Consider the following 111,435-nt stretch of genomic DNA (forward strand, 5'->3'; position numbering starts at 1 on the left):
TCTCATTTACCGTTATTTCGAGATGATTGATCTTATCTTCTGTTATTTCAAAGTGATAATCCAATAAAACAGGACTACCCTCAAATGTTCCGGAAATCTTAGCTATAAGGATACCCGTTGTTTGAGTACTTTTGTATGCTATCGGTTCCATGACTATTCTGTATTTTTTATTCGCTTCATTAATCCAGTTCCTGATTTCATCCTTTCCACTATAAGTTTGTTCTTCATCAACAACAACTGCTGCTTCTGCAAAACAATCTGCGTATTTGTTACTATCAAACAGATTTTGAGCTTCTATTAATTTTGCGATTACACTTGGATAATTCATAGTTGTAAATATTAAAATATTGTTTTGTACTCTATACTTCACATCAAAAGTAGAATAAGCTGTTTGTTCTGGCAAGTACGGAAAAACGATTCATATAGGGATAAATTCTTCCCTATTGCTTAACTTCGTAAATTAATTTATATTTACGTTATGTATAAGAGAAAGATACCTTTAAGCTTAAATTGTGGTCTGGATTTGATCGGGGAAGTCTTGTATGGCAAATGGAAAATCCGCCTGTTATGGTTTATCAATGAAGGATACCAGCGTCCGAGTGAACTGCAACGTAAAATACCCGATGCTTCCCGCAGGGTATTGGATATGCAATTAAAAGAGCTGGAAGAACATGAATTAATAACTAAAAAGATTTATCCGGTGGTTCCTCCAAAAGTGGAATATAGCTTAACTGAATTCGGAAAAACCCTGATTCCTATTATTTCAGCTTTGGGTCAATGGGGAGATGAACATCAGGAACGATTAAGAACGCTTATTCTAAAAAAGAAAAATCAATGAACCCCCATTTTTGAAAATACATTTACGATAACGACATGGGCTACAATAAGACCAATGCCTATTATTACAGGTACATCCGGTGTCTGCTTAAAGAGAACAGCTCCAATTACAGTTATCAATACAATCCCCAAACCTCCCCATATTCCATAGGCAATACCTACAGCATAGCCTTTAATGACAGGCTCAGAAAATAAAAGGGAATGAGGTAAGAAATTATAAATACGACCGAAGGTGTCAGTCTGGTGAACTGTTCTGATTTAAGAGTATTCAATCTGATTGTAGATAATTATCGGGACGTATGGTATGAGTAATATTTAGGCCTGATATTTTTTCTAAGCAAGGACGAAAAAAGGCGTAAAAAAATCAGTTTTTTCAATCTCTATACATTTTTGTCCCTTTTAAGTTTGGGGATTCAATCAATATTGCTTATAATCAACGAAGTATGTACTTGGCGCAATATTTGTAGTTACTAAGATAAAAGAACAAATGGCTCTTAGCAATGTTTTTACTTTTATAAAGTATATCCAATCAAATAATGATTTTAGAAAATCCTGCTATAGCTGCAAATCAAAGGCTGAATTGAGGGCTATACTAGCATGTTATGAGATTGTATTTACAGATGAAGAGTTTAGAGAAGCAATTAGTGCATCATTATTCAAATGCCAAATGGAGAGTGAGCCTCTAGAAATCAAGCAAATAGAACGGTTATTTAATTTATACCCCGAAAAATGACTTATTATGGATACAATAGAAAACAAAACTATTATCGTTCCAAATATAGAAAAGATTCGTTTTATAATTAAAGATGCAATAGGCTTGGATGTTATGTATGCCTATGAAGATTTGTTTTTTGCAGAACATGGTGTTTTTCTAATCAAAAGTAGTTTTGGCGATACCACATTGTAATGCAGTTTTAGTAACAGAACCTGTCTGCTCATAGATTCTAAGCCAGTTCTGACGTGCTCTTATTTTTCGTTCTATATTTTTATAGTCGAAAAATATAGACTTTATTCCAATATTTAATGTCAAAAATGTAGCGTTTCTATTGGTATGTTCTATCTATAGTAAGTTTTGAACTCTATTGTGGGATTTTCTGCTAGGATCTGAAAACAAAAAAGTCCTGAATCCTGCTGAATTTCAGGACTTTTCGTCGATTTATAAATCTTATTGGCGGTATGGACAGGACTCTGATTATATTATAATAGTTCCCAATATTTTATAATAATTATTGAATATCAATCATTTAACTTTTTATGTTTTCGAATATTATTTGCATTTTCGGATAGTTTTTGTATGTGTGCAACACAAATGCAACATAATTTTTATATGGCTAAATACTTTGTTTACATTAAGAAAGACTACGATTCCAAATCAGGATATACGCCACTTTATGTCCGTTACAACTATGACCGAACAAAACGTACTTTAATATCGACCAGATATTCTATCAAATTCCAGCATTGGGACGATAAAAAGAAGTGCGTTAAACGTGCTTGTCCCGAATATGACGAAATAGAAGTAACTGTCAATAAAATATATCTGCGTCTGTCGAATATATTGGATTACGCTAACGAAAATGATATAGAACCGACAGTTGACTTTGTGCTGAAAGAATTAGCCGTTGAAAGAGAATATGAACAGAAACAGGCTCGGACAGACTTGTTTGCCCTCTTAGATAAGTATGTCGAAGAGAAAACTCCTTTCGTATCTAAAGACCAAGTAAAGGACTACAGGACATTAAAGAAGCATTTGACGACATTTAAGAAGTATTCTTCTCAACCAATATCTTTTCGCAATCTTAACATGAAATTCTACAAAGAATTTATGAACTATCTGTTTTATGAAGCCGTAAAAACCCGATGGTACGATTGGGCTGGTAATAAATTCTGCCGGAAAAGTAGTGCGATTGTTAAAAGGTTTTGTAAACTATCAAATTGCAAAAGGAACTATCCCGACTGTCGATTTGAAATTTTTCAAGGTTGTAGAAGAGGAAACCGACGCTATCTATTTAACAGAAAATGAATTGGCTAAAATATATCAGCTTAATCTCTCCGATGATAAAGAATTAGAGGAAGTCAGGGATATATTCATTGTTGGCTGCTATACCGGATTACGGTACAGCGATCTATCAACTCTTAATAATGAACATATCGACTTGGTAAACGGGAACATCAATATTAAACAACGGAAAGTACATAAAGCCGTTGTTATCCCTATAATTGACTATGTGCCGAATATTCTCAAGAAATATAACTATGATCTACCGAAAGTTTCTTCTTACAAATTCAACGAACGTGTCAAAGAATTGGGCGAGAAAATCAAGCTGAATCAGAAAATAGAAATAGTCCGAAAGAAAGGGAACGCCAGAGTAACAGATATACGCAAGAAATATGAACTAATGCCCTCGCATACATGTCAGCGTTCGTTCTGTACCAATATGTATCTGTCCGGTTTCCCCGCAGAGGAACTTATGAAAATATCGGGGCACAAAAGCCCTGCTGCATTTATGCGCTACATCAAAGTCGATAATCAACAGGCCGAAAGCCCTGAGAAATAGTTTGAGTAGATGAGACTGATACGCCGGTTATTCATTACTTTTGTAAAATACATTATATAGATTTCGATGTGCAATATCCAGATAGTCTGACAAAGTATAATTGGCCTACAGGGGACAGTATAGGAGCATTTAAACATCAATTTGCAACAAAGGCTCCTGAATGGAAGCACGAAAATGAGGTGCAGCTATTAGATATGCCCAAGATAGGCTATTCTGAGATGGGCTTTCATCCCGAAATATTATTAGACGATGACTCTCATCACCGATACAAAATAGGCGGAGAATGTTTTTCTGCCATTTATTTAGGAGTAAATATCATCGAAAAGGATAAAGAGGAAATCATTAAGACGGGTCAGAAATTGAATCCCAATATCCGTATTTATCAAATGAATGTCAATCCAAATGCGTTTAAATTAGATTTTTGTGAAATAATTTAGATAATCTGTTAATTTCTCAGGTAGTCTTTTCTCATCATAGTACCAATACATTCCATTATCAGATAAAATAATATATCCACCCTACTAAAGTTCGTAAACCATGCCAATCAGAAACTTTAAAATTGAAATTCCAAATGAATCTCTTGAAGATTTATCCCTTAGGCTAAGGAAAACAAAATGGGCAAATCAGATACCGGAAACAGGGTGGAGCAGAGGAACTGACAAAGATTATTTACAGGCTCTGGTCGATTATTGGATAAGCGGTTATGATTGGCGGACTCAAGAAAAAGTATTTAACCAGTACCCCCAATACAAGTGTAATATCGATGGTGTGGATATTCATTTCTTCCATATAAAAGGAAAAGGAGAAAATCCATTACCTCTCATTCTTACCCATGGGTGGCCTGATAGCTTTGTCCGCTATCAAAAAATTATTTCCCGTCTTACCGACCCTGTCAGCTTCGGAGAAGATTTGTCTGACTCTTTTGATGTTATTATCCCATCACTACCCGGAATTGGTTTTTCCTCTATCCTTGAGCCCAAAGGATTTAACAATTCTAAGGTTGCTGATTTATGGGTCAAATTGATGACTGAAAAACTAGGGTATACTAAATTTGGTGCAGCAGGTGGAGATGTGGGTTCGGGTGTTACCCGATATTTGGCAATGCACTATCCGGAACATCTTATTGGAATTCACCTGACCGATGTGGGTATTATCCGGCAAATTATGATGTCGGATGATAACAAACTTTCGAGTGAAGAGAAAGAGTATAAGCGTAAAGCTCAACAATGGATTGTACAAGAGGGAGGTTATATGTCTATTCAATCTACTAAACCTCAAACGCTCGCATACGCCTTGTCTGATTCGCCTGTAGGCTTAGCAGCCTGGCTCGTTGAAAAATTTTATTCATGGAGTGATATTAGTAAAGGTTTTGAGAATAAGTATAGTATGGATGAGCTGCTTAATAATGTTATGATCTATTGGTTGAATAATTCAATAGGAGCTTCCGCCATGATGTATTATGAAAATATGCATACCTTGCCTCCAATTGGCAAAATAACTATTCCTACAGGTATTGCCCTTTTTGCTAAAGATGTTCTACTTCCGCCAAAAGTATGGGTTGAGGAGAACCTAAATTTGGACCAATGGTCAGAAATACCCCGAGGCGGACATTTTACAGCAATGGAAGAACCTGAATTGTTTTCAAATGATATATGTAAGTTTTATCGTAGTTTGAGGTAAAAAAGCTAGTTTTTTGTCTTCTATAAATAATCTGTGATATTTTGACTACGTGACGGCTCCGGGTACTTTTAAAGCAAAAGTCTAATTGACAATCAATTGATTAGACTTTTTTATTTTAGCAAATTGTTCCCGAATTGTTCCCAAGTATATAACACATATCTTGATTTTCTACTAATCTAGGGACAACCTCTTTTTAATGATTTTAATTGAGATACATTTCTGGTGTAATTATATATTCATAAAAGACTATCCCATCTATATCATTAAAGATATAGTGGAAAATCCAGTGAGCGTTGCCCCCTCGTGCCAGTCTAAATTGACCCCATGTACCAAAATATGTTTGACCCTTTTCGCCAAAATAAAAATGTCCCCTGTCGGAATATAAACCAACAGGGGATTTTTATGTAATTTAGATTTACCCTCCTGGTCGATGGGTTAAAACTAAAATTACTATGACAACAAAATTAGCAAACATTCTTCATTGCTATGCAATGGGGATGGGTATAAAAGGTATCAGCGCGACCTTTGAGCTATCCCGTAACACAGTGCGCAAGTATGTGCGTTTGTTTCAAGAGAGTGGTATGCCAATGGAGCAGCTTCAGTCCATGCCGGCGAAGCGCCTTGAGGAGATGTTTGGAAGCAGCGGTGAGAGGGAACGTACCCCTTCAGTGCGTCAGTTGGAACTGGAGGCGCTCTTACCTGAGTATGCCGCAAGACTTACACGCAAAGGAGTGACAGTAAAATCTTTGTATGAAGAGTACCGGCGAGAGCATCCGGGTGGATTCCGTCATGCAAGTTTCGGCGCGTACATACAACGTTATCGGCTTGTATCACGTCCGGTGGGTCACGTTGAGCATTACGCCGCAGACCAGCTGTATATTGATTTTGCGGGCGACCGTCTAGAGGTTGTTGATGAGCAAACAGGCGAAGTCAGATCCGTTGAAGTTTTTGTAGCCATCCTTCCTTGTAGCCACTATACCTACTGTGAGGCAGTCTGGTCGCAGAAGAAAGAAGACCTTATAAAAGCATGTGAGAATGCACTACACTTCTATGAGGGTGTGCCCTTTGCAATCGTCCCTGACAATTTGAAGTCGGCGGTAACTCGGAGCAATCGCAATGAGCCGGTTATTAACGAAGACTTTGCCGCTTTTGCCGAGCATTATGGTTGTAGTGTATATCCGGCACGTGTCAGGCACCCAAAAGACAAAGCCCTTGTAGAGAACGCTGTAAAACTGATGTACAAGTCTGTTTATACCGATCTCGAAGGTCTGATGTTCCATGATTTGGAATCACTCAATGCCTGCATTATCCAATCTCTAAGTCGTTTCAACGAGAGAAAACTTACCGGACGCAATCAGTCTCGCAGGCAGTTGTTTGAAGAGGTAGAAAAAGACTATCTACGAACTTTACCCTCTGTGCGGTATCAGATGAAGGAACGCAAATCTGTGACCGTGATGCGTAATAGCTATGTAACTCTCAAGAAGCATCATTACAGCGTGCCAAAGGAATATGTAGGCAAGCGTGTCGATATTGTTTACGATGCTGATACTCTCGATATCTTCTATGGCCTGCGGCTGGTAACAACCCACCAGCGTGATGACACTCCCTATGGCTACACTCGGAAGGAGGCACACAATCTTCCCGGTAGGCATGGTAGCTACGAAAAGGATCTGGACGAGGTTTTTGAACGAGCTACTCAGATAGATAATATCGTCTTGCTTTATCTCAAGGATGTAGCATCGCAGAAGAAATATATGCCTCAGGCCTTCCGCTCATGCAGAGGTATCCTAGCCTTGGAAAAGACCTTCGGACAGGACAGGCTTGTGGCGGCATGCGCCTGTGCTTCATTGATGCGCGTTTACGGATATCAAGATGTTATCGGTATCCTGAACCGGGGCGATGATGCAGACTTTCTGCCACAGGCTGATCAGGACTCGGACACCAACTTATCACTTCCGCACCACAAGAACATCCGTGGACGTGAATACTTCTCAAAATCAACAACAAAAACTAACAACAACAATGGAAACAAATAATAAAACCGCACCCGTTACTCAGGAGAAAGACCAAAATATCATTTCTCTGGATCTGATGAACCGTATGAAGCTGCATGGTATGGCTGCCGCCTTTAAGGAAAGCCTGCAGTCCACCGTTGCCGAGTCTATGACTGCTGACGGCTTCCTCTCATTACTATTGGCTCGTGAATGGGACTATCGTTCGGATGCCTCCATACAACGCCTGATTCGAGGGGCCGGCTTTCGATACAAGGCTTATCTTGAGAATATAGACTATACCATCAATCGAAGTCTCGACCGCAACCATATAGAACGGCTCTCGTCGCTTGACTTTATCCGTCAAGGAAAGAATCTGTTCATTACCGGTTCATCCGGAACCGGCAAAAGTTATATTGCAACAGCCATTGGGTATCAGGCGTGTAAGAACGGAATACGAACTAACTATGCCAATGCATCCAAACTTATGGGAGCGCTAAAAGTTGCAAAGACAAAGGGGATCTTCGAGGCCGAACTCAAGAAAATAGAACGATGTCAGTTACTTATACTTGATGATCTCTTTCTTGTTCCTCTTGACGCTAAAGAACGTTCAATATTGCTTGACATCATCGAAGATCGTCATGAGCGCAAATCTATCATTGTGACCTCACAATTACCGGTTGCCAACTGGTATGATGCAATAGGAGAACCAACAGTCGCTGATGCCATTCTTGACCGCATCGTCCACTCGGCGCATCAGATAGAACTTACCGGTGAGAGTGTGAGAAAAATGAAGGTAGACAAAAACAAGTAAATCTAAAATAAAAATGACCCCGTCGACCAGGATAATTTAGGGGTAATCATAAAGTTTTTTCAGGGGTCAATTTAGATTTGGCACGAGGGGGCAACGCTCACTGGATTTTCCATCGCCATTTACTGTAATACGTAAATAAATAGAGGCTTCTCCGTTTTTAAGAAGCCGATGCTTTCTGATAACATAAAGCAAACTGAACGTTGTTTGAATTGCATTCATGGGCTTGAAATTTTACTGTTACAAAATTACTTGTTACAGTTCATTTGAAAGCTATGCAAAATTCTGAAAATCAACGAATAGAAACCCTAATCGTGGGCAAAAACAGGATATTAAAAAAGCCCACGAATTGTACCGTGAATAGTGCGTTAATTTGCTATTTTTCGTGGGCAATGGCTAAAAAGAAAAAGGTCTGAAAGTATTGACTTTCAGACCTTTGCTTCGATTTGCTTTCGCTTTTTGCGGTATGGACGGGACTCGAACCCGCGACCCCCTGCGTGACAGGCAGGTATTCTAACCAGCTGAACTACCACACCGTTTTTTGAGGTTGCATTTTCTCTCAAATGCGATGCAAAGATAGGATAAGGATTTGAATCCTGCAATAGGTTTGAGAAGATTTTTTTAATAAAATTTCAATACACTGCCTTTCAGATGATTAAAATTGGGCATATGAGTACAAATTATTTCCCGCGAATAATAATGAATACATATTAAGGATAAAATCAGCAATACTTTTTTCGTTTCAGGCTAAAAAAACACAAAATATAATATCCAGGATAAAATATTTTAGCATTAGAAAAGACTACCGTGAAGAATTCAGGCTGACCTGATCCACTAATAGGGTCACCAAATCCATGATAAATACGATAAAACACAGAACAATCGTTACAATATATTTCTAATGGCAAAAGTTAGTAAAACCTTGTTTCTTTTTGTTAAAAAGATATGAATTCATTAGTCATATTCACAATTGTTTTTAGTAAATTTGTTAGAAAGGAATCAGTGATCAGTATTAGATTTCTCAACACTCAATCCGGATCACCTTTATAATAGATTGTAAAACTAAAAAACAAACAGATATGAACGATAAACTGATTACATTAGCCATTCATACGCCCGAAAAGGCACGTATCCTGAAATACACACTCGAAGATATGGGCGTGGATTCTATACTTGTAGATCTAAGTGATAAGGAAGAAAATGGCTCCAATGCCATAGCTGTGCGAATAAGTGAAGCCGACCTCACCAAAGCCCTTACGATCATAGAAAATACGCAGCTTTTTCGCTACGATGACAAAAAAATATTTAAAATTGATGATGGACGAAAGCGCATACTCGTGCCTATCGACTTTTCTATCTATTCGCTAAAGGCCTGCCGGGCTGCTTTTGCTGTTGCCCACAAAATAAACGCTAAAGTAAAAATATTGCATGTATACAAAATACGTTATCCAATAACATTTCCATTCGCTGACAACACAAATGCAGACGACGCAGACGATATGCTCGGCAATGCACGAAAGCAAATGCTGGACTTCTGCTACGATATAGACAAAAAAATTTCAGAAAAGGAATTTCCATCGGTAAACTATTCTTATTCGTTGCGTGAAGGCATGGTAGAAGAAGAAATAGATAATTTCATTGATGAATACAAACCGACACTTCTCGTTTTGGGGACAAAAGGAAAAAGCAATAACCGACAGAATATATTAGGGAATGTCACTGCCGATATTATAGAAATGACAAATGTACCTGTAATGGTAGTCCCCGAAAATTCTCAATTTAAAACCATAGAAGATGTAAAACATATCGCATTTCTTACATCCTTGCAAAAAAGGGATCTGGATACTTTTGACCATTTTGTTAATATGCTGAGACCATATCCGACTGTACGGATTACATTAACCCATGTAAATGTAAAAAATAAAACAGGGGATAAATGGACAGAAAACGAATTGGCCGGAATGAAAGATTATTTTGTTCGGAAATATCCGGAACTGAATGTGGGCTATAAATTGATAGACGGCCCCGATATGACAGAAGCTATGGATCAATTTGTGAGAGGAGAAAAAGTAAACTTAGTGATACTGAATACCAAACGAAGGAATCTCTTCGGACGTATTTTCCTGCCAAGCGTATCCCGTAAAGTTCTTACTAATTTTGAAGTTACCCTACTTATATTCAGGGGATAACGGCCTTTTATACCAATAATTAATTGACAAGGGTTCCGATATTTGTATAAAATATGCCGGAACTTTTTTATCCGTACACTCTAAAATAAAGTATTATCCATAAAAATAAAAAGAGGTCAACGCTTGAATCTAAATAATATTGGAATCTTAAATATTACGGGTATATTTTCTCCTTTATATTCAGCTGGTATCCAGTCTGGCATTAACGAAACCACCCTAACCGCCTCAGCATCGCAGGAAGGCGATAAACTATTCAGCACCTTTACATTTGTAACTTTACCCGTTTTTGATATCATAAACTCTATAAGCACTGTTCCTTGTATACTGTCTTTAACAGCATCCTCCGGATATCTTAAGAATGTCATAATGAAAGTCTGAAGACGTGCCTCGCCCCCTATAAATTGGGGCATTTTGACCTTAAACCCGGCATTAACAGAATCTTGGTAAGTCATCTTACCGGATTTATTTTCTTGTGCCACAATAGACAGACAACCAACGAAGAAAAATAACAAAACTATTATAATAGATTTCATAGTATATAATTAAGACCTTTCCGATACACTATTGCCCCTAACACACTAATAAACAATAAATAAGCAATAAGCAGCAATAAATTGATCAATAACAATCCAATAAATATACTTAATTTTTCTAAACTTATAACCAGATGTAAAAACAAAAAACACTTACAGTTGTTCTATACCCAGATTAAGGAAATCAGATAGGACATCAGAAGGTAAATATTCCGGAAATAGGAAAGGGAGTGTCCTACCAGGAGTGGTCGGAAGAAATATCTTCCGACTATTTTTTTATATAATCATTTGATATTAAGCTGATTATGTTTGTTTTTATCACATAGTTTTATTATCTTTAAGTATTGATAATCATATATTTATGGCAATATTTAAAGATCATAGGATTGGAATAAATCAACTATTGGGAGTTATTCCAGAGGCACTTTTAAGTCATTTATCCGAAAATACAAAAGTTGACTATTATTCAAAAGTTCTGCATGGCAAGAAATTGTTTTACCTTTTGATGTATGGCATTTTAGAGAATGACAGATTAAGTCAGCGAACCTTAGAGGATACCTTTAATGATCCAGTCTTCAAGATGCTTTTTAACTTAGACAAATCAGAGAGTGTTCGCCGAAGTTCCATATCAGAACGGCTTTCTAAGATTGATGCGGACTTCTTCAAACAAATATATGAATGTATTTATGAACAATTCTCAGCAGCCTATTCATCGACAGAAAAAGAGGAATATAATCTGATACGAGTTGATTCTTCAATGGTAAGTGAAGCTTGTAGCAAACTCTTAGAAGAAGGTATTGACCATAAAAACGGAAAGAAGTCAGTTAAGTATAGCATTGCTTTTGATGGCATTTTACCTTGTGATGTTAAGATATTTACAGACTCCAAATACTCTGGCGAAGAAACAGCTTTACCTGAGGTTATAAGAAGTCATGTGAAACAAGAAACCGGACATCACAATATTTACATTTTGGACAGAGGATTGCAGTCAGCTAGAACCATGAAAGATTTTTCCGGAGAATCTATCCCTTTTATAATAAGAGCAAAAGAGAATCGAAAACATGTTGAACTAAAATCCTTGAAAAGCGATGATATTGATCTAGACTTGGGTAGTTTGATGCTTTTGAAAGATAGTGAAGTTTATTTATATACCGGTAAGCCTATTAATAATAAACGAGGTAATATCCATTACAAAGAAGAGCTGGTAGAAGTACCTTTTCGCTTAATTGTAGCACAAAGCAAAGATGATCCTGATAAAGAATTTTGGTTTATCACCAATGTGCTTAACTTATCAGCCAAAGATATTACGGACGCTTACAGGCGAAGGTGGGATATCGAAGTATTCTTCCGATTTATAAAGCAGGAACTAAATGTGAGTACTCTTGTGTCACTCAATAAAAATGGAATAAAAGTTATCCTATATATGACTTTGATTGTGGCTATACTTATCTTGATATATAAACAGGCTAATAAACTTGGATATAAAACTGCTAAAAGAAGATTTTCCATGGAATTGAGAAACCTGATTATATCTATGATTGTTGTGCAGTGTGGTGGTGATCCTTCTATTTTCTTCAAAACGTAGAAAACAAAAAGTGATCGGAATTTCTTCCGACCACTCCTGGTGTCCTACTCCCTTTTTATTTTGCATTGATTTTTATTATCCATTTTTCATCAGAAACTATCACCCCGTCGTATACGTATCTGAATAGCGTTCTCTATCGGAACCTCGCTAATAAATATCAGATAGCCGCCGCCACCTGCTCCGCTGAGTTTCCATCCCAACGCCTTATCTTTATATCTGTCCAACACCTCGAATATTTCACTGTTCACCATATGCGGATACATAGTTATCTGGGCATCGAAACTATCTTTCACTGCCATTCCGAATTTTGCTATATCCATTGTCTTTATCGCATCCCATGCCTGGATGGCCGCATCACTCAACTTTTTCGCATTTTCGGCTGTTATATTGGTCTCAGACAACACATCATAATCGCCATGGCGCGGATATAACGGTACAAGCCACAAATATTTTTCCAGCCAGTCGAGTATTTCGTTATCCAATACGCTTTCTATCTCCGATGGCCAGAACCCTCCGGCATAATGCAACCTGTTGAGCCCCGGCATGACAATACCCAGCGAATCCTGAGAACCACTTACATACTTTGTACCGGGAGGATTCTCAAAGCAAAAAAGGGTTAATGCCAGCTTTTCTTTCTTCCCTGCCGGAATATCCACTTGCCAAAGCTCAATTGCTTTATTCCGTGAACTGGTAGACATCCCGCTGCGGTCATTAAACTCATAATCGGGTTCTATGGATATAGTAAGCACCGGTCCCGGGGCAAGACTACTAACATTGGGTTGGTCCAACCATCCGCCTGCCAGGTCGATACGATACGGAATACGGCATTCTTCCCGCAAAGCCGTAGTGGAACGGGCCGGTAAATTTTCATGTGGAATACGTTTGCTCACAACATATTCTATGCCCAGTTCTTTACATAACTGCTCTTTCAGTGAACTGTGCCCGTCGCTGTTGACGAAGAATATATCCGGTTTTAACCGTTTAATTTCTTCCAGAAAATCAATAAGTCCGCTACCACTATTTACCCATGCTTCTTTTACCGATTTGAGAGAACTCACCATATACAGCCGTTCCTGTTCATTATTGATGGTTTTTCGCGCTTTAAGCCCATTTACAGTTTTATCCGAACCTAAACCTACATATAGTTCCCCATATGTAGCCGCTTCTTCGAAAAACGCGACATGTCCGCTATGTAACATATCATAACACCCGCTTACAAAAACTTTCTTCATAAAATCAATTCGATGGTAAAGTATGTATTTTTATTATGTAAATATAAGTCTTTTTTTTCATTCTTTACAAATTTAAGGATTGCTTCCGCTGCTATCAGAGCTTAGGCTGCGACCAACATGATAAACGAATGCCATAATACACCATTAACCTTCACCGGTTACTAACATCCGCAAAAAAGGGTTATTATTAAGAGATAAATTGTTTTATAAAAAAATATTGTAAAAGAAAATGTGTATATATAATTAAAATAATTATTAAACAATCGGGATGATATCATAATTTATTTCTATCTTTGTACTTCAGATATTCATATGAGAATTTGCCGGATATTTGAAAAAATGAAAAAGAAAAAGATACAACATTATTATACAAGCTAAAGGAACAGATATACCAAATATCACGTTCCTTTTTTTTTATCATATAAATCAGTTATTAGTCACAATTATATTCTAAACAAAAAGATGCATTCAGACAAACCAGTTCAACTAATTCTTGACGACGGAACAGTTTTTGAAGGACGGTCTTTCGGCTCGGAAAAAGCCAGTGCCGGGGAAGTTGTATTTAATACAGCTATGGTAGGTTATCCGGAGAGTCTTACAGACCCCTCTTACCTGGGACAGATACTTGTTGTCACCTTCCCGCTTGTAGGAAACTACGGTGTTCCTGACAACACTTTCACAAATGGGATTTCCGACTTTTACGAATCGGAAAAAATACAAGTGAACGGACTCATCATTTCAGACTATTCGCATGAATACTCCCACTGGAATGCAAAGAAAAGCCTTGGTGAATGGCTCAAGGAGAATGATGTGCCGGGTATTTACGGCATAGACACACGCGAACTGACGAAGATATTACGCGAAAAAGGTTCGATGAAAGGCAAGATTGTTTTCAGCGGAGCAGACGAAACAGACTTCTACGACCCCAATATCGAGAATCAGGTGGCAATTGCCAGTTGCAAAGAAGTGATAACATATGGCAGCGGGCAGAAAAAAGTGGTTCTGGTAGATTGCGGTGTAAAACACAATATAATCCGCTGTCTCGTAAAACGCGGTGTAACACTTATACGCGTACCCTGGGACTACGACTTCAACCAGCTGGAATGGGACGGGCTCTTCATCTCTAACGGCCCTGGTAACCCTGATTTCTGTGAAGAGACAGTAAAGAATATCCGCAAAGCAATGGAAGGAAATAAACCTATCTGCGGTATATGTATGGGTAACCAACTACTATCAAAAGCCGGAGGCGCAACCATTTACAAGCTGAAATACGGGCACCGAAGCCACAATCAGCCTGTAAAGATGGTAGACTCTACCAAATGCTTCATCACATCGCAAAATCACGGTTTTGCAGTAGCGAACGCCTCTCTCGGGTCTGATTGGGAACCATTGTTCATCAATCTGAATGACGGAACAAACGAAGGTATCAAACACAAGACCAAACCGTTCTTCTCTGCCCAGTTTCACCCCGAAGCAGCCAGCGGACCGACAGATACGTCATTCTTGTTCGATATGTTTGTAGAGAAATTATAACAATTAGCAAATTCGAATATTAGCAAATGAACTGTTTTTTTATTTTCAAATATGCTAATATGCTAATTTCCGAATTATTTAACTTGTAACCAATTAAACAAATGGATATAGACGTAAAAAAAGTATTAGTCCTTGGTTCGGGAGCCCTCAAAATCGGTGAAGCGGGAGAGTTTGACTACTCAGGTTCGCAAGCCCTGAAAGCCCTGAAAGAGGAAGGCATCGAAACTGTACTTATCAACCCCAATATTGCAACGGTACAAACCTCGGAAGGCAGTGCCGATAAGATATACTTCTTACCTATTACCCCATACTTCGTAGAAAAGGTAATTCAAAAAGAAAAGCCGGAAGGCATACTTCTGGCTTTCGGTGGACAAACCGCCCTCAACTGCGGTGTGCAGCTCTACGAAGGCGGCATTCTGGAAAAATATAATGTACGCGTACTGGGAACACCCGTACAAGCCATTATGGATACCGAAGACCGTGACCTCTTTGTGAAGAAACTCGACCAGATAGATGTAAAAACCATCAAAAGCCATGCGGTAGGCTCGATAGAAGATGCCGTAAAAGCAGCGGCGGAACTGGGTTATCCTATTATCATACGCGCGGCATACGCGCTTGGCGGACTAGGCTCGGGATTTTGCGACAATGAGCAGGAATTGCGGGTACTGGCCGAAAAAGCGCTTGCATATTCATCCCAGCTTCTGGTAGAAAAATCGCTGAAAGGATGGAAAGAAGTGGAGTACGAAGTTGTCCGCGACAAGTATGACAACTGTATGACCGTGTGTAACATGGAAAACTTCGACCCGCTGGGAATCCATACCGGTGAAAGTATCGTAGTTGCACCATCTCAAACACTTACCAATTCCGAATATCATAAGCTGCGTGAACTATCTATACGTATTGTGAAACATATAGGTATTGTCGGTGAATGTAACGTACAATACGCCTTCGACCCCGAATCGGAAGACTACCGTGTGATCGAGGTCAACGCCCGCCTGAGCCGGTCATCGGCGCTGGCATCTAAGGCGACAGGTTATCCACTGGCCTTTGTAGCGGCTAAACTGGGGCTGGGTTATGGACTGTTCGAACTGAAAAACTCGGTAACCAAATCTACCTGCGCGTTCTTCGAACCTGCTCTCGACTATGTAGTGGTAAAAATCCCTCGCTGGGACTTGGGTAAATTCCACGGCGTATCGAAAGAGATAGGATCAAGTATGAAATCTGTCGGTGAAATTATGGCTATCGGCCGTACATTCGAAGAAGCCATACAGAAAGGCCTTCGTATGATTAACATCGGCATGCACGGATTCGCTGCCAACAAGCCTCTGGAAATCGACAATCTGGACGACGCACTGAAAAATCCTACCGACAAGCGCATATTCTGTATCGAAGAAGCCCTGAAAAGAGGATACACCATAGAACAAATACACGATCTCACTAAAATAGACCTTTGGTTCTTACAGAAACTGCAATATATTTTTAAATGTTCTAAAGAACTGGAAAAATTCGACGATATACAGTCTCTCCCACTCGACCTGCTCCGCTCTGCCAAGCAAATGGGATTTTCCGACTTCCAGATAGCGAAGATAGTATGCAAAGAGCCAAGCCTGGTAGAGACAATAGCGCACGATGTACGCCGTATCCGCAAGGAAAACGGAATCATACCGTGTGTGAAACAGATAGATACGCTTGCCGCCGAATATCCGGCTCAGACCAACTACCTCTACATCACATACAACGGTAAAGCCAACGATGTGAAATACCTGGGCGACCACAGATCAGTGATCGTTCTCGGATCGGGAGCATACCGCATCGGCTCGTCCGTAGAGTTCGACTGGTGTTCGGTCAATGCCCTGCAAACCATCCGCAAGGAGGGTTACCGCTCGGTAATGATAAATTACAACCCCGAAACAGTATCTACCGACTACGATATGTGTGACCGTCTTTACTTCGATGAACTCACTTACGAGCGCGTGATGGATATCATAGAACTGGAAAACCCGCACGGAGTAATCCTTTCGGTGGGCGGACAAATACCAAACAATCTGGCTATGCGACTAGATGCGGCTAAGGTTAACATACTCGGCACAACTGCCAAGAGCATTGACAATGCCGAAGACCGTCACAAGTTTTCCAGCATGCTCGACCGCATCGGAGTAGATCAGCCGCGATGGAAAGAATTGAGTTCGCTCGATGATATCAAAGGCTTTGTAGCCGAGGTAGGCTATCCGGTACTCATCCGCCCTTCTTATGTACTCTCGGGTGCTGCGATGAATGTATGCTCCAACGATCAGGAACTTGAAAACTTCCTCGGGCTGGCTGCCGAAGTCTCCAAAAAGCATCCTGTTGTAGTCAGCGAGTTTATCGAAAATGCCAAAGAGATAGAAATAGATGCTGTGGCCAACAAAGGTGAAATAGTCATGTACGCTATCTCTGAACACGTTGAATTTGCCGGAGTTCACTCAGGAGATGCGACAATACAGTTCCCTGCTCAACGCCTGTATATCGAAACTGTAAGAAGAATAAAGAAAGTAGCCCGTAAGATAGCGCAGGAATTGCAGATATCAGGACCTTTCAATATACAATTTCTGGCTAAGGACAATGATATCAAAGTAATCGAATGTAACCTGAGGGCATCCCGCTCTTTCCCGTTTGTATCTAAAGTGCTGAAGATAAACTTTATCGACCTTGCCACTCAGGTTATGCTGGGTAAAAATGTAGAGAAGCCGAACAAGAACGACTTCGACCTCGACTATGTAGGTATCAAGGCGTCTCAATTCTCATTTTCACGCTTGCAGAAAGCAGACCCTGTACTGGGTGTGGATATGGCTTCTACCGGAGAGGTAGGATGTATCGGGGATAACTTCTACGATGCCATGCTCAAATCGATGCTGTCGGTCGGCTACCGTGTACCCAAGAAAACGGTTCTGTTTTCTACCGGGCCTGCCAAATCGAAAGTGGAACTGTTGCAGGCCGCACGCCTGCTGCATCAGAAAGGATATGAGTTATATGCAACGGGTGGTTCCCAAAAGTTCCTCATAGACAACGGGGTCCCTGCCACTCAGGTATTCTGGCCTAATGAAGACCAGAAACCAAGTGCACTGGAAATGATCCAGAACAAGAAAATAGACCTCGTGGTAAATATCCCTAAAAACTTCACTACCAACGAGCTGGACAACGGATATAAAATCCGCCGGGCATCTATCGACTACAATGTACCTCTGCTTACAAACTCCCGTCTGGCTTCGGCTTTCATACAGGCATTCTGCAAAATGAATGTGGATGAAATAGAGATTAAGGCATGGAACGAGTATGATTAATCCGGCATCATTATAATGAATAGCCTCGGGATAAATCCTGAGGCTATTTTTTTTGAAACAGTAAGAAAGTCATCAGTTAACCGGAGGAGACATGCAGGTCAAGTTACGTTTTCATAAACCTATGCCGGACAAGTTAATTAAAATACGCTGACAGTATCTCCTTATATTTTTTATCCCGGCGGATATTATTGAAGTCCTGATCGTCTTCGATGCGCTTCTTGTCCAGCTTGTCCATTTTTATAGTGTATTGCTTTACAATGGTCTTTTCGAGCCATTTGTGAGCTTCCTCCTTTTCCTTAACAAGGGAATAATAGCAGGCCAGATTATAGGCGGCCGACTGGCTGCCCTGTTGCTCCGCCTTCAGATACGACGCCACCAGTTCCTCTTCGTATTTGATATGGTCCTTCTCTATTTTCCCAAGGCTCAGGCAGGCATATCCCTTTCCCGTATTAGCATCGAGCGAATTGGCATCCAGTTCCAGCACTTTGTTATATTTTTCTATGGATTGCCTGTAAAGCCCGGCGTCGTTCCTGTCCATCGCCAGCTTCAGCAAAGTCTGTCCCCACACCAGATAAGCCTGTATAAACCGGGGATTCACATCTATTGCTTTCTGCAACTTGTCGAAGCATTCTTCATACACACTTTCGTCTTTTTTCAGGTTGGCATAAAAGATGAGCGCGCCCGCCCACAATCCGTACACTTCAGGCGATTGTTTCAGTTCTACGGACTTATTGAATTTCTCGAAACTGATTTCATACAGTTCCGCATCCGAACCTTTCTCGGCACGTTTCATAGCCAGAAAGCCCCATATGGCATACAGGTCGGCATGCGACGGGGCGGCTTTCACTGCTTGTTCCAATATGGCCGATACTTCTTCCATACTGCCGCCTTCGGCTTCCTTGCCCACAGCCATTGCCGCCAGCGATTCAGCACGCACTTTATTCTCTTTGTCCTGAGCTTGTGACGATAAGCAGGAGGTGATCAGAAGTATAAAAAACAGATGTTTCATAATGAGTAATATACATGTTAGAAGAAGCAAATATAAGTATTATTTCGTATATTTGTTAAAATGTCGGAGGACAATAAAATCTGTTGCTTTACATGACAGAAGAACGTTTAGTATGCGGATATATTGCATATACACTTATGGATTTTGCAATGAATGGATTTATTTCCTCCCATCAGAGAAGGATAAACGAAAAATCATTTGTATGAAAGTAATTAAAACAGAAAAAATGGGATTCCAACTGCAAGTAAAGAACCCGTTTATCGTATGCTTCCACCACAAAGACCTTTTTCCGAAAGGAAACGGAAAGATGGAACCTGTCTATTATCCCGATGGCAGAAGAATCGGGGAAGACTTCGACCACAAAGCCCCGTGGCGCATGTATTATGGCGATACTATCCCGGGATTTCCCGTTCATCCGCACCGCGGATTTGAGACGATAACTGTGGTAACCGAAGGATTTGTAGACCATTTCGATTCCAAAGGTTCGAAAGGCCGTTACGGACAGGGTGATGTACAGTGGATGACAGCAGGGGCGGGCATTCAGCATTCCGAAATGTTTCCCATACTGTCCGAAACCGAAGACAATCCGATGGAGTTGTTCCAAATATGGCTCAATTTGCCCCGGAAAAATAAATTTGCGACTCCCGCATACAAAATGCTTTGGAATGAGCAAATCCCCGTTGCGAAGGAGAAAGATGCAAACGGACATACGAGCAGCATAAAGATAATAGCGGGAAGCTACAAGAATATACAATCACCTGACCCTTTACCTGCTTCGTGGGCTTATAATCGCGGAAATCATGTAAACATCTGGCTGATAACTATGCAGCCGGAGGCAGAGTTAAGTATCCCGAAAGTATCGCCGACCCTCAACCGTATGCTTTACCTATACGAAGGTGACGAAGTGGATATAGAAGGACAACGGCTCGCCGTAAACCATTGTGCCGAACTCAACGGCAATGAAGACATCATATTAAAAAACGGCGGGACGGAAAGCCGTTTACTATTGCTCGAAGGCGAGCCTATCCGTGAGTCGGTGGCTACATACGGGCCTTTTGTAATGAATACCCGGGACGAGATAGAACAGGCCATTGCAGACTATGAGCATACGCGCTTCGGCGGTTGGCAATGGTATAGTCCCGGGCCTGTGAACGAAAGCGGAGACGGGCGCTTTGCCAATTATGAAAACGGTAGTCAGATAGAGAAACCGTAAAACTTAAAAAGACTCTGTACAACGACAAAGAATATGAAACAACAACTATTAGTAGACATGGACGGTGTATTGGCCGATGTATATTCCCAGTTTCTCAAACTCGAGTTTGAGGAGCTGGGAATAAAACGATCATTGAAAGATATGGAAGGAGTATTGGAAATGAAAGCATTTGCCAATGCCGGGAAATATGTGCGTACAAAAGGATTTTTCCGCAACGCACCCACCATAGAAGGTAGCGTGGAGGGATTGAAATACCTGAACGGTAAATACAAGGTACTTATAGTATCGTCAGCAACGGAATTTCCCGACAGCCTGAGTGAGAAACTGTACTGGCTGAATGAATATTACCCGTTCATAACGTGGGAACAGATGATTTTTTGCGGTAAAAAGGATTCGGTAAAAGGAGATATTATGCTCGACGACCACTTCAAAAACCTTGACTATTTTGAAGGGAAGACGGTCTTGTTTACTCAGCCGCACAATGCCGGAATGGAGAATGGCAGGCATATAAGAGCTTATAACTGGAAGGACGTAGTGAGTATTCTTTAGATAAAAGAATTTAGCTGCCATCTCATAAATATCTTAAACATTATAACAAAGGAAATATAGGACGGGGCTGTATCCGTCGCGAAACAGCCCCATTTGTTTAAATCCAAACCTTTTTTAACCTGAAATACCTATGCGATTGTATGACGAAAGAATTATTGCATGATGTAAAATAAGGCATTTGAATCCGGACTTTAAATGTAAAATCGTACAATAGCATAGAAACATTGGCTTATACCGCTATTATTCCGTACCTTTATAGTACAGATGCTCTTAATATATTCTTACCCGTAAAAAACTGTATATCATGTTTGCAATTTTCGAGACCGATCCATGGCTGTTGCCCCTGATGATTTTCTTCGGACGTATTTGTGATGTCACACTTGGCACGTTGCGCATTATTTTCGTATCCAAAGGCGAAAGATACAAAGCTCCCATTGTCGGCTTCTTCGAAGTATTCATCTGGGTGGTGATCATATCGCAGATATTCGCTCATGCCAACAGTATTATTGCATATGTGGCATATGCCGGGGGATACGCCGCGGGAAACTATGTGGGCATACTGGTCGAAAACCGCATTGCATTCGGCTATCAACTACTGAGGGTATATACGAAAAAGGATGTCCCCGAATTGATAAAAGACCTCAATAAACATAATATAGGGGCTACTTTCGTAAAAGGTGAAGGTGCTGTATCGCAGGTACATATCATAGAGATAGTCATCGGCCGCAAGTCACTCGATGAAGTGGTGTCTATGATCACCGGCTTCGATCCCGATGCATTCTATCTGGTAGAGGATATCCGCTACAAAAAGAAAGGTATATTTGCAATGAATAAGTGGAGCAACAGGACTATTGCCGCCAGTAAGAGAAAATAGAACTATACCAGCTTATATTTATCCTTATCCGAATCGGTTATCGGCCTTATCACCCTGCACGGATTGCCTGCAGCCAGCACATTGGAAGGAATGTCTTTCGACACCACGCTGCCCGCGCCTATCACCGTATTATCACCGATAGTAACTCCGGGTAGAATGTGTACCCCCGCGCCTATCCATACATTATTGCCTATAGTAACAGGGAAAGCGTATTCGAGGCCGCTAATGCGCTGCTTCACATCGAATGGATGTCCGGCGGTATAGATACCTACACCAGGTGCTATGAATACATTGCTGCCTATGGTGACCTTTGCTCCGTCGAGGACTACGAAATTCATATTGGCGAAAAAGTTTTCGCCTATCTCGATATTGTAGCCATAGTCGCAAAAGAACGGAGGCTCAAATATAAAGTTGTTACCGGCTTTACCCAGCAGGCTTTTCAACAGCTGCTTTTTCTCTGTCTGCATACCAGGGCGCAAAAGGTTGTAGTCGTAAAGTATCTCTTTAGCCCTTTCTCTTGCCCGTAAAATATCCTGGTCGTTGTTAGCATCGTAGAGAAGCCCTGCTGCCGCTTTTTCTTTTTCTGTCATGAGTCCTGTTTTATAGTTACAAATTCAAATATACGGCATATTTAATAAAATAATCCTTTATCAAATCCATTTTTCACCTTATTTGCCAGTCTTACAATTCCCTAATATCGGAAAACAAAAGAGCAGGCAACAACTGTTACCTGCCCTTTATCTCTGTAAAGAGCTATATTCAATCAGGCATTTATCAGCTTCTCTATATCGAATTTTCTCATTTGCATAAATGCATCCGTCACCCGTCCGGATCTCTCCGGATCTTTCATCAGATCGGTAAGGATAGCGGGGACTATCTGCCACGAAAGGCCGTATTTATCTTTCAGCCAGCCACAATAGCTTTCCTCGCCGCCATCGGCTATGAGCGTATCCCAGTAATAATTTATCTCTTCCTGAGTATCGCAATATACCTGAAACGAGACCGATTCGTTGAAGCGGAATTCGGGTCCGCCATTGAGTGCGGTAAATGCCTGTCCGTTGATTTCGAATTCTACGGTAAGTACGGTTCCTTCGGGCTGATTGTGTATTTCAAAGCCTTCTTTACCGTAATATGTGATGTCGTGTATCTTCGAATTTTTGAAAACAGACACATAGAAACGTACGGCTTCTTCGGCCTTGCCATCGAACCACAGGCAGGGTATTATCTGATATTTCATGATTATCTTTTTAGTTATAGTGAAACAAACAGGCGATTATCAGTACAATTTATTTCTCGTTCAACTCCACATAATATTTAAACCTGTCCAGTATAGCCTGCCATCCGGCACGCTGCATTTCAACGGGATTCAGGTTTTCGGCATCGAATGTTTCGGTGATCCGGGTATTATTGTCTACATTCGTGAATAAGATTTGTACTCTGCGTCCGTCGGCCATTGTATATACGATCTTTTCGTTCGGTACAATCTCATCGTAACGTCCCTCGAAATCGAAACCTGCGCTGCGGTCTTTGGCTTCCATACGCCACCTGAACCATCCACCCTGTTGCAGGTCATTTACGGCGCTAGGAGTATGCCAGTCGTCGGAGGCGCAGTTCCAGTGGACTATATGCTCTGGATCGGTCCAGTACTCCCACACAATATGAGGTGAGAAATTGACCTGTACCTGTACGGTGATTCCTTCCTTTTTTTGTTCCATCCTTATGTTTTTTTCACTTCATTGAATGTAGTCCGAAGATATTACCCTCAGTATCTACTGCAAGCACGATAAAACCATATTCTCCAATCGAGAATTTAGGTTGGTGTATCTGCCCGCCTGCAGTTATTACCCTGCCTCCTTCCACGGCACAATCCTCGCAGCCGAAATACACAACCGTGCTGTTGCCCCCGGCTTTTACATCTTTCATCCACACCAGCGCTCCGGATGCATTGGGCGCATCCATATCGTCGACCATTGGAAACATTACCATATTGTAGTCCGTCGCACCTTCCATCGGCATATCGGTCAGTTCTTTGTCCAACACTTCTTCGTAAAACTTACGGGCACGTGCCATGTCGTCTACATAAATCTCAAACCATACTACGGGATTCGTTTTTGTTGCCATACTGTTATTGTTTTTTATTGGTAATTAAATCACTTTGACAGGAAATTCCTAAGGGATGTTCCTAATATTTCTTCCCAACCCGCCACATAGTTTTCGCGGGAAAAGTCAGCTCCTGCATCGGCAAAGTTTTCTACACCTGTATGGGTAAGCGTTACTTTAGTACCGCCGTCCTGCGGTTGCAAATCCCAGGTAACTACCGACTCGCCTCTGCTCTGGGTGGGATGTGTCCATGTGTGTATTAATCTTTTCAGGGGAACTATTTCTTTTATTACGCAACGGTGATGATAAATAATATCTTCGAAAGGCACAGAAAAATTAAATTCTGCCCCTTCCCTGAGCTCAAAGTCCTCGATGGTGAAATACCATTCCTCCATCTGTTCTTTATCGGTTATAGCCTTCCATATCTTGGACACGGGTGCGGAATAAATTTTTTCTACTATAATGGGGGTGCTGCTCATGATGTGGTATATTAAATTGATAATAATGTATTTTATTTAAACAGAAAAGAGAATGCGCATGTTCAGTAGAAAAAGTTAATATGTAGTTAGTTATTGTTGGTAAAATATAAAATCCCTGATAATGAATAATTTTTCATTCGTCACCTTAATATAAACCTTAATTAGTTATGCGGATCAGGGGGTTGGGTTTGATTCCATATAACAATCATAATAAACCAACACCTGATTCGCATTTATTAAATTCTCTGTATCTTTGATCTCTAAAATATTAAAATACACTGTTACTGATGAGTAATAAGAAAAAAATAATTAACGATCCCGTATTCGGTTTTATCACCATCCCGAATAATTTTCTTTACAGACTTATACAGCACCCTTTCCTGCAACGGCTGCACCGTATCAAGCAACTGGGACTGGCCTCTTTTGTGTATCCGGGAGCGCAACACACCCGCTTGCACCATTCCATAGGCGCTATGTACCTGATGGACGAGGCTATAAACAACCTGAGAATAAAAGGCCACGAAATAACCGCTGACGAAGCTAACGGGGCATTAGCCTGTATCCTGCTGCATGATGTAGGGCACGGGCCTTTTTCGCATGTACTGGAATATACGCTGACAAACGGCATTCACCACGAGGAATTTTCCCTTGCACTGATGGAGAACCTGAACGAAGAACTGAACGGCGAACTTGATATCTGTATTTCAATATTTAAGAACGAATATCCGAAGAAATTCCTTCATCAGCTGGTGAGCGGTCAACTGGATGTAGACCGTCTCGATTACCTGCGCCGCGACAGCTTCTTTACGGGTGTAACCGAAGGAAATATAGGTTCGGCCCGTATTATCAAGATGCTTGACCTACGCAACGACCGCCTTGTTGTAGAGGCCAAAGGTATTTATTCGATAGAAAATTTCCTGATGTCGCGCCGGCTGATGTACTGGCAGGTATATCTGCATAAAACGGCCGTCGCTGCCGAGAAAATGCTGATAAAAACACTGACAAGGGCAAAAGAACTAAGCGATAAGGGTGTAAAGCTGTTTGCATCTCCGGCCTTCCTGTATTTTCTGGAGAATGATGTAAGCAGGGAATTCTTTGACGGGCAACGGGAAGAAGTATTGAAGCATTTCGCGGGTCTGGACGATAATGACATCTGGTGTGCGCTGAAGGTATGGGCAGTCAACGAAGACAAAGTATTGTCCACGCTTAGCACGGCTTTAATAAACAGGAACCTGTTTAAAATAGAAATAACCAACGAACCGCTGTCTGAACATCAGATACAGAAACATATCACGGCTTATACCGAGCAGCTCGGAGTGAATGAATATGAAGCATCTTTCTTTTATTCGTCCGATGTTATTTATACAAATATGTATAATGAAGCTGATGACAGTATAGATATCCTGTACAATGACGGGACTATCAGGGATATATCCGAAGCATCGGACATGCTGAATATACAACTGCTGTCTAAAAAAGTACAGAAATATTACTTTTCGTACCTGAAAATTTAAATTATGGATATTTCAAGAGTAGAACAGTATATCGTTGCCAACGGATTACTTGCCGGAGGAGAGAAAATTATCGTAGGCGTCAGCGGAGGAGCAGATTCTGTAGCTTTGCTGGATATCCTGCATAGCTTCGGCCTCGAATGTGTCGTTGCACACTGTAATTTTCACCTACGGGGCGAGGAGTCCAACAGGGATGCGTTTTTTGTAGAAGAACTTTGCAAAAAATATAATCTGAAATACGAGCGTGTCGATTTCGACACGGAAGCCTATGCCGCCGTAAATTCCGTTTCGATAGAAATGGCTGCCCGTGAACTGCGTTACAACTGGTTCGAACAACTCAGGGTTATACATATGGCCGACAAAATAGCCGTAGCCCACCACCGCGACGATTCGGTGGAGACCATTCTTCTCAATCTTATCAGGGGAACAGGTATCCGCGGACTTACCGGCATTGCGCCTGTAAACGGATATGTTATCCGGCCATTATTATGTGTGAGCCGCGACGAAATAATAGAGTATCTGAAAGAAAGGCGAATGTCGTTCGTAGATGACAGCACCAACAATGAAGATATGTATGCCCGGAATAAGATAAGACTGAATGTAATCCCGATGCTGGAAGCTATAAACCCCTCGGTAAAAGAATCTGTAAACAAAACAGCCGAACATCTGACGCAGGTGGCAAACATATATTACATGTATATGGCTCAGGTGAAAGCCAGTATATTCGCAGATAATAAAATAAATATATCCATGCTGGTTCAGTATCTGGAGCCGGAAGCTATCCTCTTCGAGCTTCTTTCTCCGTATGGGTTCAATTCGGCTACGGTGCGGCAGGTATTCGAATCAGTTATAAGCCAGTCGGGTAAAATATTTTATTCGGAAACGCATGAATTACTCAAGGATAGAGGATACCTCATCTTAAAGAAAAAGGACAATCTCAAAATAGAACGGTATAATATCCATGAAGATGAAAGTATCTTATCGCGCCCCATACATCTGAAAATAGAACGTATTCCGGTAAACGGGGGCTTCTCCATAGAAAAGAATCCCGATATAACATACGCCGACGCTGACAAACTGACTTATCCGTTAACCCTCCGCAAATGGAGGCAGGGCGATTGGTTTATGCCTTTCGGAATGAAGGGAAAAAAGAAAGTAAGCGATTATTTTTCCGACAATAAGTTCAGCCTGTTCGACAAGGAAGCCGCCTGGTTGCTCTGTTCGGGAGATGATATAGTATGGATAGTCGGGCATCGCTCCGACGAGCGGTTCAAAATAACGGATAAGACAACGGAAGTGGTGAAAATAATATATAGTAAATGAAAATGAAGAAAATGTTTATAGCAGCGATAGCCTCCCTTATGCTATTCTCCTGCAACAATCCAACAAAAGAAAAGACGAGTGATATGGAACAAAAAAATGCTGTAGTAGAAGCTATTATGAGCCGTAGAAGCATACGCTCATACAAACCGGAACAGATAACACCGGAGCAACTGGATACAATAGTAAAATGTGCCATAAATGCACCGAGTGCACTGAACAGGCAATCGTGGGAAGTAAGGGTTATACAGAATGCCTATTTATTGAGCAGGATCAACAACAGTTTTGTAGAAAAGGCCAGGGGTAAAAACCTGCAAGGAAGCGCAGCCCGTGCGCAAGAGCCGGGATTCAGCGTATTTCACGGAGCGCCGACCCTCATCATCGTAGGCAAGGATAAGAGTAATCCTTATAGCGCGGTCGATTGCGGACTACTGGCACAGAATATTCTCCTCAGTGCCGAATCTATGAATATCGGGACATGTACCATCGGCAATATGGCCGGTATATTGAACGACCCCGATTCGAAAGGTTTCCTGAAAGAAATAAATATGCCTGATACACACGAAGTTGTTTTTGGTATTGCCGCCGGTTATAAGAACGAATCGCCGGATGCCAAGCCAAGGGATGAGAGTAAGGTGCAGTATATAAGATAATCCTCCACAGATACCCAAACGGGGCTATTTCGAAGACCAGATTATCAAGGCTATCAAAGCCTCCAGAATCGAAAAAGAGAACATAAATCCGCCTATATAGACCATCCTCCGGGATAAGGCCGGTTTATGTTCTTTTATATACCTGCCCGAAATGTACCACAACACAATGCTGGCGGCAAACATGGCTATACTAACATACAAAAGAATCGAATATACTTCCATCCCGAAACTACTTTAATTCATCCATTATATTATAACAGAAGGTAAAACGATTAGTTCAACCGGGGCTAATCCCCAGGTGATAAAGCCCACAAAAAAAGCCTGTCTCATCTGACAGGCTTTCTTTATCAATATCGGGGAACTTTATTTCAGCATATTCTCTATTTTCTCTGCCAGTACGGCTTTCTGAGCTGCGCCTACTTGTTTGTCCACTACTTCACCGTTTTTTATGAACAGGATTGTAGGAATGTTGCGGATACCATATTTGGACGTAATATCGTCATTATTATCCACATCTACTTTACCAATAGTTACTTTACCGGCGTATTCGGCAGCCAATTCTTCCACGATAGGACCTACCATGCGGCAAGGGCCACACCACTCCGCCCAAAAATCTATTACCAGAGGTTTGTCTGATTTCAGTACATCTTCAAACCCTGCGTCTGTAATCTCTAAAGCCATAGTTTTTATTTATCAGTTTATTTATAATATTTATGTTATCTATCCTCAAGTTTTGTTTTGCAAAGGTAATTAATCTATTTAAAATATAAAAATTTCAATTTACTTTAAATACAAGATTTTCGTTTTCTATCAGATAATCAATAAGTTCCTGCTTAACATTTATTTTAAAGCTTCTTGAAAACAAATCTACTTTCATATTTCGTTCCCCATCAACTACCTGAAAATATAACAATGAATTACCGGGATTGTTTTTTGTTAAAGTAGACAATTCTTCCACCATCTGCGTATTCATATCATGCAGCGGTAAAGTAATCGTTATTTTCTCTATCAGGCGGTCTTTTACATCCGGCAGCAGTTGTATCGAAAATATTTTAAACTCAAACTGGGTCTGGTCAAATTTGCGCGGCTGTACACGTCCTTTTATATATACATATAATCCCGGACGCCCGTATTTTCCAAAGTTGATATAATCGTCACCAAATAATGGAAGTTCGCCGCTTCCCGTGAAATCCTCGATACGAATAATCATAAACGGTTTCCCGTTCTTGGTAATACCTTCCCTCACAGCCGATACCAGCCCGCCCAGAGTCACTTCCTTATTTTTCAGGGCGTCCTTATCTTCTATTTCCGACATACCCACATTACACACATAGCTAAGCACTATCTTATATTCATCGAGCGGATGCGCCGAAAGGTAAATGCCTATCAGTTCGCGTTCTTTATTCAGGCGTTCAAGATCCGACCATTTTTCCACCTTTGGTATTTCGGGATGCGCTATATCGAATGACGTATCTCCTCCGAACAGCGAATTGGCTGCTGTGTTTTTATCCAATTGGTACTTATTACCATAACGGATAAGCATATCTATAAACTGTTCACCTTTGCCATTGACTCCGAAAAACTGTTCGCGGCTTACTTCCGGAAAATTATCGAAAGCGCCGGCCAAAGCCAGGGATTCTATATTCTTACGGTTACACGAACTCAGGTTGACACGTTCTACGAAGTTGAATATATCTTTGAACGGACCATTATTTTGGCGTTCCTCTATTATATTCATCACGGCGCCCTCTCCCACTCCCTTCACAGCGGCCAGTCCAAAACGTATATCTCCTTCCTGATTTACCGAAAACTTGAGGAACGACTCGTTTACATCCGGCCCGAGCACGTTCATATTCATAGCCTTGCATTCGTCCATGAACTTTGTGATTTCAGTGATGTTGGACAAGTTTCGCGAAAGCACGGCAGCCATATATTCCGACGGATAATTGGCTTTCAGCCATGCTGTCTGGTAAGCAACCCATGAGTAACAGGTAGCATGGGATTTATTGAACGCGTATGACGCGAATTTTTCCCAGTCGGCCCATATTTTATCCAGCGTTTTCTTATCATGCCCGTTTTTAGTACCGCCGGCAATGAATTTCTCTTTCAGGGCGTTCATCTTATCGATAAGCTTCTTACCCATTGCCTTACGCAACTCGTCGGACTGGCCACGGGTAAAGTCGGCAAGCAAACGCGACAAGAGCATGACCTGTTCCTGATATACGGTAATACCATAAGTATCGTTCAAATAACGTTCCATAACCGGGATATCGTAGGATATCTCTTCCCGCCCGTGTTTACGGGCAATAAACGAAGGGATATAGTCCATCGGGCCGGGGCGATAGAGTGCATTCATCGCTATCAGGTCTTCAAACTTACTCGGCTGCAGCTCTTTGAGGTATTTCTGCATACCGGCAGACTCGAACTGGAATGTACCCGTTGTTTTTCCCTGGCTGTACAGCTCATATGTTTTAGGGTCTTCGAGCGATATGGTATCTATATTGATAGTCTCACCTGTCGTATGTTTTATGTTTTCAATGGCCTCTTTGATGATAGAGAGTGTTTTCAGTCCCAGAAAGTCCATTTTGATAAGTCCCGTCTCCTCGATCACCGTACCTTCGTACTGGGTAACGAGTATATTTTCGCCCGTTTCCTTATCCTCAGCCGTACTCACAGGCACAATATCGGATATATCCTGCTGTCCGATGATGATACCGCAGGCATGCACTCCGGTATTACGCACATTACCTTCAAGCATCTGCGCGTATTTGAGCGTATCGCGCATCACAGGATCGTGGCTGTTCGCCGCCTCTTTCAGTTCTGGAACATATTCTATGGCATCGCGCAGCGTCACTTTTTTCTTATCGGGGATACGGTCGGGAACAAACTTTGCCAGCCTGTTAGACTCCGACAAGGGTAATTTCTGTACACGGGCAACGTCTTTTATCGCCGACTTAGTGGCCATAGTACCATAGGTAATAATATGTGCAACACGCTCCTGTCCGTATTTTTCCGTTACCCATTTCAAGACCTTTCCACGTCCGTCATCATCGAAGTCGATATCAATATCGGGCATGGATATACGGTCGGGATTAAGAAAACGCTCAAACAGCAAGTCGTACTTTATAGGGTCTATATCTGTAATTCCCAAACAATAAGCCACGGCAGAACCGGCAGCGGAACCTCGTCCGGGGCCTACGGCCACACCCATTTCACGAGCGGCGGCGATAAAGTCCTGTACAATAAGGAAGTAACCGGGAAATCCCATCGTTTTCATTACATCCAGTTCAAAATCGAGCCGTTCCACGGTTTCGGCATTCCTGTCCCTCCCATAGCGCTTGTCGGCTCCTATCATTGTAAGATGTTTCAGATAGTCCGATTCCAGTTTGATACGGATTACTTTATCGTATCCGCCGAGGCGCTTATATGCCTTCTCCCCAAATTCGAGCAAGAGGTCTTCCTCGCTGTACATTATCTTATATCCCTCTTCCGTACCAAAAGACGCATCGATGGTAAAAAACGGCATCAGAGCATCTGAATCGATGGAATAGAATTGTACCTTATCGGCTATCTCCAATGTATTTCCCAATACTTCGGGATGGTCGGAGAATATCTGGTTCATTTCCGCCGTCGTTTTCAGCCATTCCTGCTTGGTATAACGCATCCGCTTGGGGTCGTCGAAATCCTTGCCTGTACTCAGGCAGATAAGGCGGTCGTGGGCATCGGCGTCCTCTTCTTCTACAAAGTGGACATCGTTGGTGGCGATCACTTTTACGCCGAATTTCTCCCCTAGTTTCAGCAGTTCTGTATTAACCTTTTGCTGCAAAGGATAGGCTTCGATATTGGCGTCAGGACGATTGGTCTTATGACGCTGCAGTTCGAGGTAGAAATCTTCCCCGAAAAGGTTTTTAAACCATTGCAGGGCTTTTTCTGTTTCCTCCACGTCTCCCGCCTGTATTTTCTTAGGTATTTCACCACCCAGGCAAGCCGTGGAAACGATAAGCCCCTCATGGTATTTTTCGAGCAGTTCCTTATCTATACGCGGACGCATGTAATAGCCTTCTGTCCAGCTATGCGACACCATCTTGATAAGATTTTTATATCCTTTCAGGTTTTTAGCCAGTACCACAAGGTGCCAGCCGCTCATATCGGGTTTCCCTTCTTTCAGTGTCCTGTGGCGACGGGCGACATAGCACTCGCAGCCGATAATGGGCTTGAATTTTTTGGCTTCCTCCTGTTGTATCTTTATTTTCAGCTCGCCTATCTGTTCACCGTTACCCCCTTCCGGGTCTTTTTCCAGATCTTTTATCTGGGTTTTCAGTTCCTTGATGGCGCTGTCGTATTTGCCGTTCTTCTTTTTTACATAATTGAAAAATTCCTTTACCCCGAACATGGCTCCGTGGTCGGTAAGGGCTATCGCCTTCATTCCGTCGGCGATGGCTTTATCTACAAGATTGGGTATGCTGGCCTGCCCATCCAACATGGAATATTGGGAATGGACATGTAAGTGTACAAAATTATTCATATATCTTCTGCTTTTTCACAATTTGTAAAGTTACAATAAATAGGAACTCTTCTCAAGGAAAACGGTTGGCAGTTTTCAACAAGTAAGGATTTTTAAAGATTCAAAACAACTATATTCTGAATAAAATTAATCCTGATAAAAAACAATTTCATTTTCCTCTAGGGTTTTTATCGTTTCACCAATCATATAAGTAGAAACCGGTTAATATTCATTATTTAATCAATACTGTTATGAAAGCAATATACTCAAAAACCGCACAGCTGATCCTTGCCGTTCTCATATCCGTCGCGTGCATTCCGTTACAGGCACAGAATATGTCGGCAAACTACATTACCATAAGTGGTGTAGTGAAGGACAAGAACTCGAACAAGAAACTTGAATACGTCAGTATTTCCGTTCCGGGAACCAATATCGGTACCATAACCAATACCGACGGGGTGTTCTCTATCAAACTCAACAATGCGCTGGAAGCTAAAACGCTGGAGATATCACACATCGGCTACCGTAACATGAAGTACACTATCAATCAGGAAGATATAGGACACGAAGTAACCATATACCTCATCCCTAACGTAAACCTGCTGAAAGACGTTATAGTACAGCCTGTGGACGCCCAAAAGCTGGTAGAAGAAGCCATACGTAAAATCGGGGATAACAATAGTTCCGAAGTGAATATGCTTACTGGATTCTATCGTGAAACAATAAAAAAGAGGCGCAATTACATAAATATATCAGAAGCCATACTGGACATATACAAGACACCTTACACTCAAGACATCGCAGGTGACAGGGTACAGGTCTACAAAGGGCGTAAACTGATAAGCCCCAAGCCAAACGACACGCTGATTGTAAAGTTTCAGGGAGGGCCGAATCTTTCTACATTCATGGACGTTGTAAAGAATCCCGAATTGTTCCTGGACATAAATACACTGGGTATGTACAGATACAATATGGAAGAATCGGTTATGATAGACGAACGTCCTCATTACGTGGTCAGTTTCAGGCCGCAGGTCGTACTTCCATATGCGCTGCACTTCGGTAAGCTGTATATAGACAAGCAAAGCCTGACTTTTTCCCGTGCCGAATTCAGCCTCAGCATGGACGACAGGAATAAGGCCACACAGGCAATATTGAGAAAAAAACCGTTCAAGATGCATTTCAAGCCTGAAGAAGTATCGTTTCTGGTGACTTACAAGCAACAAGACGGCAAAAGTTACCTGAACTATGTATGGAGCGAAGTGAAGTTTAAATGCGACCTGAAACGCCGCCTGTTCTCTACCGGCTATACTATTGTATCCGAAATGGTGGTGACCGACCGCAAAAGCGGGAAGATAAACAAAATCCCGTTTAAACAATCATTCGGACAAAATCAGGTGTTATCGGATAAGGTTCAGAATTTCTACGACCCTAATTTCTGGGAAGATTATAATATCATAGAGCCTACCGAATCATTGGAAAACGCAGTATCGAAGTTGAGAAAACAACAGAATTAATGAAGTGAAAAATGAAAAGTGAAGAATTTGCATTTCTTGTTTTCGATTTTTCACTTTTCACTTTTCGTTCTTCGTTTTTATCTTAACTTTGAAATACTGAACTGAACAAAATAATTATGCTTAACGACTTATTCGTACTGAAAAAGATAAAAGAGGGGGATATAAAGACTTTCGAAGAGGTCTTCCGTCAGTACTATGCCCCTCTTTGCCTGTACGGATTAAGCATAACCGGACGCAAGGACATAGCAGAGGAAATAGTGCAGGAACTGTTCTACGTATGGTGGAAAGACAGGGAGAGTATTCAAATCCTGCGATCGGTAAAGAATTATCTATATGGAGCAGTACGCAACCAGTCGCTGCAATACCTCGAACACATCGCCGTACAGGAACGGCACAGGGAAAGAGTATTATCGAAAGAAAAAGACGAACAGGACGCGACACCTCATCAGCAACTCGAATACAAGGAACTGGAAGAAGTGATAAACCGCACCCTGAAACAATTGCCCGACCGCAGACTGAGAATATTCAGGATGCACCGCATGGAGGGTAAAAAATATAAAGAAATAGCCGAAACCCTTTCCGTATCGGTGAAAACAATAGAGGCAGAGATGACAAAAGTATATCAGCTGCTACGACAGGAAATAGAAAAATATACACATATAATATGACTTTAAAAGTAAAAAACGATAGAGTGACCGACGATGCATGGAACGCATTGTATAAGCGTTTCGAAGAAGACGGATTACTACCTGCCGCGGACAACAGTCCAAAACGGGGCGTATTACATTCTACAGGGATGAAATGGGCTATGATAGCAGCCGTAGCATGCATCTGTATCATTTCGGCGCTCGTCATCCGCAATATGAATACAGGCAGTCAGAAGATGCACATACTGCACAACGAAGAAAACGCGCCCACCCTCGTCACTACACTCGAAGACGGATCTGTCGTTTACCTCGACCAACAGACATCTATCGAATATCCGGTTCATTTCGAAAAAGACCGCAGAAGGGTATCGTTGCAGGGAGACGCCTTTTTCGAAATCAGTAAGAACCGCGAACGCCCGTTCTTCATCGAAACCGAAAACGCGCGCATAGAGGTACTGGGTACTGCATTCAACGTGGTAAGCAAAGATAAAGATTCGTTTTCTCTATCGGTAAAGCACGGGGAAGTGAAAGTGACACTCAGGCAAAGCGGACAAAGCACTCATGTAAAAGCGGGTGAAACAGTATTGCTGGAATCGGATAATCTGCAAAAAACAATATCTTCGGGCAATGAGAAATTCAACAGGTATCTGAAACAGATCCACTTCAAGGACGAACGGCTGGCAGACGTTATCCGTATCATAAATATGAATTCGGAATCGACTAAATTAAGCATTTCACCGCGGCTCGGGGACAGATTGCTCACCGTGACGTTCTCTGATAATACACCGGCTACAATGGCCGAACTGATATGCCTGGCTTTGAACCTGAAATATACACAATCGGAGAATGTGATTACGATAGAGGAAGGAAAAAATTAAGAATGAAGAATGGCAAAGACGGGTATCTTTAGTTAACATATAGCAATTATTACAAATAATATTCCGGTTTCAGTGATATATAATATCTTTAAATTCTGAAATACGATTAATCTGATACCAAACATATGGAAAAAGCGGTTGAAAATGCATTTCATCGTTTTTCTGCCTTGTTATTATTCCTGTTTATAATAACAGCATCGCAGGCAGAGGACGGAGGTGTGCTTAACCGCGAAGTAAAATTATCGAAAGCCAAAGGGACAATATACCAGTTACTCAAACAAGTATCCGACCAGTCGGGCTATTTGTTCATATACGACAGCCAGATAATAGACAACGACAAAGTAGTGAAGGTAAAAAAAGGCAATTATACCGTGCGCGAAGCTATTTATGCCATTACCGAAGACGACAAGCTAAGAATAAATATCGTAGGCAACCATATCCTGCTGAGAAAAGACAATGAGGAGAAGCAAATAAAATCGGCGCAGTCAGCCGGTCAGGCACAGGACAAAACCACAGCCGAAAATAAATACCTGAAAATAAGCGGCATATTATACGACCGTATAACCAACGAACCGGTCATTTATGCTTCGGCCAGCATCAATTACACCTCTATAGGAACAATCACCAATCAGAACGGAGAGTTTCAGCTTATGATACCGGATTCGCTGCGGCAATACATAGTGAAATTTTCGCATGTGGGCTATCAGAATCAGGAAATAGAGGCATCTTTACTCGAAAACCAGCATGTAAGAATATCGCTCGACCCCAAAATAATTTCATTGCAGGAAATCGTGATACGGGTGGTAAATCCATTGGACGTACTACAAAAGATGGAAGAGCTGGCTGAAAAGAACTATTCGTCCAAACCTGTATATATGACTACCTTTTACCGCGAAGGAACCGAATATAAGAACAAGAATATAGACCTTACCGAATCGGTAATCCAGATATATAAGACAGGCTACAAAAGCAATGTAAACAGCGACCAGACCAAACTGGTAAAAATGCGCCGCATCGTAAACCGGCAAACAGAAGATACATTATTCACCAAAATGAAATCGGGAGTATATTCAAGCCTTACGCTCGATATAATAAAAGAATCGCCAGACTTTCTCAATTTCGGGAACGGTTCGCCATATCAATACACGCATACCGATATCAGCGTGATCGACAACAGGCGGGTAAATGTTATTTCATTCGAGCAATTGCCCTACACTGAAGAACCGCTGTTCAAAGGACAGCTGTATATAGACGCGGAAAATTACGCGCTGGTAGAAGCCCGTTTCGAGGTAAATCCCAAATATGTACACAAAGCAACCAACTGGTATATAGAACGGTTGGCTCCAAATATAAAGCTGACTTTGCAGGAAGTGAAGTACATTGTTTCGTACCGTCCTGCCGACGATGGCAAGTATTATGTAAGCCATGTGAGAGGCGATCTTAAATTCAAAGTCAGGAAGAAGAACCGGTGGTTCAGCGCCCCGCTCCATCTGTGGTTCGAGATGGTGAACTGTAAAACAGAGACCGGAAATGTAAAAGGATTTAGCCGGAAAGACCGGTTATCGCCCCGCAAGATACTGTCGGACACAAAATACCGGTACGATAAGAGCTTCTGGGAACATTTCAATGTTATCCTGCCCGAAGATAAGCTGAAAGAAACAATACTCAACAACCTGAACGAAATTACCGAGACTACTTCTAGCGAGGAATAAAATACAAATAGTCTCTTAAAACGTAAATAAATTCTTTGGAAGTGCAGCTTTTCGTCCCATATTCCCGTCAATTTATAAGAACAAGGTTCTATATATCGGAGTAAAAAAATAATACAAGCCCAGAACAGACGGGGGTTGACAACATAAAAACGTCAACCCCTGCTATTTTCTGTACAGGACATATAAGATCACGGCTTATTTTCTTATTATTCAAATAATTATAATCCGCGATATTCTTCCCGCTTCTTTTTGGGAAGTTTTTTTATCACTTCATCTACGGAATGCCGAATTAATTCCCTGATCAACTCATCAGGCACATCGCTTTCGAGTGTAACCAGGTTCCACAAGGGAGTTTTGAAATCCGTTTCGGTTATCCCCTCGTATTTTTCCCGCAACTCGGTTGATCTTTCGGGATCACATTTAAGATCTGCTTTGAATACCCCGTCTTTAGGCTCCAATGGGATATATGTAAACATCTTACCCATCACTTTAAAGACCAAAACATTATGGCCCAGAAAAGGCAATGATTCACTACTGCCCTTTATTGACAAACAATATTCCCTGAATTCTTCAATATTCATAAAATCACTCCTTAAACGCTTCCGTTCGAAAGACTGTGAGAAAACGCCCGTAAACAGATATCCGGTTATCTATACCTTTCTTGCTACAATCAGCCTCTCGGGTAAATCCGACAAATTAATACTTTCTACAATACTTAAGCCCGCACCGGTTATTTCTTTCTCAATTTCATCAATACTAAAGTAATAAGTTTCCGGCATAATACGGACAAATCGCAAAAGTTTCACCAATAGAATCGAAAAAGAGTTCGTATTGCCAAAACAGGGTACGGTGACAATCAACGTACCTTTCGGCTCCAGTAGCTTATAAAACCGTTGAAATAAAGCTTTTCTGTTTTCTATATATTGCAAAACGTTAAAGGTGGTGACGATCTGAAAGGAATCGTTATGGAACATGTCGTCCAATGTCGTTATTTTAATGAAAGAGGCATTATCTATATTTTGATTTTTCAGGTTTAGTTGTGCCCGTCTCAACATGCCTCCGGATATATCCACCCCACATACTTTATTCGCATTTCGTGCTATCCGGAGAGTAATTGTTCCTGTACCACATCCGAAATCAAGCACAGTATCATCAGGCTTGATAAGTATTCCGAATTTACTGCTTATGCATTTGACCAAGACAGAGTTAGCAGCACTCTCTGCTTTGCTCCAGCCGGATACCCTGTCCCAGAACTTATATGATCTATTCTTCTCCATGTTATTCTGCTCTTTTCATTCCATAGCGCAAGTTCAACGATATCTCACATCACCAGCTCCCTGAACAACCGCCCGAAAGTCTCCTCCAAGTCATCCGAAAATCCCCTGTTGGAACGCGATGTCTGTATAGACGTACTCCGCACCGCCGTTAACCAGCGATAACGCTCGGTTATATCCAGCGAGGCCACATAGCCCCCGTCTTTGGCGGCAGAGCATATCTTATCGAATGCTTTCAGGTTTTCGTGTATAGAGTCCGTATCCAGTTCCGATGTAAACAGGCGGAGTTTATCCTCATCTATATAATAGCGGGCTTTCAGGAATTTTTCCCGTTTACAGTACATAACAATACCCACATTTATAAATTCTTCCCGTTCCACCCTCGGCACAACACGGATGACGGCGTATTCATATAAGTGCTTCCCTTGCATGCTGTGCTTCTTTTAAAAATATTGCGGAATTCTTTATTCTCTCATTCAGGAAATCGTTATACACCTGCCGTATATCTTGCGGAGACTCCCCGCTCCCACCCCAATGCAGCCAGTCGCCGGGCAACATGTTTACTATTCCGGCCACCTTCTCCGGTGTCAGTATCTTCTTAAACTCGGCATCCGCCTCGTCCAGACGTCCGGCATAGGGCAATAATACATGATCCTTAGCCTGTGGGAAAGAGCTTAAAGCATACTTCTCCCATCCCGTCCACGAATGATGAAAATAGAGCGATGCGCCGTGGTCTATCAGCCATAGTTCCTTGTGCCACATCAGCATATTGGTGTTGCGGGCGGTGCGGTCAACATTCATAAGCAATGCATCCATCCATAATATCCGTGAAGCGGTGGTCTCGTCTATCTGCGTCACTACGGGGTCGAATGTCAATGCTCCGGAAAGGAAATGCAAACCCATATTCAAGCCCTGACTGCCTTTCAGCAGGTCTTGTATTTCCTCATCACCTTCGCTACGTCCGAAAGCTTCATCCAGATAGATAAAAACCATCTCGGGCACGCGGAAGCCCAGTGTCTGAGCGACAAGCCCGCCGATAAGTTCGCTCACCAGCATCTTTGTGCCATGCCCCGAACCACGGAATTTGACTACATACTTGAATCCGTCGTCTGCCTCGGCCAAAGCCGGCAATGAACCTCCTTCGCGCAAGGGGGTGATATATCGTGTAACGTTTACTGTGCGAAGTTCCATTTTATATTAATAAGTTACTGAATAATAGCCTAAAAAATATATTTTCTCAAATAACTCAATGCAAATTTATGTATTTTATTCCTAATCAACAACATATAAATTTTTCCTTTTTCAATTGATGATAACCATAAAAAAACTCCTCCTACAGATATATATCCATAGGAGGAGGTATAGAACCAGAGTTAATTTATTTCACCGGAATGCATAGCTCCACTATCCAGGGAGCATCAGCATCCTGAGTATCGCCCACACAACTAACATACAGTTCGTAATGATCTCCCGTTCCATAATCATACCCTTTTTCGTTAAATGCAGCATATGCTTTCTGCCATGCTTCACCATATTCCGGCATGGTTACCTCCACCTGCATTACAAAATACTTTCCACCATTTATGGTGTAGTGCTGCATGCCTTCGCCGGGTTCAATTCCTGAAATGTTTTCGAGACAAGCCTGCGAACGTAATTTATCGACAGGTGTGTGCTTAGGGTCGTCATGATAAACGCCTGCCATCTTCGGACAAGCAGCCCAAAGCTTGTTTGCTTCTGCCCATGCGGCAAGTTTTTCAAATGCTCCGCAAATACCCGAATACTCACCGATGTGTGAAACCGCAATTGTTTTCATCGGTTCCAGATTCTTAATCTCAGTACTGTTAATTTTCATAAATCTGAATTTTTAATAATTTGTTTTATAATATCTTTCACTTCAGCAGGGCTGACCACGGTTGTTGTATCGGCATTTGCCAGCGCCCATCTTGCTAAAGGTTCGAAAGAATAAGCCATATAAGTTTGTTCTATTTTCCCGTTTTCAAGTTCCTTTTCCTCCGTCAGTCCCATATAATAGCATCTGTCGGCACTGTACCGCGACACTTCTTTGCTTGTATGTATGATTACCTCTTTGAGGCATCCGGGACTGTCCTCCCCGGCGAGTGATTCCAGCGGAGGATGTATTTTCGTATGTTTGTCGGCTGTTATTTTTATATTATCAATGCGGTCGAGCCTGAATATCCGGTATTTTTCCCGCAGGTGGCACCAGGCCGCGAGGTACCAGTTGGGATGTGTATAAGTTATACCTACCGCTTCCAGAGCCCTCTTGCTCTTATTCTCGTCAACATTGGTATAATCGATCTCTACAATCAGCTTATCGTTTATACTGCTCAGTATTGTTTGCAGGAGGTTAGGTAAACTTTCCCGTGTCTTTTTGCTCTTATATACCGCTATCGTATCCCCCATATCGTGGAGGTATTGCTTATCTACCGCCCGCAGCGCTGCACGAATTTTATCCATTCCCTGCCGGAAATAGTTGCTGTTCTGGGCATCGGTAAGCTGTTCGATAATCTTTTCGGCAGTAAGAAAAGCCATCGCCTCCTCTTTGGAGAACATCAGGGAAGGCAACCTGTATCCTTCCACCAGCGAGTAACCGATCCCTGAATTACCGCATATAGGCACTCCCGCTTCCGATAAGGTGTGCATGTCGCGATAAATGGTGCGCAGGCTTACCTCAAAGCGTTCCGCCATCTCGGAAGCCCTGACAACCGGCCGGGACTGGAGCTGCACCAACAATGCCGATATGCGGTCTAACCTATTCATCGGATATTCATTAGATTATTTCAGTAACTGTTTAAACCCGGACCTATGAGGAAAAACTTCACGGCACATCTCTTTTTGAGTCGTTTTATCCATTTCGCGTTCTCTCTGTTTATCGACAATCCGGTATGTGTCCGTACCGATTTAAGCAGTTACCGGGATTAATTAATTTTCATCAAACATTATAGCCCAAAGCACACCAAAACGGTCAACGACTTCAGCATAACGTTTTGCAAAGAAAGCTTCACCGAGCTCGCATTGAATCTTTTGCGCTCCTTCGGTCAGTTTAGCATAAACTTCTCCGGCATGAGCTATAGAATCACAATCGAGTGTCAGCATATGCCCCCTGTCCCCGAAATTGCGTTTATCGTACGGCAAGGTATCGGCAACGCTCATAGAGCCTCCGGGGAAAATGATACAGCAATGTAAAATCATTTGCGCACATTCTTCAGGGATTATCATTTCCGGACTGGAAGGCATAGAGTCGTAACGGTAAAGGTTTTCGATTTTTCCACCCAGCACACCGGCATAAAAATTGGCGGCTTCTTCGGCCTCGCCATTGAAAATAAGATAAGATGTAAGTCTCATAAATAATATGTTTTTTGTTGAACTTTATTACAAAGATATAATACTGATTTGACAACAGTATGTCAACAACTTTTTCAAAATCCAAAAAGATGTTTTTTTACCAGAAGCCACGCACACGCTGTTATTTCCGCTATTATGTAGTTATCCAGGCGGAACGAAGTGTTGCATAAAACAATCCAGCGTTAAGACCCGGCTACTGATTCGTTTAATTACATTAAATTAAAAAAAAAATCGTGACGACATCTATGTTTAAGGCGGGAAAGATCCGGTCTTGGATTTTCTCCCATTCATTTATTTCTGTACTTTTGTTCTCTGTCAGCTATTATTTTTAACAGTTTCATATAAACAGCATCTATTACTTAACTGTTATAAAACATAAGTGGAAAAAATGTAAAGCTTACGGACCGGATCTTCACGTCTTTTACCACGGGAAGAAATCACTAATAATAAAAACACGCACACGACTATGGAAATTGTGAAAAAGTTCAGGACAGTATTCTTCTATATCCTCATTATCGGAGGATTCTCTGCGCTCGTTTACTTGATCATCACCGCCGGCAAAGGCCTCGAGGCAGGACGCCACGTTATGGAAAACGTCGCTTCGGGAAGTTCATTTCAGGAATTCTTGGATTCATTTGTCTACAATATACAACATCCCGCGGGCATACTGTTGCTGCAAATAACGATCATCATCATCTTCGCCCGTGTATTCGGCTGGTTGTTCAACAAGATCGGACAACCGTCGGTCGTAGGTGAAATAATCGCGGGAATCGTGCTCGGCCCCTCTCTGCTGGGGCTGTATCTGCCGGAAGTTTCGGAATTTATCTTTCCTATAAAATCGCTTGGCAACCTACAGGTTCTAAGCCAGATAGGGTTGGTACTGTTTATGTTTGTGGTGGGGATGGAACTCAACCTGAAAGTGTTAAAAAATAAAGCTCACGAAGCCGTTGTTATCAGTCACGCCAGTATTATAATTCCTTTTGCGGCAGGTATCGGCCTCGCTTATTTCATATATTCGGCATTCACTCCCGACGGTATCTCATTTATGTCATTCGGCCTGTTTCTCGGTATTTCAATGAGTATAACCGCGTTTCCCGTGCTGGCACGCATCATTCAGGAACGGGGAATACACAAGACCAAACTGGGTGCGATTGCCATCACCTGCGCCGCTGCCGACGATATCACCGCCTGGTGCCTGCTGGCCGCGGTAATCGCCATTGTGAAGGCGGGCTCGTTTGTCAGTTCCGTCTATACCATCCTGCTGGCTGTGGCCTATGTGGCATTTATGATAAAAGTGGTACGCCCCTTCCTCAAAAAGAGGGCTGAATCGTTCAAGGCAGGAGACGGCTTCAGCAGGTCGGCTATCGCCATATTTTTCCTCGTTTTGCTCAGTTCGGCCTTTATTACCGAAATAATAGGTATCCACGCCTTGTTCGGAGCCTTTATGGCAGGTGTCATCATGCCGAGTAACCCCCGGTTCAGAAGCTCGTTTATAGATAAGATAGAAGATGTGGCGCTGGTGCTGCTGCTTCCGTTGTTCTTCGTTATCACGGGATTGCGTACCGAAATAGGACTGCTCAACGACTCTTATCTCTGGATAGTAACAGGCGTTATAATCTTTGTAGCTGTATTCGGTAAATTCGTAGGTAGCGCGATAGCTGCCAAGTATGTGGGACAAAGCTGGAAAGACAGCCTTACCATAGGCACATTGATGAATACGCGCGGACTGATGGAGCTGGTGGTACTCAATATAGGTTACGACCTAGGCGTGCTCAATGCCGAAATATTCGCTATGATGGTGATTATGGCATTGGTTACCACATTTATGACCGGCCCTGTTCTTAATATTATCGGGAAAGTGTTTAAGTAATTAAAAATGAATAATGAATAATGAATAATGGCGCAAGCCACTCGTATTCTTCATTCTTCATTTTTAATTCTTCATTTTTCTAATACAAATCTTCGAGCAGATTTGCCACAAATGTTGCGTTATATTCTCCCGATATAGCGCCTTCGATACAGTTTTGGCGGATTATACCCAATATATGTGATGCCGCGTCTCGCATCTGTTCATCCTTGCCGTACCGTACAAAGGTGGATTCACTGATGCCGCAGTACACGCACATGCCCGCAAGTGTAAAAGGTCTTAGTACGGGTATTTCTATAAACTCGCCCTTCTTGTCGCCCGAGCGCATCAGTTCTTTTTTTATCCACGGATTTTGTTCACACCAGGCAAAGTATTCGAATGCCTTGGACAGTAGCGTGTCGGGATCGGTATATATCTGTTGTTTACTTCTTTTTTGTCGTGTCATAATAAAGGATATTAAGTGATAAGTGAAAAATTATGAGTTATGTGGTGACTGCGTATTTTTTATTCTCCGTTTTTCATTTTTAATTTTTAGTTTTTCTTCACTTTCCGGTTCCTGACTGTCGAGCCAGTTCCTCAGTTCACGGGCTTTACGTATCAGGCAGCTGGCGCACGACTGAGGCGCCTCATTTCTATTAAATACCCTATTCGCAAGGCTATAGATCTTTGCCATTGAGTAACGATGGGTTTTGTCAATTTCAGCCAAAAGCTGTTCTACTTCCGATTTTAGGTTCGTTCCATTCATTTTGTGATCTTTTTATTGTCAATAAATTTTGTAATAAAAAACAGCGCGAACGATATTACTATGCCTATAAATACAAGGCATGCGCACCCCGATATAACTCCTGATAATAAGGATAATAACCATGAAACATGAAAAGTAAGGCAAGGACGGCAATTAAAAGGTTTACGGTCAAACCTCTTATATGTTTCGGGCAGGCGGATAGAAAGGACTTCGCCCCAGTAAAGGGCGGTAACCGCGGTCAATGTAAGGGTCACGCTTATCATTATTGCATCCATAGCTGTTTTTACAGTATAGATAAATGAGTTTGAAAAAAATGCAGATTAGTATACGAGTTATGAGTTAAGAGAATCAGTAGTTGGATTTTAATGTCGAATTATTTTCAGCTACACTTCGTTCGACCTCACCCCCGCCCTCTCCCTTTGGAGCAGGGCTGTTAAGTTCTCTACTTCGTTCTGTTTTTTCTGCTGTCATCCTGAGTGGAACGAAGGATCTCGACCCTGAGAAACGAGATGTTTCACTCCGTTCAACATGACACAGAGGGTATAAAAAATTAGAACTTAACAGCCCTGCCCTTTGGAGAGGGAGCCCCCGCTGGCACGGACTTCCAGTCCGTGTCTTGTTGACAGTATGAAATGTTTGCTACGCAACACACAGACGGGACGTCTGCGCGAGCGGCGGTACCCCGCCTGCGGGACGAGGCCGGAATCGCGATGCGACGACAGGACAGAGGCTCTTCAAGCTCTGGCCATATATGCATCAGCCGACTCGTAACTTGTAACTGCCCGCAAGGCGTAGTAACCTGTAACTAAAAACAGAACATTAAAATCCAACTACTGAGAATTAATAAAGAATGGCACAAGCCATCCGTATTTTTTAATTCTTAATTCCTGATTCTTAATTCTTAATTCCTTACCTTTATACCTGTTAACTTTTAATTAGAACAGCCCATGAAAAAAGTATTATTCAGTTTATTTCTCATTTTGTTTATAATCCCCGGGATGAATAGTCAGACAAGTCCACAGAGGCCCGACATCAAATGGTTCGAAGACGCCCGTTTCGGTATGTTCGTCCACTTCGGCCCATACAGCGTGCTGGGAGCCGGAGAATGGGTGATGAACACCCGTCCGGTAAAAGGAAAAGATTATATGCGCCTGCAAACGCTCTTCAATCCGCAGGCCTTCGATGCCAAAGAATGGGTAAGAATAGCCAAAGACGCGGGAATGAAATATATCACATTCACCTCGCGCCATCATGACGGTTTCAGCAACTGGGACACGAAACAGTCGGACTGGAATATAATGAATACACCTTACGGCAAAGACCTGATAAAGCAATTGTCGGACGAGTGCAAGAGGCAGGATATGAAACTGGTGCTTTACTATTCCCTGCTCGACTGGATGCGTACCGATTACCAGTACGAGACCGGACGCACGGGAAAAGCAGCGGGACGTACCGGAAAAAGCGACTGGCTGTCGTATATCAGCTTTATGAAAGCCCAGCTGACCGAATTACTGACCAATTACGAAATTGCGGGTATATGGTTCGACGGGCACTGGGATCAGACCGAAGATGAAAACCGAACCGACCATACCACGCATGTAGACTGGCACTATCCCGAGATATACGAACTTATCCACACACTGCGTCCCGGATGCCTTGTAGCCAACAACCACCATCTGCCGCCATTTGCAGGAGAAGACTATCAAATCTTTGAACGTGATGTGCCGGGTGAAAACAAATCGGGATACAGCGGGCAGGAAGTCTCACGCCTGCCACTCGAAACCTGTGAAACAATAAACGGTGCATGGGGATTCAACATTACCGACGATAAATTCAAATCCACCAAGGATCTGCTCCATCTGCTCATACGCACTGCCGGAACCGGGGCAAACCTCCTGCTGAACGTAGGGCCTATGCCAAACGGACAGATACAGCCCGAATGTGTAGAACGCCTGCAGGAGATGGGTAAATGGATGGACAGCTACGGATATACGATATACGGCACGCAGCAGGGCTTTGTGAAACCGCAGGCATGGGGCGCCGTAACCAAGAATGGCAAAACATACTATATTCATATCCTGGATAAAGATACAAAATCCATAACCCTCAACATACCGGATATCAAATCTGCAAAATGGGTTAATCTTCAGGCACAGCCCGAATGGAAGAAAGACAAAAAGACGGGGGATGTCACTTTTACTTTGACCGGAGAATTGGATGAGACGGATTCTATTATAGAAGTAATACTAAAATAAAAAGTTACGGAAACAATAGATTAAGAGAAATTTTAATCACGAAAAGCCTTTTCAGATAACAGAATCCTTAAAATATCTAATAATAATGTTAAATTTCAAAATCCCGTGAACATAATGCACCCGTTTGCAGTTATAACGGCGTGTAGTTTTGTAAAGTTTGTGTTAAGGTTTAGGAAAGTCTGCGATGGGATGTTGCGGACTTTTTTTTATTTTTCGGGGCAACCCCGCAAACTTTAATTCAAAGACCGGAAATGTTCCGGGACACCGGCCATTTGTTGCTGATATAGTCTATCGCTTTATCTTTATATTCAGGATTTTCTTTGATGGATATAAGTAAATGATAAGATTTATTGTCGTATTTGTCATGCTGAGGAACGAAGCATCTCATGCCTCTTTTTAGGGTCGGGCCCCTTCCCTACGGTCAGGATGACATGCGACAGTAAATATTTTAGACTACTTAATTTTCATTTTCTATATTTTTAAATAAAATTATCAGATGACAAAAAAAGTTCAATATTAGACTAAATACTTTTTCCCCTTTATTTATTAATAATAAAATCAGCAGTTGAGTTTTAATGTTGGATTATTTTCACTACACTTCGTTCGACCTCACCCTTTGGAGCAGGGCTGTTAAGTTCTCTACTTTGTCCTGTTTTTTCTGCTGTCATCCTGAGTGGAACGAAGGATCTCGACCCTGAGAAACGAGATGTTTCACTCCGTTCAACATGACACAGAGGGTATAAAAAATTAGAACTTAACAGCCCTGCCCTTTGGAGAGGGAGCCCCCGCTGGCACGGACTTCCAGTCCGTGTCTTGTTGACAGTATGAAATGTTTGCTACGCAACACACAGACGGGACGTCTGCGCGAGCGGCGGTACCCCGCCTGCGGGACGAGGCCGGAATCGCGATGCGACGACAGGACAGAGGCTCTTCAAACTCTGGCCATATATGCATCAGCCGACTCGTAACTTGTAACTGCCCGAAGGGCGTAGTAACCTGTAACTAAAAATAGAACAATTTTATACTGAAACAATAAAAGCATATCCCCTATATCACCCTCCGGCAACCATATCCGTCAACCACTTATTTATATTCATTCTAAATATAATTCAACAATGAATTATACAGGTTCAATATTTTGCAATTAAATAAAATTAGTCTAAATTTGAACTATAATTAATAATTGAAGTACGCTTCAAATATAATACATTTTAATGAAAATAAAATTCAATTATCTATACAATGAGAAATAATTAAGAATGAGGAATGAAGGACGCGTAAGCGGTTAACAACTTATTCCTTATAATCCATAACTTATAACCAATTAACATGGGCGCATTAAAAATTGACTGCTACTGCAACGAACAGCAAATGGAAAAAATCATAAGGCACATTACCTGTCATCTGAACGAATCGGACAGGACAGACATAGCCGGCTTCGACACTCTGATAGGCGATGTGCGTATATGTGTGGAGTTCGAAACCTATATGGATACCGTACTGCTGAAAACATCGGAAGTCCTCGACCGCGACTGGGATTTGCTCGATGAAGATTCCGCCGTGCTCGCTTCACGCCTCAAACCAGTACTGGAGGAATATAACCGCAGTCACCGCGAAGCCTTTGCTCAGGCGCATCATGTAATCAGCGACAGGATGTTTTAATGAATGTACCAATGTTATAATATGCCAATGTGCCAATATTTTAAGCTAATAGCTGTTAGCTAATGGCCAATAGCTTTTTTGATTGGCACATCGGCACATTAAATAATTAGCATATTAAATAAAAATGGCATCTTATATCGAACTTATAAACAGCGCCTGGGAATTGAGAGAACAGGGAATTATTTCAGTCCACGAGCACGATTTATACAACTATCTGCTGCACAGGTGCAACAGGCTCAACTGGAAAAATCCTTTTAATCAATCCACGGAGATTATATGCGCCGTTCTCGGTATCAACCGGAATGCGCTGACCAATCGCAGAAACAGGCTGAAGCAGGCAGGACTCATCAGATTCAAGGAAGGCGCTGCTAAAATGAAACCCGCCGAATACACCATTACCCGTATCGAAAAAGATACGCGATACAATACACATGGTATTACACATCCCGATACACTATCCTATACGCTCGCCGATACCTATACTAAAGACAAGACTATACAAGAAAAGACCAAAGAAAAAGGGACGGCGAAGCCTGTTGTGGTGTTTAGAAAACCATTATTGGAAGAAATCGCGGACTATTGCCGCGAACGGAAAAACACGGTAGACGCGCAGGAATTTTTCGACTTCTACGAATCGAAAGGATGGATGATAGGCCGCAACAGGATGAAAGACTGGCAGGCAGCCGTCAGAAATTGGGAGAAGAAATTTACAGGAAAGAATCACAATGCGGCATCGCATGATAATACCAGACCCTATGAAGAATTTTAGAGACATCACCGACCTGATGAAACGACAACAGATGCCCCTACCCTCTCAGAAGGTAGAGATACAGATACCCGCCGCCGAAAAGATTTTGCGGGAAGCCCTGTCCTATTTTCTCCAGGCCGAAGGACGCGAAATGCAGTGGCTGCCCGAATACGAAAAAGTGGCCGGATGGCTTGCCGGAAACCGTGGTAAAGGCTTGTTCCTTTACGGTAACTGCGGACGGGGAAAGAGCCTGCTGTGCCGTTATGTGCTGCCGGCCATCATGCTCGGATACTGCCGGCGGGTGGTATCGGTATTCGATACGCATCAGATGAACAGCAATATAGACCTCGTTTTGTCGAAACACATCATCAGCATCGACGATATCGGCACCGAAGATGTGAGCAACGTATATGGCAACAAGCGCATGGCTTTTGCCGAAGTGATGGACGCCGCCGAAAAACACGGCAAACTGCTCATCATATCTTCCAACCTTCCGGGCGAAGATATACGCAAACGCTATGGCGACCGTGTACTGGACAGGATAAAATCGACCACAACGCGGGTATTGTTTGAGGGGGAAAGCCTTAGACAGTGAACAGTAAATAATCCATAACTTATAACTTATAATTCATAACTAATATAAACATGAAATTAGGAAACAGCAACGGCAACAACACAGGTAAGAAATACTTTATCCGCGGACGCGACGACCGGAACGAACCACAGCCCGCACACCGCAGGAAAGCGGACGAGTTTAACACATGGTTTGCAAAAAACCACGAGCAACTGGCCAACTTCCTGACAGGTAAATACGCCTACGACGAGGATGTATTCTATACCACTTACATGCGCATCAGCGAGAAAATCCTCTTTTCGGGGATGGTGATAAAAGACTACCATGCGTACTTCTACCGCTCTTATTTTACCAATTATATACAGGACAGCGAAAAGGAAAGCCGCTATATACCTATACCCGTCCATCATCATCTGGAAGCGCATCACGCTAACCCCTATGAGCACGAGCGTATGCAGACACAGCTGGAGGATGACATTTTCAATTATGTGTACCGCCGCTACGACCTCCGCGAATTTGAGCTTTTCAAGATGTATATCACCCTCAAACCTGCGGTCAATTACCACACACTGGCCGCGATAACCCATGTGCAGGTGCATAATATACAACGTATAGTATCCAGGATACTTACCGATATACGAAGCAATAAGATGCTGGTGGACAGGTATCGGGAGGTGCGGTGATAATTCCGGCCCGTACAGAAAAAGACAGGGACTGCCGTTTTCTTTAATGCGGTCAACCCCTGTCTGCTTTAGGCTCTTATTGTTTTCTGCTTTCTTACCGTGGCGTATTATATCCGTCAAACTGGGCTGTTTTTATAGCCCATGCCATCATATTGACAAAGAAATAAGAATTGTAGATATTCGTATTATTAGTGCCGGAACCAAAAGTTCCGGTTGTAGGGCTGAAATCACTATTATAATATAACGGACAAATAGTATTGCTGTTTACTTCCCCTGATGTCGTTCCTCTCGACCAGAATCCGCCGTCACCGAGCCATACGAGGTGATTCCCTTTAAATTTACATATGGTAATCGTAGTGTTTCCGGTAGTGTTACCGTTATAGTTACCGTTCGAATATATATCTACCATACCGAACGGTACTCCGTTGACACCTACGGTAGTGGAAGCATCTTCACCCCATTTTTGCTCACGTATATCACCGAAAGGCCCGTTTAGGATGTCATCGTTCGTCATATAATTAAGTGTGTAAATGGAACCGGCAGGCCCGCGGCTTACTGCGCTTACTGTGCCGGCAGGAAGATTAAGAGTCCTGTTAAACAAACGTTCTACCGCGCTGCCCGATTCTATTGCTGCGATCACCACCCCTTTTTTTGCCATGTAATTGATGAGTACGTCAACCGCATCGTTGGAAGGCCCGTAGCTATACCCTATAACGATAATATCGGGCTTGTGCGTACTTATCAGGTTTTGGAGCGTGCTTGCGGACGGGTCATTCCCTCCGTCTACAAATTCATAACCTTCAATTTTTACTGTACTGGCCGCATCTGTGCCAAAGTTGGCGGGAGCCATAAGCATTTTACGTCCTCCCAGCCCGTATATGTTTGTCATCGAGGCCCAGGACCCACTCCAGTAGCCGAGACCGTAGCCGTAATAATCAGCTCCGCCTGCACCTTTTATCCCAAGTATTTTCTTCTTTGTATAGGCAACCGTAACGTTGGCATAACATGTAGCTACACTGATGACACTGTTTGAGGTTATGGTCATTCTCTTAGTTTCCACCGAAGTTGGTATTCCGGTTCCTCGCAGTATGATCTGTTTCTCACCTGCAGCCTTGTCGGCAGCGGTGATCATCACCGGATTGGAAGCAAAACTTATACCCTCTACTTCGTTTGTTTCCAGATAAACAATTGAACCTTCTACGAAAAGATCACCCGGGTCCATCGTAATCCATACTGAAATGTAATTGTCCGCAGGATTCAGTTCCCGGTTCAGGACATACACCCCATGTATCGTTGTCCTGCTGCAATCCATCGTATAGTTCGGCTTTTTCGAGTAATCTTCTACTTCTATCTTCTTCGTACATGCCGTACCGTCCTGCAATGTCAAAGGTTTGCCGTTCATCGTAACAGCCAGTCCGTCACCCGGATTTCCGGTAGGGGTGTACCAAAAAGGAGTTCCGGCGCCCGGAATGGTCACGGTATATGTGCCCTTCTCCATAAATATACCGTTCGCCGTGAAGAAGTAGCCATTTGTCTCGTTATTCAGGGCAGCCGCATATTCGGGGACGACAGTAATAGCATATGCCCCGGGCTTGGTTATCTCCAGCTTTATAGTTATAAAGTTGGAGGCGTCCAAAGCCACATCATCGCCCGGAGCCGCCGGATAGGCATCGGGCGATTTATAGTGCCCGAATATTTTGAAATCGTCACAGGAGACGATATGGCCGATAGCGTTTCCCATCTTGTGTTCGAAACAGTTCCACTGTTCACCGTCCCACTGGTTTAGCCCCGCACAAAGTTCCCTGTCATCGTCTTCTACCAGGTTGTAGACGATAAGCCCGGTATGGGTCTTGTCCAATGCCAATTTATTGGTGGCATAACCGGAGTTGGGTCCGGAAGCAGGATTGTCGGGATCAGCTAAGAACATCGGGTAAAGTTCTTTTTTCTCCGAAAGAGTTACACGTGGCAGAGCCAGTCCTTTACGGGCATTAAACGTACTGTCCGGTACATTATCCTTGTCTTTTAATTGCAGTAAGGCTCCTGAAAGCGGCTCTTCGTTTGTCCCTATCGTTACCTGTGCAGGCAGAGTCATATTTATACTTAATATCGCTACCAGCAATATTAGTATTTTAAATGATACTCCACATCGATGTTTTTGTTTAAAGTTTGTTTGTTTCATGTAGTTTAACATTTTAGTTCAAAAAATAAATTCCTTGTCATTGTCTTTAATACTATGTCGTTTATATTTTCTGTCAGAGTCTTCGTCCTGTAAAAAGCTTCAATACCCCATAGTCCTGCCCGATACTTTCTCAAGCGGCAGCCAAGAGCAAGGAAGAGAAGACAAATTTTATTTAAGACAATAATAATCTCCCTTTCTATGAGGTGTTGAAACTTTTGTTGATAATAAACGCATATGTTAGTTAGAAAAAAAGGGCGGAAAAATAAAACTGTACGTCTATATGTAAAGAAGCGGACTTTGAGCTTGTTTTTATGTCCGGAAAATAATATATCGTGCGTGCGCGCACCCACAGGAATAACAATGTGGTTGATACAGGCATATACATCCCTGACACTCCTCAAGATAAGGAATGTGAAAGTAAGAATAATGAAAAATAATGGTGACGCCTTAGATACGGCTTCTCTCTCTCTCTCTCTCTCTCTCTCTCTCTCTCTCTCTCTCTCTCTCTCTCTCTCTCTCTCTCTCTCTCTCTCTCTCTCTAGCAAAATAAAGCTAACCTCCAAATTTTCAGCAGAAAAAATGAAGCTTCTTTTTGCAAAGAAATCAGAAAAAAGCAGTCTTAACCACATGCCGTATATACTATTGTCTTTATCTAAAATTTATCCAAAACAAATAACACAGTCCAAAATTAACAATTTTTTTTCACATAAGAGATAAATTATTAAGCTAATTTCATTTTTAGGCAGACGGACCAATATTCTACACTCTTCATTTTAACATATAAAAAACGGACAACGGGACATACTGTATTGCTCCGGCTCCATACCCGTATGCTCTCTAAAAACCCGCTGAAAACAGCTCAGATCGGAAACTGACAGCTTTTCCTCCTTTAATAAACGGGCAGCTCCCTTCATCCTGAATACCTGAGAGCCTGCAGGCATTTCAGCGGAAGATGTATCGGAACAACCTTTTAATCAGTCCTGGCAAAGGAAGGGCATTAATCCTCAAAAAACATCATTTTTTTATTCCTCCCTAAAATATTTTTCATTCCCGGCCGTCTCCATTAATAGAGAGCTCTTTATAAAAAAATAGATTGTAAAATATAAAAAACAAATAAAATTATGACAACAAGAGGTTTTGGAATGGGATTTTTCGGAAGAAATCCTTTCGACAACGATGCAAGAAAAAAATTCAAGGAAGAATGGGCTAAAATGACCGATAGCGAAAAGCTGGAGTTTATGAATAAGCGTATGGAATGCCTCGACAGGCATGAAGACCACTTCTCGGTGGAAGCCATAGATGCCCGCTGCGAAAAATGGATGAGCATGTCGGATGAAGAAAAACAGGCATTTGCCGACGAAAAGAAAAAAGCTTTCGAAAGCAGAATGCACGGGATGCACGGAGGTTTCGGTTTCGGACATTAAAAGCGAAAAGAATAACAAAAAAAGCCTGACTCAATCAAGAGTCAGGCTTTTTTTAATGCCTGGTATATTATCATGCTGTAACGCTTCTGTGTTCTCTGTGCAATGCCTGCAATTCAGTGGACATCACTTCCAGTTCTTCCAGCAATACGTCCATATCTTCGCGGGAGATATTCCGGTACGAATCTTCAAAACGTTTTCTTGCCATATGAATTTCATTAATCAGTTCTTCGTAGCGGTTCATGGTCGTATTTTTTAACGTTATTAATTTAGTTTTTATAGTTGAAATACACAAAAATCACTCATATTGCTATACAAAGATAGCAATAACTGCTATCTGTACATTACAATTAAGCAGTTTTTTGAATATGTTTTTTAACATGTTTTCGATAAAACATTATCAAACAGATAATTATACAAGAAGATAATAAAAACCGACTACCCCGGGTAATGCTTCTTTTTCATAGCCGCGTGAAGTAAGCTAAAAATAACCTTGCCTCTTTTCTGTGCGAACCCGGAAGACAGGCTTATTTTGTAAATATGAGGAACAATAAAGCATCTTCTTTGTTTTTATAATAAAAAGTTAATATTTTTAGGAAGAAGAAACAGAACGGATAAGGAAACCGTTCCTATCCGAACCGGATAAGCGCGTATTGACAATAAATACAAAAATAATAGTTTATGGCAAAAGTAACTACGGCTCTCTTAGTTATCAGTATTCTTATATTAAATTCATGCAGACAAAAAAGTGTTGACCCCGAAGCGGCAAATCCTCCATTACAAGACACGGTGGCCGCAGAGGATAAAAAAGAGACAAAAAAAACGGATACAGTCATCATTGAAAAAGAATTTCTCTACGACAAGTACACACTGGAAGATACTTATCCCTACAAAGACACCACAAGGCAATTTCAGTGGGAGAAAATCAGGGCAGGACTTAAAACAATAGACTCCATGCAGATAGAACATTCGTCTTGGGGCATTCTGCAAAACTACAGGAACAACAACGGGGAGGCCCCTCTGGTGAAGGAGTACCACCGCAATGTATATAAACGTATATCCGACAATTACGAAGTGGAACGATACCAGTCCGTACCGCTGTACTCCGTACAGGATACAGTTGTGCCCGAGCGTTACGGCAGAGACGGCGCCCTGGTGAAACTGATAAAGGAAACGGACAGCACAAAGTTTGAAAAAGTAGAAACCATATACTTCCCCGGCGAATGGCTTGTTCCGCGTAAGTATGTAAAAAAAATAGCTGATAGCGTTGTCTTCAGCAATGCCATATTTGTAGACCGCGTCAATGAAAATATTGTTACCCTGCAAAAAAATGGCGGCAAATGGTTTGTAAGGAGCATGAATCCCGTCACCACAGGCTTGCACAAGCCTCCGCACCAGCAGGAGACCCCGCTTGGTATGTTCGTGATACAGGAGAAGAAATATAAAATGATCTTCCTTGTCGACGGCACTACGGAAACCGGTGGCTTTGCGCCCTACGCCAGCCGTTTTACCAATGGCGGATACCTGCATGGCGTACCGGTGAATGCTCCCCGCAAAGATTTTATAGAATACAGCGCTTCTCTGGGAACTACGCCGCGGTCGCATATGTGTGTGCGCAATGCTACATCTCACGCCAGGTTTATTTACGACACATTTCCCGTGGAGGGCACAGTCGTATTTGTGATAGAATAAAAATATGGATTCACATAAATGTCTTATCTTTACCCTGAAAACAAATACCGATCATGAGCCAGTTATCAGAAGTATATAAGACATATTCCACTACCGCCCTGATGCGGATCATAGAAAACCCCGGCGATTACCGTCCCGAAGCGGTGAAGACTGCGCAGGACGAACTCCGGACACGCAATCTCACCCCCGCCGATATAGATAAGGCACGGGCAGAGCTGGAAGCCGAGCAGCAGGAACTTGCCGCCAAAAAGGAACGGCGAGATGAAATAAAAAATACACTGAAGGAAAAAGGTTCTGGCATTATGGACTATATAAATCCCATACAGGACGACGCTGACGACACCCGCAAATCGCCCCGGCTGATAAACACCATTGCCATTATATTCATGGCAATCGCCCTGTTGCAGATCGTCACCCAGTTCGATCTCATCACCGGGCTCTTTCAGGACACAAGATGGGATTTCAGCGTAGTCATATTCCTGTTCCCTGTCATCGTTACGCCACTGGCTGCCATACTCTTCTGGATGAAAAAGACCGCAGGATGGATATTATTGTCTATCTATCTCAGCTTTGCGCTGATGGGGCTGCTATGGATGTTCTTTATTTCCTACGATCCTACATTCCTTATCGGCAGTTTATTTTTCAGCGGTACGCTGTGGACCATCAGTCAGGAAAGGATCAGGAGTGTGTTTAAGATTTCCACCGATACGATGTATATCTCTATCATAGCCTCCATTCTTATTGTGGGAGCCATATTGGGCGCGTACTTTTTTATTTTATGATTATTTAACACAAAAAGATGCTTTTTCGAATTTACTTTTTCATGATTCTTTAGTCATAGTAAACAGTATGTATAACTAAATTTATGAATATTATGAAAAAGTTAGTATTGTTCCTTACAATTGTATTATTTACTACAAGTGGCGTATTCGCCCAACAAAGACAACGTGCCACACCCGAAGAAAGAGCTAAAAGACAAACCGAAACACTGGTAAAGGAACTCGGGCTCAATGATGACCAGCAAAAAAAAGTATATGAAATAAACCTGAAATTTGCCCAGCCGCTGGCTGACCAGAGCAAAGAGACCGACAGGGAAAAGATAAGGGCTCAATTCCAGAAGATTCAGGAAGAGCGTACCGCCGCTATTAAAGCCGTACTGACCGAAGATCAACAAAAGAAATTTGATGAGCATCAGAAAAAAATGCAGGACAATCGCAGGCGAAGGAACTAACGACATAAAATGTAATATGGAAAAAGGGCTGAATTCTAAATTTCAGCCTTTTTTTATATCACGGCCGATACTTTGCATGAGGTTCCTGTATTTCGCCCTAAGCCGCCCCTACCAAAACCGGTATTCGTTATACTTATCTATTATCTTCTGGTTTTCGAGGAATTTAGGCGCTTTGCCAAACCGTTTGATTACCGAGAACTGGATCGCGCCCGCATCGAATGCCATCTTCGAAGGGGCTGTATAGAGAATATACACCCGGTTGTTGACCACCGATGCCCCTACCGACCATGTATCGTGGTTATATCCCATCGAGAAGCGGGGAAACACGGAAGGATATACCTTCACCTTGTTCTTTCTTCCGTCTATATTTTCAAAACCTACATTTGCCGCCACCGAAAGCGAGAGGGATACATATATCCGCTTATTGGCCACCCAGGTATAAGCATAGCCGCCGTTTACACCGACCTGATAATTCTTCAGCTTGTGTCCGCCATCAAACACAAGCGAACTGTCGGCACGGGCTTCGTTGAAATATACAGCTCCGCCGAGCAGGAAACTACCTGCCGATTTTAATTGTTTCTCGCTCTGGTTGAAAGCCGCCGGATACGAAAACCTGTTGCCATTGAAGACATATTGTCCGTAGACACCGTATTGTTTCAACTTTATATCGGGATGCAACTCATATTTTTCATTTTCGGGCTCGGTGTATAAGCCTTTATAGTTCTGGAAAAATATATCGTAGACAAACTTCCGTCCGTAATGGTGATACTGGAAATCGAACGAACGGGTCTTGCCCCGCTTCTTATCGCGCATAAAGTCGAAGCCATAGGCGCCACTCAGCGAGACATTCTTGTATGAAAAGCCAAAACCGATACCGAAAGGGGCATTGGAACGGTAAGAAGTCTCATCGTGGTTGTCGCCCTGCTGATGAGATAGTACCGTAAACTTATCCATGAAATAGCTACGTACCGAAAGGGGCTGCTCAAAGAAACCGATATAAGTGCTATCGGTCTGTGAAAATCCGTATTGGGACACGAGTACCCCAAATATCAACAGAGTTATATACCTGGCTCCTGATAAGCGGTTTCGTTTTTTGATTAATGCCGGCATTTTAAATACTTGCTCTCTTTATTTTATTAAGGAAACGGATTTAGCGCAAAAATAGTATAAAGGCGTTAACCCCAATCAAAAAGAAAGGAATAATTTGGATTGTGACCGGATTTTACCGGAATATTTCACAAAATTTATCTGTTTTCGAGTCCCAGCCTGTATTTTTTATCCATATACATGAAAAACATATACAGGCGGTATTCCACATCCAGCCCATATTCGTTCTGAGGATTGTAATCTATTTTCGCTTCATAGATTTGCGGGCTGTATTGCATGGGATTGTCACAGCGGTAATTCCATTCATTGACAAGGAAAATGTTCTTTGTTTTCAACACCCATTCCGTATAGAATTCCTTTGGCCGCTGGGTAACCAGAAAAGTCTCGTAACCGGGCTCCATAACGATGGCCTCGTATATAGGTTTCAGTTTTATACTTATAGTCAGAGGCTTGTCTGCAGGATGCATGTCCCCGCCTTTAAGGATGCTGATGGATTCGATGGTGGAAGGGTCTATCCTGAGCAACGAATCCCTTGTTATCAGATTATCATCGAGCAGGTAGATGTTGTCTTCGCGCTCCTCTATGATGGCAGAATAGCGCGATACCGGAACCGGCTCGCCAAAGATTAGGGTATCCGTTCCCAGAGCGACATCACAGGACGGACTGTCCACTGTCACATTTTTTGTTTTGAAGCCTGTAAACGAAAAACTGAGCGTATCACCCATCGCCGCACGTATTGCATAATTTCCATCGCTACCGGAAACAGCATTTACCTGACGTGAGATATTTGATATTATAACAGCCGGTAAAACTTTTCCGTCTTCCGCAGAAGTTATCTGCCCCCTCACCGTCGTCACTTGCGGATAAACCGCTTGCAAAGCAAACAACATCAACAACATAGGTATAATACTTCGTTTATTCATAATGCCGGGATTTTAGTAATAAGGAGTTGAAATACTTTTGTAAATATACGAAAATGTCCTTTCGTTTTCCGCATAATTAATTTCAACATTTTATGAAGCTGTTTAGATCATTTTATCGGCCTGTTTCAAAACAGCTTTTTTCCGCTTTGCCCTGTTTCCCCGTTAAACAGGAAAAGGTTAAATTCTCATTTCCTCCGGCCGAACAACCCTCCCGGTATTTTGTTCTATTGATTATAACTTATATACCCAATCAATTAAAAACAAAATATTATGAGAGTAAATATCAGTGAATTGGAACCGAAAGCATACCGCGCTATGCTGATGCTGGAAAGTTTCCTGAATGCTTCGGATCTGAATCCTATCCACAAAGAGCTTATCAAGATCAGGGCTTCTCAAATAAACGGATGCGCTTTTTGCCTGAACATGCATACCAAAGATGCCCGCAAACTGGGAGAGACAGAGCAGCGCATATATATGCTCAATGCATGGCGCGAAGCCTATGAGCTGTACTCGGAAGAAGAAAAAGTGATACTGGCCATGACCGAAGAAATAACCCTGATAAATAAAGGAGGACTGTCGGACGAAACATATAACAAGGCCATTTCCCTTTTCTCCGGAAACGTAGTGGCACAGCTGATAATGGCTATTGTGACCATCAATGCGTGGAACAGGATAGGTATATCTACAGAGTTGCGCCCCGAATATTAAGCAACCTCCGGAATAACCAACGTTTTATATAACAGGAATAGCCCGGCTATTGCCGCGCCTTTGCCTTATACCGCAAAAAATCCCGCAGGATCTTTCAGGTATAAGGCTTTATGACCTTACATTAATACCTGGAAATTATACTATCATTTATAATAATACTCATATATTACGCAGACAATAATTGGTATAAAAAACTGAGATATATCAGGTAAATAATTTTCATGAGTTACCAAAAATACTATCTTTGTGACGAAGATCGAAGACACGCCTGCGCAAGCGGGAAATAATAGAAAAATTAACTTACGCATACGTAATGCGAATATTTTTGAAAATACTACTGCTCAGGATTCTAAGAATACTGGGGCTTAAAAAGACGGACCGGGACTCTGTTATAAAAGAATATTTAGAAAAGGAAAAATAATTTCCGAAAGCGTCAAATTCTTTATTAAATTTGTCGCAAAAATATTTTATGGAAATTTTAGAAACTTTTCTTTTGCCCAGCGCGTGGATAGCTCTGCTTACGCTGGCGTTTCTCGAAATAGTATTGGGGATAGACAATATCGTATTTTTGTCTATCATGTCGTCCAAACTACCGCAAAAAGAGCAGCCTAAAGCCCGCACCACGGGCTTATTGCTGGCTATGCTTTTTCGTATCCTCCTGCTATTTTGCATATCGTGGCTGATGAAACTGACCAAACCGATATTTTCGTTCGACACGGTATGGTTCGACGGCTCTGTCTCCGGCCAGAGTATTATAATCGGAGTAGGCGGGCTTTTCCTCCTGTATAAGAGTGTTACCGAGATCCATCACAAACTGGAAGGTGAAAGCGACGCCGTTCATGGAAAGTCCAGGAGCGGATTTGCCGGCGTCATCATCCAGATTGTGGCTCTAGATATTGTTTTTTCATTCGATAGCGTCCTCACCGCGGTCGGATTGGTCAGCTTCAGCGAATTCGGATATGTCGGAGCCATGACCATTATGGTTACAGCGGTTGTGATTGCGGTTATGATCATGCTATTGTTTTCAGGCCCCGTAAGCAAGTTTGTAAACGAACACCCTACCATACAGATGCTCGGCCTTTCATTTCTTATTCTTATCGGTGTGATGCTACTGGTAGAGGCAGCCCATCTGTCCCGGATATCCATATTCGGCACCACAGTAGGGGAAATTCCGAAGGGATATATATATTTCGCCATCGCGTTCTCTTTACTGGTCGAATTCCTGAATATGAAGCTGAGAAAGAAGTCTGTACCTGTAAAACTGAAAGACTCGGAACTGATAGGGGAAGATAAGAAATAAACGTTGGTTCATTACAAAGAGCAATCGTATCCGGTGTATGTTAATTACACTATAATTTGTTAAACAAAAAGGGATCGATAAACGTTTTCTTTGTGCTTTTTATAAGCTGTTATTTAGTACCGGGATAACGATGGCCGGATTCAGTTTCAGCCGGATATTCCGGGTACAGGATACAAATGTAAAATCACAAACAAGCGGATCATAAAAAACAAACATTGCTGGTTATGAAAAACGGTGTAATGATGCAATACTTCGAGTGGAATCTTCCAAATGACGGAAATTTATGGAAACAATTGAAAAAAGACGCCGTACATCTGCATAAAACAGGCATAACTGCGGTATGGATACCTCCGGCATACAAGGCAGACGAGCAACAGGATGAAGGATATGCGACATATGACCTGTTCGACCTCGGAGAGTTTGACCAGAACAGTACCGTGAGAACAAAATACGGTACAAAAGATGAATTGGCCGAGATGATCGATGAATTACATAAAAATAAAATATCGGTGTATCTCGATGCCGTCATGAATCATAAGGCGGAAGGAGACTATACTGAAAAATTCAGGGTAAAAGAAGTCGACCCCAAAGAGAGGAATAAGGATATAAGCGACGAAATAGAGATTCAGGCATGGACAGGTTATTTGTTTAAAGCGCGGGGGAATAAATATTCCGACTTTAAATGGCACTGGTACCATTTTTCGGGCGTAGGCTTCGACGACGCGCAGAAAAAAAGCGGTATTTTCCGTGTACTCGGGGAAAACAAGTACTGGAGCGAAGGAGTAGATGATGAAAACGGAAACTATGATTTTTTACTATGCAACGATTTAGACCTCGACCATCCGGAAGTAATAAGAGAACTGGACCGCTGGGGAGTATGGGTTTCCAGAGAGTTGAATCTGGACGGCATGCGGCTCGATGCAGTGAAGCATATGGAAGCTAAATTTGTTAAACAATTCCTTGAAACTGTAAGGGCTGATAGAGGAAAAGAATTTTATTCGGTAGCCGAATACTGGAACGGAGATCTGCAAACCCTGGAGAAATATCTCGCTGCTGTGGAAAATACAACAGACCTGTTCGATGTCCCCCTGCATTACAATATGTATAAAGCATCTAAGTTGGGTAAAGATTATGATTTACAAAAAATACTGGACGATACTCTTGTCTTGCATTACCCCGACTATGCAGTCACATTTGTAGACAATCACGATTCACAACTGGGCAGCTCCCTGGAATCGGAAATAGAAGACTGGTTCAAACCCTCGGCTTACGCCCTTATCCTGTTGATGGAGAAAGGTTATCCCTGCATTTTTTACGGTGACTATTATGGCGTAAAGGGAAAAAAGCCTCTTCACCAACCCATTATAAGCCTGTTGCTGGATGCCCGGAGAAAATATGCTTACGGAGTGCAAAAAGATTATTTCGATCACCCTTCCACGGTAGGATTTGTGCGTATGGGAGATAAAGGTCATCCCGCGTCGGGGCTGGCATTTCTGATGTCGAACGGTACAGACGGGAATAAGGTAATGAATGTCGGCGCAAACCGTAAAGGTGAAGTGTGGTACGACCTGACAGGAAACGTACAGAAAAAAATTACGATAGATGATAAGGGTAACGGTAATTTCCTTGTCGAAGGCGGGGCATTATCCGTTTGGGTAAAATCGTAACGATATGTAAAAGAGCATACGGAAAAGGCGGTTCAATTTAGCCGGATCGCCTCTGTTTATTTAGTCCTTTAAACTCTTATATGTCATTTCCCTTACCAGTTCTCCGTTATAGAACTGCTTTACCGGATACCCGTCCGAGTTATATTCATATGTAACTTCGATTATATCGGTGCCGTATCTGGGGTCTTCAGTAGTAAATTCATGCGGATTATTTTTTCCGATGAAATCTCCGCACCATCTCATACTATTTACGTGCCATGTCCAAAACCACGCAGGAATACTTTCTATATTGAGAAAAGCCGATTTGTCATTGTTAAATTTAAAGACCGTAATTTTACTACCCTCGTTTGTCGCGGCATGTTGCGTATATGTAACCAGATTATTGTTTTCGTCGTATATGAATTCTTCCCAGGGCTTACCGTCTTCAAATACGGTCTTGGTAAGGCGGCCTCTGTCGTCGATATGAATCCGGAGATGATCGGTCACCTTTTTCTCTTTTACCTGTTTTCCTGTACTTATCACATCTTCTGCAATATAGCCGTCGTTGTAAGTGTATTTGGAATTTGTAACCAACTCTCCCCTGTCCTGATTCATAATGCACTCCGACAACAGGTTGCTGATTTTATCATATTTGAAGGTAAATTCCCGAAAGGTAACAACACCCTTTTCCACAAAGTAGGTAAGCTGATTTTTGTTATTATACCTGAGATCTATTATCTCTTTAGTGTTTACCGAATTGATCCGGACGAGCTGCTTCGTTTGAGCGTATAAAGCAAAACCGGCTGATAGTATGCCGATAAGGGATGTAAGTATAAATCTCTTCATAGATAGGTGCCTGGTCTTTTGTATAATTACCTATTTAACGAATAGGACGTTCTTTTATTATATGCCTTAGACGCCGCAAGTATAATTAAAATATTTGGAATAACCGGCAGTGAAACTGATAAATCAGGCAAATGCCTGAATATCTTTTGCTACCGTTTATATATCCGGCAAAAAAAAGTATCCTCTGCCTGTACCGGGCAGAGGATACTTTTCATATCCTTTTTTTCCACCACCACACTCCCGACCAACCGATAATCAGCAGTAGTAATATCCGCCCGCACCATACCTGAAACGATTGGAACGAGCTCATACGGTTTATTTCCTTCTCCACTTCTACCGGATAAGGCACGCGGATGGTATCGTTCACAAAGACGGAATCGCGCAGCAGACGGTCCCGGTACAGATATTTGTACTTTTCCAGCCAGACAGTATCCCCTTTCATTTTCATGAAGACCGAATCATACAGATGAACAGAATCGCGCAACAGGCGGTCTCTGTACTCTGTCCGCACCGATTCGACCGGGATATATAGTGTACGCGTCCTGCATGCGGAAAGGACAAAGACCGGTATCAGGATAAACAGCGCTTTTGCTTTTGCCTTCGGATAATCTTTCATCTGAATTCTTTCTTTACATCGAAGCAAGGGCAGGCCTTTGCCGCAAATTCGTTATGTCCATGTACTTTTGCCAAGGGGAAGCGTACTTTGAGGTCGTCCACCAATCCGGCTAACGCCACAGCCTGCGCTTCGGTGCGGGTATCTTTGGGATTACCTTTTGCATCCAGTCCCCCGATATAGCATACACCTATCGATGTGGCATTGTGCCCGAGACAATGCGCTCCTATCAACGACTCATCACGTCCGTTGTGTACAGTGCCGTCGAGGTATATTACATGATGATAACCTATTTTGGCAAAGCCTCTGTCCCGGTGCCACCGGTCTATATCTTCCACGGTGAAATGCTGCCCTTCCTTTGTGGCTGAGCAGTGGAGGATTATCTTATCTATCTTTCTCATTTTCTTCTGTTTCTGAGTTTTTCAGTTGTTTTTTTACAATTTCGGTTATACCTTTTATCAGGTCGTCTTTATTTTCGAATACTGCTGTAAGCTCTTCCAGGCTTTTTCCTATTTTTTTCTTATCTTTCTCATGAGCCTTTTCCAATATCGACTTAGCCTCGATAAATATCAGGAATCCGGCCGCGATAAGCGTAATATAAGGTTCGTCATAAAAGAACATTCCTATGCAATCGAACATGAAAGCAAACAGCATCAAAGCATAATACAAAACAGCTTTGGTAACCGTCCGCCTCAGTCCGTATGAAGTGCGTTGTTCGCCCCGCTCCCTAGCCTTGCGCCATCCGCTGATAAGGTCGAGGCTGATGGCGATAGCTACCAGCAACCACATAATGGATATGATAGCCAGTTTGAGCCGCAGGGTGACAAAATCTCCGGTCAGTAATGATTCTATTATCAATAACATGGGGAAATTAATTAAGAATTAGTATTTAAGAATTAGGAATAAGTTGCCAGCCATTTATATATAGCTGGCAACTATGAGAGAGTTATAGGAACATTGCAATGTTCCGGCCGGCGGGTTCGGTTGAGACGAGGATGGCTGATACCTTCCTTACACTTTGTACATCAACCTTTAAGCTGCTGATATTGATACTATTAATATCATTAATATTCATATTATCAGCATCCGCCCTGCCGATATTGACACTACTAATCCTGTTATCAGTAACATCGATACCTTCGGGTGGTAAACCATTATCTAAATCTGCCATAATTTTTTTTTAGTTACGAGTTACAAGTTAGAAGTTACGAGTTACTTTTTCTTGTAACTTGTAACTGCCCGAAGGGCGCAGTAACTTGTAACTATTTACCTACATCGGATTTACTGTTGTTATCGGTAGCCGTATCTGCATATATGCACCGCTTATGTATATATCATCAGGCGATAATACGCCGGATGCACCCGATATATTATTATAATACTCGGGATGTCCCGATGATATATACTTACCATCCTTTCCTCTTGCCATCTCGAATGAAAGAATATGGTTATCTTTCATCAGGCAACGCGGGTCTTCGGGTAATACATCACACCACTCAGGTTTTTGTTCATTTTGCCAGAAGGTTTTGTCCGTTGTTTCCGTATTAAAATCGAAATCCTGTTTCCAGCAGCGGCGCAGATGGATATTTCCCGATCTTGTGAATGTCAATACACCCGGTTTTACCGTAAAAGAATCTCCTGCCTTGTAGTTTACCCCGCTGTATGTTACATAGTCAGTTGTATTTTTCTGGTCATTGTCATGCTCTGCCAGATACCAATAATCCACCTGTAAATTGCCGGATACAATATTTCCATCCGGTATTTTATTTACGATACGCATCTGTACCGACTGGTAGCTCAGTATGTCGTTTATCTTATACACTACCGGGTTTCCGGAGGCAACAGTAAAGGTTGTCACGCCAGCCACACCTTTAAAAATATTATTCCTGCTACTTAGCACGGATGAATAAGTGCTTCCGCCATAGGTAACGGATGCCGTATTTTCATCAGAAGAACGCAACATATACATCTCGCCCGGTTCTATACTGCCACTTAACACTTCCTGCCCGGAATCACATAGCAGGTCCGGGATACTGTCTATCAATACCCCGTACTGGTAAGGCAGGTCATTGGGAATATCTATTTTCGTCAGCTTTTTTTTACCGCCCAGCCATACTATTTTCGAATCGAGATACATATTTTTCCGCTGTGTTATATCCACGGTTTTATCAATAGACAAAGAATCATCCGCTATATCCAAACCGTCGCTATGCGGGTTCCCCGGAGCAAAGCTGGCAGGCACATTATTACTTGCTGTAATTGGTATCCTGGTACCACGTGATGTGGAATAGCCAAATGAAATAAAGCGTAGTATTTCGAACTGGTTAACCTCTGAACCTGCCCACGTAATACCCTCGAATACCTGATTTTTGGTGAACAGCCAACGGCCTAAAGTCAATGTTATGCCATAGTCTGTAATATCAGCGGGAACTGACAGCCCGGCAGCCGTGCAACGCGCGACGAATGCGTTCCGAAGTTCTTCGGCGGTTGTACCGGTCAGCGGGATATAGTCGGTTTCCGAGCCTATACGGAAATTGCAGTTGTCGAACGCATAGTAATTGTTTTTGTAGCTGTCGAGCGATGCCTGATTGACTACAAGGTTGCATTTTTCCCATGTATGCAGATTACCGGCTATTGAGCCTATGGTGGTACTGATGCCGACAAAGGAATTGTTGCCATTGATATTGCCTGATGACGGGTTTACTCTAAAAATACAACGGTCATAATTGTTTATTATGCCTACACCAGGATTCGTTGTTCCGGGCATTGACAGCATCTCGCATTGATAATATCTGTTATTATAAGTTCCCTGGCCATTATAACCCAGCCTGTACGTTATTACATTTTTTACAGTGACATCTTTAAGCCAGACGCCTTCGAATGTACCGCCCGATGTCTGATGCCCTTCGTATAAAATAGCATCTATTATGCTTTTTTTCATACCATTACCAATGATCCGGCATCTGTTTGAATTTATCGATGTTCCTGTAGTACCGACGCTTAATTTGTGAAAGCCTCCCCCCAATATGATTGATAAATCAGTAGTATAAGCAATAGTTCCGGTAGATAGTGAAGGGTTTTGCCGCGTGGCAGCCGTACCCGTACCCGCATATGCGTAGAATTTAGTAGGGAATATCCGTTCTACATCTACACCCTGATAGTCTGTATATCTGTCTTTAAATGTATATCTCATATATCATAAATTTGTTTAACGGGTGAAAATAATATTCTGTCTAATTCGGTCAGGTAAGCCCTGTAATCGTCAAACTCAGCATATCCTGGGTTGTTAGGGTCTTCCAGTTCCCGAAACATTGTTTTAAATGCCTTGGGTTGTTCTGCAAAGAACACCATGTCGTCGATCAACATTGTAATATCATCTTTCTTGACTTCGTATATCATGGCAATATTGCTTTAGCATAAATGAATAAATAAGCTGTCGGGTCTGTCGTTTGCGTTTCAATTATAAACTTTACCTTCGAGCGTTTTTCTATTTTTTTGTCCAATTGTATACTATTCAGGTTAGTAAATATTTCATCATCAATAGTAAGAGACTTCACATTCAGTACATCCACTTTATAAATAGTCATCTCTTCGCCTATAAATATTTCCATTTCCTTTGTTTCCATTGTCAGGGAAATACGCCGTTCGAGCTGTAGCCTCTCCAGCGTATCGAACTTGCATTTGCCCGACTTCATCACTCCGTTTTCTTCTATCGAACCGAATATATAGAAACCTTTAGGGTTTTCTATTGTATCCAGTGCCGAAAGCTCTATAGGTTCTAATTTTCTTGTTTCATTAGCCATTTTATTTTGATTAATTGTTTATATCTCTATTTTGATTTATTCCGTCAGTATTGCATCCTTCTTATCTTCGGTCATCACTATCTGCCGTTCTTCAGTACCCAGTACAGGTATCGTATTGAAACGGGACGCATCGATTTCGAAAAGCGGGTAAACCGAATTCTTGCTTATTGATATCTGATATCCTGATGTTTCGCCCAGTTGTCCCGTTATCTGTGAGAATGAAAGAGAAGCCCCGCCATCGCTGCCAAAGCTATACATCAGCCCTTGCGATGTACGGAAAGCAACCAGATACTTATTTGTGGATGCCAGTAACAGATCCGAAGATTTCTCCCCCTTGATCGTATGCACAAATGTTGTCAGTCCCTGCTTATATATGCCATTCTCCTGAGTCTCCGTGAAGGTACTTTCGTTCACAGCTCCCATTTCAACAAAAGGTACATCTGATTTTATCCGCTCCACATAACATTTACTGAACAATCCTTCATCAGTAAACTGATACGCCCCAAAATCACGTATATCGAGCAGATAGATCCCTGTAATGCCTCCGGGATTATAGTCGCAGGTATGTTTTATATTCTGTAATAATCTGCAAGTCATTGTTTTTAGCCTTTAGCCACTAGCTGATAGCCAGTAGCAGTTAATAAATAAAAGTAAAGCCGCCAGCGAAAACCTTGAAGGCTGTAGGCTAACGGCTATAAGCTAAAAGCTGACTTTACGGTGTTACCACAGTCTTGTCCGCAATTGCAGAGATCACGCTTTCATCTTTCAGCAGGCGGCCCATCTCTATTTCCGTTCCGGCCATGGTTACGGTCCAGCCGTAAGCATCGGCATCGGCGGCACCTGATGCATAGTTGAATGCTGTGGCACTCAGCCCGTTGCTGCGTCCGAGCATCACCGCACGGTTCGATTTATCGACAATTACCGCAGTAAACTTACCCAGGCTCAATGCTTTTTCCTGATTCAACAACTCGTAATCGTAGTTGCTGATGGTAAAATTGACCGTGTGGGTACGGTATTTCCCTCCGTTACCATTTACGGCCAGTTCGTCGGAGAATGAAGCTGTATTATCCGTGAAATCAATCTTATACGCTTTGGCACTATCGGCAAGCGTAACAGTATCGATTCCTCCATCGGCCCCGAAAGTATAATCGTTATCCGCATCGTAATTGAAAAGATATATGGCTTTTACTCCCGCTACCGAATAATGGCAGTTGTCTTTTGTTATGTTTGAAGTTAATTTACATCCTGACATAATATATTTTTTTAATGAGTTAATGAATTAATGTTTTAATATGCCAATGTGCCGATATTTTAAGCTAATAGCTGTTAGCTAATGGCCAATAGCTTTTTTTGATTGACACATCGGCATATTATTTAATTGACACATTGGTTAGTTATTCGGACTATAAAACACCACTTCGTCTTCGAACGGAATAGCGAATCCAAGACGCAGGCGTCCGTCTATGAAAATGATATTATCCTGCGGGGCGGCCTTTTGTCCAAGACGGATTTCTTCAAGGTCGCGCACAAGGTCTGTCCCGACAAGGAAGTTGCGGGCATCAGCCGCTACCATATCATTGTCACCGAGTCCTTTTACCGGAACAAGCTCCACTCCCATATAGCGAACCACGTCACCCTCTACCGTAAAGTTGGGGCTGACTACCACATTACTTCCGTAGATGCCGCCTAGCGCCATCTTCACTTTCAGAAATGTAGGGTAAGAAACATAAATATTCAATGTACCTTCCTGTAAGCCGGCAGCTACAACATTTTCCGGAATGTTTGTAAATACCTTTTCTATTTCGTCCAATACATTTACTTTGGTAAGAGCTACACCTGTTATTTTAACGGCTTCCAGGCTGTCTGTTAAGACTTTGACTACTCCATCGAAATCGTTAGCATCCACAGAGCTGTCTCCCTTAAAGATTTTAGTTTCTATCTCACTGCTCAATTCGGAAGCAAGGATAGCCATTGTGGCGTCTTCGAGCGTATCGGGCAATTCCTGATTCTTCGCTCCGGGACTGAGCATCCATACGGTGCGCTTGCGCTCAAGATCATCGAGGCATTGCTCCAGATTGATTTTATACGTTTTTACTTTCAACTCCTTGTCACTCAACTTCGACATCTGCTGCGGATTCCATGAACAGTCACGGGCATCTGCCTGCAAAATGCTGCCGTTGATGTCAATCAGGTTGATTAGAGTCGATTCTTTCACTCCTACAACGGGAGTTATTTTACCTTTCTCGATAAGTTTCCCGCCAAAGATTGCTTTTGTAAACCAGTCCATATTGGTAGACGGCTGATAATTCAGTGATGAGATGTCATACATGTTTGCCATATTTCTAAATTTAGTTAGTTATTATACTTTTATTTAATTGTATTCATCCGGATAATTACTATCCGAAGTGTGCAATATACCAATTATCAAACAGTTGCATTCAATTGGCACATCGGCATATTACTTCTTTCTGTTTATTGTCTGATTCAATGCAGCTGCCATACGTTCGGCCGTAGTCATTTCGCCTGCATTTTTAGTTGTGCGCGACAGTTGAACGGCAGGATGTGCCGATGGTGTTTTCCTGCGCATCTCTTCTACCTGTCCTTTTGTGGATTCGAGCATCGACTGTGCGTCTTCCAATGTTTTAGTGAGTTGGTCGATCGTCTGTTGCATTTCGGCAATCTTGACTTTCAGGGCTTCTGCTGTTTTGGGTTCAAAACCAGCCAGCTTATGCCGGGACTTACTGCGCTTGAATGTTTGCGGAGCTTTCGTTTCTTCAGGTTTGGTTTTGTCTTCCGAGGCTTCACGCGTTTCTGTGAATTGTCCCTGCTCATCGATTACCAGCAAATTGCCGTTTGCAAGCTGATGCTCACCGGCCGGCATTTGTTCTCCGTCGAGCGTAGCAAACCCGTCTTCGTCCACATAGGCTTCCTTGCCGTCGGCCAGTACAAAGACTACATAAGGCGTACCGCTGGCCGTCATATCTGCCTTTTCTACGGCTTCGATGTCGAGCAACATGCGTGCAATGCGACCGAGCAATGTTTGTTTCGGTTTCTTTTTGTTCATGTTTACATTCATTTGATTTTTAATTTTGGAAATATCCGGTTGTTGATTGAAGAAACCTTCTAATTAATAACATATATAAAATTAATAATCAATATATTATATTTTACATATAAAATTTATATGTCAACAAAATAGCATTTAAAGCAAAATATGCAAAGTCATTACTGAACTATCATTATACCTTTTCAATTATTGACAAGGCCATATAAAACACCGTCTTTATTCGCTTTTCCAAATTCCGAAATCGATTTTAAAGGCGTTTTCAGCCATTTTTTAGGACGAATATGAATCAACCCACGGAGATTGTAAAAAAAAGATACTATAAGCCATAAAATAGGCAAAAAAAGCCATCAGCAAAGAAATGATCCATCCGCTATAAAAATATTCTTCTTAAAATAATCAAAAAAAAATTCCCCACCCGTTCTTCCCCCCATGGGGGATAGAGGGGGATATATATCTACATCTTTATATATAATAATGTGTAGTCGCAATAACGTTTTCAATTACCATTTCATTAACCGTAATAATAACCTTATTAATGTATGAAAAGGTAGATATATAATTATTATAACTTCATAAAAACAATATTTTGACAATATAATATCATATATTATCAAAATCGCAAAAAAATAAAATGCAGTTTTCAAATAAGAAAGCCCCGCCTAAAAAGGCGAGGCCACTTAAATTAGTAGAATATTTTTATATCATTTTCCCCTCATACGGATAAAAATCGCCCTTTGCATATTTTTCAAATCCTTTTGACGATACAGTTCGTTCTCGTCTTGCACACCTGAAAGCCTTGTTATTTGCTATAAATTTGTCCATAATATTAAACCTGTTGTTTTTGACAAAAGTGAACTTATATGTCTTGGTACTATCGATAGCTTCCGATTTACTATAGATATCTTTATACATATTTTCTAAGCGGAAAGGATTATTATCCTGATTGGTAAAAAAACGTTGAATACCTGAATCCGGATAATATTCTGCCAAAGATTCAACATATGGAACCGGGAATAAACCTGTTTTACCTCCGGCAGGATTATCTAATATTTTCATACCATCATAAATAGCCAGCCTGATTTTTGAAGGCATCTTCCGTTCCAGGCTTGCATCTCCCTCTATCAGTTCCTGAAGATCAAAATATTCTCCTTCAACCGGAGGGGCAGGTGTTTGCAAGCGGGAATAATCAAGTTCGTCATAGTCATCGGTTCCCGGTACCTGTATCCAGTATGATTCCGGCGAGCTTTGCGATGCAACTAAAGCATAAGCCATAGACGCAGGTATTATATCCAGGCTGCTATCTATATCGGTAGAGCCTTCTTTCTTATACAGGGGTGCAAAAGAATTTACTTTAACCGGCTTTATGCCCGAACCGGTATCATAGGCAATGTAATCCCCGTACACATCATTCGTGTAGATTTTCATCTTCTTCTCATTGTCACTGGCATTAATTTTGCCGGCCAACTCATCCAGCGTTGCATAAGGCTCTTTTATGGCTATTCCGGTATAACGGGGGTCGATAGATGCATATTTATGATAATCATTGCTGTCGAGCGAATATTCTGTATTCGAGTTTCGGACATCCAGATTATTATCTTTGTCTTTATCTACCGTATATTCATCATATATTTCCAGATCGGTTGTATTCTGAAACTCTGTTTGCGATTTATAATTAAAGTATATCCCGACAGTTTTTTTATATGGATCACTTACGAATGTACAATCAAAAAAGCCCTGGATTTTCAGGAAAAAGTCTTTCACCGTCCAGTCCGGCAGCATTTCCGCATATTTTCTGGTCTGTATGCCGTTTACCATATAATACTTGCTGAAAACAGGATGGCCGGCAATATCGTTATTTGTGACGGAATATCCTAAAGATTCAAATATACGGTCTATAATGAAACACAAGTAAGGTTGTGGAGTAATAAGCCCGTAAGCGCCATATAAATAAAAATCAAAATTATTATGAGATACTATTGCGTACATGTTACCTACAGCCATATATGCAGATGGGCTTGGATTTAACAATATATCGTGGTCCCATGTATAATAAGGCAATACCTGATATTCACGTTCGGGATAGCCTTGCATCAGCCACTCTTTCAATTGCTCCTGACTGGTATGCTTTACTGCTTCCCCCAGATCCAGATCCCTTAACTTCCTGTCGCTGCCAATTAGGAAGTTAAGTTCCGAATTACCCGATACAAGCTGTATTTTCACCTGGCTTTCCGAATATTGCAGTATTACTTCTGTCCCGTTCAGGACTACCTCATTATCCACCACCATATAGGCCCGCCTGTTTTCCGGGATAATATCTTTTTTATTTTTCCGGTTCAGGTGCCCGTATATCTTTGCGTTGATGGGATCGAGAAGCGAAAGCGTGATATCGTAGGTATATGTCCCTTTCTTGGTGAAGAACGGATTTTCATCTATTATTGTGATCGAAAAATTATCCGGCAGCACTACCAGCCGCCCATCGATATATAAATCTACCATTTTTTCTTGTATTTTAGCCATTCCGCAATTTTGCGGTTTGGATTAATTTCTATTCATTGGCACATCGGCACATTAAATAATCGGCATATTGAGTTATACATTTTTCATCATTTTCTTATCCAGCTTTTCAGCCTCCTCTATTCCCCCTTCACCTTTGTAAGTAACTATTCCGGTAAAAGGAACATTCAGTCGTTCCTCCAGTCGTTCCATTACAGTTACAAACCGGTCGTATGATTCGTCGTACCTATTATCACGTACAACTGTTTGAACGGCTGACGGCTTCCCGTTATATCCGCCGGAATAATAACCCGTCGGAATATTCAGCGCCTTGGCCAGATCTGCCTTCGATATCGACGACACAGTATTGTGTTTCTGAGCTTCGTTAAACAGATCGAATAATGGCCTGTAAAGCGATGTCGTGGTATGATTGGCGATAAACTCTTCCCCATGCACAGGCGACCCATCAGGAAGGAAGCCACGGATCTGGCGCGGATCGTTACCGCCGGTATATCCTTCATTGATATAATACCCGCCCTTGTAATAGCCTTCTTTGGCTGCGTCCCTTTGCTCTTTAGCTACATCGATCTGCGATTTACCGTAGGCAATGGCAGCTCCCGCGGCAGCCACACCAAGGGCCGGCCCTATTACCGGTATCCCTGCCATCGCTTTATAAGCTTCCATCGCGGCCAGTGCAGTAGTAGAGATAGTTTGAGCTACAGTAACGGCAAACTGTTTATCCGCATATTTGGCCTTAATGGCATTTAGCTCTTTCTGTTTCTTTTCCTCCAGCTTCTTTTGTTTTTTCGAGTTGCCTTCGGCTGCCTTTATCTCCTTGTCATATTTTCTGGATATCTGACTTTCTTCTACTGATGCATAATTAGCCCAGGTGTTGGAAAGATTGCCGGTTATATCCTGCATCGCGGAATTTACCATATCCATATATGCTTCCACACGCATCATCACAGCCTCGCCAAATGTGACAGCGCCATTAAGAAGGGCATCGTCTATCTCCTTCATCTTATCAGCCAGCTGGGTACCGAGTCCCCCTAACAATGTATTGCGTCGGCTCTCGTTATCCTGTAACGTATTAATCTCCTGCTCCAGTGTTTGCTTGCGGATATCCGCGATCTGTTCCTCACTTGCGCCGTTTATCCGGAGGCGTTCCTCCAGGTATTTCATCTGGATAGCTGTAATCTCTTTCTGATATTCTGCTTCCGATATCTCACCCCTGGCACGGCGTTCCATTTGTTTTATGTAGGCTTTATCTTCCTCGGTAGCTACATATTGAAAAGCGGATTCAAGGATTTTTTTAGTTTCTTCCTCATTCCATTTCAGAAGATCCTGCCCCTGTTTCAGACGATCCTGTTCCTGTTTCGCAGCATCCTTTTGTTTTTTTACTTTGTCCGCAATTTGTTTATCAAGGGCCTTAGCTTCGATTTCCGCTATTTTCTTTTCAATATCGATCCGTATCGACGGGTCTGTCGTCTCTTTCAGAAGAGCCTGTAATCTATCCTTTCTCAGCTTGTCATACGCATCCTGCTGGATAAGCAGGGCTTTGTTGTATTCAGCTTCATCATCCAGGGAGCCATTAAGATAATTTTCCTTAATCCGCGTAAGCTCTTTATAATTATCTTCCTCCAGTTTCTTCAGGGCATCCTGTACTTTTTTCTGTTCTTTGGATGCATTATCTTTATTTTTTTTATTATCGTCCGGAAGTTTGAATTTTTTGTTTGTATCGCCAGGTGTAGTTTTATCTTCTTTCAATATCTCTTTGTAAGCGTCATTCAAGGCTTCCATGCTGACTTTTGCTATATCCGCTTTCGTGGTTATACTTTCCAGGTCTTTTTCCAGATCACTTTCTTCTGTAGCCATTCCCAAATTATATAAAGGAATAAAACGTTCTACACCTTTATTTTTTTCTATTGTTTCATCCAGTTTTTTCTGGGCCGCCTCTTGTTGTTCAGTGAATAATGATATATTTTTTTCTATTTCCTGCCGTTCTTTATCATAGGCCCGTTTTAATACTGTTTCAGCGCCGGCCCGCTCATTTCCATCCAGAGAATTCAAATCTTTATAATTGATACTTTGACGCAGTTTAAGATAGGATTTGTCAGTTTCTCTGTTTTTCTCGATATCAAGAAAAGATTTATACGCAGGCCTATCCTGTAATTTATTCATCTTGTCAATGATATTCGTAAAGCCTTCGACTATATTGCCAAGCCAGTCAACTACAGTTTTCATAGGTCCGGAACTATTCGAAAAAGATAGCATCAGCGTCTCCCATTTAGATTGAAGGCTTAAAACAGACCCGTCCAGGTTATCCATCTGGTCTTTCGCCAGCTTATCGAGCTGATCCCCTACACCTATCAGTGAGTCTCTGAGCGGTTTTATCTTTTCGGCTCCCTGCAGGAATGTTTGGAAAGCGGCGACACTACGTTTATCTGTCAGTTCCAACGCGGACGCCAGGTCTATGCCTTTTGCTTTAAGATCCTGAAATCCTTTCACCAGGTCATCAAGGTTTTTTACCGGATGGCCAAGCGCTTTAGCCAGTTTCCCATTCGAATCTGCCAGATTCAGGAATATATTCCGCAGCGATGTAGCCGCGGAAGATGCGTCGAATCCGCTGTCGGATAGTTTACCCAGCAAAGCCAGAGTGTCCTCTATCGTAAAATTGAAGGCCTTAGCCACAGGCGCCACGATAGGCATCGCCGTAGACAGGTATTCGAAGCTAAGGGCCGATTTATTAGCTGCTACTGTCATGGCCGATACATATCTCTCCGTTTCTGTTGTTTCGGCGCCAAATGCCCTTAACGATGCCCCGGCCAGCGCCGCAGCGTCTCCAAGTTCAGCGCCCAGTGCCGTAGCGAAGTCAAGGACATATTTCTGCGAATCCTTTATTTCTTGCTTACTAAAGCCCAATTTTGCAAGCTCGGTCTGTAGTTCCGTTACCTGAGAAGCCGTGTATTTAGAATTCTTTCCTAATTCGATAGCGCTGGAAGAAAGGTCTTTAATTTCATTTTTATTTACGCCTAATATTCCGGCCAACACTACATTTGCTTTCTCAAAGCTACGTATCTTATTGACGGTATCTCCCAGGGAACGGCTAAGGAACTGTACGCCCTTGGTAAGCATATTCCCGGCAAAGACTTGTAATGCTCCGGCAAAAGACTTTTTGCTTTTCTTCCCGAAGTCATCCGCGGCTTTATCCATATTGCCATATTCCTTAACTATCTCTTTCTGATAATCCTTATGTTCCTGAAGGATATTCTCCAGTTGGGCAATTTTTTTCGTATGGGCGATATATTGATCGGAACCCTTAATCATCAGGGCTTGCTGATTCGTCAGCTCGCGCATTTTCTCTTTAATCCCTTTAACCGAGTTTTCCACAGCGACGCCGTCGATGTAGATCCGCGCATTGTATGTACCTGTCCTGTTCGCCATTATTTTTTCTTTTTAGTTTTCACTTTTATATACTTCGCATAGGTATGGAGGCCTTTATCCATCTGGTCCAGTATGACATCCATCGCCCGCTGTCCCCAGAAATCACCGGCATACTCGGCCAGCCAGCCCATACCGCTCCGTATCGTCACGTCGAACCAGTCCACAGGTATCCTGTTGGCGCCCGATTGGTCTTTGTATATATGCCGCATTTTTTTTATCTCCCTGCCGGTATAACCTTTCCCCTTCAGCGCTCCAATCTCATCTCCCGCATATTTCCTGCCCAGCTTTACTGAATTCCCTTCACGTACATAACCCCTGCCGACGCCCAGATGGACGAAAAGGCCCTGGAAGGCAAACCGGAAAGTTATGCTGCTGGTGATCCCGTGTTCTTTTTTCGTATGCAGTGAGATGGACTTTTCCAATTCAGGATATTTGTTATATTTCCTTTTTTCGGCATGCGCCAGCATTGTCCGGGCATTACTCTTCAATCCCCCCCGTATATTCATGCCCCAGCCTTTCACCGAAGTATTGAAAGACTCTGCCTGTTGTGCGGTGACTATCCGTTCTTCCATATCTTTTTTCCGCAAATATGCCCCTATACTGCCTGAAGAAAAAGGACACAAAAACGCCCGGATCATCACAACCCAGGCATTTCAAAGAAGAATAAAATAATAATAAATCGAAAAAGTGTACTTTAATGTGATAATGTGTCGGTATACTAATATTTATTCGTTGCCTCGCGTGCTTCTTTCGATGCTTTACGAAGTTTTGACATAAATACACTATCGGCCTTATAAAATTGCTTTTCAAAACGGTTTATAGGAATCGTTTCTCTTTCATTTTTGGGCTGAACGTGTGCCTGATCAGGTTCCAGTATGATCAGGTAGTTTTCTTTCTTTGTTATACATCCGAATAATAAGAAAGACAATAATATTATAAATGCATTTTTCATACCAAATTTGCTATTCCGTTAGTTATTATATAATGCCCGTTACAAGGCCTGTTTAAAATTGACGGAGTGACTGTAGCCTTCCCGTCTTTTACACTTAAATTCCACCCATTGTTATTTTCTCTCGATACCTCTCCGTTATCATCAATGCTTTGAAGTGGTATACATACGAACCCGCCGCAACCACACAGGCAATTATGGGCCATCTTAAAAGAGTCCTTCGATACATAAAGCGTATCATTTTCTACTTCATTCGCTACAAAATCGTCGAAATCCGTAATAAATTTGATTGTTACCGGTACTTTCTTTAGTGTTTTCATAATTATTTCAGATACCCCTCTACCATTTTTATTACCTTCTTTAACTCACTCGCATAGTTCGTAGCTGTGGCATATCCGGCAGCTGCTATTTCTTCCGCAAAACGGTACGGATCTTCTTTTACATCCAATGCATTCCGGTAACGGTTGTAAGTATAGAAGAAAGCGGCATGATCCGTAAAACTTCCTTCCGGTGTGTCATACTTGCGGAACCAGTCTTTTACGACATAGTCATATTTCCCGTCAGGTCGTTTCTTAACGGATATCACTTGCGGAAACTTCACATCCGGATTCTTCAGCACTTCGGTTGTACGTAACAGCTGCTCGTTTCCGTTAATACCATCGGTATCTTTAATTCCGAAAAACATATTGCCGGGTGATGATTTTCCCCATCCTGTCTCGATGGCAGCCTGAGCGATGATAAATAATGCGCTGATCCCTGTCTTTTGCTGTGTCTGAAAGGCGAAAGGATAATATTTTGTTGTAAATTCCCTTGGTGTCATTCTGTTAGCTCCTTTTTTTTTATTTTTTCGTTTTTCTCTTTTCCTTAAATTCCTTATACAGATCGCATATATAGCTATTTCCCCCATCATCCGTATATTCCTTATACTTCTCATCTATATATTCTTCGCTTCGCAAAGCCGGGTTTGTCAGCAACAGCTTCAGTTCTATACGCTTGTTGATAAGCATCTGCTTTTTCCTGTATTCCTCACTGTCGCCTATAAACTTATCTACCGACTTCTGGAAAGTCCTATCGAGCTCTATATGCTCTTTCAGCTTATCCGTTAGCTTGCTGAACTCCTGCATGGACACTTCGCCCTGCTGCCGGATCACCTCCACATACTTCTGGTGAATAACCTCTGCCGCGCTTACATCGTCAACCAGGGCCTTGCTTTGCTCACTCAGCGCATTGGCATTTGCCTTTCTCCTGTTGGCCCGGTAATGGATAAACCAGCCTCCGCCCAGCACGATAGTAGCGATAGGCATCAGCACATCCGTAATCAAATCCTTTATTTCCATCTATTTAATATTTATTATTATATTTGCATTATTGAAATGTGTTATTAAATTTGAACGATTGTTTTTAGGGCTAGGCCTGTCGCGAGACAGGCTTTTTCTATCACACCTCTGCAATTTGAGCAGGAGATCCGTTAATAAACATTATCGAATCCAGTATTCCGGCATTCGGGTCTATAGAAGTTATAACGTCACCTGGAGTGAAAGTCAATACCTTGGTTGTTGCATTCCAATCTACATAGTATTCTTTATCTGTGTCCGCGTAAAGAAAGTTAAAGCTCGCTGCCCATCCGTTTTGGTAATCCCATATAACTGCATCTCCACCACCATAGTCAATTAGAGATATTTGACCGATTGTGGTAATACCATTACCCTCTATCCAATCTTGTGAAGACGCTGTTACTTTTAATGCATTATTTTGAATGTTTATTACATCTACTGAAGTCCCTCCCGGTATTTCAATGCTTTGGTTAATATCTCTGTTAAAAGTAGCTTCATTTATAGGAGTTTGTGGCGCAATTTGAGATGCCGGAATTCCTACAAATGTATCGGGAACTACCGGTTTAAAATATTCAATTTTATAATCGACCATGCCTCCTTCCCCTGAATAATACAGGATGTTTGATACCTGCAGGAAGCAAACGTTGCTGTCATAATTCTGTATTATATGCTTGCGCATCCAGATTCTGTAAACTACTCTCTTTGCTCCGTTATCAGGGATTTCCTCCTGGGTAATGTAGAGGTTTCCGCTTTCGAAATTGCCAGTGGCCGTATTTATTGTTATCCCGGATGGGTTTGGGTTCCACTGTCCTGTATTTACTACTACATTTGCAATACATTGATAGTTGTTGATATCTGCCGCCCTGTTTGATATAATTATATCAAATTTGAACATATCGCTATACCAAAAGCTGTTTTCAGGACGTAGGTCGGACGTTATCTTAGCTACACAGTAGTAGCGGTCTACGGATGCATCCTGGTATGTATCGTTTACGCGGCCATTGGGCATCTCCACGCTTGGAGTCTGCCATCCGGGTGCGCTGCCGCCTCCGGCAGATGTAAGCACCTGCCCTGTTGCGCCTCCTGTAATTACAGAGAACAGATATTTCAGATTATTACGGACCTGCTGAATCTTTGTCCAGATATTCCCGCTTTCAGTATCTGGTATATCGGGTGTGCCGTCTTCGTCTGTCAGTGTGCCTGTAACGGCTTCCGTTATCGCGTCTTCCAGTTCCTGTTCGTCGACATAGTCCGTATTCTCACTGTAGAGCGTCCATGTGCTGGAAGTGCCGGCTACACGCTGGTATACGTTATTCTCCGAAGTAACCCGGCATAGCCATGTTACATCCTGCTCAGTACCTGTAATTACAGGCAGATCGGCCAAAGTGGGGACAGCCGGTTTCCATCGCTGGGAGGCCGTAACAGTAGCATTCACCTGCCCTACTGTCGCGGCGTCGTTGTCACCTGTTCCGTCGGCGACGTTTGTAATACGACGTTTCAGCGTAGCATTTCCAATAGATACTATATTATTAGAGGTAGCGGTAATACTGGAATCCTTACCAAGGACTACACAGCCGCTAACGGTGCCCGATGTTATCCTTGCATTATCACCTATGCATATATTACTGTTCCCGGCATGAGTACTGGCATTATTCCCTATGGCAATCGAATAAGGCCCGGCAGTACTGGAACCGGCTCCGGCTCTTACAGAAGTATCTCCTTTCCATGCCGTAAATACCGGGTCTGTCTCCGTTGTCGGTACCAGGATCTTATAACGGAAAGACAATTCAGGTTCCGTGCCACCTTCAGGTATAAGCCATGCGTAACAGGCCTGAGCGCCATTGCCTCCCGCCGGGTTTTCATCGGCATGCACGAATGTCCATGTTTTATTAGCTGGTTTTTCAGTTAATCCTGCATCGTAAGCTGTCAGGGCGGCGTAGGTAGCGAAGTCCTGACCGAGCCAGTTCCCCTGCATAACGGCAAGCCCGTCGATATCTTCCTGTATGCCGGCCAGCGCGTCGTTCAAATCCTGCTGATCAGACAGCGTTCCTGTTATCTGTCCCCATATTCCTTGCCCCCCTCCACCCTGCGACTCAAAAAGGTCCGCAAATTCCGCCTCGATGTTCTCCGCCGTGATGGGCGTGCCGTTCATGGTAATACCTCCGGAAAAAGCTTCGCTTATACGTACAATATCCGGAGCATTGAGAAATACCATTGTATTGTCTTTCGAATAAGAAACCGTGTTCTTAGCGGCTACAAAAAGCGTATTCCCGTTTCTTTCCGCTTTTATTGAATTGGTATCTGTTGTTATTTTTAGCATAATATTCTATTTTAAATTATTTATCTAACTTTACACTGATATTTTAACTGAAATTTCTACTTAAAAAAGGCTGTAATGCGTTGAGTATGCAGTCTTTTTTTTATCACTATCCTACCTGATAATTAGAGCCATCCTGCATATCGGAGATAAAGACAGTACCGTTAGTATTGTCTTCTAACTTCCAATAAATAGTATAAGAACTACCGGCAATAAACTCACCACCATCTTTATCATTAGAGATAGGAATCGTATCTCCCGGAGCTATAGTATACGTGTTAGCATCTTCCCATCTGAAACTGCCGGGATAAGGAGCTACGGAGACAAATGCGAAAAATAATAACGATGTATTCTGAACATATATTGTCAGGGGATTATTCGCCGTCCACACCGCGTTAACTGTCAAATTACCTGCCGGCATAACAAACGTATCACCCAGCCCGTAAGTAACTCCCGGAAATGCTCCGGACACAAACCCCGCGAAGGTATAGCCGCTCCTTGTGGCAGATGCTGGCAGGGTGATAGTCGCGCCGGCGGGATAATTACCCGATGGAGTACCGCCGGTTACTGTACCGCCCGCCGGATAGAGTTCGTATGCGTAGGTAGTTGCATTAATAAGATTCCTGTATGGATCTATGTTCCTGTTCGGGAAGCGTTGTATAAAGGCTGCCGCATCTACTCCTGTAACTGTAATTCCGGTTACGTAAGAGGGCGCTAATATGTTATCGGTGGAGCATACTCTATCATTATGTGCGAATACCGTTGCGGGTATATTCCCAATGTTTAATAAAAGGATATTGTCGCTATTGAATATAAGATCCGTTTGGATGCTCGTTACGCTAATAAGCGGAGAAAGATCCACCGATATTAAGCCTAAGCATCCGAATAATAAATATGACCCTATACTTGTAACATTCGCAAACGGAGATAAGTCGATAGACGTTATACCGCAAGCCGAAAGAAAACTACTTCCTATACTCACAACATTCGTAAACGGAGATAAGTCGACAGACGTTAACTGAGTAGCAGCTATCATGAAATCAGTGCCTATACTTGCAACATTCGTAAATACCGATAAGTCCACGGATATTAACTGTGGAAGATTACGGAGAAAATTAGTATTCAGGGCGTTAATATTCCTGTATGACTCTCCGAATACAATATTCTTTATATTGTTTTTAGAAACGTTTATTCCTTTTATGGTCATACTCGACGCAGTGACACAGAAGTTAGTTATCGGCGTATTGCGTAAGCTAAATCTATGTTGTATGCCGGCTGTATCTTCATAATAGGAATCATTATTGGAGTATGTCCTTCGTCTCATATTTTTTACTGTTTACTGCTAACTGCTAACTGATTAATTTGCTTCTCCGACACGTATACTATACCTCCCTGGCATGTAGCACCAGATATTCACTTCCGCTACTTTACCTGCCGGAATGCTTACAGTCGGTTGCCCGTAGTCGTTATCGTAAGCCGCTCCTGATGGCAGGGTAAGCGTAATCGAAGATGCAGATGTATTCTTTACCCGTATCACTTGTTCATATCCGGGAAGCAAGGCTGCTGCATTCGCTAACGACATCGTTGCATTTGCCGATATTTGGCAAAATGTGTTGGCTGCCGTAGCCGGTATATTCGCTACAGATGTAAGCGATTGGGAGGCCAGCTTGAAAGTCAGGTAAGCAGACCCTGCCGGCGAAAGCATAGTTAGCAGGTAGGTAAGCGCATCCTTTACGGTAGCGCCGGGCACAGTACTGTCGTTGCTTATTGCCGACGCCATCGGCTTCACATCCAACTGGTTCCAGTCCTGGCCCGGCATAAAGTAATAACCATTGCCTGTTATGGTTTCCGTCCAAAGAAATCCGGGTTCCGCGTTCTGGTCTACTCCAGCTCCCCATGCTCCGGCGGTATATGTGGTTTTATATACGATTGTTTTCGTAGCATCCATATATAGAGCCGTATATCCGTCCGGTATAGGATCACCGCTGGGTAGTTGCGTAGGGAGTTGCGCTTCTGTTTGTACTATAAAGTTTTCCTGATCTTTGTATTCGAAGAAGCCCTGCGAGAATCCTGCCAATGCGTTGTTCAACTGGTCGTTGTTGATCAGCATATTTCCGGTGTTCGTTCCGGATGGGATCAGGATCAGTATCGTATTTACCTTTCCGTCGGTGTAGTCCTTCGAAAAATTTATTATATTCAATAAACAAGTACCTACCCGGTAAGCCGTATTCGCTTTCTTCCGGATTTCATCCCTTATTAGCGTTGCCTGGGCTATTAAATCATCGATTACGCTCATATATATTTATATTAAAATGTACTTCAAATTTGCCTGTTATCCTGCTCCGGAAAAAGGACATCATTCGAACCGGTCAGGATCCAGGCAGTTATCGAATGGAAGATTTATATCAAACGACAGGAGTACTCCCCATAGATGTGCTTTTATATTTTCCACATAATCCAGTTCCGCATTATCCATCACCAGTGATTTCAGGAAGGGAAGGTTCCGTTTATCCACTCGGATTTTTTTTATAAAATCTTCAGCCACCGCTTCCATCTTTGTCCACACATTTTCTATGTTATTAAAATCACCGGCATCACGGATGTGATCCAGGAACATTAGCTCCACATGCCGGCTTTTCCTGAAATTATCCGGCTGGCTCGTATAGCTGACGGTCAGTTTCTCCATGGTAACAACAGGATAATAAATATTCGCCTTTCCTTCCTGAAGCAGTTCATCGTTATCCAGTCTCACAAAATGTTTTTTTTCTGCCGAATGCTTTATAAGCACATGTTTCCTGCACAGGTTTTCTATATACTCCGTGAAATCATCTAACAGGTTTTCGTTTCCCATCCTTATAATTCTTTATTCTGTTATTAATCGTTTTAAAGGCCCGGATACATTTCAGGTTCCGGTACTCTTCCTCATGCAGGATATCATCTCCCATGAAACCGTCCAGGATGGAGTTCCAGTCCGGGCGTCCGGAACCGGCCCTTTTGTTTTTCGCATTCTTTTTTGGCTGCTTCTCCTTATCTTCTTCCCTGTATTCAAACAGGTACCGGAAAACACCAGACAGCCATTTACGGATAAATGTATAATTCAGGAAGATGGCAAACATGGTAGCCTTATCTACTTTTGCCGCTATGTATGCCATACGCTCTTCAAAATCAAAATCCCGGATAGATTCTCCCTTCTTCATATAGAGAGATGATACAAACCTGCACAGGCTGTCGTCATCATGCCCGTTCACATAATCGAAGAAGTACGTGTCCAGGATCATGAATTGTTCGAAGGATACACTCTTCAGCTTTATCTCCGGGGAGCACAGATATGTGTCCGGTATTTCCTTCAGGTAAAAGTAATTCACGGCAGCTTTTGGCTCGGATATAAAGCCGGCACACTCGATTAGCCTGTACTGTTCAAATTTCGAGAACTTCCCGGCAAGCTTTTTGCTTATACCGAAATATTCACTGATAAACACGTCATCCGGGACCTGCTCCAGAAATAGCCGGCTGCAAATGGCAAACTGCCGGCCCGAGAGCTCCTCCCATTTTTCCGGAGCCCGTATTTCTATCGCTTTTCGAAAGAAATGCAGGCGCGTATATTCTATCCGTATTGTTTTCATGCCCAAAATGATTTTTTTCCGTTATTATCCCTGTTGGGTATTTTCTTTGCATTTGACGGCGGGATACCGAAAGCCGTTTTCAGGTATTGCTCGGCCAGTAGCCAGTAAGAGATAGCATCGGCTTCAGCCTTGTCGGCCTGCATGGCGATACGGTTATCGGCTACAGGATCCAGCGACATATAAGAGCCGTCACCACCCTTCAGGCTCGTAAAGAACAGTCCCCTGTCTGTCAGGCTGCCTGTCTCCAGGATCAGCTTACGCACTCCATAGAATACGACTACCGGAAGTAGCTTTTCACGCAGCTTCAGGTATTTTTCATCCGGAGAGTCCTGCATTAATGCTTCTTTGAATTCATTATACAGGATAGCTCCGAGCCGGGGAGCAATGACCGTATCCTCTATAACCCTGAAAGCCGGTTTCAGCCGCAGGAACACCAGACGGCTGTTATTGACAGGGTAATATCCGTTCACCTCCTGCGTACTCCTTACGATTGCGTCTTTTGTCCGCGTGTAATTTTCAGAATCCAGGTATTCGGGAAACTCGTCTGTATTCTCTTCCAGATAGGCGATCAGGTTGTCCAGGGCATCGAATCCTTTTTGCTTGAAACCTTCCTTCAGGCTATGTTCCTGATATTTATACGGTGTTTTCGTCTTTTCCGAATCCTGCCGTTTGATACCGGCATCGCCGATCAGTACCTGAAGCTCGTCGTAGTCATACCAGTAAGCCAGGAAAGCATTTGCGCGCTGGCCATAATAAAGCAGTTTTATTTCCTTGTCATCCGTGTCCTCCCTGATGATGCTTATATCCACTACTGCATCATATATCTCCTGTAGTCTTTCCACTACGGCGTTACCCATTACGGGCCGGATGAACAACCCGAAAGCATTTTGAAAAGCCGGGTTCATATTCCGGAAGCTAAGGGATGTCGATATCGGTATATAAGGCCTGAGTTCGTCCCCATCGCTCCATTTATTCTCTGAGAATATCATGTCTTTTAGTTATAAGTTATGAGTAATAAATTATAAGTTTTTTTTAGCTGTTGGCCTTCGTCGCTTCGCGCCATTATTAATTCTTAATTTTTCATTCTTAATTATATTGGCACATTAACTTCACGCTATATTTTGCTGAGTACCGGCTCCCGTGTTCAGTGTTGTCAGTATCGTATTCCGGAACCGAAGCGATACATCCTCATAGCCATTGTAGCGCAGCATAATCTCCACAGGATCCAGAAAGTTCTGGCGGTCTATCCAGGCATTGGCTATATTCACAAGGAAAGCCTCCCGTATGTTCGAGCCACCCTGGTTTCCGGCATATGTCCCGCCGGGCATACCGGCACCCAATACGTTCGGGTTGATCATCAGTGAAAACAGTATTTCCGAGTTGGCGGCAGCCGATGTGACCAGCTTGTCACCTTCCTTCGATTTGTTGTCCAGCGGCGTGATCTTCCATTCTTCCTCGACCTTGCCGTTCTCATTGACCGCGAAGAAAGTAAAGATCGGTTTTTCAGCATTATCGACTCCCAGCAGGTTCCTTTCGACATCATCCATGTAGTCCTGGATCGCTTTCTCCCGTTCGGCTACCGTGTCGAAGTCTGCTTCAGGGAATTTCTTATCCCAGAACGCATACGGTATCTGTATATGCCATTTCCAGGTGGCCTGGTTCTTATACACTTTCTGCAGGTACCGGGGCACCTGTTTGGCTATGTCTATCCATCCGGCAAGGAAGCAGGCCAGCCAGATAGGCTCCCCGTAGGTATCCCGGTTGCTCCAGCTGTCGCGGATCACCATTACCGTGCTGTCCTTGGATTTACCTTCAAAGCGCCGGATATCCAGGTCCAGTTCCGGATCATACTCTGACAGTACGTCCAGAACTTTATAATCCCCTGCTCCCGGTGTGTCGGGCCATTTCCCGGAGATCACGCATTTTTCCCTGCCGTTCGGATCACGTTCGCTCAGTCGGCAGAAGTAAGCGTTCAGCGGGTTTAATCCGACAATCCGGCTGCCGTCCATATTCGTGACGTTCTGCACAAAGCCGCACCCGAACTTGAAATAATCACGGGCCACACGCTCCATATACCGGCGGATGACGCGCGAGGATACAATTTTCTGAACTTCCGGATTGGGATAGGGAATCAGCAATTCGTTTCCGTCCTGGTCGTAGCCGTCGATCTTGCAGGCATGTATGCCCTGCCCGAGCGTGAAGTTCCGGATGAATTTGAGTCCGGTGTTCAACACGCCGGTACTGGTGATTATCCTGTCAGCCCATTGCGGGAAATCGTTGTTATCTTTCCACGACAGTAGCCTGATACCCGCCAGCTGCGTAAAATCCTGGTCCGGCTTTGTATCCACGGTCTGGATCAGCTTTTTTTTCTCTTCCGGGGTAATACCCGACGGGGAGCCGGTCGTGTTCAGAAAGGTGCTCGAACATGACATCATCAGCGGCGTACCGTTCTTATTGAATAAGATTTGCATATCTTTTTTACCACAAATATGCCCGGATAAGCCTGAAGCAAAAAGGACATGAAATAATAAGACAAGCGGGTTTTATTTCACAAGCTTATACAACATCATATCATTATATCCCGATGTCTTATTCAGCGTTACGTGATGTGTCCTGAGCACCGAGTCAACAAAAGGATTCCCCAGGTTCCGGTTATCAGCGAATCACTCGCATAGCTCTACCAGTGAACTTTTATCGGATGTAAAGAAAATATAATCGGTGCCAGACAGCACATTCAATACGTCCAGGTAGTCGCGCAGCTTCCAGTATTTATCAGAATGATATGTTCCTGTATCGGTTGACAGGTATGGAGGATCCACGATAAATAATACTCCGGGAATATCCTTATAACGGTTATACAACTCCTTATAATCACAATGTACAATCTCAAGGCCCTTCAGGTATTCGTCCGGATCACAATCATAATCCGAGGCTTTCACCCTGTTATATAAATGTTCCTTCCGGAAACCTTCCAGGGACAATGCATATTTGGATGAAAACAGCAATGATGCCGATAAGGTGATATAATCGGTAAATCCCTCCCGGTCATCCAGAACAATACGTTCAATCACTTTATTTTTAAAAGCCTCGTCGATCCGTACCTTATCCCTGGGAATATTCGCCAGTATTGTTCTTATATCTGATAATAGTCTGTTGGTCTTTCCAATATTACGCAGACGTTCCGTATAATTATCATAATCGTTGTATATGACCCGGCAGCCGGGCAATATATGCTTGGCCGTATGAGACAACAGCCCGGAGCCTCCGAACAGGTCCACAATAATGCTGATTTTCTGTTTCTCATCGATATCCTTTATCGTTTGTGCAAAATATCCGGCAAACATTCTCTTTTGCCCCTGGAAAGGAAGGGGCGCAGTTTTATAAATTTTATCCATGTTTAATTTGTTTTTTAAATCGTTTAAATATTAATTAATTATGCGAATCAGTAGTTGCAACTATTGGCTGATTTATTTAATTAAAAGATTAATTATCAATAAAATAAGCGTACCGAATACTTGCTCAATCTCTTGAAAATCATTAAATTAAAGGAATATTACCACACATTTCTTTAACAATGATTCCCAAGAAGAAAGAGCTTAAACTGATAAGAATTTATATGTATATCTGTGATTTATACGATTCAGAGCTAAAATATTACTGTCAACGGTACAGTAACAACAATGCTCCATCTTTTACTGATCAGGAAATAATGACAATTTACCTGTTCGCAGGATGTTGTCAGAAGTATTTCATGGTCAAAGATATACATTCTTTTACAAAAGAGTATCTATCTTCCTGGTTTCCTTCATTGCCATCGTATCAAACATTTAACTTAAGGTTAAACCGCCTGAATGAATGTTTTAAGGTATTATCCCAGAGATTGATAAGTTCATTCACGCCAAAAGATTGTGATTTTGATGTATCGCTGGTTGATTCTATGCCTGTAATCACTTGTGCAGGACGAAACAGAATAGCAAAGGTTGCTAAAGAAATCACCACTAAAGGATATTGTTCAACAAAGAATCAATATTACTATGGTTTAAAGCTTCATGCTCTGGCATTCAGACGAAAAGGGACAATCCCTTTTCCGGAATCCATAACCTACACTCCTGCTGAAGATAACGACCTGACTGTATTTAAACAGAACTGGGGTGATACGATAGTTAACCGAATGATTTTTGGAGATAAAATATATTCTGATTTTGAATACTTTAATGATAATAAAAAGCAAACGCAGAATATTCAAATGCTTACTCCTGTTAAAGCAGTCAAAGGACAGTCTGAACAAGAAAAACAATGGAACAAAGCATATAATGACTTATTTTCTACTGCTGTTTCTAAAGTCAGACAACCCATAGAATCATTCTTCAATTGGTTGAATGAACGTACAAAAATTCAAAGAGCGCAGAAAGTCAGATCGACATCCGGACTTTTAGTTCATACGATGGGTAAAATTGCCATCGCTTTTATTTATCTAATTTTTTAAATACTGATTCGCATTAATTACTATTTTTGCAATCCTACTTCATACTAAATAATGCGACACAGCGTAACTAAAAGGCATATTAAGCCCTCAGTTATGCGCTGTGTCGCATCTATTATTTTAGTTTTAGTATGAGGTAGGATTCTACTAAGCGACTGGGGGCTTATTTTTACAATATCACTTCCATATTGTTATACATCACTATCATGTCTATGCCGGCAGGATAGACATGGCCTTCAGCATTTCCCTCGCAGTCGCAGGGCTGTATCCCTCTCTGCCGGGCGTCCTGTACATTATACGGCAATCCGCGTACATAGGCCTGCGGGATATACCGCAGCTTGCCCGATTTATCAACATACTTTATAGAGAATATATTCCGCTTGCCATTCGGCAGCCACCGGATATCCAGCTCCTTGAGCATCAGGTTCCGTCTTATATGCGTCGGTTTGTTCATATCAGCTAATTAAAACTATCATCAAATGTATGGTCGAATATCCTGCCTCCTTCAATCCTGGCCTGCAGTTGGTTATTCGAAGCATACCTGTATTTAAACTCGATGGAAGCCATATCGTCTTTCCGGGAGGTTACTTTTACCGTTTCCTGCATAATGGTCACTTCCCGTAGGATCCCGTCTTCCAGCAGGCGGATTTGTTGCGCGTTCAGTAGATCCTCCAGTAGTGCAACCGTTCCCCGGTCAATATGGCCGGTATTCACGGTGATGCCCCTTTCCACGTCACGGCTGATCTGCCGCTGCTTCCTGCCTATATTCCCGAAATCACGCGTCCACTTTTCTTCGGTCGTCGCATCGCCGGTGCAGGTGAATGTCTCCTGGGCGCCGAACGTATTGCGGAAGATGAAGGCTGTCTCATTCTTCACAGGGAGATTATTTACTATAAACCGTATTGTTTCGCTTCCCTGCTTGCCGACTTCGTATGATATCAGGCGGTCTACCGTGATGCCGCACCGCGAAGCGATGACCCCGGGGGATACGTCGTAACGGTAATATGTACCGTCATTGGTAGGAACGGTGCCGATGGTTATCTGTTGCTGCACATCGTCATCTTCACCGATGTACAATGCCTGCACTATGATTTCCCCGGGGCCGTAAAACGAAACGAATTCCCAGCCGCGAGGCTGTACCTGTTTCTCTATCACGCGTGATAACGGCATATCCGTCAGCAGGTGTGTATCGAGCGTGCCTCCCGTTTCGGCATCGCACCGGTAAATAAATACGGAACAGATAATCGTCGGATCCGGATCAGGAAGCTCACGTATCAGGAAATCAACCCGGATGAATGTGCCGTCTTGCCCTTCTTCCAGGACGATATCCTGTACAGGGTCATACGACATAGCCAGCGCCCCGATATCACGGATATATACCTTACCCTCTGTATCCGGAGAGTATGTCTCATGCAGCACTTCCCGGCCAAATATAACGACAATAACATCGACGTTTCCGGATACCGAATCCAGTATGATATCGCCATAATCGGCGCTTAAGCCTTCCAGTGGAAACCTGACAATGTTCATTTCTTCAGTATGAATTTCTTTATAATAAAAATTCCGACTGCAGGGATTATAATAAACCATAGCCAGTTCAGGTTGAAAAGAGAAGCTGTCTCTGTGGCTGATTCTTCTTTTTGATCCGCTGTGATATCCGTCAGGCTGGCGGCTGTATAATCAGTCCGGGTATCTTCTCGCTTTGATTCACCTGCAGCAGTTTGCTGTTCTTTTTGGGCGTTCCGTCTCGATCTTATGTTTTTCTCTTCCTGCAATGGGTAGTTTCCGGCGGAATCAGGTTTTGCGGCCGTGTCATATTTCCGGATATAAATATCCGTATCCTCCGATTCAAAAAAACGGCTCCAGTCGGCATGCCACAGACTGTCAGCTGACCTTCCTGTTACCGACAGACTTGCGCCTGAAGCGGAAGAAACGGACAAATGGCTATCCTTCTTCTTCCGCGATGCACAGGAAGAAAGAAAAATAAAAAAGAATAATAAACAGATAATCCTTACCATAACTAAAAGATATATGCGCAAAGATGCCGTATGTGTATAATTGGAAAAAGGACACCGTAACGGCTAATCCGGATAGCTATCCGTGTCTTTCAGGTAGATGCTCCAGTGCGGAACCCCCTCGATGAACGTTAACCGAAACCCCAGTTCCTCCATTACAGTGCTTACCAGGCTGACGGAAGGCCGAATGGATTCACGAAGCATATAAGCTAGTTCTGCAGATGTTTTAAAATCCTTATCCTCTGTGTCTCCGGAAGTATCAAAGTTTTCCCGGATAAACTGAGACAAAGCTATCTTTACCTTATCTACTGCCTTCGTCTCCGGAGATTCTCTGTGCGATTTCTTGCTATCCTCTCCTTCCTTTTTGCGATCCTGCACAAAACCTATTCTCTTTCTATCCATAGTTAAATACTAAAAAATCCTAATAAAAACATAAAAAAAAGATTGTAAGAAGCTTAGCTGAATAAAAAGAGAGAATAATCTTAAGAGATCTGCTCTTCTCAGTAGCCGGGCCCTAATCTTGCCCTCACGGTTTGCCTCACTTTTAAAGGAAATGTTAAATTTAACATTTATCCTATCCCCTCCATCAGAACCGCGGATTCACAAAGGATGATCCTTTCTTCAGCATCGATCCGTACTTGGCCCACATTCTTTTATCCACAGCATCTCCGAAGTGCGTGGCTTCCTCAGGCAGCACGGATGTCTGCCGCTCGCTGCGCTTATCCTTCTCGAAGAAGCCGTTCATCTTCTGTATAACTGAGGTGTTGTTCATACTGATCAGTGTGTACTTGCACCGTGCGCCGTTGAACCGTTTCTTCGGCAGCCGCGGATCCGTCTCATGCAGCAGGTAACGCCAGAGCAGGTACTTCTCATTGTGCGGCGGTTCCTTCCCCGGATGCCTGCGTACCCTCACCTTCCATTTATTTTTCTCCAGCCGGGATATCGCATGCTGGTTATAAGTCTTCTTTGAATTGGCCAGCCTGATATCTCCGTATGTATCCACTGTATATATGATCATCTTCTCCTTATGCTTCCGGTAATACTCGCAGAAATTATCCATCAGCGTATTGATCATCGTATCCGGATTCTCCTCCGGCTTAACAAAGAACTCATTGATGTTATTATCACACGGGGTGATCAGGCCCGTCACATAATCAAACATACTTTCCTGGCCTACTTCGATAAGTGAGATCTTAGTTCCCCAGTCCGGTGTGATCTCCAGCGGCTTGGACGGATTACAGTCGGCATCACATAGGCTGTCTCTGTGCCTGGCCAACTCGTCCCAATTGAAATTGTTGTTTTCGGCCAGTCCGCGTATATAATCATCGTTATCCGCTTTGTAATATATATGCCTGTCGTCCAGTGAATAATAGCAATCAGTAACCTTATTGAGGTAGAAGTTCAGTATCTCGATCATAAACGATACCAGATCCATCACTTTATACATTCTTGTAAGGTATGAGAAGCCCAGGTTATAGATATTATCGAAAGCATTCGACAGCATGAACAGCGTACCGTCTTCGCTGACAAAGGGCGTAATTGTTTTACGCAAACGCCCGCATTCCTTCCATAATTCCACTGCAGTCTTTTCGTCGTTGTTTATCTTGGCCTGTATAAGCTGCAACTGCATATTGGCTATTTTATTCCAAATGACGAATAACTGGATCCCGGCTTCCTTCTCATAATAGTCCGCAAAGTCGGTTAGCCATTTATGCTCCGGAAGATAACCCATCGACGATGTAAAGGTATATCCGTGATGCTTTAATAACCGGTCTTGGGAATAGATACCGAACTGCTCTTCGTTACCACGGTTGGTTGGTACGGCTTCCTGGTCAAACTTCACTTTATCCAGTGTCAGCGCTTCATCCGACAATGCATAATCGATATTAGGTCCGCGCATTCCGGCAGCCTGGGAAAGCAGGTAAAGACCATGGCCGTTGCTGAATGAGATCATATACTCATAGCTCATAATTTTTTCATGAGGCGTATAGAAGTGATCAGGCGGTTTCTGGCATACCACATAGTCACCTGTTTTCGTTTTCGGGTTATATTTCCGGTAACCTGCTTTCTCAAGATACTTGAATGCAGAAGGAAGCGTTTTCGTTAATGCCTGGCCTAAAGTCTGCTGCACTACCCCGGTTATCCCGCGCGGCATGGTCCGTACATTTTCATCTATCTCAGCACCGGTGATAAATGACTTCCCGGTACCACGCCCGGCAATCAGGGCCTTATACTTTGCCTGGAATGCCATTACGGATATCTGGAACGAATTGAGCGATATGTTTTCTTCCCAAAAATTTTCCATAAGGTAAAATTCGTGCGATATTCCGTTAGGCAAAAGGACATAAAAAAGTGCGTGCAGATCTGCACGCACTTTTTAAATAACCAAAATACCATTTTGCATCTGTACATCCAGTATTTTATATCCTTCCGGCAATTCTATGGGCTGAAAGCCTATAACCTTAAGCGGATATTTATATATAGCCTTCATCACCATTCGATTTTAGTCAAATCCAACCCTATAGGGTCTGTATGCTTCGATATCTTATAACCAAGCTCTACAAGTTTCATCTGATACTCTGGCGTGACTACCGGTATGCATATCATTTGATTGCCACGGCTCGCGGATTGCTCTATATCTTGGATAATAACCTCAAATGGCCGGATATTTTCTTCAGTTAGTTTTCTTGCTTCTTTTGCGTGCATACATTTCATTTTTTCTTGTTAATCGTTTTTCTTCTTCCTTCCTGAAGGCCATCACATCAGCCATGGCCAACTGTGCCAGCATGACTACGACCTGACGCTGCGAGTGCGGCAGCCGGCTCTTTTTCTCCCTGACGGAGATATATTCCTTCAGTACCGTTTCCGGAGTCAACAGCCCCGATTCGTTCAGTGTATCGGCAGGCGTGCGCCTGTACTTCATCCCGGAAGGAGGCAAAGGCCTGTTTTTATACCCTTGTATCCGGGCATCCAGTAATTCCGGGAACTTTACATCCTCTATCGCTTCTCTTATTGTCATATTTTTTTTAAATGAAAAGTGAAGAACGAAAAGTGATAAATATTTTTCACTCTTAATTTTTCACTTTTAGTTTTTAGTTTTTCACTTCAATCACGTATCCAACAATTCGATGATATCCCCGTCTTCCACCTCCGGCGTAGTCATGGCGGCGACAATGGTCTGTATCTCCTCCTGCGACAAGTCCTTCAATTTATCCATGGGAATATTTACCGTTGTTTTATTATTATTCAGCTGGATATAGAATATATTCTTTTCCATCCGGCGCGGATCTTCCTCGCCCATCGGCTTGTCGCCGATAATCTCCTTCAGTACCTTATGTGCCGCTACACGCTCCTTATACTTGCCCTGGAGCTTGCAATCGCGGATAGTCTCCACCAGGTCTTTGATCTGCCATTGCTGCCAGAAATCAAAATCGAAAGTAAACTTTGTTTTGAACAGTTCCTGCGCCAGCTTTACGTCCTGCCGGGCCTGGTTCCGGGATATGTTATACTTGGCCAGCAGGCGCGGGATCACATTGGACGGATGGTATTCATCCAGTGCGCCGGCTGCATATTTCACCCGGTTAAATTCCCCCCGGTACTTTTCAGGCAAAGGGGAGTTCTCCGGATCAAGGATATGCGCCAGGATTACATCGTATGGCTGTTCCTCCAGGCTTTTTTTCGGCTCAAATCCGGCAGGGACGGCAGATGGTGTAAGGCTGTTCTTTTTACCCATGATTTTAATTTAGTATAGTTACAAGTTACTTCGCCTCCGGGCAGTTACAAGTTACAAGAAAAAAGTAACTCGTAACTTGTAACTCGTAACTAAAAAAATCATTTCAACTCCGCTATCTTCGTATCGATAGCCAGCTTTTCCTCACGAAGCTGTGCGACGCGCTTCTCCTGGGCAATGCGTTTCGGACCTGCCGGCATCGGGTTAGGCTTAGCACCTTTTTTATCCTTCTGATATTCCAGCCTGTTTTCTGCTTTTGCGAGTTTGGTGCGCCAGTTCTCAGACATCTTTTTCAAGGCTTCCGGATCATCGGGCAATGTAAACGTTGGCTCTTCTTTTTTCGGTTCCAGCACTTCCATAGCTATCTTCTCCGGGTCGAATGGTTCGGCGAACAGGGCTTCGTCCGGCAGCGTGCCATCCTGCTTGTAAGCCTCGAAAGCTTTCCATAACGTATCCATGCGGCGGCTGGCGGTATCGATAATCAGGCCTATGCGTTTGCGTTCAGCGTTCGATTTTTCGTCATTGCCTTCGCCTGTAGTCTTCAGGGCCTGATGCTGCAGGCTGCGCGCCGTATAGAGCTCGCGCACCTCGCTGACCAGCCTTTTCACAATAGCCGGATATTCTTCCGGAAGTTCCTTCTCCAGCTGCGGGATAAAAGTTTCAGGATCCAGCAGCGGCGGTTCGTCCTCATGGGCTGGGCTGCCGGCATCCGGATTCGTACAGTAGCGTATATAGCCGCGCATTTCCGCCAGCAGCTTCTTGGGGATATCCGAGCGGTTACGGTTCTTTTCGAAGTTGGCTACTACAAAAGGCTTATATCCCGCCTCTTTTAGTATTGTCAAACCTTTGTCGATACTTCTCTCTTTTGTGTTCAGCCAGTCGACGGCCTGTTGCCTGGAATCAGTTTTTATTGTATCCATATTATAAAAAATTATTTAATTATCTGATATGCCGATCTGCCAATGATAAAAAGCTATTGGCATATTATAATAGCCAAAGCTCGTGCGAATTTCCGTGAGGCAAAAGGACATGAAAAAGCCCCGCCGGGAAGGGCGGGGCTGGTAAAAACTCAGGAACTAATTATAGCATTACCAAATTAATAATTAAGTATTAATCAATGAAATTGATGTATCCTGAAATTTTCCGCCTATTTCATTCAAAGCTTTTGATAATATCTTTATCTCTTCATTATTAAATTGTACACGCTTACCGTTTACTTTCGAATTATTCAGCCGTTGGTAGAACCATTGCCGTGACTTGCCAAAATATTCTTTAGCGATGGATGATATGGATACATAAGGCAAAATCGTATCCAGCTGCTTTCTAACGGTGATAAATTCTATTAACTCTTCCGCTTCCTGTACAGCCTTTTTTGCACCTTCTTCAAATTGCCTGCTTATAATTTTCTTCTCTTCTTCACTCCTTGCGGCCTGCTCCGATTTTATTTTTTTATCGAAAGCGGCATAGTCTTCTTCAGTTTCTAGCGTATTCCATTCAGCCAGATATTTTTCTATTTGATTCATAAATTTTATCTTTTATAAAGCGCCTCCGAAAAGGCGCTTTCGTTAATTACTTCCTTAATTTCAATAACTCAATCAATTCATCCAGTAAATAATCTATTGTATTGTACATTGTTTGTTTTGATTTAGGCGTCGCGCTTAATTCATCCCAATATACACTGAAAAACAAAAGATTACGCTTTATGTGCTTTATTCTCTCTTCTACTTCTTCCTGTTCCATCATTTCAAATTTAAACATTAATACTTTTATTAATTTGGTATTACAAATATAATAACCTTTTGGTAATTATGCAAACTTTTAAGCTATTTTTTTCACAAAAAACACAAAAAAAATACCTGTATCACTACAGGTATTTTTACATGGAAAAAAATAAACTAAAGAAAAAGCCCGGTTTACGGTGTCACAGGTACCAGGGTAAGCAATCCCTCTGTTTCACCTTCATACACAAGCGCTTTGCCGGCACGGTAGGTAAACTGCAGGGTTGTCTGGTTACGGTCGGAAGCTGCTGTTCCGGTAACGGCGCCGTCGCCTCCGGGTACATAGCTGCACCCACGCTTCTTGCCGCCCATCAGATATTCGACATCATTCATATCCTGTACGATAAAGAACATCTTGCGGTTCAGCGCCGCGTTGATAAAACCAAATACTGTTTTGCTCAGTTTCGCTTTCACTATATTGAGCGTGTAGATCACCGACATACCGTCTACTTCCCCTTCGGTCGTCACAGTGAAATTACCGGCGTCTTCGGTCATATCAAAATAAAAAGCGCGCGTACCCGGCTTCATTACCAGATCGCCCACTAGGGCGCCGGCTTCATCCAACGGAAGCGGAACGGTCGGCGATGCCGGTGCCGGTTCATCAGGCCACGCAGCCACATCATCCCAGTACCCATAGATAACGCGCGTCGAGATACCTCCCGCATTACCGCCATTACAGCCCAGGTTTTGGTCCACATCTTCCAGCTCTATACATTTCTGGTTTGCCATAATTTTTTTTATTAAGAATGAATAATTTTTTCATTGACACATTAAGGTGTAGGAGGAGTAGCTTCTTCCACTGTTGTCCATACCACTTCGTTAAGCCCGAAGCCCAGGCCTTCCCACCAATCTGTCAGAAACGACACGCAGCGCTTCGACTCTTCCAGTTTCATATTGCCGGCATTCTCACCTTTTTTAGTGAGATGGATAAGATTCTTAACCGGAGTAATCCATATGTCATCCGTACCGATCATCGAAGGAAATCCTGTCACCTTCGCAGGGGAGAAGTCCAGTGTATCGTCTATCTGTCCCGGATTCGTATGCTGGTAATAACCGAGCGCACGCTTATCCTTCAGGAAGGCACGCCTCCATTTCGGGGAAAGACCCACTACCATCGGCACGTTCTGGTACTCTTCAGCTACCTGCTCATAGCCATATTCTATCTGATCGTAGATAGTGGCTATATCCAATGTGCCGATATTGATACGGTTCACAGGCTTGTTCTCAAGCAGGTATTTCAACCCGTTCATACTGTCTTCCGTATCACCGGCTGTCCCCGGCGTAGGAGCCTGGAACTGTCCCTTGTAGTACAGTTTCATCTCCATATCGTTCTCGATCTGATCGAAGACATGAACTTCAAGCAGGTAACGGATCAATGGCCATTCCTTGCGGCTCAGGTTATTGGCTGCAAGGAAGCCAAGCCAGGTGGCCTCGATGTCGTCCGGCCAGATATCCATATCCACCTTCATGTGATACAGGTAGATCGGATTAGGCTTGAACAGCGGGTTTCCTTTCGGCGTATAAGTCTTCTGGAAAGGCTGCACGATGCTGTCTATATATGAGCTGCCCATCTGGTAAACGGTATCGTTCGTCTTGATGGGAGTCGCGTTCTTGACGGTTTCCCGCCCGAAAAGGAGCAGTCTTTTCAACCGGGCCATGTTCTGGCCGGAGTTCAGGTAATATGCCCCGTATTCCTGGATAATTGCTGATACATCCATATTGTTAAATTAAGAATGAAAAATTAAAAATGAATAATTCACTGTTGACTGCTAACTGTTGACTGTCAATACACGTCCGCAGCCCTGTTGTGCGGCAGCTTGTCGATAGCTTCCCAGTCTACATCGTCATCTTCCTTTTCTTTGCCGTCTCCCCCATTGCCTTGTGGTGATTCGGGTTTCGCTCCCGGACGTCTTGCAAGGATGGCCTTGATAGCCGTTACTTTGGCCGTGCCGTCGGCAGCAGCTTTTACAGTCGTATCGATACCATCCAGCGCGCCGGTCAGTTCATTCAGTGCGGTTTCAGCCGTATCCTTTGCCGATTCGGCACTCTCTTTGGCTGTCGTAGCATCCCCGGCAGCCTGCTCCAGCTCTCCCAGCTTTTGATTGAGTGCCGTCAGCTGGGCAACGGTTAAGGTTACCTTATCGTCGGCAGCTTCGAAGCCCTCGATATTCAGCGCCTTGTTCAGGTTTGAAAATGTTTTGTTCATCTCGTTTTTATTTTTAGGTGAGAAAAATTGTTTTGCCTTATCCATCCACGACAGGTCCTCATTATCATCGGTAATGGTAGCCTCCGGAACAGGAAGCCCGTTCGCCTTCATGATTGCTACCTGATGGTTGGATATCACCGGCTTTTTATTTTTTGTAGGTAATAGTTCGTCCACCAGTCCCAGGTCGACGGCTTCCCTGGCCGACAGCCAGCGCGCTTCCTTCATCAGCTCCATCACTTTTTTTAATTCCATGCCGCGGCTGTTTACATAATCCCTGGCCAGTACCAGTGTGACGGTTTCCGCGTCTTTCTTCTGGGCCACGAGGTCAGCGATAGCCTGATCGATGTCATCCTCATTCATCGACCCCCACGCATCCACCCATAACAAAGGCTTATGAATAAGGTATAGCGAATCTTCATGTATGATAGTCTTCTTCGCGCCGTGGCCGATCAGCGTGGAAGCCGATGCATTCATCCCGACATACTCCAGCGTCACATCCCCATGGGATGCAAACAGGTCCTTAATTTTCAAAGCATGATTGACATCACCGCCGTATGAAGTTGTTTTGACGGTAATAGGGCCTTCGCCCAGTTCGTTCATCAGGTACTTTACATAGCCCATCGAGAAGCCGTAACTGCCGATGTCGCCCATGATTTCCAGTGTTCTGTCTTTTGCCATATTTATAACTGTTTACGGCAAAGTAACGGGCAAAAAAAAGGCAGGTAAAGGACATCATGCCCCTTACCTGCTTCGGTAGCTGCCGGCTGACAGCTATATTATATTATGGTGTAACTCTTATGGTATAAGCACTACAGCGTCTATAAAATGGCACGGGAAAGGCTGCATACCTGAAAAAGTAAACTGCAGCTGATTCCGGTTCTGTATCGTCTGGCCTGTCGTCGCCGTTCGGTTAAAGATCAGATGGCAGTTACCATCACCTGCCAGCCGTGTTTTACCGTTATTGTCCTCAAATAGTACAAGCCAGTAACCTCTCTCCAGAATGGCCAGCTGTTTACTGTTCAGAGCATCCGCCTTGGGGATAATACCTGTTACCACGGGGTTATATATGGATCCGGCTGCCGTCTGTGTCTTCTCTTCCGTAAACTGCATTGTGTCCGGCGTACAGTAGATCTCTATCATATCCCCGTCACCGGTAAGGTTCAGGAAGGTTTCCCCGCGCGTATAGTTATGCGATATGCTGTCCAGCGATTCAGGTGGAATAGCATATATTTTATGCATACCTCCCAGATTGCCGCAAAAATCATAAATTATCTTTTTCATGTGGTTTTCGTACCTGCAACATTGTCCTTTTTCTCGGACAATGTTGCCAAAGTTATTTTATTAATTAATTCAGCCAATTCCTTTATCACATAATTTTTATCCACATCGAGGTTACGCTGGCAACTTTTATAAATACTTTCCTTTGGCCAGACGTCCTCCGGAAACATAAATTTCTCCTGGAACAGGTCGATGCTCTCGGACAGAGATGTGCCTGTCGCACGGTGCATGCCGACAAATGAATACATTAGAATTTTTGCGCGGCCTTCCAGTATGCAGTTAAGCCGTACAATATCGGTCTTCGATAGTTCCCAGCCGTAACGGTAGAAGTCATCCTGCGATATCCGGATATTTATCTCGTCGGAATACCTTTTAAATAGGTATTTATCATACTTCTTTTCATGCCGGTAGGATCTTTTACTTAGCCGTTCGCGAAATTCTTCATACAGGCCTTTATCGGATGACAGGTCAACCGACGGCGGAAGATCAGAACTATCCGGTTCACCGAATTTCAATTCCAGAAATCTACTGACATATGACTTACACGGAAATCTTACCAGAAATTTATTCATATACCCTCCTTAGCTATATTTACCGTGTAAAGATACGGTTTTCAGAGCATTTATTTAAGACATATAAAAAAGCCTGTCATCGCGACAGGCTTTTTCAGAACTAAATTTAACACAATATATAAATGCCGTCATCGCGACGGGATCGGGATGGATAAATTGTTATCATTTCAATACTTTTCAGAAAATGTTATCATTTTTTACGGAGGCCCATCAGGTATTTCAGTTTCTTTATTATATTGATCGACCTTTCCGTGAGGTTCCTTAACCGGTCGGCCTGTCCTTCCGCACCGGGAACCTTCTCCAGAATCTTCCAGCCTTCGAAGGCCGTCATCCCGAACTGCTCATACAGTTCCATCAGGTCGGTTATCTCGTCATCGGTGATAACGCAATACTGTAACAGCAGCAACAGCGCCTGCGAATTGGTCTTCACCCCGAATTTTTCCTGAAGCTGAAGCAGGCGCTTATTCTGATCTTCCGTCAGGTCGCGTATTAATATATTCTTACTCATAATTTAATGTGGAAATTATTCACTCCGCAAATTTGCGGTTTGGCCTTCTCTTTATTATTCTTCACTTATCACTTTTAGTTTTTCACTTTCCTCTTTATATCTTCTTTTGCACATACTCCACCGCCTTCACCAGCTCGTCATATGTCAGGTCCTTGCCGGTGATCAGATTGTATTTTATGTAATACCGGGCAATGCGGTTCTCGCGATCATGGCCTACCATGATCGCGATGCTCCGCCAGAAGCCGACGTATGAGTTCAATAGCTTATTAACACATACCTGGAGGCTGTCATTGAATTTATATTCCAGCCTGATGCCTTCTTCATCGCATACGGGTTCGAGGTTCATAGCCCGGAGTTCCTGAACAAAGTTTTCGATCAACCGGTACTTGTGCGCTTCCCGCGACAGGATCGCCCGGAGCTTACCAGATGGATTTACTTCGCAATAAATCACTCTGCAAGTATCTGTCAGAAAATACTTCTGTTCTAAATTATAAATATGCCTGGCAATGGAAATGTCTGAAAATATGGTTATATTGGCTTCCTGCGCATCCGGATAAATAAATTCTGCTTCCTCGATTGTAAGGTCGACAAAGCGGATATAGCGCATCGGTATTTCAAAATAATCATTTTCGCTGTAGCAAGGATACACCCTGGCGCACGGCCCTACAGCCGTCATCGTATTAAAATCCCAGGCCCGCATCTTTTGCCCGCAAAAATCGGGTATGGTAATGCCAATCTCCTGCAGCTGGGCTGCCGTGGCATCGAGGGTTACTTCTAAGTTAATCTTCTTCATTTTCACTATCCATTAATCGTAATGCTGCCAGGCTTTCCGGATCTTCCGGGCCGGCGCAATGTGAACAAAGAGTATATGTTTCATCCACCCACCAGCACGGGCCGTAGTCCGGATCGTAGCAGGCGTGGTTATCAGTGCAGCCGCAAACTTTACATATCCCGGCTTCAGGTTCCTGTTCTGTACCCACACCGCAATTTTGCGGTTTGGCTTTTTCATTCATTGGCATATCGGCTATTTTTTTTACTGTTTACAGTTTACTGCTAACTGTTAACTGAAAATATTGGCACATTATCTCAATCTCGTCCTTTCCCTTTGTACTTCTTTCTGTCCGAGTCCTCATTGTTGGCCGCTGATACTTTATCGTATTCTACCTGCAGGCAGTTGTAGCGGTTCATAATCCGGTTCCACTCCGGGCCGATGTCTATGCCCTTGGCGATGCGGGCTTCTACTTCAGCGATATCGCTCTCGATCTGTTCCAGTGTACGGCGCTGCGTATTATAAACGCAGGACCTCTCATGCCTGGGCGCTACCTTGGTAAAGGTTACAGGCGTCACCATTCCGCAATTTTGCGGTGTGGCAGATGTACTGCCGGCTAAGTATTCAGGTTTTTTGTATTTCATCGCGGTCCTCCATCATTAACATCATTTCAAAATCTATCATCTGTACGCAGTCGGCGCACATACCCTCCCCGATCACGATCTCGGAGGAGGTTTCCCCGCAGCAAGTGCATTTGCCGTGAGTCAGGTCGGATAGTCCGTAAGTGGTTACTTTTTTCATGTTGTTTTATTTTTATTAAATTAGTTCATCAATCAGGGCGGCAGCTTCGTCGCCGTAATATTCGAAAATCATATCAGCAAGCGATTTGTTCTCAAGCTCGTAATCGCCGTGCTGTTTTTTTATCCATTCATCAAACTTGACAATATCAATTTTTATAGACTGGCATACCAAAGTCATAAACCCGTCATAAAACGGGCCTATCGAAATACCGAAGCATTCTTTAAAGTCGTTTTTCGCTTCACTCCATTGACCTATCCTGTACGCCATATATTTATGTTTTTTCCGTTGTATCCTGAGTTTGGCTCTGTTTCTCTATTTTTGCTATACTCATTTTACTATAAATCCTTTTAGCATAAAGATATCCTTCATCTTTACGAAATTTATCTACCTGGCTATACTTCATAAATTCAATATTTCCATCCGGAGCTACAGAGTGGTGGCAATAATGGGCGCCACTGTCTTTGTCGAAATGGCTGTAAATTGCTATCAGCATTTTGCCTTCATCAGTTATAGCTTTCACAATATCCCCTTTCTCAAATTTGAGAGGAGTAACATAGCCTTCCCATGTTGTCACATCTTCGCTGGGAAACAACAGGCAGTCTGTTCCTCCCTTAAGTACCGAACCTTTCGTATTGAAACGCATAGGCCTGTAACCCTTCTTTTTATTACCTATTACAATAGGGAACTCATTATCTGGTTCTATTCTGAGTACCGTTTTCTTATTTTGATGGATTACAGAATATATTTCTATATCGGGAATCAAATAATCCAGTAGGTTTAATTCTTCCATTTTTTTAAAATTTGTAATATTGCTTCTGGCTTCCGCTATTCGCATTGCGAACGAGTCTCAATGCTTTCTGGGTAGATTCAAGAAGTTCTTTTAAATCGGCGTTTTTTTTGAGCCATTGGCTAAACGATGACGGTGAATATTCGTATCCTTGCTCTTTCAATTTCTCTACAATGTATTTATGTGTCAAACCATCTGTTATTAAACTTCGTATCAACTCTCTATGTGAATCTAAAAACAAGCTGGACATTTCACCCTTTAGTTGATACCTGTTAGAAATCTTATTTTTAAAATCTCCGTAACCAAAACCTATATCAATATTATTTTCTATACAGTATCTGCGTAATGTTTCCTTGTGAACTCCAAGCATTCTGGCTATCTGAGGAGCAGTTAACCCGGCTTGCCGATATTCCCTTATCAGTGTTTCTTTTCCTCTAAGTTTACTATTTGAACCTTTACTCCCGGGAGGCCTGCCTAAAATAACACCATTGCGCCGACATCTTTCCAGGCCTTCGACTGTCCGTTTTACAATCATTTCCCGTTCTATCTGGGCTGCAATACCAAAGCAGAATACCATCATGATACCTGTCAGGTCTCCTTTTTTTATGGTACTTATGCTATCTTTTACCGAATAAATAATGATATCATTCTCAATACAGAATTCTACAATCCGAAAAAGCATAAATACGGACCGGGCAAGCCGGCTGATCTCGGACACGATGATGATATCGCCGGCTCTGGCTTTCTTCATTAATTGGCCCAGATGTCGTTTGTTGTAATCCTTCACGCCGGATACACCTTCATCTTTTATCCATTCGTCAATAGAGGTATGGAGTTCTTCGGCTTTTTTTTCCACTCCAATTTTCTGGCTTTCAACATCCTGCTTGTCGCTCGACACTCTTAAATATCCGTAAATCATACCCTATACTCATTTTTCCGTATATACTTCGGCGAATTAAAATATTCCACAAAATAGTCCCATTCGTCATCAAACCTTTTTTCGAAATCCTCTCCGGCAATCTCCTGATAGGTTGTAGCATCGTTGAACGCACGCAGGGAGGGGTCTATCCTTTTCATAATGGCATCTTCTTCCGAATCAGTATATACGCGCGGTTCTTTGTTGTCTACCTTTTTACCGCCTGCTATCCTGTAATCGAACTTACCGTATATCAATTCTATTTCTTTGCTCCAGGGATCGGCTTTTAGTTCAATGTCCGGATTGAATTTAAAATAAGTGGATAAAACCGCGAATATTACGCGGTAAGATGGTTCTGCCATGAGTGTCTTAATAGCCCCGGAAATATGCCGGTAGACCGTATTCACTTCTTTAGCAAAATCGATATATGTGATATGGGTGTCCTTATCCATCGCGTTATATAGCCTATTCCGGTCCTCTATCCTTTTTATGGAAATCTTCTTCGGTTTCTTCAGTTCATATTCCAGGAAAATACGGATACCGCGTTCGCGGGAGATATGCATGATCGTTTCAACCCAGTAGCAATACTTTTTATCCCCGAAGGTATTCTGGGTATAGAACGGGAAGTAGTTATTGTAGGATAGGTTAGGCTTTTTCATATTTTTTTAGTTACGAGTTACAAGTTACGGGTTACAAGATGTTAACTGTTGACTGCTAACTGTTTACTGTTATATTCTGCCGGCACGGTATTCATCCATCTTTCGCGTTCGCGGCGTACCAGATCGACACTGATGATAGCATTTGTTGTGACATACAGGTTTTCGGCATTCCCTGCACTGTCGGCGATAACCTCCAGTACCATCCGCGAATAGGATAGCATAGAATGTAAAGCCAGCATAGCCTCCCGGCATTCGTCCGGAGAGACTGCTTCGCCGGCTTTGGCGGCGTCAATTACCTGCTGGATCGTTCTTTTGCACATGCTTTGCAAGGTTTAAGTCTGCATCGGGAACGCTCTTATTATTTTCATCGAGCATGCATATAGCAACGGCGCTTATGTACATTTTTTTTGCTACAGGATCTTTTTTAATGCTTTGTTCTATAAGCTCTATTATCGATATGGGATTGCCTATACCGATAGTCATATCCATATCAAGCGTATCCAATTTCGTCAGGCACAAAAGCGGTATCTTTTTTCTTTGGGCTATTTCAGCAACCTTAAGGAGCATGGTTTTCACTTCCATTTCTTCCGGATCCGGGGTTAGTTCTTTTTTGTTTTCTTCCATGATTGTTATTTGATTTTAGCAAACCGCAGATTTGCGGTCTGGGATTTTATTTGAAATAAGCTTTCATAAATGCAATGATAATATCCGTAACGATGCGTATTAATGTGAAAATACCTAATACCATTACAAGGGAATAGTTGAATTGTACTTTCTTTTCCAACTCCTTTATTTTCTTTTCCAGTTCTTCGTTTTCCATTGTTATTTAAATTCTATGGTTTCTTCCTTATTAACCGCTTTAATACAACCATCCCTGAACTGAATGATTTTGTTATAGAAATATGGATCGTCATCCTTTAATCCGGGATGCTTTTCCAGTATGTCATTCAATCCTTCTACTATCGATTCAGACTCATAGGGGAATAATACCCCGTCACAATCGGAATGGTTTATTAGCGGATAGATACCATGCGGAATTGTATGCCGGGACATCAATACACAACCTGGGGCATTATTATTGTATCCGCAAAACTGATCTATATCCAAGCCGATAAGTGAACAAAGCTTTTTTCTAAAGTCGTTGAACGAGCTATATGGCCCGTGCCAGCATTCATGTGTCGTATCTAATCCCATTTTTCCTCCTTATTTATTTTATAAAGCACATCCATATTGTCTTGGACTGGCGTCCTGTTATATGCCCGAACAATGGACATTTGCCGATAACTTTAATTACACTGCTAACTTTTATCTGGTCTTCATTCCATTTAAAAACAAGTATGCCGTTCGGCTTTAAAACACGCATGCATTCGTTAAATCCGGCCCGGATAACTTCTTCCCAGTTCTCAGGCAATACACCGTATTTCTTAGCCATCCAGCTTGTTTTTCCCAGATTTTTCAAATGAGGCGGGTCGAAGACTACCAGATAAAAAGATTCGCTGTCGAAAGGCATATCGGTAAAATCCATCACAACGTCCGGATTTATATCCAATGCCCTGCCATCGCAAAGGATATGTTGCTCCGACCTGATATCCCCGAACACAACATCCGGATTATTTTTGTCGAACCAGAACATCCGGCTGCCACAACAAGCATCTAATATTTTCTTATCCATAGCCAGTTTTTTCATTCCGCAATTCTGCGGTTTGGGTTATCTAATGCTTTTTTTACTTCTTTCAGCATATTCTGTCGCCAGGATTTCTGGCCTTTATCGATCTCCTTCTGCAGAGCTGCCGCTTCCTTCTCTTCGCGGAGAAGGTCTTTATAGAGGGGATTGCGTGAGAGTTTCTTCCGGAGTGTTTTTATCCCTGCTTCCATTTCGGCCAACTGTCGCTGGAGAGGATCTTCCTGCTTTCGGTTTGCTGCAAAGGCATTCTTCAGGAAGTCGCGTTCGAGTTTCGGATCCAGCCAGCCCAGAAACTTGATAAAGATATCAAGATGCATCCAGGTACCGGGAGCGGTTCCGCCGGAGATAATCCGCACGATATTGCCCTTGTCGGTAAATTCCAGTTCCGGATCCAGACCGTACTCGACGCTTACACCGAGCACAAAGTCCTTTACTTTCTGGCTACGGATGTAGCCGTAGACGTCTTTTTTATATTCTTTGGCCAGAGACGAGGCATTGAATAGACTGTCGGGGTTGGGGCGGAACTGGCGGCTGTTTGTCTCCTGTTCCACGGGTACCAGGGCGATGTTGTTTACTATTTTTCCCATATTGTTTAAATTTACTGATTGGGCACTCCGCAAATTTGCGGTTTGCCTCTTTTATCCTTCCTGTTTTATTTCGAGATATTCGCAGCTATATGCTCCGCTGAACCCATCCAGCCACACAACCAATTCCCCGCACATTAATTGAGGCCCGTGGGTAACAGTCCAGATCCTGTCCGGATAATGATCCTTTTCAGCGCCGGTCATAATCACTTTCGTTCCGGGAACCATAGACCTTCGCCGGAGTTCTTCAGGGAATGCTTCTTCAGAGGTTATAGCCTCAATTTTCCTGCCTGAGCAATTACAGTAGAGTATGCTGCTATTGGGGAATAACGGCTGTAAATATGCCCTCAGGTCTGCATCTTTGTACAGGTTGTGGGACATTAATACTTTCTTTTCCACTGTTATCTTTGATTTGGCAGCGTCAGGATATTGTTTTTTGATTTGTTCCAGTGTCATTTGATTTGTTCTTTTTCATTCCGCAAATTTGCGGTGTGGTTATTAATCTTTTATTGGCAACATTTCATCGCCGTGCTCCTGAAATATACTATCTATTATGTTTTGATAATCATACCCTTCTGTCCTGTAGCAACTAAGTTCATTTTTCAATACTCCATCATACTGCCTACAATGTAAGTCACCCTCCAATAATTCAATCAGATTGCTTAAATCCTGTTTGATTTGTTTAAGCTTTTCGATTTTTCTCTTCATAGCTTATTTTCCTCCTTTTTTTCACACCGCAATTTTGCGTAGTGGTTACCAATAGTTCTTAATCTTCAGTTTCGTCATCGTTCTCAGGCCATATTTCAGCCTTAATTTTTCAAGACGGATGGTAGCGTTTCTTTTATCCCGGACTTTGGCGGCAATCTCCGGATTCGTTTTCATTGCGGGGACATGCCCTTTTTTGAACCGGAATTCCTCCCCTCCCGGAACGCTCCAGCCCTTCAGCCCTTTTGTCGGTTGGGGCGGATGCGCTTTCCGGGACATTTCCGATATTTCCGCTCTTCTTGATTCTAAAAAGGATTCCTCTTTTTCGAGATCAAGTTCCCGGGCTTTTCTTATCATTGTTCGCATGGATACCCCCAGTTTTTCCGCCAGATCCCTGTTGAATGAAGAAGAGAATTCACGCCTTAACATTTCGAGCATTTCCTCTGTCCAATTAACTTTTATCCCTTTCATTTAGCTCCTTTTTGTCACTACGCAAATTTGCGTAGTGGTTAATAATAGCGGTATATATCCGCGATAACAATGTTACGATCAACACCAGCAGCTGGATAATCACGACCAGCAACCCGGCCTCCTGCGAACACCATCCGAGCGCTACACATATGCCGGCGAATATGCACATGGCAAAGAATAGTTGGACTTCATGTGTTTTCATAATACGTACTCATCATCGTCATCGTAGTCGTAAGGGTATTCGAACTGAGCCTGCCAGTTCTCGTCTTCGTATTGCTTGAGCATGGCAATCTCTTCCACCGTGCGGTCCTGTTCATCCTTAGCCTGAATACGTTTGCACTGTTCCTCAAAATTCCACATATTGTATTCGCTATTCTTACGTTTGGCTGCCATTTCTTTGGCTTTCTTGTATTGTCCCACCGCCTTGTCTGCCAGGCACTGGCATTTCTTCCGGGCGTCGTCGATCTCCTGCATGGTCAGCCCGCTTTCGTTTTCTAACGACATCGACGCTTCGAAATGCGAGTAGTCGTAGCTTAGCATCACTTTTACCGATGCCGTTTTGATAATTGTTTCTGTCATAGCTTATTTTTATTTAGTTTTTTCAGACCGCAATTTTGCGGTTTGGTTATTTTTCATTCTTCGTTCTTCACTTTTCGTTTTTCATATTTCTTCTATATTAATTTTCACCGATACCACAGAAAGCGAAAAATCACTGTCATTCATCCGGAACATATACCTGTTGATCGTCTCATACAGGTATGTTACTTCGACAGGTTTATCTTCGCCGGTGTACAGGTACTTTTTATCTTTAATTAATTCCTTCGGATCCATGATTATTAATTTGAAGATTAGCAATTTAGTAAATCAGTATATTGATTTTTTTTGATAATAGTTTCCAACTCCCCGAATTATCCGAGGGGAATTTATTATTGGCACATTGGCATATTATTAAATCAGTACATTAAACTCAACTGGAATTATTCATCTTGGATACGAGATATTCTACAGGCATTTTCAGCCCTTTGTCGTCCCGTATTTTATTCAGAATTTCCCATACCTTATGCCCGATAACGCCGTAATTAGACCATTGTACTACCTTCCTGGCGATATCCGGCGGACAGTTTATATCCCTTAGCCGGCCTTTCAGGCCTTCCCAGTTACGTTTTATCCCGTCATCGGGCGGGTGATCTCCGTCGGGGGAGTAGGTTTCAATTGGTGGAGAATTGGATGGAGGCTGCCGGCGAATAACGCCGCCTTTGGGACCGGGGCTGCGTTCAGGGGAAGCAGGGGATGGAGGGGACTGGGTAGCAGCTCCCGCGCTTTTCTTGTAGAGAATAGAATTTCCATCATTGGAAATCTTATCGCTGGCGGTGACGCCTTCCGGTATCGGTTCAAGGCAAAGTATGATGTCTGCATATCCGTTTTTAGACCGGTAATCTATCATCCCCCTTTCCTTCAGCATATCAAGTGCTTCCTTATATGTATTGTAAGAATACCGGATATCAGTTTTTAATGACTGATTATTTACTTTAATATACTGTTTCCATGGCTTATCCTTAGTTCCACTGTCATTGAACCGCACTAATATGGCATGATATAATTCCAGCGCACTGTGGGTAAAAGGATTAGTCCGATGCTCCCGGTTAAAATTAATTATATACTCTACATATGATTTAGCCATATTATTCTATTATAGAGTTTTTATTCTTTTCATACTTCTCCAGCGTAATCTCCGCCATTCTTACGGCAGCTATCTCGCGGCGGCTGTAATATATCGGGGAATTTTTTGCCTTTCCCCGCCTGATCTTCTTCACAGCCCCGCTTTTGATCTGCTGGAGTAACCAGTGTTCACTGCCCGCAAGCTGGCAAGCCTCTTCATACTTGACTTCGTCAAAGGAAGGGTAAAGTTGCTTAAGCACCGATAGGGCGGCGATATCTCCGGCTTCTATATATAACTGTTTTAATTTGAAGAGATCGATTTCCATAGCGTAAGTAAACTAGTGGTTATAATTATCCTTCAGTAGCTTTTATTTCAAAATGTTCAAATTCAATAGTCATTTTTGTGCCTATCATGTCAATCACGCGAATATCGTGACTGAAATCGTCGCATTCTTCCGTATAAATAATAATATCATCCTCCTTAATTGTAGATTCAATATTATTAGCCAGGTTATGTAGATAAGCTATTACCTCTTCTTTTATTAATACTTTCCTTATTTTCATGATTCTATATTTTTTGTTATTTAAATGGTTACAGTAGTCGTAATACTACGATTTTCTTTTTATTGTTATAAATTCCTCACTTACCAATACGGATATCTTCCAACCCATATCAGAAACTACAATATTTGCATTTGACCGTATGCTCGAAGGCTTATAATCAGGCCTCG

General features: G+C 42.6%; 132 protein-coding genes, 1 tRNA gene and 2 pseudogenes (2 of these 135 only partly in view). 36 read left to right on the top strand and 99 right to left on the bottom strand.

Annotated features, from left to right (window positions below; genetic code table 11):
* Nucleotides 1-328, bottom strand: the 5' portion of a protein-coding gene (locus ACYQ3L_RS17050; protein WP_379997875.1) for a nuclear transport factor 2-like protein. It extends 5 nt beyond the left edge of the window; only the first 328 of its 333 coding nucleotides appear in the window; the start codon lies at nucleotides 326-328; its stop codon lies beyond the left edge, outside the window.
* A 150-nt stretch (nucleotides 329-478) separates the two neighbouring features.
* Here ACYQ3L_RS17050 and ACYQ3L_RS17055 point away from each other — a divergent pair, with 150 nt between their 5' ends.
* On the top strand, nucleotides 479-838 hold the full coding sequence (locus ACYQ3L_RS17055; RefSeq protein WP_379997873.1) for a winged helix-turn-helix transcriptional regulator: 360 nt from the start codon (nucleotides 479-481) through the stop codon (nucleotides 836-838).
* On the opposite strand, the pseudogene ACYQ3L_RS17060 reads toward ACYQ3L_RS17055, so the two are convergent.
* Nucleotides 832-1,109, bottom strand: a pseudogene (locus ACYQ3L_RS17060) (DMT family transporter). The gene ACYQ3L_RS17055 and the pseudogene ACYQ3L_RS17060 sit on opposite strands and share 7 nt — an antisense overlap.
* Before the next feature lie 467 nt (nucleotides 1,110-1,576).
* On the opposite strand from ACYQ3L_RS17060, the gene ACYQ3L_RS17065 reads away from it, so the two are divergent.
* From ACYQ3L_RS17065 to istB, 7 genes are all read left to right on the top strand, one after another.
* Complete coding sequence (locus ACYQ3L_RS17065) at nucleotides 1,577-1,744, top strand: hypothetical protein (RefSeq protein ID WP_379997871.1); 168 nt, start codon at nucleotides 1,577-1,579, stop codon at nucleotides 1,742-1,744.
* Between the two features lie 420 nt (nucleotides 1,745-2,164).
* Nucleotides 2,165-2,860, top strand: a complete 696-nt coding sequence (locus tag ACYQ3L_RS17070) for a phage integrase SAM-like domain-containing protein (protein ID WP_379997869.1) — start codon at nucleotides 2,165-2,167, stop codon at nucleotides 2,858-2,860.
* Nucleotide 2,861: 1 nt separating this feature from the next.
* The gene (locus ACYQ3L_RS17075; protein ID WP_379997867.1) at nucleotides 2,862-3,395 is read left to right on the top strand and encodes a site-specific integrase; all 534 of its coding nucleotides are present in this window, start codon (nucleotides 2,862-2,864) and stop codon (nucleotides 3,393-3,395) included.
* A 68-nt stretch (nucleotides 3,396-3,463) separates the two neighbouring features.
* Nucleotides 3,464-3,832: a DUF2971 domain-containing protein gene (locus ACYQ3L_RS17080; protein ID WP_379997865.1), complete on the top strand. Its 369-nt coding sequence runs from the start codon at nucleotides 3,464-3,466 to the stop codon at nucleotides 3,830-3,832.
* A gap of 100 nt (nucleotides 3,833-3,932) precedes the next feature.
* Nucleotides 3,933-5,075, top strand: coding sequence for an epoxide hydrolase family protein (locus ACYQ3L_RS17085; protein ID WP_379997863.1), 1,143 nt, complete (start codon nucleotides 3,933-3,935; stop codon nucleotides 5,073-5,075).
* A 452-nt stretch (nucleotides 5,076-5,527) separates the two neighbouring features.
* Complete coding sequence (gene istA / locus ACYQ3L_RS17090) at nucleotides 5,528-7,111, top strand: IS21 family transposase (RefSeq protein WP_380002093.1); 1,584 nt, start codon at nucleotides 5,528-5,530, stop codon at nucleotides 7,109-7,111.
* The gene (gene istB, locus ACYQ3L_RS17095; protein ID WP_459952321.1) at nucleotides 7,098-7,880 is read left to right on the top strand and encodes an IS21-like element helper ATPase IstB; all 783 of its coding nucleotides are present in this window, start codon (nucleotides 7,098-7,100) and stop codon (nucleotides 7,878-7,880) included. Before istA ends, istB begins: the two co-directional genes overlap by 14 nt.
* 66 nt (nucleotides 7,881-7,946) lie before the next feature.
* Here istB and ACYQ3L_RS17100 read toward each other — a convergent pair whose 3' ends face one another.
* Together ACYQ3L_RS17100 and ACYQ3L_RS17105 are read right to left on the bottom strand one after the other, a co-directional pair.
* Complete coding sequence (locus tag ACYQ3L_RS17100) at nucleotides 7,947-8,099, bottom strand: Arm DNA-binding domain-containing protein (protein ID WP_379999018.1); 153 nt, start codon at nucleotides 8,097-8,099, stop codon at nucleotides 7,947-7,949.
* 240 nt (nucleotides 8,100-8,339) lie between these two features.
* Nucleotides 8,340-8,413, bottom strand: a tRNA-Asp gene (locus tag ACYQ3L_RS17105).
* A 543-nt stretch (nucleotides 8,414-8,956) separates the two neighbouring features.
* Between ACYQ3L_RS17105 and ACYQ3L_RS17110 the strand changes: the two genes are divergently transcribed.
* On the top strand, nucleotides 8,957-10,066 hold the full coding sequence (locus ACYQ3L_RS17110; RefSeq protein ID WP_379999020.1) for a universal stress protein: 1,110 nt from the start codon (nucleotides 8,957-8,959) through the stop codon (nucleotides 10,064-10,066).
* Between the two features lie 116 nt (nucleotides 10,067-10,182).
* Here ACYQ3L_RS17110 and ACYQ3L_RS17115 read toward each other — a convergent pair whose 3' ends face one another.
* A complete protein-coding gene (locus ACYQ3L_RS17115) occupies nucleotides 10,183-10,599 on the bottom strand; it encodes an energy transducer TonB (RefSeq protein ID WP_379999022.1) in 417 nt (138 codons plus the stop codon).
* Nucleotides 10,600-10,960: 361 nt separating this feature from the next.
* On the opposite strand from ACYQ3L_RS17115, the gene ACYQ3L_RS17120 reads away from it, so the two are divergent.
* Nucleotides 10,961-12,184: an IS4 family transposase gene (locus ACYQ3L_RS17120; protein ID WP_459952373.1), complete on the top strand. Its 1,224-nt coding sequence runs from the start codon at nucleotides 10,961-10,963 to the stop codon at nucleotides 12,182-12,184.
* An 89-nt stretch (nucleotides 12,185-12,273) separates the two neighbouring features.
* On the opposite strand, the gene ACYQ3L_RS17125 is transcribed toward ACYQ3L_RS17120, so the two are convergent.
* Complete coding sequence (locus ACYQ3L_RS17125; protein WP_379993455.1) at nucleotides 12,274-13,416, bottom strand: adenylyltransferase/cytidyltransferase family protein; 1,143 nt, start codon at nucleotides 13,414-13,416, stop codon at nucleotides 12,274-12,276.
* 462 nt (nucleotides 13,417-13,878) lie between these two features.
* Between ACYQ3L_RS17125 and carA the strand changes: the two genes are divergently transcribed.
* Nucleotides 13,879-14,949: a glutamine-hydrolyzing carbamoyl-phosphate synthase small subunit gene (gene carA, locus ACYQ3L_RS17130; RefSeq protein WP_379993454.1), complete on the top strand. Its 1,071-nt coding sequence runs from the start codon at nucleotides 13,879-13,881 to the stop codon at nucleotides 14,947-14,949.
* A 101-nt stretch (nucleotides 14,950-15,050) separates the two neighbouring features.
* Nucleotides 15,051-18,269 (top strand): carbamoyl-phosphate synthase (glutamine-hydrolyzing) large subunit, encoded by a 3,219-nt coding sequence (gene carB, locus ACYQ3L_RS17135; RefSeq protein ID WP_379993453.1) that lies wholly within the window; start codon nucleotides 15,051-15,053, stop codon nucleotides 18,267-18,269.
* Between the two features lie 133 nt (nucleotides 18,270-18,402).
* On the opposite strand, the gene ACYQ3L_RS17140 is transcribed toward carB, so the two are convergent.
* Nucleotides 18,403-19,278 (bottom strand): tetratricopeptide repeat protein, encoded by an 876-nt coding sequence (locus ACYQ3L_RS17140; protein ID WP_379993452.1) that lies wholly within the window; start codon nucleotides 19,276-19,278, stop codon nucleotides 18,403-18,405.
* 202 nt (nucleotides 19,279-19,480) lie between these two features.
* Between ACYQ3L_RS17140 and ACYQ3L_RS17145 the strand changes: the two genes are divergently transcribed.
* The 3 genes from ACYQ3L_RS17145 (at nucleotide 19,481) to ACYQ3L_RS17155 (ending at nucleotide 21,914) form a co-directional block, all read left to right on the top strand.
* On the top strand, nucleotides 19,481-20,491 hold the full coding sequence (locus ACYQ3L_RS17145; RefSeq protein ID WP_379993451.1) for a pirin family protein: 1,011 nt from the start codon (nucleotides 19,481-19,483) through the stop codon (nucleotides 20,489-20,491).
* A 33-nt stretch (nucleotides 20,492-20,524) separates the two neighbouring features.
* Nucleotides 20,525-21,040, top strand: coding sequence for a 5' nucleotidase, NT5C type (locus ACYQ3L_RS17150; RefSeq protein WP_379993450.1), 516 nt, complete (start codon nucleotides 20,525-20,527; stop codon nucleotides 21,038-21,040).
* A 304-nt stretch (nucleotides 21,041-21,344) separates the two neighbouring features.
* A complete protein-coding gene (locus tag ACYQ3L_RS17155; RefSeq protein WP_379993449.1) occupies nucleotides 21,345-21,914 on the top strand; it encodes a DUF2179 domain-containing protein in 570 nt (189 codons plus the stop codon).
* Nucleotides 21,915-21,916: 2 nt separating this feature from the next.
* Here ACYQ3L_RS17155 and ACYQ3L_RS17160 read toward each other — a convergent pair whose 3' ends face one another.
* From ACYQ3L_RS17160 to ACYQ3L_RS17180, 5 genes are all read right to left on the bottom strand, one after another.
* Entirely contained in the window at nucleotides 21,917-22,504 is a 588-nt protein-coding gene (locus ACYQ3L_RS17160) for a sugar O-acetyltransferase (protein ID WP_379993448.1), read from the bottom strand.
* Between the two features lie 173 nt (nucleotides 22,505-22,677).
* Nucleotides 22,678-23,151 carry a VOC family protein gene (locus tag ACYQ3L_RS17165; RefSeq protein WP_379993447.1) on the bottom strand — a complete coding sequence of 158 codons (474 nt, stop codon included), beginning with the start codon at nucleotides 23,149-23,151 and terminating at the stop codon, nucleotides 22,678-22,680.
* A 49-nt stretch (nucleotides 23,152-23,200) separates the two neighbouring features.
* Nucleotides 23,201-23,629 carry an SRPBCC family protein gene (locus ACYQ3L_RS17170; RefSeq protein ID WP_379993446.1) on the bottom strand — a complete coding sequence of 143 codons (429 nt, stop codon included), beginning with the start codon at nucleotides 23,627-23,629 and terminating at the stop codon, nucleotides 23,201-23,203.
* 13 nt (nucleotides 23,630-23,642) lie between these two features.
* Nucleotides 23,643-24,035 carry a VOC family protein gene (locus ACYQ3L_RS17175; RefSeq protein WP_379993445.1) on the bottom strand — a complete coding sequence of 131 codons (393 nt, stop codon included), beginning with the start codon at nucleotides 24,033-24,035 and terminating at the stop codon, nucleotides 23,643-23,645.
* 29 nt (nucleotides 24,036-24,064) lie between these two features.
* On the bottom strand, nucleotides 24,065-24,493 hold the full coding sequence (locus ACYQ3L_RS17180; protein WP_379993444.1) for an SRPBCC family protein: 429 nt from the start codon (nucleotides 24,491-24,493) through the stop codon (nucleotides 24,065-24,067).
* Nucleotides 24,494-24,780: 287 nt separating this feature from the next.
* Here ACYQ3L_RS17180 and ACYQ3L_RS17185 point away from each other — a divergent pair, with 287 nt between their 5' ends.
* From ACYQ3L_RS17185 to ACYQ3L_RS17195, 3 genes are read left to right on the top strand one after another with little or no spacing between them, the layout of a single operon-like run.
* Entirely contained in the window at nucleotides 24,781-26,007 is a 1,227-nt protein-coding gene (locus tag ACYQ3L_RS17185; protein WP_379993443.1) for an HD domain-containing protein, read from the top strand.
* 3 nt (nucleotides 26,008-26,010) lie between these two features.
* Nucleotides 26,011-27,327, top strand: coding sequence for a tRNA lysidine(34) synthetase TilS (gene tilS, locus ACYQ3L_RS17190; protein WP_379993442.1), 1,317 nt, complete (start codon nucleotides 26,011-26,013; stop codon nucleotides 27,325-27,327).
* Nucleotides 27,324-27,977, top strand: a complete 654-nt coding sequence (locus tag ACYQ3L_RS17195; protein WP_379993441.1) for a nitroreductase family protein — start codon at nucleotides 27,324-27,326, stop codon at nucleotides 27,975-27,977. Before tilS ends, ACYQ3L_RS17195 begins: the two co-directional genes overlap by 4 nt.
* Before the next feature lie 24 nt (nucleotides 27,978-28,001).
* On the opposite strand, the gene ACYQ3L_RS17200 is transcribed toward ACYQ3L_RS17195, so the two are convergent.
* The 3 genes from ACYQ3L_RS17200 to dnaE form a co-directional block, all read right to left on the bottom strand.
* Nucleotides 28,002-28,199 carry a hypothetical protein gene (locus ACYQ3L_RS17200; protein ID WP_379993440.1) on the bottom strand — a complete coding sequence of 66 codons (198 nt, stop codon included), beginning with the start codon at nucleotides 28,197-28,199 and terminating at the stop codon, nucleotides 28,002-28,004.
* A gap of 141 nt (nucleotides 28,200-28,340) precedes the next feature.
* On the bottom strand, nucleotides 28,341-28,658 hold the full coding sequence (trxA, locus tag ACYQ3L_RS17205; protein WP_379993439.1) for a thioredoxin: 318 nt from the start codon (nucleotides 28,656-28,658) through the stop codon (nucleotides 28,341-28,343).
* Nucleotides 28,659-28,752: 94 nt separating this feature from the next.
* Nucleotides 28,753-32,502: a DNA polymerase III subunit alpha gene (dnaE, locus tag ACYQ3L_RS17210; protein WP_379993438.1), complete on the bottom strand. Its 3,750-nt coding sequence runs from the start codon at nucleotides 32,500-32,502 to the stop codon at nucleotides 28,753-28,755.
* Nucleotides 32,503-32,732: 230 nt separating this feature from the next.
* On the opposite strand from dnaE, the gene ACYQ3L_RS17215 reads away from it, so the two are divergent.
* The 4 genes from ACYQ3L_RS17215 to ACYQ3L_RS17230 all read left to right on the top strand — a co-directional run bounded on the left by ACYQ3L_RS17215 (nucleotide 32,733) and on the right by ACYQ3L_RS17230 (nucleotide 37,232).
* A complete protein-coding gene (locus ACYQ3L_RS17215; RefSeq protein WP_379993437.1) occupies nucleotides 32,733-33,995 on the top strand; it encodes a carboxypeptidase-like regulatory domain-containing protein in 1,263 nt (420 codons plus the stop codon).
* A gap of 116 nt (nucleotides 33,996-34,111) precedes the next feature.
* Nucleotides 34,112-34,663, top strand: a complete 552-nt coding sequence (locus tag ACYQ3L_RS17220; RefSeq protein ID WP_379993436.1) for an RNA polymerase sigma-70 factor — start codon at nucleotides 34,112-34,114, stop codon at nucleotides 34,661-34,663.
* A complete protein-coding gene (locus ACYQ3L_RS17225; RefSeq protein ID WP_379993435.1) occupies nucleotides 34,660-35,520 on the top strand; it encodes a FecR family protein in 861 nt (286 codons plus the stop codon). The genes ACYQ3L_RS17220 and ACYQ3L_RS17225 overlap by 4 nt, the downstream gene beginning before the upstream one ends.
* 125 nt (nucleotides 35,521-35,645) lie before the next feature.
* Nucleotides 35,646-37,232 carry a carboxypeptidase-like regulatory domain-containing protein gene (locus ACYQ3L_RS17230; RefSeq protein WP_379993434.1) on the top strand — a complete coding sequence of 529 codons (1,587 nt, stop codon included), beginning with the start codon at nucleotides 35,646-35,648 and terminating at the stop codon, nucleotides 37,230-37,232.
* A gap of 218 nt (nucleotides 37,233-37,450) precedes the next feature.
* On the opposite strand, the gene ACYQ3L_RS17235 is transcribed toward ACYQ3L_RS17230, so the two are convergent.
* From ACYQ3L_RS17235 to ACYQ3L_RS17265, 7 genes are all read right to left on the bottom strand, one after another.
* A complete protein-coding gene (locus ACYQ3L_RS17235; RefSeq protein ID WP_379993433.1) occupies nucleotides 37,451-37,813 on the bottom strand; it encodes an MmcQ/YjbR family DNA-binding protein in 363 nt (120 codons plus the stop codon).
* 69 nt (nucleotides 37,814-37,882) lie between these two features.
* Nucleotides 37,883-38,509 (bottom strand): class I SAM-dependent methyltransferase, encoded by a 627-nt coding sequence (locus tag ACYQ3L_RS17240; RefSeq protein ID WP_379993432.1) that lies wholly within the window; start codon nucleotides 38,507-38,509, stop codon nucleotides 37,883-37,885.
* Nucleotides 38,510-38,553: 44 nt separating this feature from the next.
* Nucleotides 38,554-38,937, bottom strand: coding sequence for a DUF3037 domain-containing protein (locus ACYQ3L_RS17245; protein WP_379993431.1), 384 nt, complete (start codon nucleotides 38,935-38,937; stop codon nucleotides 38,554-38,556).
* A complete protein-coding gene (locus ACYQ3L_RS17250; RefSeq protein ID WP_379993430.1) occupies nucleotides 38,915-39,697 on the bottom strand; it encodes a HipA family kinase in 783 nt (260 codons plus the stop codon). The genes ACYQ3L_RS17245 and ACYQ3L_RS17250 overlap by 23 nt, the downstream gene beginning before the upstream one ends.
* A 187-nt stretch (nucleotides 39,698-39,884) precedes the next feature.
* Entirely contained in the window at nucleotides 39,885-40,358 is a 474-nt protein-coding gene (locus tag ACYQ3L_RS17255) for an AraC family transcriptional regulator (RefSeq protein ID WP_379993429.1), read from the bottom strand.
* Nucleotides 40,355-41,284, bottom strand: coding sequence for a helix-turn-helix transcriptional regulator (locus ACYQ3L_RS17260; protein ID WP_379993428.1), 930 nt, complete (start codon nucleotides 41,282-41,284; stop codon nucleotides 40,355-40,357). The genes ACYQ3L_RS17255 and ACYQ3L_RS17260 overlap by 4 nt, the downstream gene beginning before the upstream one ends.
* Nucleotides 41,285-41,446: 162 nt before the next feature.
* Nucleotides 41,447-41,869, bottom strand: coding sequence for a VOC family protein (locus tag ACYQ3L_RS17265; protein WP_379993427.1), 423 nt, complete (start codon nucleotides 41,867-41,869; stop codon nucleotides 41,447-41,449).
* A gap of 466 nt (nucleotides 41,870-42,335) precedes the next feature.
* On the opposite strand from ACYQ3L_RS17265, the gene ACYQ3L_RS17270 reads away from it, so the two are divergent.
* The gene (locus tag ACYQ3L_RS17270) at nucleotides 42,336-43,739 is read left to right on the top strand and encodes a cation:proton antiporter domain-containing protein (protein ID WP_379993426.1); all 1,404 of its coding nucleotides are present in this window, start codon (nucleotides 42,336-42,338) and stop codon (nucleotides 43,737-43,739) included.
* Between the two features lie 79 nt (nucleotides 43,740-43,818).
* On the opposite strand, the gene ACYQ3L_RS17275 is transcribed toward ACYQ3L_RS17270, so the two are convergent.
* From ACYQ3L_RS17275 to ACYQ3L_RS17285, 3 genes are read right to left on the bottom strand one after another with little or no spacing between them, the layout of a single operon-like run.
* Nucleotides 43,819-44,181 (bottom strand): terminase small subunit, encoded by a 363-nt coding sequence (locus ACYQ3L_RS17275; RefSeq protein WP_379993425.1) that lies wholly within the window; start codon nucleotides 44,179-44,181, stop codon nucleotides 43,819-43,821.
* Between the two features lie 30 nt (nucleotides 44,182-44,211).
* Entirely contained in the window at nucleotides 44,212-44,481 is a 270-nt protein-coding gene (locus ACYQ3L_RS17280) for a hypothetical protein (protein ID WP_379993424.1), read from the bottom strand.
* A complete protein-coding gene (locus ACYQ3L_RS17285) occupies nucleotides 44,478-44,756 on the bottom strand; it encodes a hypothetical protein (protein WP_379993423.1) in 279 nt (92 codons plus the stop codon). The genes ACYQ3L_RS17280 and ACYQ3L_RS17285 overlap by 4 nt, the downstream gene beginning before the upstream one ends.
* 672 nt (nucleotides 44,757-45,428) lie before the next feature.
* Between ACYQ3L_RS17285 and ACYQ3L_RS17290 the strand changes: the two genes are divergently transcribed.
* The 5 genes from ACYQ3L_RS17290 to ACYQ3L_RS17310 all read left to right on the top strand — a co-directional run bounded on the left by ACYQ3L_RS17290 (nucleotide 45,429) and on the right by ACYQ3L_RS17310 (nucleotide 50,403).
* Nucleotides 45,429-46,736, top strand: coding sequence for an alpha-L-fucosidase (locus tag ACYQ3L_RS17290; RefSeq protein ID WP_379993422.1), 1,308 nt, complete (start codon nucleotides 45,429-45,431; stop codon nucleotides 46,734-46,736).
* Nucleotides 46,737-48,065: 1,329 nt separating this feature from the next.
* A complete protein-coding gene (locus ACYQ3L_RS17295) occupies nucleotides 48,066-48,398 on the top strand; it encodes a hypothetical protein (RefSeq protein ID WP_459952445.1) in 333 nt (110 codons plus the stop codon).
* 124 nt (nucleotides 48,399-48,522) lie between these two features.
* Nucleotides 48,523-49,167, top strand: coding sequence for a hypothetical protein (locus tag ACYQ3L_RS17300; RefSeq protein ID WP_379993419.1), 645 nt, complete (start codon nucleotides 48,523-48,525; stop codon nucleotides 49,165-49,167).
* Nucleotides 49,154-49,741 carry a P-loop NTPase family protein gene (locus tag ACYQ3L_RS17305; RefSeq protein WP_379993418.1) on the top strand — a complete coding sequence of 196 codons (588 nt, stop codon included), beginning with the start codon at nucleotides 49,154-49,156 and terminating at the stop codon, nucleotides 49,739-49,741. Before ACYQ3L_RS17300 ends, ACYQ3L_RS17305 begins: the two co-directional genes overlap by 14 nt.
* A 50-nt stretch (nucleotides 49,742-49,791) precedes the next feature.
* Nucleotides 49,792-50,403, top strand: a complete 612-nt coding sequence (locus ACYQ3L_RS17310) for a hypothetical protein (RefSeq protein WP_379993417.1) — start codon at nucleotides 49,792-49,794, stop codon at nucleotides 50,401-50,403.
* Nucleotides 50,404-50,497: 94 nt separating this feature from the next.
* On the opposite strand, the gene ACYQ3L_RS17315 is transcribed toward ACYQ3L_RS17310, so the two are convergent.
* Nucleotides 50,498-52,582, bottom strand: a complete 2,085-nt coding sequence (locus ACYQ3L_RS17315) for a hypothetical protein (RefSeq protein WP_379993416.1) — start codon at nucleotides 52,580-52,582, stop codon at nucleotides 50,498-50,500.
* Nucleotides 52,583-52,587: 5 nt separating this feature from the next.
* Complete coding sequence (locus ACYQ3L_RS17320; protein WP_459952446.1) at nucleotides 52,588-53,211, bottom strand: DUF3915 family protein; 624 nt, start codon at nucleotides 53,209-53,211, stop codon at nucleotides 52,588-52,590.
* A gap of 492 nt (nucleotides 53,212-53,703) precedes the next feature.
* On the opposite strand from ACYQ3L_RS17320, the gene ACYQ3L_RS17325 reads away from it, so the two are divergent.
* Nucleotides 53,704-54,006 carry a hypothetical protein gene (locus tag ACYQ3L_RS17325; protein WP_379993414.1) on the top strand — a complete coding sequence of 101 codons (303 nt, stop codon included), beginning with the start codon at nucleotides 53,704-53,706 and terminating at the stop codon, nucleotides 54,004-54,006.
* 70 nt (nucleotides 54,007-54,076) lie between these two features.
* Here ACYQ3L_RS17325 and ACYQ3L_RS17330 read toward each other — a convergent pair whose 3' ends face one another.
* Entirely contained in the window at nucleotides 54,077-54,247 is a 171-nt protein-coding gene (locus ACYQ3L_RS17330; RefSeq protein WP_379993413.1) for a hypothetical protein, read from the bottom strand.
* A gap of 437 nt (nucleotides 54,248-54,684) precedes the next feature.
* Here ACYQ3L_RS17330 and ACYQ3L_RS17335 point away from each other — a divergent pair, with 437 nt between their 5' ends.
* The 3 genes from ACYQ3L_RS17335 (at nucleotide 54,685) to ACYQ3L_RS17345 (ending at nucleotide 56,926) form a co-directional block, all read left to right on the top strand.
* The gene (locus ACYQ3L_RS17335) at nucleotides 54,685-55,695 is read left to right on the top strand and encodes a L,D-transpeptidase (RefSeq protein WP_379993412.1); all 1,011 of its coding nucleotides are present in this window, start codon (nucleotides 54,685-54,687) and stop codon (nucleotides 55,693-55,695) included.
* A 53-nt stretch (nucleotides 55,696-55,748) separates the two neighbouring features.
* On the top strand, nucleotides 55,749-56,477 hold the full coding sequence (locus tag ACYQ3L_RS17340; protein ID WP_379993411.1) for a hypothetical protein: 729 nt from the start codon (nucleotides 55,749-55,751) through the stop codon (nucleotides 56,475-56,477).
* 92 nt (nucleotides 56,478-56,569) lie between these two features.
* The gene (locus ACYQ3L_RS17345) at nucleotides 56,570-56,926 is read left to right on the top strand and encodes a DUF4890 domain-containing protein (RefSeq protein WP_379993410.1); all 357 of its coding nucleotides are present in this window, start codon (nucleotides 56,570-56,572) and stop codon (nucleotides 56,924-56,926) included.
* Between the two features lie 108 nt (nucleotides 56,927-57,034).
* Here the strand turns inward: ACYQ3L_RS17345 and ACYQ3L_RS17350 are convergent, their stop codons facing one another.
* Both ACYQ3L_RS17350 and ACYQ3L_RS17355 read right to left on the bottom strand, forming a co-directional pair.
* On the bottom strand, nucleotides 57,035-58,036 hold the full coding sequence (locus ACYQ3L_RS17350) for a DUF4421 family protein (protein WP_379993409.1): 1,002 nt from the start codon (nucleotides 58,034-58,036) through the stop codon (nucleotides 57,035-57,037).
* A gap of 134 nt (nucleotides 58,037-58,170) precedes the next feature.
* Nucleotides 58,171-58,956, bottom strand: coding sequence for a DUF6146 family protein (locus ACYQ3L_RS17355; RefSeq protein WP_379993408.1), 786 nt, complete (start codon nucleotides 58,954-58,956; stop codon nucleotides 58,171-58,173).
* 270 nt (nucleotides 58,957-59,226) lie between these two features.
* On the opposite strand from ACYQ3L_RS17355, the gene ACYQ3L_RS17360 reads away from it, so the two are divergent.
* From ACYQ3L_RS17360 to ACYQ3L_RS17370, 3 genes are all read left to right on the top strand, one after another.
* Nucleotides 59,227-59,664, top strand: a complete 438-nt coding sequence (locus ACYQ3L_RS17360) for a carboxymuconolactone decarboxylase family protein (RefSeq protein WP_379993407.1) — start codon at nucleotides 59,227-59,229, stop codon at nucleotides 59,662-59,664.
* A 469-nt stretch (nucleotides 59,665-60,133) separates the two neighbouring features.
* On the top strand, nucleotides 60,134-60,964 hold the full coding sequence (locus ACYQ3L_RS17365; protein ID WP_379993406.1) for a TerC family protein: 831 nt from the start codon (nucleotides 60,134-60,136) through the stop codon (nucleotides 60,962-60,964).
* Between the two features lie 224 nt (nucleotides 60,965-61,188).
* Complete coding sequence (locus tag ACYQ3L_RS17370; protein ID WP_379993405.1) at nucleotides 61,189-62,631, top strand: alpha-amylase; 1,443 nt, start codon at nucleotides 61,189-61,191, stop codon at nucleotides 62,629-62,631.
* 60 nt (nucleotides 62,632-62,691) lie between these two features.
* Here ACYQ3L_RS17370 and ACYQ3L_RS17375 read toward each other — a convergent pair whose 3' ends face one another.
* From ACYQ3L_RS17375 to ACYQ3L_RS17505, 27 genes and pseudogenes are all read right to left on the bottom strand, one after another.
* Entirely contained in the window at nucleotides 62,692-63,456 is a 765-nt protein-coding gene (locus ACYQ3L_RS17375; protein WP_379993404.1) for a hypothetical protein, read from the bottom strand.
* Nucleotides 63,457-63,667: 211 nt separating this feature from the next.
* Nucleotides 63,668-64,072 (bottom strand): hypothetical protein, encoded by a 405-nt coding sequence (locus ACYQ3L_RS17380; RefSeq protein ID WP_379993403.1) that lies wholly within the window; start codon nucleotides 64,070-64,072, stop codon nucleotides 63,668-63,670.
* Nucleotides 64,069-64,470: an N-acetylmuramoyl-L-alanine amidase gene (locus ACYQ3L_RS17385; RefSeq protein WP_379993402.1), complete on the bottom strand. Its 402-nt coding sequence runs from the start codon at nucleotides 64,468-64,470 to the stop codon at nucleotides 64,069-64,071. Before ACYQ3L_RS17385 ends, ACYQ3L_RS17380 begins: the two co-directional genes overlap by 4 nt.
* The gene (locus tag ACYQ3L_RS17390; protein WP_379993401.1) at nucleotides 64,454-64,933 is read right to left on the bottom strand and encodes a phage holin family protein; all 480 of its coding nucleotides are present in this window, start codon (nucleotides 64,931-64,933) and stop codon (nucleotides 64,454-64,456) included. The genes ACYQ3L_RS17385 and ACYQ3L_RS17390 overlap by 17 nt, the downstream gene beginning before the upstream one ends.
* Before the next feature lie 82 nt (nucleotides 64,934-65,015).
* Nucleotides 65,016-65,240, bottom strand: coding sequence for a hypothetical protein (locus ACYQ3L_RS17395; protein ID WP_379993400.1), 225 nt, complete (start codon nucleotides 65,238-65,240; stop codon nucleotides 65,016-65,018).
* Between the two features lie 99 nt (nucleotides 65,241-65,339).
* A complete protein-coding gene (locus tag ACYQ3L_RS17400) occupies nucleotides 65,340-67,262 on the bottom strand; it encodes a hypothetical protein (RefSeq protein WP_379993399.1) in 1,923 nt (640 codons plus the stop codon).
* Nucleotides 67,259-67,468, bottom strand: a complete 210-nt coding sequence (locus tag ACYQ3L_RS17405; RefSeq protein WP_379993398.1) for a hypothetical protein — start codon at nucleotides 67,466-67,468, stop codon at nucleotides 67,259-67,261. The genes ACYQ3L_RS17400 and ACYQ3L_RS17405 overlap by 4 nt, the downstream gene beginning before the upstream one ends.
* On the bottom strand, nucleotides 67,465-67,872 hold the full coding sequence (locus tag ACYQ3L_RS17410; protein WP_379993397.1) for a hypothetical protein: 408 nt from the start codon (nucleotides 67,870-67,872) through the stop codon (nucleotides 67,465-67,467). Before ACYQ3L_RS17410 ends, ACYQ3L_RS17405 begins: the two co-directional genes overlap by 4 nt.
* 36 nt (nucleotides 67,873-67,908) lie before the next feature.
* The gene (locus ACYQ3L_RS17415; RefSeq protein ID WP_379993396.1) at nucleotides 67,909-68,469 is read right to left on the bottom strand and encodes a hypothetical protein; all 561 of its coding nucleotides are present in this window, start codon (nucleotides 68,467-68,469) and stop codon (nucleotides 67,909-67,911) included.
* Nucleotides 68,470-68,584: 115 nt separating this feature from the next.
* Entirely contained in the window at nucleotides 68,585-69,124 is a 540-nt protein-coding gene (locus ACYQ3L_RS17420) for a hypothetical protein (RefSeq protein ID WP_379993395.1), read from the bottom strand.
* 138 nt (nucleotides 69,125-69,262) lie between these two features.
* On the bottom strand, nucleotides 69,263-70,210 hold the full coding sequence (locus tag ACYQ3L_RS17425; protein ID WP_379993394.1) for a hypothetical protein: 948 nt from the start codon (nucleotides 70,208-70,210) through the stop codon (nucleotides 69,263-69,265).
* A gap of 120 nt (nucleotides 70,211-70,330) precedes the next feature.
* Nucleotides 70,331-70,936, bottom strand: coding sequence for a hypothetical protein (locus ACYQ3L_RS17430; RefSeq protein ID WP_379993393.1), 606 nt, complete (start codon nucleotides 70,934-70,936; stop codon nucleotides 70,331-70,333).
* A 699-nt stretch (nucleotides 70,937-71,635) separates the two neighbouring features.
* On the bottom strand, nucleotides 71,636-73,456 hold the full coding sequence (locus ACYQ3L_RS17435) for a hypothetical protein (protein WP_379993392.1): 1,821 nt from the start codon (nucleotides 73,454-73,456) through the stop codon (nucleotides 71,636-71,638).
* A 72-nt stretch (nucleotides 73,457-73,528) separates the two neighbouring features.
* A complete protein-coding gene (locus tag ACYQ3L_RS17440; protein ID WP_379993391.1) occupies nucleotides 73,529-76,876 on the bottom strand; it encodes a phage tail tape measure protein in 3,348 nt (1,115 codons plus the stop codon).
* The gene (locus tag ACYQ3L_RS17445; RefSeq protein ID WP_379993390.1) at nucleotides 76,876-77,448 is read right to left on the bottom strand and encodes a hypothetical protein; all 573 of its coding nucleotides are present in this window, start codon (nucleotides 77,446-77,448) and stop codon (nucleotides 76,876-76,878) included. The genes ACYQ3L_RS17440 and ACYQ3L_RS17445 overlap by 1 nt, the downstream gene beginning before the upstream one ends.
* 146 nt (nucleotides 77,449-77,594) lie before the next feature.
* Entirely contained in the window at nucleotides 77,595-77,828 is a 234-nt protein-coding gene (locus tag ACYQ3L_RS17450; protein ID WP_379993389.1) for a hypothetical protein, read from the bottom strand.
* Nucleotides 77,825-78,145, bottom strand: a complete 321-nt coding sequence (locus tag ACYQ3L_RS17455) for a ubiquitination-like system serine protease family protein (RefSeq protein WP_379993388.1) — start codon at nucleotides 78,143-78,145, stop codon at nucleotides 77,825-77,827. Before ACYQ3L_RS17455 ends, ACYQ3L_RS17450 begins: the two co-directional genes overlap by 4 nt.
* Before the next feature lie 2 nt (nucleotides 78,146-78,147).
* Entirely contained in the window at nucleotides 78,148-78,645 is a 498-nt protein-coding gene (locus ACYQ3L_RS17460; RefSeq protein ID WP_379993387.1) for a glycoside hydrolase family 73 protein, read from the bottom strand.
* Between the two features lie 19 nt (nucleotides 78,646-78,664).
* On the bottom strand, nucleotides 78,665-79,162 hold the full coding sequence (locus ACYQ3L_RS17465) for a hypothetical protein (RefSeq protein ID WP_379993334.1): 498 nt from the start codon (nucleotides 79,160-79,162) through the stop codon (nucleotides 78,665-78,667).
* 100 nt (nucleotides 79,163-79,262) lie between these two features.
* Nucleotides 79,263-81,479: a hypothetical protein gene (locus tag ACYQ3L_RS17470; protein WP_459952447.1), complete on the bottom strand. Its 2,217-nt coding sequence runs from the start codon at nucleotides 81,477-81,479 to the stop codon at nucleotides 79,263-79,265.
* A 106-nt stretch (nucleotides 81,480-81,585) separates the two neighbouring features.
* Entirely contained in the window at nucleotides 81,586-82,800 is a 1,215-nt protein-coding gene (locus tag ACYQ3L_RS17475) for an InlB B-repeat-containing protein (RefSeq protein WP_459952408.1), read from the bottom strand.
* A 33-nt stretch (nucleotides 82,801-82,833) separates the two neighbouring features.
* Entirely contained in the window at nucleotides 82,834-83,772 is a 939-nt protein-coding gene (locus ACYQ3L_RS17480; protein WP_380000199.1) for a hypothetical protein, read from the bottom strand.
* Nucleotides 83,773-83,832: 60 nt separating this feature from the next.
* Entirely contained in the window at nucleotides 83,833-84,327 is a 495-nt protein-coding gene (locus tag ACYQ3L_RS17485; protein WP_380000201.1) for a hypothetical protein, read from the bottom strand.
* Nucleotides 84,302-85,099, bottom strand: a complete 798-nt coding sequence (locus tag ACYQ3L_RS17490) for a hypothetical protein (protein ID WP_380000204.1) — start codon at nucleotides 85,097-85,099, stop codon at nucleotides 84,302-84,304. Before ACYQ3L_RS17490 ends, ACYQ3L_RS17485 begins: the two co-directional genes overlap by 26 nt.
* A complete protein-coding gene (locus tag ACYQ3L_RS17495) occupies nucleotides 85,096-86,088 on the bottom strand; it encodes a DUF6712 family protein (protein ID WP_380000206.1) in 993 nt (330 codons plus the stop codon). Before ACYQ3L_RS17495 ends, ACYQ3L_RS17490 begins: the two co-directional genes overlap by 4 nt.
* Before the next feature lie 120 nt (nucleotides 86,089-86,208).
* The gene (locus tag ACYQ3L_RS17500; RefSeq protein WP_380000208.1) at nucleotides 86,209-87,570 is read right to left on the bottom strand and encodes a hypothetical protein; all 1,362 of its coding nucleotides are present in this window, start codon (nucleotides 87,568-87,570) and stop codon (nucleotides 86,209-86,211) included.
* 72 nt (nucleotides 87,571-87,642) lie between these two features.
* Nucleotides 87,643-88,494 (bottom strand): annotated as a pseudogene (locus ACYQ3L_RS17505) (DNA adenine methylase).
* Nucleotides 88,495-88,850: 356 nt separating this feature from the next.
* Between ACYQ3L_RS17505 and ACYQ3L_RS17510 the strand changes: the two are divergent.
* Complete coding sequence (locus ACYQ3L_RS17510) at nucleotides 88,851-89,585, top strand: transposase (RefSeq protein WP_459952247.1); 735 nt, start codon at nucleotides 88,851-88,853, stop codon at nucleotides 89,583-89,585.
* Between the two features lie 166 nt (nucleotides 89,586-89,751).
* Here the strand turns inward: ACYQ3L_RS17510 and ACYQ3L_RS17515 are convergent, their stop codons facing one another.
* From ACYQ3L_RS17515 to ACYQ3L_RS17715, 42 genes are all read right to left on the bottom strand, one after another.
* The gene (locus tag ACYQ3L_RS17515) at nucleotides 89,752-90,036 is read right to left on the bottom strand and encodes a hypothetical protein (protein ID WP_379994724.1); all 285 of its coding nucleotides are present in this window, start codon (nucleotides 90,034-90,036) and stop codon (nucleotides 89,752-89,754) included.
* A gap of 5 nt (nucleotides 90,037-90,041) precedes the next feature.
* Nucleotides 90,042-91,112: a hypothetical protein gene (locus tag ACYQ3L_RS17520; protein ID WP_379994726.1), complete on the bottom strand. Its 1,071-nt coding sequence runs from the start codon at nucleotides 91,110-91,112 to the stop codon at nucleotides 90,042-90,044.
* A complete protein-coding gene (locus tag ACYQ3L_RS17525; RefSeq protein WP_379994728.1) occupies nucleotides 91,109-91,600 on the bottom strand; it encodes a hypothetical protein in 492 nt (163 codons plus the stop codon). The genes ACYQ3L_RS17520 and ACYQ3L_RS17525 overlap by 4 nt, the downstream gene beginning before the upstream one ends.
* A 63-nt stretch (nucleotides 91,601-91,663) precedes the next feature.
* Entirely contained in the window at nucleotides 91,664-91,999 is a 336-nt protein-coding gene (locus tag ACYQ3L_RS17530; RefSeq protein WP_379994730.1) for a hypothetical protein, read from the bottom strand.
* A 184-nt stretch (nucleotides 92,000-92,183) separates the two neighbouring features.
* Nucleotides 92,184-93,902, bottom strand: a complete 1,719-nt coding sequence (locus ACYQ3L_RS17535; protein ID WP_379994732.1) for a hypothetical protein — start codon at nucleotides 93,900-93,902, stop codon at nucleotides 92,184-92,186.
* A 72-nt stretch (nucleotides 93,903-93,974) separates the two neighbouring features.
* Nucleotides 93,975-94,088, bottom strand: a complete 114-nt coding sequence (locus tag ACYQ3L_RS27835; protein ID WP_465251901.1) for a DUF7352 domain-containing protein — start codon at nucleotides 94,086-94,088, stop codon at nucleotides 93,975-93,977.
* Nucleotides 94,088-94,303: a hypothetical protein gene (locus ACYQ3L_RS17540; RefSeq protein ID WP_379994734.1), complete on the bottom strand. Its 216-nt coding sequence runs from the start codon at nucleotides 94,301-94,303 to the stop codon at nucleotides 94,088-94,090. The genes ACYQ3L_RS27835 and ACYQ3L_RS17540 overlap by 1 nt, the downstream gene beginning before the upstream one ends.
* Nucleotides 94,272-94,616, bottom strand: coding sequence for a hypothetical protein (locus ACYQ3L_RS17545; RefSeq protein ID WP_379994736.1), 345 nt, complete (start codon nucleotides 94,614-94,616; stop codon nucleotides 94,272-94,274). Before ACYQ3L_RS17545 ends, ACYQ3L_RS17540 begins: the two co-directional genes overlap by 32 nt.
* Before the next feature lie 90 nt (nucleotides 94,617-94,706).
* Nucleotides 94,707-95,330: a hypothetical protein gene (locus ACYQ3L_RS17550; RefSeq protein ID WP_379994738.1), complete on the bottom strand. Its 624-nt coding sequence runs from the start codon at nucleotides 95,328-95,330 to the stop codon at nucleotides 94,707-94,709.
* Between the two features lie 98 nt (nucleotides 95,331-95,428).
* The gene (locus ACYQ3L_RS17555) at nucleotides 95,429-96,247 is read right to left on the bottom strand and encodes a hypothetical protein (protein ID WP_379994740.1); all 819 of its coding nucleotides are present in this window, start codon (nucleotides 96,245-96,247) and stop codon (nucleotides 95,429-95,431) included.
* A gap of 183 nt (nucleotides 96,248-96,430) precedes the next feature.
* Nucleotides 96,431-96,850 (bottom strand): DUF5053 domain-containing protein, encoded by a 420-nt coding sequence (locus ACYQ3L_RS17560; RefSeq protein WP_379994744.1) that lies wholly within the window; start codon nucleotides 96,848-96,850, stop codon nucleotides 96,431-96,433.
* 46 nt (nucleotides 96,851-96,896) lie between these two features.
* A complete protein-coding gene (locus ACYQ3L_RS17565) occupies nucleotides 96,897-97,085 on the bottom strand; it encodes a diguanylate cyclase (RefSeq protein WP_379994746.1) in 189 nt (62 codons plus the stop codon).
* A 155-nt stretch (nucleotides 97,086-97,240) separates the two neighbouring features.
* Nucleotides 97,241-97,834, bottom strand: coding sequence for a hypothetical protein (locus ACYQ3L_RS17570; RefSeq protein ID WP_379994748.1), 594 nt, complete (start codon nucleotides 97,832-97,834; stop codon nucleotides 97,241-97,243).
* A 41-nt stretch (nucleotides 97,835-97,875) separates the two neighbouring features.
* Nucleotides 97,876-98,823: a hypothetical protein gene (locus tag ACYQ3L_RS17575; RefSeq protein WP_379994750.1), complete on the bottom strand. Its 948-nt coding sequence runs from the start codon at nucleotides 98,821-98,823 to the stop codon at nucleotides 97,876-97,878.
* Between the two features lie 65 nt (nucleotides 98,824-98,888).
* A complete protein-coding gene (locus ACYQ3L_RS17580; protein WP_379994752.1) occupies nucleotides 98,889-99,989 on the bottom strand; it encodes an ATP-dependent Clp protease proteolytic subunit in 1,101 nt (366 codons plus the stop codon).
* A 117-nt stretch (nucleotides 99,990-100,106) separates the two neighbouring features.
* Nucleotides 100,107-100,592: a hypothetical protein gene (locus ACYQ3L_RS17585; protein WP_379994754.1), complete on the bottom strand. Its 486-nt coding sequence runs from the start codon at nucleotides 100,590-100,592 to the stop codon at nucleotides 100,107-100,109.
* Complete coding sequence (locus ACYQ3L_RS17590; RefSeq protein WP_379994756.1) at nucleotides 100,589-101,161, bottom strand: hypothetical protein; 573 nt, start codon at nucleotides 101,159-101,161, stop codon at nucleotides 100,589-100,591. The genes ACYQ3L_RS17585 and ACYQ3L_RS17590 overlap by 4 nt, the downstream gene beginning before the upstream one ends.
* A gap of 190 nt (nucleotides 101,162-101,351) precedes the next feature.
* Nucleotides 101,352-101,669, bottom strand: a complete 318-nt coding sequence (locus ACYQ3L_RS17595; protein WP_379994758.1) for a hypothetical protein — start codon at nucleotides 101,667-101,669, stop codon at nucleotides 101,352-101,354.
* Between the two features lie 94 nt (nucleotides 101,670-101,763).
* Nucleotides 101,764-102,462, bottom strand: a complete 699-nt coding sequence (locus ACYQ3L_RS17600; RefSeq protein WP_379994760.1) for a hypothetical protein — start codon at nucleotides 102,460-102,462, stop codon at nucleotides 101,764-101,766.
* Entirely contained in the window at nucleotides 102,449-102,688 is a 240-nt protein-coding gene (locus ACYQ3L_RS17605) for a hypothetical protein (RefSeq protein WP_379994762.1), read from the bottom strand. The genes ACYQ3L_RS17600 and ACYQ3L_RS17605 overlap by 14 nt, the downstream gene beginning before the upstream one ends.
* A gap of 67 nt (nucleotides 102,689-102,755) precedes the next feature.
* Complete coding sequence (locus tag ACYQ3L_RS17610; protein WP_379994764.1) at nucleotides 102,756-103,082, bottom strand: hypothetical protein; 327 nt, start codon at nucleotides 103,080-103,082, stop codon at nucleotides 102,756-102,758.
* Entirely contained in the window at nucleotides 103,063-103,239 is a 177-nt protein-coding gene (locus ACYQ3L_RS17615; protein WP_379994766.1) for a hypothetical protein, read from the bottom strand. Before ACYQ3L_RS17615 ends, ACYQ3L_RS17610 begins: the two co-directional genes overlap by 20 nt.
* 15 nt (nucleotides 103,240-103,254) lie before the next feature.
* Nucleotides 103,255-103,506 carry a hypothetical protein gene (locus ACYQ3L_RS17620; RefSeq protein ID WP_379994768.1) on the bottom strand — a complete coding sequence of 84 codons (252 nt, stop codon included), beginning with the start codon at nucleotides 103,504-103,506 and terminating at the stop codon, nucleotides 103,255-103,257.
* A gap of 4 nt (nucleotides 103,507-103,510) precedes the next feature.
* Nucleotides 103,511-104,029, bottom strand: coding sequence for a hypothetical protein (locus tag ACYQ3L_RS17625; protein WP_379994770.1), 519 nt, complete (start codon nucleotides 104,027-104,029; stop codon nucleotides 103,511-103,513).
* 4 nt (nucleotides 104,030-104,033) lie between these two features.
* Nucleotides 104,034-104,945 (bottom strand): recombinase family protein, encoded by a 912-nt coding sequence (locus ACYQ3L_RS17630; protein ID WP_379994771.1) that lies wholly within the window; start codon nucleotides 104,943-104,945, stop codon nucleotides 104,034-104,036.
* On the bottom strand, nucleotides 104,942-105,601 hold the full coding sequence (locus tag ACYQ3L_RS17635; RefSeq protein WP_379994773.1) for a hypothetical protein: 660 nt from the start codon (nucleotides 105,599-105,601) through the stop codon (nucleotides 104,942-104,944). The genes ACYQ3L_RS17630 and ACYQ3L_RS17635 overlap by 4 nt, the downstream gene beginning before the upstream one ends.
* A 41-nt stretch (nucleotides 105,602-105,642) precedes the next feature.
* On the bottom strand, nucleotides 105,643-105,921 hold the full coding sequence (locus ACYQ3L_RS17640; protein WP_379994775.1) for a hypothetical protein: 279 nt from the start codon (nucleotides 105,919-105,921) through the stop codon (nucleotides 105,643-105,645).
* Nucleotides 105,890-106,225, bottom strand: coding sequence for a hypothetical protein (locus tag ACYQ3L_RS17645; protein ID WP_379994777.1), 336 nt, complete (start codon nucleotides 106,223-106,225; stop codon nucleotides 105,890-105,892). Before ACYQ3L_RS17645 ends, ACYQ3L_RS17640 begins: the two co-directional genes overlap by 32 nt.
* A gap of 46 nt (nucleotides 106,226-106,271) precedes the next feature.
* Nucleotides 106,272-106,421 carry a hypothetical protein gene (locus ACYQ3L_RS17650; RefSeq protein WP_379994779.1) on the bottom strand — a complete coding sequence of 50 codons (150 nt, stop codon included), beginning with the start codon at nucleotides 106,419-106,421 and terminating at the stop codon, nucleotides 106,272-106,274.
* A gap of 2 nt (nucleotides 106,422-106,423) precedes the next feature.
* Entirely contained in the window at nucleotides 106,424-106,795 is a 372-nt protein-coding gene (locus ACYQ3L_RS17655) for a hypothetical protein (RefSeq protein WP_379994781.1), read from the bottom strand.
* Nucleotides 106,796-106,808: 13 nt separating this feature from the next.
* Nucleotides 106,809-107,273 carry a TRM11 family methyltransferase gene (locus ACYQ3L_RS17660; RefSeq protein ID WP_379994783.1) on the bottom strand — a complete coding sequence of 155 codons (465 nt, stop codon included), beginning with the start codon at nucleotides 107,271-107,273 and terminating at the stop codon, nucleotides 106,809-106,811.
* Nucleotides 107,274-107,284: 11 nt separating this feature from the next.
* The gene (locus ACYQ3L_RS17665) at nucleotides 107,285-107,872 is read right to left on the bottom strand and encodes a KilA-N domain-containing protein (protein WP_459952448.1); all 588 of its coding nucleotides are present in this window, start codon (nucleotides 107,870-107,872) and stop codon (nucleotides 107,285-107,287) included.
* Nucleotides 107,873-107,923: 51 nt separating this feature from the next.
* A complete protein-coding gene (locus tag ACYQ3L_RS17670; protein WP_379994787.1) occupies nucleotides 107,924-108,325 on the bottom strand; it encodes a hypothetical protein in 402 nt (133 codons plus the stop codon).
* 42 nt (nucleotides 108,326-108,367) lie between these two features.
* A complete protein-coding gene (locus tag ACYQ3L_RS17675; protein ID WP_379994789.1) occupies nucleotides 108,368-108,577 on the bottom strand; it encodes a tunnelling fold family protein in 210 nt (69 codons plus the stop codon).
* 45 nt (nucleotides 108,578-108,622) lie between these two features.
* Nucleotides 108,623-109,045, bottom strand: coding sequence for a hypothetical protein (locus ACYQ3L_RS17680; protein WP_379994791.1), 423 nt, complete (start codon nucleotides 109,043-109,045; stop codon nucleotides 108,623-108,625).
* Nucleotides 109,026-109,247 (bottom strand): hypothetical protein, encoded by a 222-nt coding sequence (locus ACYQ3L_RS17685; protein WP_379994794.1) that lies wholly within the window; start codon nucleotides 109,245-109,247, stop codon nucleotides 109,026-109,028. Before ACYQ3L_RS17685 ends, ACYQ3L_RS17680 begins: the two co-directional genes overlap by 20 nt.
* The gene (locus ACYQ3L_RS17690) at nucleotides 109,244-109,624 is read right to left on the bottom strand and encodes a hypothetical protein (protein ID WP_379994796.1); all 381 of its coding nucleotides are present in this window, start codon (nucleotides 109,622-109,624) and stop codon (nucleotides 109,244-109,246) included. Before ACYQ3L_RS17690 ends, ACYQ3L_RS17685 begins: the two co-directional genes overlap by 4 nt.
* Before the next feature lie 81 nt (nucleotides 109,625-109,705).
* Nucleotides 109,706-109,876 carry a hypothetical protein gene (locus ACYQ3L_RS17695; RefSeq protein ID WP_379994798.1) on the bottom strand — a complete coding sequence of 57 codons (171 nt, stop codon included), beginning with the start codon at nucleotides 109,874-109,876 and terminating at the stop codon, nucleotides 109,706-109,708.
* Between the two features lie 136 nt (nucleotides 109,877-110,012).
* On the bottom strand, nucleotides 110,013-110,726 hold the full coding sequence (locus ACYQ3L_RS17700; RefSeq protein WP_379994800.1) for a hypothetical protein: 714 nt from the start codon (nucleotides 110,724-110,726) through the stop codon (nucleotides 110,013-110,015).
* Between the two features lies 1 nt (nucleotide 110,727).
* Entirely contained in the window at nucleotides 110,728-111,030 is a 303-nt protein-coding gene (locus ACYQ3L_RS17705; RefSeq protein ID WP_379994802.1) for a hypothetical protein, read from the bottom strand.
* Between the two features lie 25 nt (nucleotides 111,031-111,055).
* Entirely contained in the window at nucleotides 111,056-111,268 is a 213-nt protein-coding gene (locus tag ACYQ3L_RS17710) for a hypothetical protein (protein WP_379994804.1), read from the bottom strand.
* 45 nt (nucleotides 111,269-111,313) lie between these two features.
* On the bottom strand, nucleotides 111,314-111,435 hold the 3' portion of the coding sequence (locus ACYQ3L_RS17715) for a hypothetical protein (RefSeq protein WP_379994806.1). 73 nt of this gene lie beyond the right edge of the window; 122 of the gene's 195 nt are visible here — the last part of the coding sequence; its start codon lies beyond the right edge, outside the window; the stop codon is at nucleotides 111,314-111,316.

This window comes from Dysgonomonas termitidis (assembly GCF_054657735.1).

Coding starts and splice junctions, on each gene's coding strand:
- ACYQ3L_RS17620 (WP_379994768.1), bottom strand. CDS start 103,506: ATGGCGTACAGGATAGGTCAATGGAGTGAAGCGAAAAACGACTTTAAA.
- ACYQ3L_RS17545 (WP_379994736.1), bottom strand. CDS start 94,616: ATGACAATAAGAGAAGCGATAGAGGATGTAAAGTTCCCGGAATTACTG.
- ACYQ3L_RS17460 (WP_379993387.1), bottom strand. CDS start 78,645: ATGACACCAAGGGAATTTACAACAAAATATTATCCTTTCGCCTTTCAG.
- dnaE (WP_379993438.1), bottom strand. CDS start 32,502: ATGAATAATTTTGTACACTTACATGTCCATTCCCAATATTCCATGTTG.
- ACYQ3L_RS17700 (WP_379994800.1), bottom strand. CDS start 110,726: ATGGCTAAATCATATGTAGAGTATATAATTAATTTTAACCGGGAGCAT.
- ACYQ3L_RS17455 (WP_379993388.1), bottom strand. CDS start 78,145: ATGAAAACACTAAAGAAAGTACCGGTAACAATCAAATTTATTACGGAT.
- ACYQ3L_RS17655 (WP_379994781.1), bottom strand. CDS start 106,795: ATGGGATTAGATACGACACATGAATGCTGGCACGGGCCATATAGCTCG.
- ACYQ3L_RS17685 (WP_379994794.1), bottom strand. CDS start 109,247: ATGAAAACACATGAAGTCCAACTATTCTTTGCCATGTGCATATTCGCC.
- ACYQ3L_RS17320 (WP_459952446.1), bottom strand. CDS start 53,211: ATGTGGTTAAGACTGCTTTTTTCTGATTTCTTTGCAAAAAGAAGCTTC.
- ACYQ3L_RS17180 (WP_379993444.1), bottom strand. CDS start 24,493: ATGAGCAGCACCCCCATTATAGTAGAAAAAATTTATTCCGCACCCGTG.
- ACYQ3L_RS17390 (WP_379993401.1), bottom strand. CDS start 64,933: ATGTTATTGATAATAGAATCATTACTGACCGGAGATTTTGTCACCCTG.
- ACYQ3L_RS17520 (WP_379994726.1), bottom strand. CDS start 91,112: ATGAACATTGTCAGGTTTCCACTGGAAGGCTTAAGCGCCGATTATGGC.
- ACYQ3L_RS17255 (WP_379993429.1), bottom strand. CDS start 40,358: ATGAAAATTAACAGTACTGAGATTAAGAATCTGGAACCGATGAAAACA.
- ACYQ3L_RS17065 (WP_379997871.1), top strand. CDS start 1,577: ATGGATACAATAGAAAACAAAACTATTATCGTTCCAAATATAGAAAAG.
- ACYQ3L_RS17670 (WP_379994787.1), bottom strand. CDS start 108,325: ATGACACTGGAACAAATCAAAAAACAATATCCTGACGCTGCCAAATCA.
- ACYQ3L_RS17695 (WP_379994798.1), bottom strand. CDS start 109,876: ATGGATCCGAAGGAATTAATTAAAGATAAAAAGTACCTGTACACCGGC.
- ACYQ3L_RS17230 (WP_379993434.1), top strand. CDS start 35,646: ATGGAAAAAGCGGTTGAAAATGCATTTCATCGTTTTTCTGCCTTGTTA.
- ACYQ3L_RS17475 (WP_459952408.1), bottom strand. CDS start 82,800: ATGAGACGAAGGACATACTCCAATAATGATTCCTATTATGAAGATACA.
- ACYQ3L_RS17405 (WP_379993398.1), bottom strand. CDS start 67,468: ATGATATACGAAGTCAAGAAAGATGATATTACAATGTTGATCGACGAC.
- ACYQ3L_RS17250 (WP_379993430.1), bottom strand. CDS start 39,697: ATGGAACTTCGCACAGTAAACGTTACACGATATATCACCCCCTTGCGC.
- istA (WP_380002093.1), top strand. CDS start 5,528: ATGACAACAAAATTAGCAAACATTCTTCATTGCTATGCAATGGGGATG.
- ACYQ3L_RS17275 (WP_379993425.1), bottom strand. CDS start 44,181: ATGACACGACAAAAAAGAAGTAAACAACAGATATATACCGATCCCGAC.
- ACYQ3L_RS17235 (WP_379993433.1), bottom strand. CDS start 37,813: ATGAATATTGAAGAATTCAGGGAATATTGTTTGTCAATAAAGGGCAGT.
- ACYQ3L_RS17510 (WP_459952247.1), top strand. CDS start 88,851: ATGGTCAAAGATATACATTCTTTTACAAAAGAGTATCTATCTTCCTGG.
- ACYQ3L_RS17335 (WP_379993412.1), top strand. CDS start 54,685: ATGGCAAAAGTAACTACGGCTCTCTTAGTTATCAGTATTCTTATATTA.
- ACYQ3L_RS17560 (WP_379994744.1), bottom strand. CDS start 96,850: ATGAATCAAATAGAAAAATATCTGGCTGAATGGAATACGCTAGAAACT.
- istB (WP_459952321.1), top strand. CDS start 7,098: ATGGAAACAAATAATAAAACCGCACCCGTTACTCAGGAGAAAGACCAA.
- carB (WP_379993453.1), top strand. CDS start 15,051: ATGGATATAGACGTAAAAAAAGTATTAGTCCTTGGTTCGGGAGCCCTC.
- ACYQ3L_RS17155 (WP_379993449.1), top strand. CDS start 21,345: ATGTTTGCAATTTTCGAGACCGATCCATGGCTGTTGCCCCTGATGATT.
- ACYQ3L_RS17285 (WP_379993423.1), bottom strand. CDS start 44,756: ATGGATGCAATAATGATAAGCGTGACCCTTACATTGACCGCGGTTACC.
- ACYQ3L_RS17350 (WP_379993409.1), bottom strand. CDS start 58,036: ATGCCGGCATTAATCAAAAAACGAAACCGCTTATCAGGAGCCAGGTAT.
- ACYQ3L_RS17315 (WP_379993416.1), bottom strand. CDS start 52,582: ATGAAACAAACAAACTTTAAACAAAAACATCGATGTGGAGTATCATTT.
- ACYQ3L_RS17385 (WP_379993402.1), bottom strand. CDS start 64,470: ATGAGAAAGATAGATAAGATAATCCTCCACTGCTCAGCCACAAAGGAA.
- ACYQ3L_RS17185 (WP_379993443.1), top strand. CDS start 24,781: ATGAGTAATAAGAAAAAAATAATTAACGATCCCGTATTCGGTTTTATC.
- ACYQ3L_RS17575 (WP_379994750.1), bottom strand. CDS start 98,823: ATGGATGTATCAGCAATTATCCAGGAATACGGGGCATATTACCTGAAC.
- ACYQ3L_RS17530 (WP_379994730.1), bottom strand. CDS start 91,999: ATGGATAGAAAGAGAATAGGTTTTGTGCAGGATCGCAAAAAGGAAGGA.
- ACYQ3L_RS17590 (WP_379994756.1), bottom strand. CDS start 101,161: ATGAATAAATTTCTGGTAAGATTTCCGTGTAAGTCATATGTCAGTAGA.
- ACYQ3L_RS17470 (WP_459952447.1), bottom strand. CDS start 81,479: ATGCTAAAAATAACAACAGATACCAATTCAATAAAAGCGGAAAGAAAC.
- ACYQ3L_RS17600 (WP_379994760.1), bottom strand. CDS start 102,462: ATGAAGAAGATTAACTTAGAAGTAACCCTCGATGCCACGGCAGCCCAG.
- ACYQ3L_RS17680 (WP_379994791.1), bottom strand. CDS start 109,045: ATGAAAGGGATAAAAGTTAATTGGACAGAGGAAATGCTCGAAATGTTA.
- ACYQ3L_RS17070 (WP_379997869.1), top strand. CDS start 2,165: ATGGCTAAATACTTTGTTTACATTAAGAAAGACTACGATTCCAAATCA.
- ACYQ3L_RS17310 (WP_379993417.1), top strand. CDS start 49,792: ATGAAATTAGGAAACAGCAACGGCAACAACACAGGTAAGAAATACTTT.
- ACYQ3L_RS17140 (WP_379993452.1), bottom strand. CDS start 19,278: ATGAAACATCTGTTTTTTATACTTCTGATCACCTCCTGCTTATCGTCA.
- ACYQ3L_RS17160 (WP_379993448.1), bottom strand. CDS start 22,504: ATGACAGAAAAAGAAAAAGCGGCAGCAGGGCTTCTCTACGATGCTAAC.
- ACYQ3L_RS17290 (WP_379993422.1), top strand. CDS start 45,429: ATGAAAAAAGTATTATTCAGTTTATTTCTCATTTTGTTTATAATCCCC.
- ACYQ3L_RS17400 (WP_379993399.1), bottom strand. CDS start 67,262: ATGAGATATACATTTAAAGACAGATATACAGACTATCAGGGTGTAGAT.
- ACYQ3L_RS17175 (WP_379993445.1), bottom strand. CDS start 24,035: ATGGCAACAAAAACGAATCCCGTAGTATGGTTTGAGATTTATGTAGAC.
- ACYQ3L_RS17480 (WP_380000199.1), bottom strand. CDS start 83,772: ATGAGCGTAATCGATGATTTAATAGCCCAGGCAACGCTAATAAGGGAT.
- tilS (WP_379993442.1), top strand. CDS start 26,011: ATGGATATTTCAAGAGTAGAACAGTATATCGTTGCCAACGGATTACTT.
- ACYQ3L_RS17690 (WP_379994796.1), bottom strand. CDS start 109,624: ATGACAGAAACAATTATCAAAACGGCATCGGTAAAAGTGATGCTAAGC.
- ACYQ3L_RS17555 (WP_379994740.1), bottom strand. CDS start 96,247: ATGGATACAATAAAAACTGATTCCAGGCAACAGGCCGTCGACTGGCTG.
- ACYQ3L_RS17515 (WP_379994724.1), bottom strand. CDS start 90,036: ATGAACAAACCGACGCATATAAGACGGAACCTGATGCTCAAGGAGCTG.
- ACYQ3L_RS17150 (WP_379993450.1), top strand. CDS start 20,525: ATGAAACAACAACTATTAGTAGACATGGACGGTGTATTGGCCGATGTA.
- ACYQ3L_RS17665 (WP_459952448.1), bottom strand. CDS start 107,872: ATGGGAAAAATAGTAAACAACATCGCCCTGGTACCCGTGGAACAGGAG.
- ACYQ3L_RS17305 (WP_379993418.1), top strand. CDS start 49,154: ATGAAGAATTTTAGAGACATCACCGACCTGATGAAACGACAACAGATG.
- ACYQ3L_RS17115 (WP_379999022.1), bottom strand. CDS start 10,599: ATGAAATCTATTATAATAGTTTTGTTATTTTTCTTCGTTGGTTGTCTG.
- ACYQ3L_RS17085 (WP_379997863.1), top strand. CDS start 3,933: ATGCCAATCAGAAACTTTAAAATTGAAATTCCAAATGAATCTCTTGAA.
- ACYQ3L_RS17425 (WP_379993394.1), bottom strand. CDS start 70,210: ATGGCAAACATGTATGACATCTCATCACTGAATTATCAGCCGTCTACC.
- ACYQ3L_RS17170 (WP_379993446.1), bottom strand. CDS start 23,629: ATGGAACAAAAAAAGGAAGGAATCACCGTACAGGTACAGGTCAATTTC.
- ACYQ3L_RS17450 (WP_379993389.1), bottom strand. CDS start 77,828: ATGAAAAATGCATTTATAATATTATTGTCTTTCTTATTATTCGGATGT.
- ACYQ3L_RS17195 (WP_379993441.1), top strand. CDS start 27,324: ATGAAAATGAAGAAAATGTTTATAGCAGCGATAGCCTCCCTTATGCTA.
- ACYQ3L_RS17120 (WP_459952373.1), top strand. CDS start 10,961: ATGGCAATATTTAAAGATCATAGGATTGGAATAAATCAACTATTGGGA.
- ACYQ3L_RS17415 (WP_379993396.1), bottom strand. CDS start 68,469: ATGACTTGCAGATTATTACAGAATATAAAACATACCTGCGACTATAAT.
- ACYQ3L_RS17145 (WP_379993451.1), top strand. CDS start 19,481: ATGAAAGTAATTAAAACAGAAAAAATGGGATTCCAACTGCAAGTAAAG.
- ACYQ3L_RS17360 (WP_379993407.1), top strand. CDS start 59,227: ATGAGAGTAAATATCAGTGAATTGGAACCGAAAGCATACCGCGCTATG.
- ACYQ3L_RS17055 (WP_379997873.1), top strand. CDS start 479: ATGTATAAGAGAAAGATACCTTTAAGCTTAAATTGTGGTCTGGATTTG.
- ACYQ3L_RS17550 (WP_379994738.1), bottom strand. CDS start 95,330: ATGGGTAAAAAGAACAGCCTTACACCATCTGCCGTCCCTGCCGGATTT.
- carA (WP_379993454.1), top strand. CDS start 13,879: ATGCATTCAGACAAACCAGTTCAACTAATTCTTGACGACGGAACAGTT.
- ACYQ3L_RS17435 (WP_379993392.1), bottom strand. CDS start 73,456: ATGGCTAAAATACAAGAAAAAATGGTAGATTTATATATCGATGGGCGG.
- ACYQ3L_RS17540 (WP_379994734.1), bottom strand. CDS start 94,303: ATGCACGCAAAAGAAGCAAGAAAACTAACTGAAGAAAATATCCGGCCA.
- ACYQ3L_RS17245 (WP_379993431.1), bottom strand. CDS start 38,937: ATGCAAGGGAAGCACTTATATGAATACGCCGTCATCCGTGTTGTGCCG.
- ACYQ3L_RS17125 (WP_379993455.1), bottom strand. CDS start 13,416: ATGAAGAAAGTTTTTGTAAGCGGGTGTTATGATATGTTACATAGCGGA.
- ACYQ3L_RS17375 (WP_379993404.1), bottom strand. CDS start 63,456: ATGAAGAGATTTATACTTACATCCCTTATCGGCATACTATCAGCCGGT.
- ACYQ3L_RS17710 (WP_379994804.1), bottom strand. CDS start 111,268: ATGAAAATAAGGAAAGTATTAATAAAAGAAGAGGTAATAGCTTATCTA.
- ACYQ3L_RS17500 (WP_380000208.1), bottom strand. CDS start 87,570: ATGCAAATCTTATTCAATAAGAACGGTACGCCGCTGATGATGTCATGT.
- ACYQ3L_RS17380 (WP_379993403.1), bottom strand. CDS start 64,072: ATGAAAGATTATCCGAAGGCAAAAGCAAAAGCGCTGTTTATCCTGATA.
- ACYQ3L_RS17420 (WP_379993395.1), bottom strand. CDS start 69,124: ATGTCAGGATGTAAATTAACTTCAAACATAACAAAAGACAACTGCCAT.
- ACYQ3L_RS17445 (WP_379993390.1), bottom strand. CDS start 77,448: ATGGAAGAACGGATAGTCACCGCACAACAGGCAGAGTCTTTCAATACT.
- ACYQ3L_RS17675 (WP_379994789.1), bottom strand. CDS start 108,577: ATGAAGAGAAAAATCGAAAAGCTTAAACAAATCAAACAGGATTTAAGC.
- ACYQ3L_RS17535 (WP_379994732.1), bottom strand. CDS start 93,902: ATGGAAAATTTTTGGGAAGAAAACATATCGCTCAATTCGTTCCAGATA.
- ACYQ3L_RS17215 (WP_379993437.1), top strand. CDS start 32,733: ATGAAAGCAATATACTCAAAAACCGCACAGCTGATCCTTGCCGTTCTC.
- ACYQ3L_RS17565 (WP_379994746.1), bottom strand. CDS start 97,085: ATGTTTAAATTTGAAATGATGGAACAGGAAGAAGTAGAAGAGAGAATA.
- ACYQ3L_RS17490 (WP_380000204.1), bottom strand. CDS start 85,099: ATGAAAACAATACGGATAGAATATACGCGCCTGCATTTCTTTCGAAAA.
- ACYQ3L_RS17625 (WP_379994770.1), bottom strand. CDS start 104,029: ATGGAAGAATTAAACCTACTGGATTATTTGATTCCCGATATAGAAATA.
- ACYQ3L_RS17595 (WP_379994758.1), bottom strand. CDS start 101,669: ATGAGTAAGAATATATTAATACGCGACCTGACGGAAGATCAGAATAAG.
- ACYQ3L_RS17610 (WP_379994764.1), bottom strand. CDS start 103,082: ATGAAATACAAAAAACCTGAATACTTAGCCGGCAGTACATCTGCCACA.
- ACYQ3L_RS17225 (WP_379993435.1), top strand. CDS start 34,660: ATGACTTTAAAAGTAAAAAACGATAGAGTGACCGACGATGCATGGAAC.
- ACYQ3L_RS17495 (WP_380000206.1), bottom strand. CDS start 86,088: ATGATATTCTCAGAGAATAAATGGAGCGATGGGGACGAACTCAGGCCT.
- ACYQ3L_RS17340 (WP_379993411.1), top strand. CDS start 55,749: ATGAGCCAGTTATCAGAAGTATATAAGACATATTCCACTACCGCCCTG.
- ACYQ3L_RS17410 (WP_379993397.1), bottom strand. CDS start 67,872: ATGGCTAATGAAACAAGAAAATTAGAACCTATAGAGCTTTCGGCACTG.
- ACYQ3L_RS17440 (WP_379993391.1), bottom strand. CDS start 76,876: ATGGCGAACAGGACAGGTACATACAATGCGCGGATCTACATCGACGGC.
- ACYQ3L_RS17650 (WP_379994779.1), bottom strand. CDS start 106,421: ATGGAAAACGAAGAACTGGAAAAGAAAATAAAGGAGTTGGAAAAGAAA.
- ACYQ3L_RS17240 (WP_379993432.1), bottom strand. CDS start 38,509: ATGGAGAAGAATAGATCATATAAGTTCTGGGACAGGGTATCCGGCTGG.
- ACYQ3L_RS27835 (WP_465251901.1), bottom strand. CDS start 94,088: ATGAAGGCTATATATAAATATCCGCTTAAGGTTATAGGCTTTCAGCCC.
- ACYQ3L_RS17525 (WP_379994728.1), bottom strand. CDS start 91,600: ATGGTAAGGATTATCTGTTTATTATTCTTTTTTATTTTTCTTTCTTCC.
- ACYQ3L_RS17395 (WP_379993400.1), bottom strand. CDS start 65,240: ATGGCAGATTTAGATAATGGTTTACCACCCGAAGGTATCGATGTTACT.
- ACYQ3L_RS17345 (WP_379993410.1), top strand. CDS start 56,570: ATGAAAAAGTTAGTATTGTTCCTTACAATTGTATTATTTACTACAAGT.
- ACYQ3L_RS17485 (WP_380000201.1), bottom strand. CDS start 84,327: ATGGGAAACGAAAACCTGTTAGATGATTTCACGGAGTATATAGAAAAC.
- ACYQ3L_RS17355 (WP_379993408.1), bottom strand. CDS start 58,956: ATGAATAAACGAAGTATTATACCTATGTTGTTGATGTTGTTTGCTTTG.
- ACYQ3L_RS17260 (WP_379993428.1), bottom strand. CDS start 41,284: ATGAATAGGTTAGACCGCATATCGGCATTGTTGGTGCAGCTCCAGTCC.
- ACYQ3L_RS17110 (WP_379999020.1), top strand. CDS start 8,957: ATGAACGATAAACTGATTACATTAGCCATTCATACGCCCGAAAAGGCA.
- ACYQ3L_RS17615 (WP_379994766.1), bottom strand. CDS start 103,239: ATGAAAAAAGTAACCACTTACGGACTATCCGACCTGACTCACGGCAAA.
- ACYQ3L_RS17645 (WP_379994777.1), bottom strand. CDS start 106,225: ATGGAAGAAAACAAAAAAGAACTAACCCCGGATCCGGAAGAAATGGAA.
- ACYQ3L_RS17370 (WP_379993405.1), top strand. CDS start 61,189: ATGAAAAACGGTGTAATGATGCAATACTTCGAGTGGAATCTTCCAAAT.
- trxA (WP_379993439.1), bottom strand. CDS start 28,658: ATGGCTTTAGAGATTACAGACGCAGGGTTTGAAGATGTACTGAAATCA.
- ACYQ3L_RS17330 (WP_379993413.1), bottom strand. CDS start 54,247: ATGAACCGCTACGAAGAACTGATTAATGAAATTCATATGGCAAGAAAA.
- ACYQ3L_RS17270 (WP_379993426.1), top strand. CDS start 42,336: ATGGAAATTGTGAAAAAGTTCAGGACAGTATTCTTCTATATCCTCATT.
- ACYQ3L_RS17265 (WP_379993427.1), bottom strand. CDS start 41,869: ATGAGACTTACATCTTATCTTATTTTCAATGGCGAGGCCGAAGAAGCC.
- ACYQ3L_RS17635 (WP_379994773.1), bottom strand. CDS start 105,601: ATGAAAAAGCCTAACCTATCCTACAATAACTACTTCCCGTTCTATACC.
- ACYQ3L_RS17280 (WP_379993424.1), bottom strand. CDS start 44,481: ATGAATGGAACGAACCTAAAATCGGAAGTAGAACAGCTTTTGGCTGAA.
- ACYQ3L_RS17605 (WP_379994762.1), bottom strand. CDS start 102,688: ATGCCAATGAATGAAAAAGCCAAACCGCAAAATTGCGGTGTGGGTACA.
- ACYQ3L_RS17630 (WP_379994771.1), bottom strand. CDS start 104,945: ATGATTTACGGATATTTAAGAGTGTCGAGCGACAAGCAGGATGTTGAA.
- ACYQ3L_RS17580 (WP_379994752.1), bottom strand. CDS start 99,989: ATGGCAAAAGACAGAACACTGGAAATCATGGGCGACATCGGCAGTTAC.
- ACYQ3L_RS17325 (WP_379993414.1), top strand. CDS start 53,704: ATGACAACAAGAGGTTTTGGAATGGGATTTTTCGGAAGAAATCCTTTC.
- ACYQ3L_RS17165 (WP_379993447.1), bottom strand. CDS start 23,151: ATGAAATATCAGATAATACCCTGCCTGTGGTTCGATGGCAAGGCCGAA.
- ACYQ3L_RS17300 (WP_379993419.1), top strand. CDS start 48,523: ATGGCATCTTATATCGAACTTATAAACAGCGCCTGGGAATTGAGAGAA.
- ACYQ3L_RS17430 (WP_379993393.1), bottom strand. CDS start 70,936: ATGAACAAAAAGAAACCGAAACAAACATTGCTCGGTCGCATTGCACGC.
- ACYQ3L_RS17660 (WP_379994783.1), bottom strand. CDS start 107,273: ATGGATAAGAAAATATTAGATGCTTGTTGTGGCAGCCGGATGTTCTGG.
- ACYQ3L_RS17640 (WP_379994775.1), bottom strand. CDS start 105,921: ATGTGCAAAAGAACGATCCAGCAGGTAATTGACGCCGCCAAAGCCGGC.
- ACYQ3L_RS17365 (WP_379993406.1), top strand. CDS start 60,134: ATGGAAATTTTAGAAACTTTTCTTTTGCCCAGCGCGTGGATAGCTCTG.
- ACYQ3L_RS17585 (WP_379994754.1), bottom strand. CDS start 100,592: ATGAAAAAGATAATTTATGATTTTTGCGGCAATCTGGGAGGTATGCAT.
- ACYQ3L_RS17220 (WP_379993436.1), top strand. CDS start 34,112: ATGCTTAACGACTTATTCGTACTGAAAAAGATAAAAGAGGGGGATATA.
- ACYQ3L_RS17570 (WP_379994748.1), bottom strand. CDS start 97,834: ATGGCAAACCAGAAATGTATAGAGCTGGAAGATGTGGACCAAAACCTG.
- ACYQ3L_RS17465 (WP_379993334.1), bottom strand. CDS start 79,162: ATGGAAATAAAGGATTTGATTACGGATGTGCTGATGCCTATCGCTACT.
- ACYQ3L_RS17100 (WP_379999018.1), bottom strand. CDS start 8,099: ATGAATGCAATTCAAACAACGTTCAGTTTGCTTTATGTTATCAGAAAG.
- ACYQ3L_RS17200 (WP_379993440.1), bottom strand. CDS start 28,199: ATGGAAGTATATTCGATTCTTTTGTATGTTAGTATAGCCATGTTTGCC.
- ACYQ3L_RS17705 (WP_379994802.1), bottom strand. CDS start 111,030: ATGGAAATCGATCTCTTCAAATTAAAACAGTTATATATAGAAGCCGGA.
- ACYQ3L_RS17295 (WP_459952445.1), top strand. CDS start 48,066: ATGGGCGCATTAAAAATTGACTGCTACTGCAACGAACAGCAAATGGAA.